Below are 113199 nucleotides of genomic sequence, written 5' to 3'. Positions count from 1 at the left end.
GGATTCTGAGAAAGCTCCACGCGCGAAGGCGCCGCCCGGCTAGGCTCACTGCCTTTCCCGGACGGCGCCAACTGCTGCGTAACCACCCCGAGATGGGGTGCGTGGGTCAGATGTGCCCGTCTTCCAGCATTTCGGTCACAAGGGCCGCGATCTGGGACCTTTCGGACCGCGTCAGCGTGATGTGGGCGAAGAGCGGATGTCCCTTCAGTTTCTCGACGACGGCGACGACACCGTCGTACCGACCCACCCTCAGATTGTCCCGCTGGGCCACGTCATGGGTGAGAATCACCCGTGAATTCGCGCCGATTCGGGACAGAACGGTCAGCAGGACGTTCCTCTCCAGTGACTGCGCCTCGTCCACGATCACGAACGCGTCGTGGAGGGAGCGGCCGCGGATGTGGGTCAGCGGGAGGACCTCCAGCATCCCGCGCGCGGTGACCTCCTCGATGACCTCGCGGGAGGTGACCGCCGACAGCGTGTCGAAGACCGCCTGCGCCCAGGGGCTCATCTTCTCGGCCTCGGAGCCGGGCAGATAGCCGAGCTCCTGCCCGCCCACCGCGTACAGCGGCCGGAAGACCATCACCTTCTGGTGCTGACGGCGCTCCAGGACCGCCTCCAGCCCCGCGCACAGCGCCAGCGCCGACTTGCCGGTGCCGGCCCGGCCGCCCATCGAGACGATCCCGACATCCGGGTCGAGGAGGAGGTCCAGCGCGATGCGCTGCTCCGCGCTCCGGCCCTTGATGCCGAACGCCTCACGATCCCCGCGCACCACCCGGATGTTGCCCTCCGGCGACACCCGGCCCAGCGCCTTGCCGCGCTCGGACTGGATGGTCAGACCGGTGTGCACGGGCAGGTCGGCGGCCTCGGGGACGTGGAGATGGCCCTCCTCGAAGAGGATGTCCACCTGCTCGCCGGACAGGGTCAGTTCGGACATTCCGGTCCAGCCGGAGGAGTCCGTGATGGCCAGTTCGGCGCGGTACTCCTCGGCGAGGAGACCGACGGACGAGGCCTTGATCCTGAGCGGCAGGTCCTTCGAGACGACGGTGACGTCGAATCCCTCGGCCTGCAGATTGCGGGCGACCGCGAGGATGCGGGAGTCGTTGTCCCCCAAGCGGTAGCCGCTGGGCAGCACGCTGGGGTCCGAGTGGTTGAGCTCGACACGCACGGTCCCGCCGAGGTCCCCGATCGGGATGGGGGCGTCGAGACGGCCGTGCCGCACCCGGTAGTCGTCGAGCAGGCGCAGTGCCTGCCGGGCGAAGTACCCGAGTTCGGGATGGTGCCGCTTGGCCTCCAACTCCGTCACCACGACGATGGGGAGCACGACCTCGTGCTCGTCGAAGCGGTTCAGGGCGTGCGGGTCGGCCAGCAGAACGCTGGTGTCGAGAACATACGTGCGCCGGTCTGGCTTGTGGCGCTTTGTGCTGGTCACCACGGAAGGACGTACCCCCTCGGATGAGGTCGGGGAGCGACGGAGTGGAGCTGGACCGGTCGACGGCCGCCCTGCACAGGCCGAAAACCGGCCCTCCGCCTCTTCGTCCGTGCTGTGACCGCACGATCGGGCTGGTGCAAAGGGCCTCCCGGGCGGACGGCCCCGTGCCGCCCGCTGAGATCCGACACCCGTGGTTCGGGTGTCGACCTGCTTGGCTTATGCCCTCGAACATGCGGTGCCATGCCAGCGCATATGACGGCGCGCTGGTGAACTCCTTGTTACTTCCGCCCCAAAAGGGGGTACTCGGGCGCGCTTCGGAGACTGCGGAGCCCTTGCGGGAATCGCACCGGGCTGCGCCGGATCACGCGGGACAACGCCGGATTACGCTCCTCAGCCGCCGTAACGGCGGTGGCGCGCCGCGTAGTCACGCAGGGCGCGCAGGAAGTCGACCTTGCGGAAGGCCGGCCAGAAGACCTCGCAGAAGTAGTACTCCGAATGGGCGGTCTGCCACATCATGAATCCGGACAGACGCTGCTCACCGCTGGTACGGATCACGAGGTCGGGGTCGGGCTGGGCGCCGGTGTAGAGGTGACGGCCGATCATGTCGATGTCGACGGACTCGGCGAGCTGCTCCATCGAGGTGCCCTTGTCGGCGGCGTCCAGGATCATCGAGCGGACCGCGTCGGCGATCTCCTGGCGGCCGCCGTAGCCGATGGCGACGTTGACCAGTATTCCGTCGACGTGCGCCGTGGACTCCTCGGCTTCCTTGATGGTGCGCTGCATCCCCTGCGGCAGCATGTCGAGCGTGCCGACGTGGTGCACGCGCCAGCGGCCGTCGGCGGCGAGGGAGCGGACGGTGTCCTCGATGATCCCGAAGAGCGGGGCGAGCTCTTCCTGGGGCCGGCCGAAGTTGTCGGTGGAGAACAGCCAGAGGGTGACGACCTCGACGTCCGTCTCGGTGCACCAGCCGAGGAACTCCTCGATCTTGTCCGCACCGGCCCGGTGACCCTGGGCGGTGGTGGAACCCGCGGCCTTCGCCCAGCGCCGGTTGCCGTCCACGATGACGCCGATGTGCTTGGGCACCTGGGCGTGGTCCAGGTGGCCTTCCACCCGGCGTGCGTACAGCCTGACGAGCAGGCCGCGCAGTGTGTCGCGCAGGTTCACGTGATTGTCAGCCCCTCCGTGCGGTGGCGGTCCCCGCGAAGCGAAGGGTACCGGGGCCGCGGTGGGCGTGTCTTTTCGGGTGCGGGTGGGTCAGGGGCGCCTCGGTTGGGATGCCTCTGCGTTTTGGCGGCTGCGGGTCCGTCGGGGCTGGTCGCGCCCACGCGGCGGAGCCGCATATGTCACAGCCCCACGCCCCTGGGTGGGCACAGGTGCCGTCCCTTTGAGAGGCCACCCCGTGCGCGGAGAAGAAGGCCCCTTGTGCGCAGAAAAAACGGGCCGGTCCGTGGGGGGGAGACGGACCGGCCCGAGGGGGGGTTTCCACCATAACCCTTTGTAAGTGATGCTGCGTGCATCGGCGTGCCACAACTACTCTCCGGAGTCGGGCGGCAACGGGGCGATGGGCACTCGGGGACGGTTTCGTGGCTGGTTCATGGCCGGATCCGGGTGGATTCGAGGTGGAGCTGTGAGGGAAGGGGGTTCCCTCGCCCGGGTGACCCCGGCCACGAACGGCCCCTTGACGTCCACCGAGGGGATGCGGCGCCGCGCAGCCCCCTCCACTGCGCGGTGCCGCCCGCACAGCTTTGCTGGCGCGAATGGACTTGGTCTGAACCTACGCGAGGGGTGGAAGGGAACGCCAGCCGCTGTGGATAACAATGCGGAAGCGGACAGAATCTGACCTCATTGCCTCCTACCGTCGGGCCATGACCTTGAAGATCACTTGGACCCAGGCGAGCGCGCGGCGGCTCGACCGGCAGTTCCTGGTCGCGCCGGCCGAGGCCGGTACACCGGTCGCGGACGTCGTCGGCGCGATGCTCGCCGCGCACGCGCAGGTGCTGTCCGCGGCGGAGGTGTCCGTGGGGATGCGGGGCACCGATACGACACGGGTGGACGTACGCACGGCGCTCTGGGAGGAGCGTTCGCTGGTGAAGACGTACGGTCCGCGCGGGACCGTGCATCTGCTCGCCACCGGCGACCTGCCACTGTGGTGCTCCGCGCTGCCGGCCGTTCCGGTCGGCGGGAGTTCCTTCCCCGCGGACGTCCGGGTCAGTGAGGAGCAGGCCCGACAGATCGTGGCGGCGATCGGGGACGCTCTCGAGGGCGCATGCCTGACCCTCGACGAACTGGGCGAGGAGGTCGTCGCCCGCACCGGTTCCTGGGCCGGTGACCTGGTGATGCCCGCGTTCCAGGACCTGTGGCCGCGCTGGCGGCAGGTGATGCACCGGGCCGGCCAGTCGGGCGCGCTGTGCTTCGGGCCGAACCGGGGCCGCAAGGTGACGTACACCCGCCCGCCGCACTTCGAACCGCTGCCGCCGCGGAAGGCGGTACGTGAGCTCGTACGGCGGTATCTGCACGCCTATGGGCCGTCGACGGCGGCGTTTTTCGCCAAGTGGCTGGCCGCGCCAAACGGTTGGGCCGGCGGGCTGTTCGGGGAACTGGCGGCGGCGGGCGAGATCGAGGAGGTCGTCTTCGAGGGCCAGCGCGCGTGGGTGGTCGCCGGCGACACCGCCTTCCCCGACGGGCCGGTCCGGGGCGTGCGGCTGCTGCCGTACTTCGACGCGTACGGAATCGCCGCGCAGCCCCGCGAGCTGCTGTTCCCCGGGGAGGCGTACCGGCGGGCCCTGGCGGGCGGTCAGGCCGGGAACTATCCGGTGCTGCTGGTCGACGGGGTGGTGGCGGGGGTCTGGCACCAGCGCCGCCAGGGACGGCGTACGACCGTCACGGTGGAGCCGCTCCGGAGCCTGACGGCCCGGCAGGAGCGGGAGTTGGGCGAGCAGGCGGCGCGGGTGGGCGAAGTTCTGGAGGTCCGGGCGGAGTTGGTGATCGGGAAGGTGACGGTGGGGCCGCACGCGTGAGGGTCACCGGCCTGGCTTGCTGGCCTCGAAGAGGTGGCGGGTGCTGTGCGCGACGAAGGGGCCTTCGGACTCGATCCGCTCGTGCAGCGCGCGAAGTCGGGGCTCGTACGCCTGGACCGTGAAGCCGGGGACCATCCAGACCACCTTGCGCAGGAAGTGGACGACGGCGGCGATGTCGTGGAACTCCATGCGGAGCCGCTCGGCCCGCAGGTCGACGATCTCCAGGCCCGCGGCCTCGGCGCCCTCGCTCTCCCGGTCGGGGTGGCGGGCGCTGTGCCGCTGGTCGGGCTGGGGCCCGAGGAAGGACTCGACGAGCTCGAAGGCGCTGCCGGGGCCCACGTGCTGGGCGAAGTACGTGCCTCCGGGCTGAAGCACACGGGCGATCTCCGGCCAGTCGGGGCGCACGGGGTGCCGGCTCACGACGAGGTCGAAGGTGTCGTCCGCGAAGGGCAGCGGCGCGTCCTCGGGCGAGGCGACGACGGCTACGCCGCGCGGGCGGAGCAGGGCGGTGGCCTTGGCGACGTTCGGCGGCCAGCCCTCGGTCGCGACGGTGAGCACGGGTGCCTTCGGGGCGGTGTCGAGAGCGAAGTCCAGGACCTCCCCTCCCCCGGTGTGGAGGTCGAGCGCGGCGGTCGCACCGGCCAGCCGCCCGGCCATCGCCTTCGCGTACCCCCAGGAGGGCCGCGCCTCGATGGCCCTCCCCTCGAACCAGGAGAAGTCCCAGCCCTCGGTGGGAACGGCGGCGCCTTCGGCGACGAGCTCTTCGAAGGTGCGTTTCTGCTCTTGCTCGGCCATGAAGTGATCGTCGCAGGGCGTTGTCAGTGGGCGCTGCTGATTTTCGGCGCTGAGGACGAGTCGACGACCCGGTCGGCCGGCGGCGGGCGGGGCGTGAACACCGACCGCCGGACGGCATCCTCGCCCCCCTAGCCCCCCCTAGCCCTGCTCGCCCTGCTCGCCCTGCTCGAACGCGAAGAACGCCTCCAGGTCGGCGTCCGTCACCGGCACCGGACCCGTACGTCGTTCACGGCAGCAGCGGCCGGACTTCCTCCGCCGTGAACCGCAGGAAGCCCTCCGGGTCCGGTTCGTCGGCGGTCGGCTGGAGGATCACCGTGTCGGCGCCGGCGTCCGCGAGTCGCTGGACGGCCTTGGCGACCGCGCCGGCGTCCCCGGCGACACCGAGGTCCGGGACGGACTCCAGGCCCTCGTCCGCCAGCTCGGCGCGCAGCCGGGCGGCGGCGCTGGGGCCGGTGGCGGTGAGGAGGTAGACGGTCACCTTGTGCGGGTCGGTGCGGCCGGCCGCCTGCCGCCCCTCGTCGATGAGTCCGCGCGCCCGTCGTACGCCGTCGGGCGCGGTGGAGGCGGTGAGGACGGTGCCGTCCGCGGCCTCACCGGACAGCCTCAGGGTGCGCGGCCCGGTGGCCCCGGCGAGCACCTCCACGGCACCGTCCGGCGGCCAGTCGAGGGCGACGTCGTCGAGCTTGACGTACCGTCCGTCGGTCGTGATCCGCTCCCCGCGCAACAGGGCGCGCAGCGCGCCGAGATGCTCACGGAGCAGCGTGAGCGGCGACTCGGCGCGCGCGCCGACCTGCCCCATCCAGTCCTGCACGCCGTGCCCGACGCCCAGGATGGCCCGCCCGGGGAACATCCTGTGCAGCGTGGCCGCCTCCATCGCGGTGATGGCGACATTCCGCAGCGGCACGGGCAGCAGCCCGACACCGATGCGCACCCGCTCGGTCCAGGCGAGGGCGGCCGCCGCGGTGGAGATCCCGCCCTCCCGGAAACAGTCCTCCCACAGCCAGAGCTCTTCGAGCCCGGTCTCGTCGGCGAGTTGGGCGAGCGCGCGCAGTCGCTCGGGAGGAAGTTGGGGGCGGAACACAGCACCGAGTCCAGTCATGAGAACTTCCTACCGACCGCGACAGCGTCGGACAACATCTTTACGAGTCAGCCGCCCCATCGGGGGCAGCGGCCGGGTGAGGGGGCGGTATGCGGCGGTGGAGTGATGGGCGGGGGAAGTTGGTCGTCCATGGAGGTCAGGGGCGTGTTTCCGTTCCGCTGGAGATCGCGGCGTCGTATCGGGCCCGGACCAGAGGCTTGTTGGGCCGTGACTCCGTCGACGGGGCGATCCTGCTCTCCCCCGCCAACAGCGTGCACACCTTCCGTATGCGCATCCCCATCGATGTCGCCTACCTCGACCGCGACCTTCAGGTCATCGCCGTACGCACCATGACGCCGGGACGGCTGGGACTGCCGAGGGTGCGGGCCCGGCATGTGCTGGAGGCGGAGGCCGGGGTGATGGCGGGGTGGGGTTTGCGGGTCGGGGTGCGGGTGGAGGTGGTGGCCGGGTAGGTCAAGCCTGAGCCGAAGGGGCCGCCAGGGTCTCGGGCTGCCCCGCGGCGCGCAGCGACGCGGCGATGAAGCCGTCGGCCTTGAGCTCCTCGATCAGCTCCCGCAGGAATCGGACGGTCTCCGGCCGCCGGGTGGTGGTCGTGCCGACGGCCTGGCGGATCTCCATGAACTTCTCGTGGATCAGCCGGACTTCGGGGTGCGCGTCGGCATACGCGGTCATCGGCTGCCGAATGCCCGCACCCGCCTCCAGACGTTGCGCGGCGAAGATGTCGACGCCTTCGTCACCGCGAACGAGGGTGGCGTGGCGCAGGGTGCGGGTGAGGTAGAGATCGTACGCGGAGCCGGCCTTCACCCCGATCCGGACCCTCGGCGCGTCGACGTCCTCGGGCGTCTTCAGCTCGGAGCCCCGGGGCACGGCGTACACACCCTCGATGAGCACGTACGGGGCCGTGAACGCGACCTCCGCCTCGCGGGCGGGCTCAATCGCGAGGAAACACAGATCGGCCTGCCCACCGGCCATCGCCTCGACCGACTTCCGTGCGGCGTCGAAGCAGAGGAACTCCACGGGGACACCGAGCCGGGCAGCGATCTCCCGGGCGAGATCGACGGTGATGCCGCTCGGCGCGTCCGGCGTGCCCTGGGCGAGGACGGGATTGCCGAGGTTGATGGAGGCGCGCAGGACACCGGTGGGCGCAAGGTCGGCGGCGAGGGAGGGCAGGCTCATGGCGCGAGTCTAGATCGGGGACGAATGTTTCCTGAGGCCCACTGACACCAGCCGCAGACCAGGCCACAGCCCGTACCGGCCGACGGGACAGGGCTACCGACGGGACAGGCCTAGAGGGGCAGGCCGTGCAGGAGATCCGTTACGCGGGTGGGGTCCGCGGGGCCGAGGTGGCCGGCGTTCGGGAAGTTGTGGACCGTGAAGCGGTTGTCCGGGCTGAGTTCGTCGGCTTCCGCGATCATGCGGTCCTGGAGCTCCGTGGCTACGGTCCTGTCCTTGCCGAACCGCAGATACGTGCACCCGCAGGAACTCGGCGTCCGTGCGGTCCGCGCAGATCATCTCCTTGAACACCGCGAGGTCACGGCGGTTCGCGGTCCGCCAGTTGAGGCGCAGCACACCCAGTTTCTCCGGCGCATTCCCGGGAGCGGGTCACTCGGTGCTGTACGCCAGTGGTGCCGTCCCCCACCAAGTCACAGGACCGGCAGGCATCGCGGGACTTCATCCACGCCATCGCCAGGAGGAGCACTACCTGACCGACAGCCGCGATGCCCTCCGTACGCTCATCCGGGACATCAAGGCGGGCAAGGTGGATCACCTGCTGCAGGACCGCCAGTCGACGAGACTGACCGAGGGAGAAGGGACGTGCCGGCTCCTCCCTCGCGGCCGGAGTCGGGCCTTGTCAGCGATTCAGGTCCATGACTCCGACTGCCAGCCCGTCGTAGGCCTCCGGCACAACAGTCGTCACCAGCGCCCCCTCAGGGAGCAGCGGGTTCGGTCGCGCCACGTGTACGGCTGCCGCGACACCGAAGGCGACACCGTCGCGGAGGAGCTCGGCGACGGTCATGGCCATCGCGTAGTCGTCGTCGATGAGGCGGAGTACGTCCAGCAGTACACCCGCGTGCGCCACGATCCCCGCGCGCTCGCGCTCGGCATCCAACAGGCACAGGACGGGCGCCCACAGGCGCACGTCGTCACTGGACGCCGCAGCATGGATGAGGCCGGAGACCTGCTTGTTGCCGCCCATGGCCAGCAGTGTGGGGCTGTCGAGGACGTAGTGTTCGATCTGGTTCAACGGGACGACTCCGCCTCCGAGAGAGCAGCCCTGTGAGCGGCAGTGGCCTCCCGCATCTTGCGCCGCATCTCTGCGGATTCCTCATCCGTCACGTAGTGCCCGAACCGCTCGGCAAGGAGGGCACGGGTGCGGTCTGCCCGCTCCTTGATCTGCTCGGGGGTCAGAGTCTCAGCAGCTATCTCCTGCATAAGGGCACGGAGACTGGTCCCACGCGCCTCCGCCACGGCGGCGAGCTGGTCACGGACTTCGGCGGGCACGCGGATCATGACGTCGGACATGCCACGAGTATACGTCACGTATACGCCCAGCGTATCTCGTCGACCGACACCGCTGGCTGCGATGCGGTCAGCTCTCCGTCCGCGGGAACGACACCTCGACCCGTCGGTTCTTCTTGCGGCCCTCCTCCGTCGCGTTGGACGAGATCGGGTACTGCTCGCCGTAGCCGCGTACCTCGAAGGTGACGTTCGGGTCGTTCAGCTCCTGGTCCAGGACTGCCTGTACGGCGTTGGCGCGTTGCCTGGACAGGACGTCGCCGTGGGCGGAGGAGCCGAGGTTGTCCGTGAAGCCGAAGACGCGGATCTTCGTGGAGTTCTGGGTCTTGATCTCCTCGGCGATCGTGGAGATACGGGCCCTGGCCTCCGCGCTCAGCTTCGCGCTGTCCTTGCCGAACAGCACCTCGGCCTGGAGGGCGAACTTCACGTCCGCGTTGGTGTCTTCCCGGCGTTCGTCGCCGCTCTGGTCTTCGACGACCAGCTTGATGTCGAGGACCTTGGCCTCGGCGAGGGTGGCGCCTTCGGGGAGCTTCAGGTCGGGGTCGTTGGCGTCGACGTTTACGGGGGCGGTGGCGGTGGGTTCGGTGCCTGGGGGGACGCTGGGGTTGTCGTCGGCTTGGGCCGGCGTTGTGCCGAGGATGAGGATCGTGGCGAGGGTCGCGGTGAGGGCGAGGCGTGGAGGCGTCGATCGGGGCAAGGTGTGAGTCATGGCGGACCTCACCCAGAGATCTTGATCGCGGCAGAAGCGAACGTCGGCAGTTGGAAAGCGACTTCAGCGGTACTAGTCGGCGGCGCGGGAAACTGCATGAACACCGGGATGGACGCACCCGCGTCGATCCTCGGCATACCTGTCGTCGTCAGCGGACGACCGTCCGTGTCACGCAGTACGTAGTAGCGCTTCTTGGTCGCAGAGTCCACGAGGGTTGCTCCGCCCAGCGACGAGCCATGCCTGATGATCTCGGTCTCGTCGCCCGCTGTCCGTACCGAAATTCGGGTCGCCTCATCGCCGTCGTTCTTCAGCTCACCGCTCACGGTGACGAATCCCCCAGAGTCCCTCTGTGCAGAGGTGATCTGAAGAATCAGACCGTCTTCGCCCCTGAGTTCGGCCAAGGGCTCATCGGTCCCCTCTTGAGCACTGGCGTTGGACCCGTCTTCCTTGGATGCGGATGCCGACGCCTGGGGCTTCTTGTCGTCGCCGCCTCCGCCGCAGCCGGCCACACCGACGGCCAGTCCGGCCGCGACAGTCAACGCGACCATCCCCCTGCGGGCCTTCGTCGTGAACCGAATGCTCATCACTCTGCTTCCTTCGTCAATCGTCGTTCGCTTGTCAGTCGACCAGATGGACGTCGAAGAGGTCCTCGGGATCCGGAAGATCGATGAGGTCGTCGGGGTCCAGCTCCCAGTTCTTGTCCCTGCACGTGAGCTGCGGCAGTACGTCGTCCCCGGCATCCTCGCCGGGAAGCTCGCAGAGCGGCTCGATCACGGCGGTGGCGGATGCCGTGGACTTCTTGTCCTCCGTACCGGGAACGATCGAGTCTCCGACGGTCTTGTTGGTCTGTACCTCGACCGCGTACTCCAGAAGCTTCGGTGACCAGCAGTCGTTCACGCCGGCGTCGTTCTGCGCGGCCAGTTGGTCTGCGCGCCCGCAGCCGTCGTACGCCACTCCGTTGCCGTCGAAGATGGCCTGCCACTTCGTCGGGTCGAGTACGTCCTCCACCCACTTGCCCGCGAGTTGGTCCCGGGTGTCCAGGGCCGCCGCGAGTGCAGCCGCGTCGGCTGCAGTCTGGGCACCGTTCCGATTCGCTGCGGCCTGGCCGACAGCCAGGTAGGCGAACGCGAGAAAGAGCAGGCCTGCCACCACCGTGATGTAGATGGGGAAAGCCTGCCCTGCGTCGCTGTACCTACTTGGCCGCGTCAGGCGCCGACGACCTCGTCGACCTTGTCGACGATCGCGTCGTAGATCGTCTGCCCGATATCCGTCCCCGTGATAGCCAACACGATCGCCACCACCACCGCGATGATCCCCAGGTACTCCACCGCAGTCTGCCCCTCGTCGTTGCGGGCGACGCGAGTCCGAAGGTACGCGACGGTGGTGTTGATCCAGTTGCTCATGGTGTTCCCCTCCGATGACGGCCGACCGGCGAGCGATCGGCCCAGCGTATGGCGAAACACCCCGTCCGGCAGAGGGTCCCTGGGCCCAATTCCGGTTTCCCACAGCTCACCCCAGTCCCCGGAGCGAACCCGGCGCCGTACCCAGCCACTTCGCCGCCGCCTCGGAGCGGCTCGTGCTGTGGAGCTTGGCGAAGATGCGGTTGATGTGGTTCTTGACCGTCTTCTCGCTGATGAAGCAGGTGGCGGCGATCTGCTGGTTGTTCATGCCCGATGCGATGAGGTCCATGATCTCCGCCTCCCTGGTACTCAGCCGGAACCGCAACCTCGATGACTGTCCCATATCTAGTTGCAGTTGCGAAAGCCCTTTGCGGGAAGTGAGGGGTAAAGGGTCGCCTCGCAAGGTGAAATGCCCTGGTGGCGAGGGTAGTTCCCGGTTCATCTGCGGAATGATGGCTTCCATATCTTCGTATGCAGTCGCATCCGTCTGCGCGGCGGCCGCCGTCCGTACGGCGGTGACCAGTTGGTTCACCGTGAACTCACCGTGGACCAGATAACCGCACGCCCCCCGCCGCAGCGCCTCCCGGACGGTCTCCGCCTCCCGGCTGTACGTCAGCATCATCACCGGGGCGACCCCCACCAGGTGCGGAAGTGCCGAGATGCCGTCCATGCCGGGCATGCGGACGTCCAGGAGGACCACGTCGGGGCGGTGGCGGTGGGCCGCCTCGCAGGCCTCTCGGCCGTCGGCCGCCTCCGCTACGACCGTGATGTCCTCGCGGCCGGTGAGCAGGGCGGTGAGGCCTGCCCGTACCACCGGGTTGTCGTCCGCCACGACGACCCGTAGGGGGGTGCGGGGCATCTTTGGCCTCCTCTTTGGGGGAGTAGGGTCAGGGGTTTTCTTGTTTCAGGGCTGCCAAGGGGAGCTCCACGCGGACTTCCGTGCCCTTCGCGTGGGCCCCTTGGCCGATGTCGATGCGGGCTCCGATCGACGCCGCCCGCTCGACCATGCCGACCAGGCCGAAGTGGCCCGCCCTGCGGAGGTGTCCGAGGGTGGTGTCAGCGGGCATGCCGCGGCCGTCGTCGTGCACGCTGATGCGCAGCAGGTCGCCGTGGACTCCCGCGCGTACGTCGACGTGGGTCGCGGATGCGTGCCGGTGGGCGTTCTCCATGGCTTCCGCGGCGATGGTGAGGAGTTGGCGGGCCACGGCCGGTGGGACACGGGGGGTCGGCCGGTCGCCGGTGGGCGTGTAGGTGGCCGGGAGTGCGGTGCGGATCGTGAAGTCCTGGGTGCGGGCCGCCAGTTCGGACAGTACGTCCGTGGAGTGGGCCGGGTCCGACTCTCGGCGCAGGTCCGCCAGGAGTTCCCGGGATTCCGCTGCCGCTCTGCGGGCCGAGCGGGCGACCAGTTCTGCCTGCTGCTTGATGAGGGCGGGGTCATTGACGCGTGCGCCCGCCGAGTTCGCCAGGCCGTCGGCCGCCAGGGCCACGCCGTGGAGTGTCTTCGCCACCGAGTCGTGCATCTCCCGGGCCAGGCGGGCCCGTTCGGCGCTGACCGCCTCCGTGACGGCCAGGCGGGCCTTGACGGTCGTAAGGGCCTGCGTGGCCGCGCCGAAGCGGAGCATCAGGTTGCGCAGGGTGGAGCCGACCGCGCCGGTGATGACGCAGAAGCCGGGGAGGAGCAGTGCCTCGGCCGGGCTGGTCCAGCCGTTGTCCAGAGTCGTGTGGACCAGGAGAAGGATCAGGGACTGGAGGGAGGCGAAGACTGCCGCGCCTCGCCAGCTGTAGGCGATGCCGGCCAGGAGGGGGGTGCAGACGCTGACGTAGGCGAGGGTGCTGTCCGGGCCTGCGGAGATCAGGAGCAGGGAGCCGAAGAGGGTGTCCAGGGCGAGGAGGGTGGGGTGGCGGAGGAGGAGGGGGCCGAAGCGTTCCCAGTCCCTGAAGAGGGCGTACGAGGTCATGAAGGTGAGGACTACGGCTGCGCCGACCAGGCGGGCGCCGACGCCGGGGGTGGCGTTGAGGAGGGCGGCGGGGGCGGCCAGGGCGATCATGGCCAGGCGGAAGCCGAATACCTGGCGGCACATGGCTTGGAGGGCGTTCACCTGGACTGGGATGGCGGGGGCGGGTGCGTTGGGGGGCACCCGGCCTTCGGCCGGGTGCGGGTTCACGCCCGCACCACCCGTACTGCTTTCGTCGTCGAGTGCGGGTGGCACCGGTGGGGCCTGATCGCCATCGGCGGCCGCGCGTCGCTTCACCGTCAACATGGCACTGGCCCTACTCCCCCGTAATCGACCCAAAGTCCGTCCCCGACCCCAAGATCAACCCCGCCCCCAACAGGATCATCGTCGCCGGAACCATGAACGTCGTGATCATCATCGTGGCCTTGGGCACCGCCCGCGCGGCCTTCCGGCGGGCGTTCTGCGCGTCAGTACGACGCATGTCCTTCGCCAAGGACACCAGCGTGTCGACGATCGGCGCGCCCAGCTCCTCCCCCTGCTGCAACGCCGTCACGAACATCGCCACCTGCTCGGAGTCGTTGCGACGACGCAGCTCCGCGAACGCCTGGCGGCGGCTCATGCCGAGGTCCATCTGGCGGAGCGTGATGCGGAGTTCGTCCGCCCACGGGCCCTCGTACTTCGAGGCGACGCGGTCCAGCGCCTGCCGGAAGCCCAGTCCCGCGCTCACCACCACCGCCAGGACGTCCAGGAAGTCCGGAAGCGTCCGCTCGATCACGTCCTTCCTGATCCGGATCGCCGACCAGATGCCCACCTCCGTCCAGAACGCGCCGAAGGCCAGCAGCAACAGGGCCACCAGTACGTCGCCCCGCAGCAGGAACACCAGGAAGCCCACGCCGCCCAGGAAGCCGTAGACCGCCCTGCGGGCCGCGTAGCGGTCGATGGTCAGGCCTCCCGGGTTGCCCGCGAGGTCGATCTTGCGGCGGTACTTCGCGACCTGCTTGGGGCCCATCAGCCGTAGGACCGCGGGGGCGTAACGCATGCCCAGGCGGTCGATCAGGGAGTCCACCGCGCCAGTGCGGGTGGCGCCGACCTCCAGGGCCACCGCCAGGTCACCGGGCAGCTTCGCTTCCGCCCGGTACATGCGGATGCCCGCGAAGATGCCCCAGACGCCGAGGCCCATCAGCAGTGCCAGCAGGAGTGCCATGGCTCGTCATCCCTCCTCAGCCGATAGCCGATAGCCAGTTGCCGATGACCGATCGCCGCTCATACGTCGATCCGCGACAGGCGGCGAATCAGGACGAAGCCCACCGCATACAGCGCGAACGCGACGATGACCGCCCCCTGGCCCACCGGTGAGCCCGTCATACGGTCCAGCGCGCCGTCCTTCACGCCGTTCATCAGGAACAGTGAGCCCACGCCCAGCACCGGCACCGCGTACGACGTCATGCTGACCTGGGACAGCTGGGTGCGGACCTCGCGCCTCGTCTCCTTGCGCTCCTCCAGCGTCTCCGTCAGGTTGCGGAGCGCGCTCACCACCTGGCCGCCCGCCTTGTTGGACAGGATCAAGGTGGTGACCAGGACGACCAGCTCCCGGGACGGGAGTCGGTCCGCCATCTCCCCCAGCGCGTCGTCCATCGTCGCGCCCACCGCCAACTGGTTGGCCACCTTGGCGAGTTCCTCGCCCGCCGGTGCCTCCAGTTCCTCTGCCGCCATCCCGATCGCCGTACGTAGTGCCAGGCCCGCGTGGGTGGCGTTGGCCAGGATGCGGGAGAGTTCGGGGAGTTGGTTGATGAACTTCTCGATGCGCTGCTGCCGCTGCCAGTTGAGGAACTGGACCGCCGCCCAGATCCCCAGCAGCCCGGCGAGCGGGCCGAAGAAGGGGGCCAGGGTCGCCTGGCCGATCAGCCACAGGCCCGCGACCACGGCGAGCATCGCGGCGAAGAACTCGCCGGGGGTGATGTCCAGGCCGGTCGCCGCCAAGCGGAGTTCCAGCTTCCGGCCTAGGTTCGTACGGCGCAGCCGGCGGTCCAGGTTGCGGAAGTGGCGCCGGCGGCCGGTGACCGGTATCTGGCCGGCGGAGGTCAGGCGGTCGACCAGTGCCGCCCGCTGGGCCTTGCCCTTGGCGTACGTGTGCACGCCCACCACGGCCAGTACGCAGGTCAGCAGCGTGATGCCGGTGGTGAGCGTGACGAGGGTCTCGAGTTCCATGGGGGCGGTCCTACCTGGCTTCTCGGGTGGCTAGCTGGTCGGCGGAGTGGGCCACGCCGAAGGCCTGGGGCGTGGGCTGGCCCGCCATGTAGAGGCGGTCGGCGGTGCGGCGCGGGAGGGGGAAGTGCTGGAAGGCGCCGTAGATACGGCCGTCGGCGGACATCGGCTGGGCGTCGAATCGGGCGACCGTGGCCAGCCGGTACGGCTCGTTGCCGTGGCTGTCGAGCAGGGCGATCTCCGTGATGCGGCGGGCGCCGTCGGCGAAGCGGGTGAGCTGGATGATGACATCGACGGCGCTGTTGATCTGGTCGTGCAGCGCCTCGAAGGGGATCTCGACGTCGGACATGGACGCGAGGGTCTTCAGCCGCATCAGCGCGTCCTCGGCGTTGTTGGCGTGCACGGTGGCCAGTGAGCCGTCGTGGCCCGTCGACATCGCCTGGAGCATGTCCAGCGACTCGCCGCCGCGGACCTCACCGACCACGATGCGGTCGGGGCGCATGCGCAGCGAGTTGCGGACCAGGTCGCGGATGGTGACCCGGCCCTTGCCCTCGACGTTCGGGGGCCGCGACTCCAGCCGGACCACGTGGCGCTGCTGGAGCTGGAGTTCGGCCGAGTCCTCGATGGTGATGATGCGGTCGGTGTCGGGGATGAGCCCGGAGAGCGCGTTCAGGAGGGTCGTCTTTCCGGTGCCCGTGGCGCCCGAGACGATGATGTTGAACCTCGCCCGCACCAGGCCCGCCAGCAGATACAGCATGTGCTCGTCGAGGGAGCCGAAGCCGACCAGTTCCTGGAGGGTGAAGGAGCGGGGGAAGCGGCGGATGGTGAGGATGGCTCCGGTCAACGACAGGGGCGGGATGATGACGTTGACGCGTTCGCCGGAGGGGAGGCGGGCGTCGACCATCGGGTTCGACTCGTCCACCCGGCGGTTGACCGTCGACACGATCCGCTCGATCGTCTGCATCAGCTGGTCGTGGGAGGGGAAGCGGAGCGGCAACTGCTCGACGCGGCCGCCGCGTTCGACGAAGATCGCGTCCGGGCCGTTCACCATGATCTCCGTGATCGACGCGTCTTCGAGCAGCGGCTCCAGGATGCCGAGGCCGAGCGCCTCGTCGACCACCCTGCGGATCAGCTGGGAGCGCTCCACCGTCGACAGGACCGGACCCTCACGGCTGATGATGTGCCCGAGCACCCGCTCCAGCCGCGCCCTGCGCTCGGCCGCCGCCAGCGAACTCATCTCCGCGAGGTCGATCTCCTCCAGGAGCTTGGCCCGGTAGGAGCCGACCAGATGGCCGTCCTCGCCCCGGCTGCCGTTCTCCTCGGGCGTGTTGATGCGTGCTCGCAGGCTCATGGTGGGGTGCTCCTCGTTCCTGCGTCAGTCCGTGGTCGCGTCGAGCGGCATGGTGGCGGTCTTGGTGGCGGGGTCGAAGTCCCAGCCGGGGACGATCGACGGGATGTCGACGGTGGCGGTGACGGTGACCTCGTCGGCGCCGGGCGCCTCCGCGCACTCGGTCCCGTCGGCCAGCCAGCCGCTGACCGCGTTCTGGCACCCCTCCTGGGCGGCACCGGGTTCGAGCGAGGCGGCCCGCGCCCCGGCCCTGGCCGCCGTACCGGCCTGCTGGGCGGTGTAGGCGATGAGCCCGATCTGTACGCCGGCCATCGCGACGAGGACCAGGATCGGGAGGAACCCGAGGTACTCGAGGGCGACCTGACCGCGGTCGCGGCCGGTGCGGCGGGCTCGCCCCTTCCCGTCGTACGACATCTCAGTCCTTCGCCTCCTCTACGGCGCCCGCGTGGCCGTCGACCTCGAACGGGAAGCCGATCGAGCCGGGGAAGAGCACGGGGACTTCGAGACGGACGTCGGCCGTGACATAGCCGTCGGCCGTGTTGCACTCCACCTCGCCGGTCCACGCGTCCGGCAGCTTGTCCAGTCCCGCCTCCTGACACGCGCCCTGCCGCGCCCCCGGCTCCGCCGCCGTTCCCGCCCGCACCGCCTCGTCGGCAGCATTCCCCGCGAGCGTGAACGTGTATCCCAGCAGCACGAACTGCCACATCAGCACCAGCGTCAGGATGATCAGCGGGGTCATGCCGAGGAACTCGATGGTGACCTGGCCGTCGTCCCGCCGACCGACCCGCCGACCGACCCGCCGGCGGTCCCGTCGACCGAAGGATGATGCCCGCATCCCTACCCCCCGAGCTCTCTACGGCGTCGGAAGCCGACCGCCCCCCGGTCGCCCCGGAACCGGCCGCCGCCCCGGTGGGCGCCCTCGGACACCTTGACCAGCCCCAGCTCACCGGCGAGCCCCCACAGGGCCTGTTTCACCGTGCTCCTGCTGTCGAGCTCGTGCACACGGCCCGCGTCCACCGCGCCTTGCAGTTCCTTGAAGTTGGCGGGGATCGCCGTGCCCGCGATCGCCGTACCGGTGATCTTCTGGATCAGCGGGGGCTGGATCTCCGTACCGCGGGTATGCCGGTTGACGACGACGGTCGTCTCCTCGGCCTTGCGGATCTGCAGCCGGTCCCACATCCGGACCGTCCGCTTGGCTCCCCGGACCGCGACCACGTCCGGGGTCGTGACCAGCAACGCCGTGTCGGCCATCTCCACGGCCGCCGCGCCCGCGCCGCTCAGCTGGGCGCCGCAGTCGACGACGACGACCTCGTAGCGGGAGCGCAGGGCGCTGACGATCTGGCGGGCGGCGCGGTCGGTGACCTCCTCGCCGCGTTCGCCGTCGCCGGGGGCGAGCAGCAGTGCCACGCCCGTGTCGTGACGGAAGACGGCGTCGGCGAGGACGCGCGGCGAGATGTCCGTGATGGCGGCCAGGTCGACGACCGACCGACGGAACTGGACGTCCAGGTAGGAGGCGATGTCGCCGGTCTGGAGGTCCATGTCCAGCAGGGCGGTGCTGCGCCCGGACGCCTGGGCGGCGAGGGCGAGCTGGATCGCCGTCATCGTCGCCCCCACGCCTCCCTTGGAGCCGCTGACCGTGACGACGGTGCCGCCGACGCCGGTGAACACATCGCCGCCGGCGCCCAGATGACGCCGTACGCCCACCGACCACTGGGCGACCGCCTGGACACGGCTGGCCAGCTCCTCGTAGCCGAGCGGCAGCGCGATCAGGCCTCGGGCGCCGTAGTCCATGGCGGCCTGGAAGAGGCCGGGGCTGGCGTCGGAGGTGACGAGGATGACGCCGACGGCCGGGAAGCGGAGGGCGACTTCTCGGATGAGTTCCAGGGCCGGGACGGGGCCGATGCGCTCGTGGACGACGACGACCTCGGGCAGTTCGTCGATCGACTCGGCGGCGAGGCGGGCGAGGGTGTCGATGAGCTGGGTGGAGTCGACCACCGGGGGCACCGGCTCGGCGTCCGGCAGCTGGCTGAGCAGCGTCGTGATGGACCGGACCGCGTCCACGTCGCCGACGGCCGGGAGGATCCTCGTGGGCATGCGGCCTCACTTGTCCTTCGCGAGTTCGTAGGTGCGGTCCTGCTCCGGTACGGCGGTGTCGGTGCCGGGCGCGACGAGCGCGAGCCGGACCTCCTCGGCGAACGACTCGGCGTAGGTGATGCGCTGGGCGTCGATGGTGGCGAGCGCGAAGGTGATGGGGACGGCGTCGGTCTCCTGCCGGGTGCGGTCGTCCGCATCGGGCTTGAGAGCGGTCAGCTCGCCGACGTCGAGGACCCGGGCATTGGTTACGATGATCTTGGCCTGAGCGGGGTCACCCTCCCGCTGGCCCTCGAAGGTGGCGTACACGTTGACCGTCGAACCCGGCGTGATCTTTCCTGCGACGCCGGTCGCCGCATCGATCATGATGGCGACCTCCTGCTGCCCGGGCTGCAGAGCGGGCTGATCGACGATCATGTCGCTCTGCAGCAGGGAGCCCGCCTTCAGCGTGGTGACGGCGATCTTGCCGCGGATCTCGGCGAGGTCGGTGACCGCGGTGTCCGACAGCCAGCGCTCCGGCATCCTGGTCTTCTCGAACTGGCCCGCGTTGAGGCTGGTGTAGGGCTTCACGTCGGACTTGAGCCGGTACGCCGTGACCTCGGGGCCGACCTTGGACTTCACGTCGTTGATGACGGACAGCACGCCGGCGAACGCGCCGAGGGCGCACAGGACCGACAGAAGCAGGAGTATCACGCCGCGGCGCTGACGGGAGTTCATGAACCGTGCAACCTCATTGGGGGGTTGGGTCGTGCGGGGTCGGGGGTGGTACGGGGCGGCCGGTTCGGCTCATCCGGGCCCGGCGGGCAGTTGGTTCTGATACCTGGGTGACCTCTCCAACGCGCGCGAGCTGCCGTACGCGGATGAGTTGCCGTACGAGGATGGGCTCTCGTAGGCGCGTGAGTTCTCGTACGCCGGTGATACGGGTGCCGTGGCGGAGCAGAAGACGCAGCGGTCGCCGATGACCTCGATGCCGCACCAGTGGCACGCGCTCTGCCGTACCGAGGTCACCAGTTGGTACAGCACCGACAGATCGGGCAGGAAGGTGCAGAACTCGATCAGCTTGCCGGTCCCCCACCAGGCCGAGGACTCGGCCGGCAGCGGGGCCTCGCGCAGACCCTGGACGCTCCAGGCCTTGGCCAGGTCGACGGTGACCCAGTCGGACTGGATCTGCCCCTTGGCGACGAGCATCGAGGTGGCGAACTCCGGCCCCGCGAGGGCGGCGCCGGGCCCGATCCGTACCAGCTGAGGCTGCGGATGGGCGAGCACTCCGAACTGACTTCCCGGCACCCAGGACTTGGCGTGCGACTTCAGGCCCACGGGGACACGGTCGAGTCTGGCGACGGAGCCGAGGAGCGCCCCGGCGTGCAGGTAGTGGGTGAGCAGCCGGCCGGCGGAGGCGAGCACGCCGGGACTGAGGTCGCAGGAGGCGAGCTGCCTCAACTGGCGGGCCAGGACAGCGAGCCCGAGGGGTGGCAGATCCGGGCGGAACAGGGCGATCCGGTCGCTCTCGAGGAGGTTCCTCACGGTGTACAGGCGCCGCTCCACTCCCGGGGAGACGGCGCCCGAGTACACGACGATCACATGCCCGTGCTGGTCGATCAGCGAGTGCAGGGCGGCCAGCGACTGGTCGAGGGACTGGCGGTCCAGGTCCGGCAGGACGGCCGCGGGCATGGTTCGCTCGTCCTGCGGCGGCAGCGCCATGTCGGCGCCGGTCACGGCAATGGCAGTTGGCACGCGCAGCTCCCCGAATCCCCATGCCCGTCGGTCCGTCGGCGTGACTCCGGCGCACCCGGTCGACTTCACTGCGTGACTACCTGAGCACTGTATCCACGGCCCTATGACCGGAGAACAGCGTTTCTGTGACTTCCTGCTTGTCTTGAGGGCACAAAAGAGGGTGATTCCGGGCCAGATGGGGCGCACTTGCCACGACAACTTCCACGGCGAGGGTGAGTTGAACGAGCCCTATTGACAGACGCATTGGTCTGGACCAACTTGTTTCCTTGCTGACTCGTACGTCCAGCGGTGGCCACCGTCCTCGTCTCTCACCCCACTCCCCACCGGAGGCCTCAGTGCACCGCGTACCAGGCATGCCCAGACGCAGACGACGGACACGGCTCATGGCGGGAGCTGTCACCGCGGCCCTCGCCCTTGGGCTGACGGTCGCGGGCCAGGCGTCCGCCGCGGACGTCAACAACGCGAAGAACGCCGGCTTCGAGTCCGGCCTGAGCAACTGGACCTGTTCGGCGGGCAGCGGTACGACGGTCGCCGCGCCGACGCACAGCGGCTCGGCCGCGCTCCGGGCGACACCCGCGGGGCAGGACCACGCCCGATGCGCCCAGACGGTGGCGGTCCGCCCCAACTCGACGTACACACTGAGCGCGTGGGTGCGGGGCGGATACGCGTACCTGGGCGCGACAGGCACGGGCACGACGGACGTCTCGACGTGGACGCCGGACACGTCCGCCTGGAAGCAGCTGTCCACGGCCTTCACCACGGGCTCCTCGACGACCTCGGTGACCATCTACACCCACGGCTGGTACGGCCAGGCGGCGTACTACGCGGACGACGTCTCGGTGTACGGCCCCGACGGCGGCGGAGGCGGCGATCCGGCGCCGACGATCCCGGGGGCGCCGAACGGGGTCACGGTCACAGGCACGACGGCTTCGTCGGTGTCGCTGGCGTGGAACACGGTGTCGGGAGCGACGGGTTACCAGGTCTACCGGGACGGCACGAAGGCCACGGCGGTAACGGGCACGTCGGCGACGGTGACGGGCCTCGCCGCCTCCACGTCGTACTCCTTCCAGGTCACGGCGACCAACGCGGCGGGTGAGTCGGTGAAGTCGGCGGCGGTGACGGGGAGGACGACGGCGACGCCGGGCGGCGGTACGGGCGCGCTGCCGAAGCACGCGGTCACGGGCTACTGGCAGAACTTCAACAACGGAGCGACGGTCCAGCGCCTCTCGGACGTCCAGTCCCAGTACGACATCATCGCGGTGGCCTTCGCCGACGCGACGACGACGCCGGGCGCGGTGACGTTCAACCTGGACTCGGCGGGCCTGGGCGGCTACACGGTGGACCAGTTCAAGGCGGACGTGAAGGCGAAGCAGGCGGCCGGGAAGAAGGTCATCGTCTCGGTCGGCGGCGAGCGGGGCACGGTGTCGGTGAACGACGCGACCTCGGCAACGAACTTCGCCAACTCCGTGTACGCCCTGATGCGGACGTACGGCTTCGACGGCGTCGACATCGACCTGGAGAACGGCCTCAACGCGACGTACATGACGCAGGCGCTGCGGGCGCTGTCGGCGAAGGCGGGCCCTTCTCTGGTGCTGACGATGGCACCGCAGACGATCGACATGCAGTCGACGTCGAACGCGTACTTCCGGACCGCCCTGAACGTGAAGGACATCCTCACGGTCGTCAATACGCAGTACTACAACAGCGGTTCGATGCTGGGCTGCGACGGCAAGGTGTACGCGCAGGGATCCGTGGACTTCCTGACGGCGCTGGCGTGCGTCCAGCTGGAGGGCGGGTTGTCCCCGTCGCAGGTGGGCTTGGGGGTGCCGGCTTCGCCGCGCGGGGCGGGGAGTGGGTATGTGGCTCCGTCCGTGGTGAACAGTGCGCTGGACTGCCTGGCTCGGGGGACCGGGTGCGGCTCCTTCAAGCCGTCGAGGACGTATCCGGACCTGCGGGGCGCGATGACCTGGTCGACGAACTGGGACGCGGCCGCGGGCAACGCGTGGTCCAACACGGTGGGGCCACACGTGCACGGGCTGCCGTAACGGACCGGAGAGGTGATCCTGTATGCAACATGCGGATCATCTCTGTCATCGCCGTCCTGGCCGCCGCGACCGTGCTGAACAACTGGCTCGCACGGGGCCCCGTCGCGTACATGATCACCAGCCTGGCGGCGACGGCCGTCCTGCTCCTGATCGCCCGCTGGGACGGCCTCTCCCGGGACGACCTGGGCCTCGGCGCGGAAGGACTACGCCGAGGCCTGCGATGGGCGCCCGTCCTGGCGGGCCTGGCCCTGGCTGTCCTCCTGCTCCTCCTCGCCGTCCCGGGCGGCCGGGAGGCCTTCCAGGACGCCAGAGCCGTCCACCTGTCGGTGGCGGAACTGATGGGGCGGGTGCTGGTACGGGTGCCGTTCGGCACGGTGCTGCTGGAGGAGACCGCCTTCCGGGGTGTGCTGTGGGCCATGCTGCGGCGCCGGTATGGCGATGGATGGGCCACCGCCGTGTCGTCCCTCCTCTTCGGCCTGTGGCACGTACTCCCCTCCCGCGGCCTCACCCACTCCAACGCCGCCGCCGAGGCCGCCTTCGGGAGCGGCTCGGCGGGGGTGGCGGTGAGCGTGACCGCGGCGGTCGCCGCCACGGCCGTCGCCGGGGTGTTCCTGTGCGAACTGCGGCGCCGCTCCGGGAGCCTTCTGGCGCCGGCGGCGCTGCATGGGGCTGTCAATGGGTTCAGTTATGCGTTGGCGTGGGGGGTGGCGCGATGGTGAGCCCTCCTGTGGTGCGGCGCTGCTGCCAGGCCGGTGCCCGCCTCCTCACAGGTGGATTTCGACGCAACTGGACTGGATGGAGGACCGTGCGCTGTCACTCCCGCCAAGCCCTCCGGACCGTGATCCTCGACATCAAGGCCGGCAAGGCGGATCACCTGATCTGATCTATCCCATCGGCCGGTAGTGCCTCAGCACCGCCGCCAGTTGCCCGAACCACTCCCCCAGCCGCTCCCGCGGTTTCGCCTCTACGACGCACTCGTACACCCTGCCGTCGAGGTGCACTACGGCCATCATGAGGGCCTTGCCCGAGGGGCTCGCCTTGTAGTGGACGCTGCGGATCTCGGGCCAGGGGAATTCCGCGTCGAAGCCGTTGACCTCGAAAGTGACGCCCGCCGGGTCGACGACGATCGAGTTGTGGCGGTCCACCGCGAGAAACTCCGGTCCCGTGGCCACTGGTTGTGGCTGTGGCGGCGCGTACGCGTACTGCGGTGGCGGTGGGCCGAAGCCCTGCGGTGCGGGCGCGGGCGTGTACGGGGGCGGGGGCTGTGGGCCGTAGGGCTGCTGTGCGCCGTATGCCGCGTCGTTCATCGTCCGTCCGTTTCTCGCGCCCGGTGGGTTCGAGCGCAACCTACCCGCAGGATGCCCCACCCGTCCTCGGCGGCCGGCGCCGTGAAACATTCCCGGTGCCCCACCGCATCAATGAGGTGAGGACAACGTAGGCGCGCAGATCAGGGGGAGCAGATGAGACAGGTCCTTGCGGACCGGTACGCGGAGTTCGCCGCCGCGCGGGCCGGGCATCTGTACCGGTCAGCGTGTCTGCTCACCGCGGGGGACACGCATCTCGCCGAGGATCTCGTGCAGGAGACCCTCGGGCGGCTCTACATCAGCTGGCACCGGGTGACCCGGGCCGACAACCCCGCCGGGTACGCGCAGACCGTCCTCACCCGTACGTTCCTCGCCCACCAGCGGCGCCGCAGCAGCACCGAGCGTGCCACCGACGTGCTCCCCGACCGGCCGGACACCGGCTCCGCCTCCGACGACCTGTCGCTGCGGATGACCCTGCTGGAGGCGCTCGCCCGGCTGCCTGCCAAGGACCGGGCCGTGGTCGTCCTGCGGTACTGGGAGGACCGGTCCATCGAGCAGACCGCCGACGCCATGAACGCCAGCTCGGCCGCCGTACGGACGCGGTGCACCCGTGCCCTCGGGCGGCTGCGGGAACTGCTCGGCGAGAACCTCAGCGAGTACGTCAGCCCCTGAGGATCCAGGCCCTAACCATTCCAAAACCATTCCAACCTCGCGGAAGCGGTGTTTGCCATGCCCGTAGAACAGCACAGCGACCCCTTCGAGGACCGGCTCGGCGCCGCCCTGCGCCAGGTCGGTGGCACCTTCGACCCCAACGCCGCCGCGCTCACCGCGGCCGGCCGGGCTCGCGGCCGCAGGCTCCGGCTGCGGCGCCGGGCCGCCATCGTGGGCAGCACCGCCGGACTCGCGCTCGTCGGTGTGGGCGGGGCGCTGCTCGCGCTGCCCGGCGGCGGCTCCCCCGACCGGGAACAGCGCTCCGTGGCCGCGGCGCCGACCGCCACCGCCGGCCCCACCGCCACGCCCAGGAAGCCGGCGCCCTCGGCGCCGGAGGCGTCCGTTCCGGTGAGCGTCGGCGGGGACACCATCGGGCGGACTCTCGCCGGCCTGCTCCCCGACGGCCTCGATGTGGTGGCCAAGGGCGGCCAGGAGACCGAGTTCGCCTATCTCGTCGTCGACGACGGCAAGGGCAGGAGTATGGTCCAGATCAACGTCCAGCCCGGCATGTCGGACGTCGAGGGTCAGCTCTTCGGTGCCGACGCCGAGACCCTCGCCGACGGCACGAAGGTCACCACCCTCCAGAGGCCCGGCGAGAAGGGCGGCGCGGGGGTCGTCACGTGGACCGCCGACACCATCAGGACGGACGGCTTGCGTGTCGTGGTCAGCGCCTTCAACTCCGGCGCCCAGGACACCGCCGCGACCCGCGAGACGCCCGCCCTGACGCTGGAACAGCTTCGACAGATCGCCATCAGCCCGAAGTGGGCCCGGCTCCGCTGACGGCTGGAAGCTGACGGTCAGAAGAACTCCGACCACGGCTGGTCCCAGATCTGCTTCACGCACAGCACCAGGAACAACAGGCCCGAGATCGCCAGCATCGAGTTGCTCAGCGGGCCGCTGCGCCACTGGCTCGGGGTGCGGGAGGTGTTCAGGAGCCACATCAGGGTGCCGGCCAGGAAAGGCAGGAAGGCCGCGCCCAGCACGCCGTAGATGATGATCAGGCGGAACGGCTGGCCCTCGAAGAGCAGCACCATCGGCGGGAAGGTCAGCCAGAGCAGGTACGCGCGGAAGGGCCAGGACCGCTCCCGATCACCCGAGGCGATCTTCTCGCCACGGGCCGCCTCACGGGAGCGGTAGCGCTCCACGAAGTCCGCGAACATCAGGCTCACGCCGTGCCAGACACCGATCAGCGAGGTGAAGGAGGTGGCGAAGAAGCCGATCAGGAAGAACTTGGCCGTCGCCGTTCCGTACTTGTCCTCCAGGATGTCGCTGAGCTGGATCAGGCCCTTGTCGCCGCTCGCGATGGCGATATTGGCCGAGTGCAGGAGCTCCGCGCCGACGAAGAGCATCGCGACGACGAAGACGCCGGTCGTGGCGTACGCGACGCGGTTGTCCAGGCGCATGACCTTCATCCAGCCGGTGTTGGTCCAGCCCTTGGCGTTGACCCAGTAGCCGTAGGCGGCGAGCGTGATCGTGCCGCCGACGCCGCCGATCAGGCCGAGGGTGTTGAGGACCGAGTCCTTCTCGTCGGGGAGGACCGGCAGCAGACCCGCGAAGGCGTCACCCAGATTGGGTGTCACCCTGATCGCCAGGTAGACCGTCACCACGAACATGACGCCCACCAGGATGGTCATGACCTTCTCGAAGACCGCGTACTTGTTGAACCAGACGAAGGCCAGGCCGACCAGGCCGCACGCGATGCCCCACCACTTGAGGTCCATCACGTCCGGGAACAGGGCTTGCAGGGGCAGCGCGCTCGACGACATCGCCGCCGCGCCGTAGACGAAGCCCCAGATCACGACGTAGACGGCGAAGAACCATGTCGTCCAGCGGCCGAGGCTGGCCCAGCCGTCGAAGAGGGTGCGGCCGGTGGACAGGTGCCAGCGGCCCGCCGCCTCGGCGAGGGAGATCTTGACCAGGCAGCCGATGATGGCGGCCCACAGGAGGGTGTAGCCGAAGTTGCTGCCCGCGATGAGCGTGGCGACGAGGTCGCCGGCGCCGACGCCGGTCGCGGCGACGACGATTCCGGGGCCGATGTACTTCCAACTGGACTTGCGGGGCGCTGAGGTAGCCGACCCTGTTGCTGTGTTGTCCGTGGTGTCCGCCATGCAGGTCAAGAAATCCCATAGGGCTCAGGGGCACAAGAGGGCGTGCGCGATCTCCACTCGATGTGCTCACGTACTCGAAGCCCGCTCGAAATTCGCTGGAACCCGCTCGAAGCCCGCTCGTACGGGAACGGGCCCCGCCGGCTGGGCGTGCCGCCGGGGCCCGGGGACTCCCGGGTACTACGGCTGCCGCCGACCGCAGCCGTCCGACCCGCAGGTGCCGAGCTCGAACCAGACGGTCTTGCCCGGACCGTCCTGGTGGCAGCCCCAGCGCCGGGCGAGCGCGTCCACCAGGAACATTCCCCGGCCGCTCTCCGAGGTGCCGGCCTCCAGCACCTGCGGGGTACGGCGGCCGGAGTCCGCGACCTCGCAGCGCAGCACCCCGTGTGCGGCGGTGAGGGTGAGGCGGAAGCGGCTCGCGGAGTGCAACAGGGCGTTGGTGGCGAGTTCGCTGACGAGGAGTTCGGCCACGTCCGCCACGTCGTCCCGGTCGGTGAGGCCCCATGCCTCCAGTTGCCTGCGCACGTGCGCGCGGGCCTCGCGGACGGCAGCGGGGCGGGGGTCGTACTCGACGCTCAGATGGCCCGCTCCCAGGGGTGGCTGGGGGTAGGGGCCGTACCGAGGGTCGGGGTCCGGGAGGGCTCCCCCGGAGAGTTGCAGCATGTCTTCAGGGTGTCCTCCCCGGGGGTAGGGCACACGGGGAGGACTACCCGAATCCTTACCTACGCGTACTGGATGCGGACCGTCGAGCCCTCGCCGTCGGCGCGGATGTCGACGTACGCGCACACCTGGCGGGTGAACCACAGTCCCTGGTCGGGGTCGAGATCGGCGGTGGGCGGCGGGGCGAAGCCGGCCAGCGGGTCGTCGACGCGGCGGGTGCTGCGCAGCTCGCAGACGCAGGCCGGGGCTTCACCCCAGAGCAGGGTGCCGGTGATCGGGGCGAGGTCGGCCGCGGCGGCGGTGACGGACTCGGTGAACAGCTCCGCGTCCGCGGGGGCCAGTCCTCGTGCTCGCGCCTGCTGTCGTACGGCGTCGGGGTCCGGGTGCGCGAGCGGGTGCGCGTCGGCGGGGGGTGGTGGCAGTGGTACGGCGTCCAGTTCGGCGGCGATGCGGGCGGGGGGCTCGTAGACGCCGGTGTCGGGGTGGGTGCGGCGGGCCGCGTCGACGAGGGCGAAGCCGGCGGTGCGGGTGTCGTAGGCACACAGGGCGGTGGTCGCGAAGGGGGCGAAGAGGAGGTTGGCGAGGGCCTCGTAGCGGATCCATTCGGCGGTTTCGCGCGGGGAGCGGCCGGGGCGGCCGTTCCAGACGGGTTCCATGAGGAGGTGGATACGGCCGCCGGCGGCGGCGTGGGTGGTGAGGTAGGCGGCGGCTTGTGCGACGGCGTTGGCGGCGGAGCCGGTGTACCAGTCGGTGTGCGGGATGAGGGTGATGTTCTTGGCGTCGTTGGCGAGGGCGTCTCGTAGGAGGTTCAGTTTTTCGGGGGCTGCGATGGCTACGGGTGGGGGTTCGCCGGGGGTGGTGAGGGCTTCGGTGAGGAAGGGGAGGGCGGCGGCCAGGAAGTCTTCGTCTGTGCCGAACGCGGTCATGCGGTGGTTGAAGGTGTCTGTGGTGGGGGCCGGTTGGTGGGTCATGGGGTTCCCTCGGTGCTGTTGGTTTTTCGGTGCTCGGGGTGGGGGCTGGGCGGGGGTGGTCGCGCAGCCCGGCGCGTACGGGGTGCCGCCTCTCTTTGGGGCGGGAGCCGCCCCAGCGGCACGACTGCCCGCAGCTAGCGCGAAGCGGCTGCCCACAGCTAGCGCGGTACGGCTGACCGCAGCTGACCCGGAGCGGCTGCCCACGGCGGGGCCGCTGCCCGCCCAGCTGCGCGCCGACGGCATCGGCCGGCCGCGGCCGTAGCCCGCGGCCGCGCAGGCGGCCGTCAGCGTTGTGCTGTTACCCAGGCGGCGATCTGGCTGCGGTTGTTGAAGCCGAGTTTGCTGAGGATGCGTTCCACATGGCCTTCGGCGGTGCGGCGGGCGATCACCAGGCGGTCGGCGATCTGCTGGTTGGCGAGGCCCTCGGCGACGAGTTCGGCGACCTGGGCCTCTCGGCGGGTGAGGCGGATTTCGGGTTCGGCGGTCGTCGGGCCTTCGGCGGCGGGAGGGGGTTCGGGGAGGCCGGGTTCCTGGAGGGCGTAGCCGACGATCTCCGCGAGGCCGAGGTCGGCGCCGCGCTCGTAGGCCTGCGTGAACGCGGACCGTCCCACGGCGTCGAGGGCGCGGCGCTCGCTGTCCCGGCGGGTGGCGGCCAGGGCCTGCGAGCCCCAGCGGTTGCGGTCGACGGCGATCCAGACGCGGTCGGCGCCGCCGAGCAGGACGGCCGCGCGTTCGTGGGCGCCGCCCTGTGTGGCGATGAGGGCGGCGAGGTCGAGGGTGAGGGCGATGCCGAGGACGTCGTTGAGGGCGAGTTTGAGGCGGAGGGCCTCGCGGATGTGGCGTTCGGCGCGCGGCCAGTCCTTCTTCACGGTGCGAGCGAGGGCGAGCATCCGCAGGACGTAGGAGCGCACCCATTCCTCGCCGTGCTCCTCGCAGAGGCGGAGGGCCTTCTCGCAGACCTCCACGGCCCGGTCGGCCTCGCCCATGAAGCCGAGCGCGCAGGCGAGTTCGACCTGGTCGAGGCCGACGAGGCTGAGGTGCTGCCCGGGGACGCGGCCGCGGGCGACGCCGGCCTCGAAGTGGGCGAGGGCGGCGGGGAAGTCGTCGGCGAAGAGGCGGATGACGCCGATGACGTAGTCGGCGTGGGCGGCCTCGGCGGCGTCGCCCAGGCGGCGGGCCAGCGCGTGGGCGTCCTCGGCGCGGCGCAGGCCCCGGGTGAGGTCCTCCGGGCAGCCGGCGAGGAGCCCGGCGACCCACAGACCACGAGCGCGCTCCCGGGTCGGCTCGGGGTTGGCGTCGAGGGCCCGGTCGAGCCAGTAACGGCCTTCCCGGGGGGCGCCGCAGGCGTGCCAGTAGAACCAGAGGGTGCCGGCGAGCCGGAGTCCGGCGAGCGCCTCGCCGGGGGCGGTGAGGCTGAAGTCCAGCGCCGCCCGCAGGTTGTCCAGGTCGGCGCGGAGGCGGGCGACGATGTCGCGCTGGCCCGGGCCGAACCAGGCGTGTTCGCAGGTGGTGGCGAGGGTCTGCATACGGTCGCGGAGGCGACGACGGGCGGCCGGCTCCTCCCCCTCCAGCTGCCGCAGCTTGTCGAGTCCGTAGTGCCGCAGGGTGTCGAGGAGCCGGTAGCGGACGCCGTCGGGGCCGGACTCCCGGCACAGTACGGACTTGTCGACGAGCCCGGCGACGGCTTCCAGGACGTCGTACGGCCGGATCCGCTCGCCGTCCGCGCAGACCGCCTCGGCCGTCTCCAGGCCGAAGCCGCCCGCCGCCACCGACAGGCGCGCCCACACCAACTGCTCCCGCTCGGTGCACAGTTCGTGACTCCAGTCGACGGCGGCCCGCAGCGTCTGGTGGCGGGGCAGGACGGCGGGGCTGCCGGCGGAGAGGAGGCGGTAGCGGTCGTCGAGGCGGGCCAGGAGCTGTTCGACGCTCAGTACGCGCATGCGGACGGCGGCGAGTTCGATGGCGAGGGGGAGTCCGTCCAGGCGGCGGCACAGGCGGGCGACGGCGGCGCGGTTGTCCGCGGTGAGCCGGAAGCCGGGGACGACGGCGGCGGCGCGGTCGGCGAAGAGGGCGAGGGCCGGGTAGCCGGCTGCGGCGGAGAGGTCGCCGTCGGGGTCGGGGACCGGCAGCGGCCGTACGTCCAGCAGGTGTTCCTCGGTGAGGCCGAGGCGGTGGCGGCTGGTGGCGAGGATCCGGATGCCGGTGGTGCCGCGCAGGAGGGCGGCGGCGAGGTCGGTGCAGGCCGGCAGCAGATGTTCGCAGTTGTCGACGACGAGGAGCAGGCGCCGGTCCCGTACCTGTTCGACCAGGGCGTCCAACGGCGGCTGGGCGGAGTAGTCGTACAGACCGAGCGCGCCCGCGGCGGCGAGCGGCACGAGCGCGGGGTCGCGCAGGCCGGCCAGGTGCACGAAGCGCACGCCGTCCGGGAAGGCGCGTTCGACCCGGGCCGCGATACGGGTGGCGAGCCGTGTCTTGCCGACTCCGCCGGGCCCGGTCAGGGTGACCAGACGCGCCCGGGCCAACAGCTCGCGGCCTTCGGCCTGCTCGCGGCGCCGGTCGACGAAGCTGGTCGTCTCGACCGGCAGGTGACAGTCCCGTCGTGGCGCTGATCCGCCCATGATCAGCCAGTCCTCTGGGGTGGGGTGTCCGAGGAGCAGGGAGGGTACGGCTCCCGCGCGCCGACTGTGCGCGGTCCTCACTCTTCCCCTTGCCCCACATATATGCACGTACGGGTCACACCCGTGGGTGCACTTCGGCCGGGACCGTGCCGCACGGTGTCGACCCGCGTACACTGCGCGATCGCCTCGGCGAATGGTTCACGCCACCGCGTCCTTATTCGGTCTTGACCTGCTCATGCCATGAGCAGACGATGAGCGACACACCCGCACCAGCCCGTCGCTGAACCACCCCTCGCTCCACTCCCCCACTTCCGGAGATCCCGGAATCCCTGGAGAAACTAGGAGACTTCATGCGACTTCGCATCCGAGGCTCGGGCGCGCGTGGCGGCAGGCGCTACGCCGCTCTCGCCGCCCTCCTCGCGCTCGCCCTCGCGGCCCCCCTCTCCGCGACCGCCGACAGCGCCCAAAAGCCGGCCCCGCAGGCGGACGACATCCGCCAGTACGAGGTCCACATGCACTCGGACTCCAAGTCCCGTACGGCACTTCAGCGGTCCGGCGTGACCGTGGACGACGCCGACGACCACTCCGTCTTCATCTCCGGCCGCGCCGACCAGGTCAAGAAGCTGCGCCAACTCGGCTACGACGTCACGCCGTTGGGCGCCGTACCGGACCGGTCGAACGGCGAGGACGACGTACGGCTGCTGGACTTCCCCTCGGCCGACTCGCGCTACCACAACTACGCCGAGATGAACACGGAGATCAACCAGCGCATCTCGGCGTACCCGAACATCATGAGCAAGCGCGTGATCGGGAAGTCGTACCAGGGCCGGGACATCGTCGCGATCAAGATCAGTGACAACGTGGCGACCGACGAGGCCGAGCCCGAGGTGCTCTTCACCCACCACCAGCACGCCCGCGAGCACCTGACCGTGGAGATGGCGCTGTACCTGATCCGCGAGTTCGGGGCGGGCTACGGCTCCGACTCCCGGGTCACCGGCATGGTGAACAACCGCGAGATCTGGATCGTGCCCGACCTCAACCCGGACGGCGGCGAGTACGACATCGCGACCGGGTCGTACCGGTCGTGGCGGAAGAACCGGCAGCCCAACTCCGGCTCGTCGTACGTCGGTACGGACATGAACCGCAACTGGAACTACCGGTGGGGATGCTGCGGCGGGTCGTCGGGCTCGACGTCCTCCGAGACCTACCGGGGCTCGGCGCCCGAGTCGGCGCCCGAGGTCAAGGTCGTCGCCGACTTCGTACGCAGTCGGGTGGTCGGCGGGGTTCAGCAGATCAAGGCCGGGATCGACTTCCACACGTACAGCGAGCTGGTGCTGTGGCCGTTCGGGTACACCACCGCCAACACGACGACCGGGATGACGGCGGACGATCGCAACGCCTTCGCGACGGTCGGGGGGAAGATGGCCGCGAGTAATGGCTATACGCCGGAGCAGTCCAGCGACCTGTACATCACCGACGGGTCGATCGACGACTGGTTGTGGGGGAACCAGAAGATCTTCGGGTACACCTTCGAGATGTATCCGTCGTCCAGTGCGGGGGGCGGGTTCTACCCGCCCGATGAGGTGATCGAGCGGGAGACTTCTCGTAACCGGGATGCGGTGTTGCAGTTGCTGGAGAACGCGGACTGTATGTACCGGTCTATCGGGAAAGAGGCCCAGTACTGCAGCTAGGCGCCTCAGCTACTCGGCGTTCTCGTCGAAGTAGGCGTCAAGGACCGCGTCCAGCTGCTCGTCCCATTCCTTGAAGCGCGCCCTGGCCGTCGCCTCGATCTCGATCGGGTACCAGCGGCGGTCAGGGGTGTGCACCGTGATGGTGTACCGCTTCCCGAAGCGGGGGGACTCCGTCTCGATCGCGCCGATCTCGTCCCAGCGGAACTCGCACCGCTGGTCGTCCAGGGCGAGCCGTACGCCTTTGTGATCGGCGACGATCTTCGCTCGACGGTCGGAGGCCTCGAAGACGGGGCCGTCGGAGGACTCCTCCTCATCGGCGGGTGTCTCCTGCTTCTCGACCTCGGACTCCGCCTCCTCGGACTCGACGTCCTCGGACTCGACGTCCTTCTCCTCGGCCGGTTTCGTGTCCTCCGGCTCCTCGGTCACGGGCGACGTGAGCCCAGGGACGAAAGCCGGGTCGAATCCGGCGCCCTCCAGGGGCTGGCTGCTCGAACCTATGCGCTGCTCCACACCGGGCAGTATGGTCGAAGATCCTGTGTCGGACACAGCCAGCCCCAACTTCGTTATCAGACGCCTACATGCGGCTTACACGAACAAGCTGAGCACCGCCGCCACCACGAAGCCCACCACCGACAGCACCGTCTCCAGCACGGTCCAGGTCTTCAACGTGTCCCGCTCGCTGATGCCGAAGTACTTCGCCACCATCCAGAAGCCACCGTCATTGACGTGCGAGGCGAAGATCGAGCCGGCCGAGATGGCCATGATGACCAGGGCGACGAAGGCCTGGGAGTGGTCGCCCTCGGCGAGGAGCGGGGCGACGATGCCCGCCGTCGTGACGATCGCGACCGTGGCCGAGCCCTGGGCGACCCGGAGGACGACCGAGATCAGGTAGGAGAGGACGATCACCGGGAGGCCGACGTCGTTGAAGGTGTCGGAGAGGGCCTGGGCGACGCCGCTGGCCTTGAGGATGGCTCCGAAGATGCCGCCCGCGCCGACGACCAGCAGGATGTTGCCGACCGGCTTCAGCGACGCCGTGGACACCGTCTCCAGGGACTTGCGGGACCATCCGCGCCGGAGGCCCAGCAGGTAGTACGCCAGGAGCAGGGCGATCGTCAGAGCCACGAAGGGGTGGCCGAAGAACTCGATCACCGAGCGGGTGGTGGAGGGGTCGAGACCGATCGAGGAGAAGGTGGCGGCGAGGATCAGGATCAGCGGCGTACCGATGATGCCGAGCACCATGCCCAGCGGCACCGGCCGCTCCCGGGGCTCGACGCCCGCCTCCCGCTGCTCGTTGACGACGGCCAGCTTTGCCTCCTTGGCCGCCTCGACCATGTCCTGCGGTACGGCGACGAAGATGCGGCGGCCGATCCACGCCGAGAACGCCCAGGCGGCCAGCACGGCCGGGATGCCGCAGACGACGCCCATGAGGATGACCCAGCCGAGGTCCACGTGGAGCAGGCCGGCCGCGGCGACCGGGCCCGGGTGCGGGGGCAGGAAGGCGTGGGTCATGGAGAGGCCGGCGAGCAGGGGCAGGCAGTAGAGCAGGATCGACTTGCCGGAACGCTTGGCGGCGGCGTAGACGATCGGCGCGAGGACGAAGATGCCCACGTCGAAGAAGACCGGGACACCGAAGATGAGGCCGGTCATGCCCATCGCGAGCGGGGCGCGCTTCTCGCCGAAGAGGTTCAGGAGACGAGACGCCAATACCTCCGCCCCGCCGCTGACTTCGAGGATCGCGCCGAGCATCGTGCCCAGGCCGATGATGATGGCGACGTGGCCGAGGATGCCGCCCATGCCGGACTCGATGGTGGACACGGCGTCGGACCGCTGGACCGTGCCGAAGAGTTCGGTGACCGACAGACCGGCGAGCAGGCCGACGGCTATGGAAACGGCGAGGAGGGCGACGAACGGCTGGAGTCGCGCCTTGATGATGAGGAAGAGGAGCAGGGCGATGCCGATGGCGGCGACCGTCAGGAGGCCTGCGGTGCCGTCCATGAGGAGGAGCAGGCCTCCGGTGTGGGGTGGGGTTTCGGGGGTGGTGGACGCCGCGAGGGGATAGGACATGGGGGGCCTCTACGTAAGCACATACAGCTTTCGGGCAGGGGGGATCGCGGCACGGCGCCCCTGTGGGTGGTGGGCGCCGTGCCGGTTACGGCGTGCGGGAGTTGAGGGGGAGCGTCAGCCGAGGACGGCGAGCGCGTCGATCTCGATGAGGAGCCCGGCGGGGAGGCCGACGTAGACGGTCGTACGGGCGGCCGGAGGCGCGGTGAGGGCCTGCTCCTCGAAGTAGGTGTTGTAGATGGCGTTCATCTCGGCGAAGTGGTCCACGTCCGTGAGGTAGACGCGGATCATCATCACGTCGTCCCAGCTCGCGCCGCCCTCCTCCAGGATCGCCTTGACGTTGGCGAGGGTCTGGAGGGTCTGCTCGCGCAGGGTCGGGCCGGCGGGCGTGGGCGGCTTGCCCTCCTCTGCGGGCAGGAAGCCGACCTGGCCGGCGACCTGGAGGATGTTGCCCTTCCTCACGCCGTGGGAGAACTTCGCGGGCGGGGTGGTGTGCGTCTTCGGGGTGAGGGCGATCTTCTCGGTCATGAGGTGGCTTCCTTGACGGGGGTTTTGCCGGAGTACTCGCCGCTGATCGTGTCCGCGGTACGGCGGACCAGCGGCAGCAGGGTGAGGAGTTCGTCGGCGGTGACGACGACGTTCGGGGCGGAGACCGACATCGCGGCGACGACCCGGCCGTCGGCGCCGCGGATCGGTGCGGCGACGCAGTTGATGGACTCCTCGTGGCCACCGAGGTCGGTGGCCCAGCCCTGTTCGCGCACCTTCTCCAACTCCCTCAGGAAGGCGGGGGCGTTGGGCGTCGAACGGGCCGTGTACATGGGGTAGTCGAGCTTGTCGGCGAGGGCGCGGCGCTCGGGTTCGGGCAGGTCGGCGAGGAGGAGCTTCGCCACGGCGGCGACGGTGATGGCGACGGGCTTGCCGATCCGCGAGTACATCCGTACGGGGTAGCGGCTCTCCACCTTGTCGATGTAGAGGACCTCGTCCTCCTCGTAGACGGCGAGGTGGACGGTGTGTCCGCACTGTTCGTTGAGGCGTACGAGGTGGGGGTGGGCGATCTCGCGGATGTCGAGGTTCTCCATGGCCTCCTGGGCGAGCGCGATGAGCCGGGCACCGAGGCGGTAGCGCTGGTCGGACTGGCGGTAGACCATGCCGTGCTCGTGCAGGGTGCGGAGGAGGCGCAGGGCGGTGGACTTGTGCACGCCGAGGCGGTCGGCGACCTGCCCGAGGTCGGCGGGGCCCTCGGCGAGCAGCGGCAGGATGCTCAGCGCGCGGTCGACGGTCTGGCTCATGGGGTGCGTACCTCCTCGTCGGCCCGGCCTGCTGTCTGTGTCCAGCCGGGGCCGAGTCGAAGTCTCCCCCACTCGGCGTCGTCCAGGGCGGCCAGGCGGTCGGCGTGGGTGCGGGTGGGGGGTGTGGCCAGGTCGCCGGGGGTGGTGAGGGTGGCGGCGGCCATGAGGTGGCCGTGGCGGATTCTGTCCCTCACGGGGAGGCCGCGGAGGGTGGCGGAAAGGAAGCCTGCGGCAAAGGCGTCGCCGGCGCCGATGGTTGCTACGACGGTGACATTGAGGGCCGGCACAGACGTGACGGTGTCGGTGTACAGCAGGGTCGGCGTCGGGTCCGTTGGCTGTGTCGTGCCCGGGGTTGCTGCCGCGGGATGGGTCGCGCGGCCCGGCGCTGACGGGGTGCCGTCTCTCTTTGGGTCGGGAGCCGCCCCAGCGGCACGGCTGCCCGCGGGCCAACGGCGTGGTTGCGCGCCACGCGCGGGCGCGGGGTGGCCGGGCGGCTGGGCATCACTCGCGCCGACCGCCGCGCCCGTGCCGTGGCCCCCGCGCCGGCCCGCGTCCTCTCCCCGGCCCGCACGCTCACCCGAGCCCACACGCTCACCCGAGCCCGAGCCCGCACGCTCACCCCAGCCCGCACGCTCACCCCGGCCCACACGCTCTCCCGAGCCCGAGCCCGAGCCCGAGCCCGCACGCTCGCCCCGGCCCGCACGCTCACCCGAGCCCGAGCCCGCACGCTCGCCCCGGCCCGCACGCTCTCCCGAGCCCGAGCCCGCACGCTCACCCCAGCCCGCACGCTCGCCCCGGCCCGCACGCTCTCCCGAGCCCAAGCCCAAGCCCGCGCGCTCGCGCTCGCGCTCGAACACAGTCGCCCCCCGCGCCCCCTCCTTCACCACCAGCACGGATGGCTCCGGCAGCACCCCCCGGATCGCCTCCGCCCCGCCCGTAACCCCCCAGGCCTCCTCCGCCTCGTCCTCCCCCACGAACACGATGTCGGCCTGCCGCGCCAGCTCCAGCAGTACGCGCGGGCCGTCGGCGTTCTGCCACAGGCCTGCCCGGTGGTTCACGTCGAACGAGATCAGTGGGCGGCACTCCCCGGGAGCCGTCAGCTCGCGCAGCAGGTCCAGGCACTCACCGGACAACGCCGCCGTGATCCCGGAAAGATGCAGCACCCGCCCCGCCCGCACCGCCCGCAGGTCCACGTTCTCCACGGACATCGCCGACGCCGCCGAGCCCGCCCGGTAGTACGCCACCTCGTGTGCGTCCGTCGCCCTGTCCCCCGCCGTACGGAAGTACACCCCCGTCGGGCGCGCCGGATCCCGTCGGACGGACGCGACGTCGACGCCGTAGGAACCGATGGCCTCGACCAGGTGGTCACCGAACCCGTCGGCCCCCACCCGGCTGACCCACCGCACGGAGTGCCCCGCGGCCGCCAGCCCGCATGCCACGTTCGACTCCGCGCCCCCGATCCCTCGCTCGAAGGACGGAACGTCGGCGAGGCGGCCCGGGCGGGAGGGCAGGAACGTGACCATGGACTCGCCGAGCGCGACGACGTCCACGACGTCGGGGGCATTGCAGGGTCCCGTGGGGGTCACGATGGTCGTAGCTCCTCGTCGTCGCGCGGGGGGCGGCGGCTCCGTTGACCCCGCGTTGGCCGAGATGTTAGACAGCAGTAAGCGATATACGCAATGAGCGTTGCAGACAGTGCAACGCTCGGATCAGGGAGGCTCCATGGCCGTCGAAGCGCTCGCCCACCTCGCAGAGGAACGCCTCGACCACCGTTTCAAGGGCCTCCCGCCGGACGCCGACGGCCTGACCGTCGGCGAGCTGGCCGCCCAGCGCCGCAACCTCTTCACCGGGGGCTTCGCCACCCCCGTGCTCGCCCTCTCCGCCGAGCGCCTGGAACACAACCTCGAGCTCATGCAGACGTACGCGGCCCGCCACGGCCTCACCTTCGCCCCGCACGGCAAGACCTCCATGGCACCCCAGCTCTTCCGGCGCCAGATCGAGCACGGGGCGTGGGGCATCACGCTCGCGATGCCGCACCAGGTGCGGGCGGCGCGGGCGTTCGGCGTCCAGCGTGTCTTCCTCGCGAACGAGCTGGTCGACCCGGCCGCCCTGCGCTGGATCTCCGCCCAGCTCGACGCCGACCCCGGCTTCCGCCTCATCTGTTACGTCGACTCCGTGCGCGGAGTGGAGCTCATGGACGCGGCACTGCGAGGAGCCGACCGCCCCCTGGACGTCGTCGTCGAGCTGGCCGCGGGCGAAGGCGCCCGCACCGGCGTCCGTACGGAGGCGGAGTGCGCGGCGGTCGCCGACGCGGTGGCCGCCACGCGCACCCTGCGCCTCGTCGGCGTCGCCGGCTACGAGGGCGAGGTCCCGCGGGCCGACCCCGAACGGGTGCACGCCTGGCTGCGGCGGCTGGTCGCCCTGGCCGTCGACTTCGACAAGGCGGGGCGGTTCGCGGGGGCCGGGCTGGACGAGATCGTCGTCAGCGCGGGTGGCAGCGCCTGGTTCGACGCGGTGGCCGACGTCTTCGCCGAGATCCCCGAACTGTCGGCTCCGGTCCTGAAGTTGCTGCGTTCGGGCGCGTACGTCTCCCACGACGACGGCCACTACCGCAAGATCACGCCCTTCAACCGCGTCCCCCAGGAGGGCACGCTGGAACCGGCCTTCCGCCTCTGGACGCAGGTGGTGTCCCGGCCCTCCGCCGAGCAGGCCTTCCTCAACGCGGGCAAGCGGGACGCGGCGTACGACCTCGATCTGCCCTTCGCCCAGGTCGTCCGCCGGGACGGCGTCGAGTGCCCCGCCACCGGGATCGAGGTGACCGCCCTGTCCGACCAGCACGCGTGGCTGCGCACCACCCCAGAGGCGGACCTGGAAGTCGGCGACTGGGTCGGCCTCGGCCTGTCCCACCCGTGCACGTCGTTCGACAAGTGGCAGCTCATTCCGGTCGCCGAGGCGGACGGCACGGTCGTCGACTACATCCGTACGTTCTTCTAGAGAGCTGCTGGAGAGAGGGCCGGTCATGGAAGAGCTCGTCATCCGGGACGCGGACGTCGTGGACGGCTCCGGCGGTCCGTCGTACCGCGCCGATGTGGTCGTGGACGGCGGCCGGATCGTGGGAATCGTCCAGGAGGCCGCGGCTGCGGGCTGTCAACGTCCCAAGGCGCGGCGGGAGCTGGACGCCGAGGGGCTCGTCCTCTCACCCGGCTTCATCGACATGCACGCCCACAGCGACCTCGCCCTGCTCCGCGACCCCGACCACAGTGCCAAGGCCGCGCAGGGCGTCACCCTCGAAGTCCTCGGCCAGGACGGGCTGTCGTACGCGCCGGTCGACGACCGTACGCTCGCCGAGGTCCGCCGTGCGATCACCGGCTGGAACGGATACGGCGACGACATCGACTTCGACTGGCGGTCGGTGGGCGAGTACCTGGACCGGCTGGATCGCGGGATCGCCGTGAACGCGGCCTATCTCATCCCCCAGGGCACGGTCCGTGCCCTGGCCGTCGGGTGGGAGGACCGGGAGGCCACACCCGAAGAGCTGGACCGCATGCGGCAGCTGGTCGCCGAGGGCATGGAACAGGGCGCGGTCGGCATGTCGTCGGGGCTGACCTACACGCCCGGCATGTACGCCAAGGACGCGGAACTGACCGAGCTGTGCCGGGTGGTGGCGGAGTACGGCGGCTACTACTGCCCGCATCACCGCTCGTACGGGGCCGGCGCCCTCGAGGCGTACGAGGAGATGGTCGCCCTGACCCGGGAGGCCGGCTGCCCGCTCCACCTGGCGCACGCCACCATGAACTTCGGCGTGAACAAGGACCGCGCGCCCGAGCTGCTGTCCCTGCTGGACGAGGCGCTGGCCGCCGGAGCCGACATCAGCCTCGACACCTACCCCTACACGCCCGGCTCTACCACGCTGGCCGCGCTGCTGCCGAGCTGGGCGAGCGAGGGCGGCCCGGAGGAGATCCTCAAGCGGCTGACGGACGAGGAGACGGCCGCCCGCATCCGCCACCACCTGGAGGTCGTGGGCGCGGACGGCTGCCACGGAGTGCCCGTCGAGTGGGACACGATCGAGATCTCGGGCGTGACGAATCCGGCCCTGGCGGACCATGTCGGCCGTACGGTGCAGGAGTCGGCGCAGCGGCTCGGTGAGGCCCCTTGGGTCACCGCCCGCCGCCTGTTGCTGGAGGACCGGCTCGGCTCGACGATCCTCCAGCACGTCGGCCACGAGGAGAACGTCCGGGCGATCATGCGCCACCGCGTCCACACGGGCGGCTCCGACGGCATCCTCCAGGGCGCCAAGCCGCACCCTCGGGCGTACGGCACCTTCCCGCAGTATCTCGGCCGGTACGTGCGGGAGTTGGGCGTGCTGTCGCTGGAGGAGTGCGTCGCCCACCTCACCGCGCGCCCGGCGGCCCGGCTGCGCCTGCCGGACCGCGGGCTGGTCCGTGAGGGGTACCGGGCCGACCTGGTCCTCTTCGACCCGGCGACGGTCGCGGCGGGCTCCACCTTCGAGGAGCCGCGCACGCTGCCGACGGGCATTCCGTACGTCCTGATCGACGGCCGGTTCGTGATCGAGGACGGGCGGCGGACGGACGTACTGGCGGGGCGGGCGGTGCGCCGTACTCCCGTATGACCGCCCGCCGTTCGCGGAACTACGGCTTGGGCAGGGTGCACCCGCTGCGGCTCAGGTCCAGCTTGTTGTCCAGACCGAAGCAGGCGGGGATCTGGTAGGTCTCCTGGGCGTAGTTGATGCCCTGGCGGACGGTGACGTTGCCGCTCGCGTCGACCTCGCAGGGGTTGTTCACCGTGCAGGACTCGCCGTCCTCGTTGCCGGTGTTGTTGACGGCGACGACCCTGCCGGTGGCCTGGTCGATGACCGGGGAGCCGGAGGTGCCGCCGATGGTCTGGCAGGCGGAGGTGTAGCGGACCGAGTCCTTCCAGGTCCAGCTGCCCTCCTTCATGCGGTACACGAACCCGTCGATGTTGCAGTTGTACAGCCGCTTCCAGTAGCCGGAGGCGACCGTGATGGCGGTGCCGGCCACCGGGTGGGTGTCGTTGAGGGTGAGCGCGGTGATGCCGTACGAGCTCTTGATCTGCGCGTATGTGGTGGTGAGCTGGTACAGCGCGACGTCCGTGTCGGTCATCGTCGCGTAGGCGATCTTGCTGGCGCGCAGGGTGGCGATCCGCGTGCCGGCGGAGTTGAGCAGGCCGAAGGTGCGGCTGGAGGCGCGGTCGACGATGACTTGGCCGGCCGCCGGGAAGCCGGACTCCAGGCAGTGGCCGTTGGACATCACCATCGCCGGGTCGTTGTCCTCCGAGCCCGGGAAGCGGATCACGGAGCCGGAGCAGTTGCTGAGCGAGACGGTGCCGGCGAAGGTGACGGCCTGGACGGCGGGGGCGGCGGCTTCCTCTGCGGGAGCGGGTGCCGCGACCGCCGGTGCCGCGCCGGCCCCGGCGATCACCAGGGCGAAGAGCGCGGCGACGAGAGGTTTTCTCATGTGGGGGTCCCCTCTGTACGACGAGGGTGACCGGAAATCTTCCGGCCACCCGCAGTTTTGTCATGCGCATTGTCAATCGAGGGGCGCGTGGGAGCAAGGAGTTGTTTCAGGCCTCCACTTGGCCGATTCGCACTGCTGACGCGACTACTTGGGGCCCTTGGTGCCGCCCTGACCGCGCCCGGGCTTTCGGTCGGAGTTGCCTGGCGCCGAGGTGGGGGCGGAGGAGGTGGTGGGGTCCGCGGTGGCGGTAGGGGTCGGCTCGGCCTGGGACCCGTTGTCCCCGCCCTCGGACGTGGAACGGTTCGTCGAGGCGCTCGGGGTCACGGACGCACTCTCGGACAACCCCGTGCCGCCCGAACCACCCGGCCCCTCCTCCGAGTCGCCCGGGCCGCCCGACGGACGGTCGCCGGCCGCCGCCCCGGCGGAGGCGTCCGCGTCCGTGGGCGCCGCGGAATCCCCCACCGCCGGAGTCGTACGGTCGCCCTTGCCCTCCTCCCTGCCGGACGACCCCGCAGAGAGGGAGAACCCGACGATCAACGCGGCCGCCGACACGACCCCGACCGCCCCAGCGGCGACCACACGACGCGACCGCCACGCCTTCGGCTTACGCCGGGAAGGGCGGCCGGAGCCGAGGCGGCGATCCGGGACGGTCCGGCGCCCCGCTTCGACTCCCTCGCCGTCGTCCGAGCCAGGCCGGCTGTCGACACCGAGGCTCCCGCCTGCGCTGGGAAGGTCGCCCGCACTGAGCGGTCCACGTGCGCTGAGCGGTTCACGTGCGCTGAGCCGTTCACGTGCGCTGAGCCGTTCACCCGCGCTGGGCAGTTCGCCCATGCCGGGCAGTTCGCCCGCGCCGACATGGCCGCCCACGCCGGAATGACCGCCCGCATCAGAAACCCCACCCACACCGGGCCGACGCCCCGACTCCGAACTGCCGCCCGACCCGAACCCGTCATCCGAGCCAGGAATCCCACCCACGCCGGCCAGGCCGCCCACGCCCGGATGTCCGACCTCGCCCGGACAACCGCTCACCGCCGGACGACCGCTCACCCCCAGACGGCCCCCCACGCCCAGACGGCCGGCCTCCCCCGGATGACCACTCACACCCAGGTGCCCGTCCACGCCCGGACGGCCAGCCTGCCCCGAACCCCCGCCCACACCCAGACGCCCATCCACATCCACGCCCGGATGCCCAGCCACCCCTGGATGCCCACCCTCGCCCCCGTCCCCCACCACCGAAGGCATCTCGCGAGTGTCCTCGTACCCGCGGTCATAGACGTCCCGCCAGCCATGCGCGGCCGCCGGATCGGCGTACTCCTCGTACGCGGGGGTCGACTCGGCCCGAGGGTGGTACACGTTCGGCGGCTCCAGGGGGTCGCCGTCCCCGGGTACGCCGTAGGGGCCGGTCGTGGCATTCGTTCCGTACGTCCCGTTGTCGTACTGAGGTGGCCTCGACATGGCGGCGCATTGTAGGGACGGGTGGGGTTCGTGGGACAGCGACCGGCGATACCCGCCCAAACCGGCGCGTCTCACGTGGTGGAAAACACGGCCCACGATGCGTTACCGGGCCGTAAGCTCCCAGACATGCAGGTGATCCAGTCGACCAAGCTCGCCAACGTCTGTTACGAGATCCGGGGCCCGGTTCTCGAGGAGGCGATGCGCCTGGAAGCGGCAGGTCACCGCATCCTCAAGCTCAACACCGGGAATCCGGCCGCCTTCGGGTTCGAGTGTCCGCCCGAGATCCTGGAGGACATCCTCCGGAACGTGTCATCGGCCCACGGCTACGGCGACGCGAAGGGACTCCTCGCCGCACGCCGGGCCGTCGTCATGCACAACCAGACCCTCGGCGTCGAGACGGACGTCGAGCACGTCTTCATCGGCAACGGCGTCTCCGAGCTGATCGTGATGGCGATGCAGGGGCTGCTGGACGACGGCGACGAGGTGCTCGTGCCCGCGCCCGACTATCCGTTGTGGACCGCGGCCGTCTCCCTGTCCGGCGGTACGGCCGTCCACTACCGGTGCGACGAGCAGGCCGACTGGATGCCCGACCTCGCGGACGTGGAGCGGAAGGTCACCGACCGCACCAAGGCCATCGTCATCATCAACCCCAACAACCCGACGGGGGCCGTGTACGACGAGGCGATGCTCCGCGGGCTGACCGACATCGCCCGCCGCCACAATCTGCTGGTCTGCTCCGACGAGATCTACGACAAGATCCTGTACGACGACGCCACGCACACGCCGACCGCCGCGGTGGCCCCGGATCTGCTGACGCTGACCTTCAACGGCATGTCGAAGGCCTATCGGGTGGCGGGGTACCGAGTCGGGTGGATGTCGATCTCCGGGCCGCGTGCGCATGCCGATTCGTATATCGAGGGTCTGACGATCCTGGCGAACATGCGGCTGTGCGCGAACATGCCGGGGCAGCACGGGGTCGTCGCCGCGCTCAGCGGGCGGCAGACCATCAACGACCTGGTACTGCCCGGCGGGCGGCTGCGCGAGCAGCGGGACGTGGCGTACGAGCTGCTGACCCAGATCCCCGGTGTGAGCTGCGTGAAGCCGAAGGGGGCGCTGTATCTCTTCCCGCGCCTCGACCCCGAGGTCTTCAAGATCAAGGACGACCGGCAGATGGTCCTGGACCTGCTGCGCCAGGAGAAGATCATGGTCGTCCAGGGCACCGGCTTCAACTGGCCCGAGCCGGACCACTTCCGGGTGGTGACCCTGCCGACGACGGGGGACCTGCGATCGGCGATCACTCGGATCGGGAACTTCCTGGATGGTTACAGCCAGCCGTGAAGGCCGTGGGGGAAGGCCGTTCACCCTTCGTGTGCACGCGGTCCTGTTTTGTGAATCACTCAACTTTAGACGAAATCTAAGCTAGGATGGCTTCCTGACAGCACAGGAGGCCATCCCCATGTACGAACCGATCCGCACCAAGTCGGTCCACAGCACGATGGCCGGCACCACCTCCGACTTCCCGCACCGCTCCCGTGAGGAAGAGCTGGACATCCAGCTCGCCGGCCATCTCGCCGCACTGCTCGCCGTCACGGACGAACTGCGTGCGCTGGCCCCGTCCGCCGATCTGGACACCGCGGCCGACCGGCTCGCCGAGCAGGTGACCCGGCTGCGGGCAGGACGTACGCCGGCCCGGGCGCCGCTCACGACTGTCGGCGGGCAGTCGAATCTCGCGGCCGTACACCGCCGGGCGCACGCGCTGGCGGGCCGCGCCCTGGTCGTCGCGGCCTCCCGCGCCGACACGGCGGCGGCGATCCTCTCCGCCGAGCGCATGGACGCACACACCGAAGCCCTGGAGCCCCGCGAACTCGCGTCCCACTGACCTTCACCGAGCCCGAGGCAGGGCACCCCCGGTCGGCCCCGGTCCGCGCGCACCCGCAGCGACGCGCGGGCCGGGCGCCACGCACTGCGTCGGCCTGAGCCGGGGCTTTGAGCGGGCGTCGGCTTCGAGGTTCCATCGGCCACCGTGCGGGTCACGGAATGGCGCATTCCTGTTGCATACCGGGTCCGCGTAGTCGCCCCCCGTTCATCCGATTCGCCTGGGAATGTTGGGTTCCGCGAGCACGCTCCTCAACGTGAGACGTATCGCAGGAATCGTCCTCGCGGTGCTGCTGGTCGGCGGAGTGGTGGCAGCCGTCGTAGCGGGCCGGGACAACGGGGACAACGGCACGGCAACGAAGACCGTGCGCGCAGTGATCGGATCGGAGAAGGCGGAGTTCTTCGCCGATCCCGACGTGGTGAAGGCCCTCGCCGCCGAGGGCTACACCGTGCAGGCGGAGACCTCCGGGTCCTGGGCCATGGAGGGCCTGGACCTCAAGGGCTACGACCTCGCCTTCCCGTCCAGCCAGGCGCCCGCCGACGAGCTCGCCGCGAAGTACAAGGCCCGGCAGCCCCTGCCCGTGCCCTTCTACTCGCCGCTCGTCGTGGTGGCCCACCGCGGGGCCGCCGAGGTGCTCGCGGACAACGGGCTCGCCGTCCTCGGCAAGAACCGCGGCACCCTGAAGATGGGCGCCTACCTCGACGCCGCCGAGCGCGACCGGACCTGGCAGCAGCTCAAGGGCGCCGAGAAGTACGGGGAACTCACCGGCACCCTCTACATCGCGACCACCGACCCGGAGACCTCCAACTCCGGCGCCCTCTACCTCGCCGCCGCCTCCTACGTCGCCGCCGGCGGCAAGGTGGCCGCGAGCACCGCCGACGTCGACCGCACCGCGCCCCTGATGCGCAAGCTGGTCAGCGTCCAGGGCGCCCAGCAGTCCAGTACGGACGCGGCCTTCCGGGACTTCGTCAGCGGCGCCGGCAACCCGCTCGTGCTCGTCTACGAGTCCCAGGTCGCCGCCCTGCTCCATGACAAGCAGAGCTTCGACGACCTCACCGTCCTCTACCCGGACACCACCGCCAACAGCGACCACACCGTCGTACCGCTCACGGACGACGGCCGCGCGCTCGGCGAACTCCTCGGCAGCGACCCGGCCCTGCGCGAGCTGGCCGTGCGGCACGGGTTCCGGCCGCAGGGCGCCACGGCCGAGTTCACCGAGGCGACCGCCGCCCACGCCGCGTACCTCAACCAGAAGCTGACCGGCATCCGGCAGGCGCCCGTGCCCACCTCCGAGGTGCTGCACGAGATGGCGCGCCGGGCGCGCGGATAGGGGGGAACCGCACATGCCCACCGACGACACTTTCACTCTCACCCCGCCCGAGGCCGTCACACCCGTACCCCGGGAGAAGGCCGGCGGACTCGTCCCCGTCGATGAGGGCGTCCGTACGGACATGGCCAAGAAGGCCTCCGCGTACGTCGAGGGCCTCGCCGCCCTCGACGCCCGCTCCCCCGAGTTCGCCGGCAAGGTCGGGGAGATCACCGCGCTGGGCGCCGGGGAGATGCGCAGCGCCTCCGCGCAGTCCAACCGGATGCTGGAGCGGACCGTGCGCAGCCTGCCGTCCAAGGGAGGCGACGCGCAGTCCCAGGTGGCGGGTTCGCTCGTCGAACTCCGGCGGGTGGTGGAGGACCTGGACCCGCGGGACCTTCCCGCCGCCAAGGGGCGCAAGTTCCTGTCCCGGCTGCCCGGCGGCAACAAGCTGCGCGACCACGTCGCCAAGTACGCCTCCGCACAGGGGACGCTGAACAAGATCGTGGGCTCCCTGCGGGGCGGTCAGGACGAGCTGCGGCGTGACAACGCCGCGTTGCAGACCGAGCGGGTCCGTCTGTGGGAGACCATGGGCAAGCTCCAGGAGTACGTCGTGCTGACCGAGGCCCTGGACACGGCCGTGGAGCAGCACATCACGACGACGGAGGCCACCGACCCGGCCCAGGCCGACACTCTCCGGGCCGACGTGCTCTTCCCCGTCCGGCAGAAGCACCAGGACCTGCTCACCCAGCTCGCGGTGTGCGCGCAGGGCTACCTGGCGATGGACGTCGTACGACGCAACAACGAGGAGCTGATCAAGGGCGTCGACCGCGCGGCCACCACCACCGTGTCCGCGCTGCGTATCTCCGTGATGCTGGCCTCCGCGCTCGACAACCAGAAGAAGGTCGTGGACCAGGTCAACGCTCTGCGCGGGACGACGGAGGATCTGATCCGGGGCAACGCCGAGATGCTGGCGACCCAGAGCGGGGAGATCCAGCGGATCGCCGCCGACCCGGCGGTGGGCGCCGACACCCTGCGCACCGCCTTCCAGCAGATCTACCGCACCCTCGACGCGATCGACACCTACAAGGTCCAGGCGACCGAGGCGATGGCGGCCACCGTGGAGTCCCTGACCTCGGAACTCCAGCACGCGAGCGCGTACTTGGAGCGCAGCCGGTCGCAGGGCGCGCTGGAAGGCGGCCTCACATGAGACGAGGTATGAGGCGGGGTATGGGACGCCCCCTGGCCGTCGCCGTCGCGGCGATCGCCCTGCTGACGGCCTGCACCACGGCCGAGAAGCCGGACGACCCCGCCTCGCCCGAACCCGGCACCCTCCGTGTCCTCGCCTCCAGCGAGCTCAGCGACATGGCCCCGGTCCTCGACCGGGTCGAGAAGGACACGGGCATCAAGGTCCGGCCCACCTACATGGGCACCCTGGACGCCGTGGAACTGCTGGCGAAGGGCGAGGCGGACGGGCGGTACGACGCTCTGTGGCTGTCGTCCAACGACTATCTGCGTCTGCGACCCGACGCGGCGAAGAAGGTGTTCTCCGAGACCCCGGTCATGTCGAGCCCGGTCGCGATCGGGGTGAAGGCGGCCACCGTACGGAAGCTGGGCTGGCAGCCGGACGACGTCACCTGGTCCCGGATCGAGCAGGCCGTGCGCGACGGGAAGCTGACGTACGGCATGACCGACCCGGCCCGCTCCAACTCCGGCTTCTCCACGCTCGTCTCGGTCGCCTCCGCCCTCTCCGGCGCCCAGTCCGCGCTCACGGACGCGGACGTCACCAAGGCCGCGCCCCGGCTGAAGGAGTTCTTCCGGGGGCAGCAGCTGACGTCGGGTTCGTCGGGCTGGCTGGCGACCGCCTACGAGCGGCGCGGGAACGTGGACGCCCTGCTCAACTACGAGTCCGTCCTCAAGGGCATCCCCGGGCTCACCGTGATCCGCCCCCGAGACGGGGTCGTCACCGCCGACTACCCGCTCTCCTCCCTCGCGGCCACGAACGCGACCACCCGCGAGGACGTGCGCCGTCTGACCGAGGCCCTGCGCACGCCGGAGATCCAGCGGGAGATCAGCGAGCGCACGCACCGCCGCCCGGTCGTCGCCTCCGTAGCGCCCGCGGCCGGCCTCGACACCGACCGCCGGCGCGAACTGCCCTTCCCCGGCAGCCGGTCCGTCGCCGACGGCCTGCTCGACTCCTACGAGAACGAGCTGCGCCGCCCGTCCAGGACCGTGTACGTCCTGGACACCTCGGGCTCGATGAAGGGCGACCGGCTGGCGCGGCTCAAGACGGCGCTGACCGGGCTCACCAGCGACTTCCGTGAGCGTGAGGAGGTCACGCTGATGCCGTTCGGGTCGGCGGTGAAGAGCGTACGGACGCATGTCGTGGACCCCGCCGATCCGCAGACCGGCCTCGACGCGATCCGCCGCGACACCGAGGCGCTCACCGCCGAGGGCGACACCGCGATCTACACGTCCTTGGAGGCGGCGTACGGGCATCTGGCCGTCGACCGGGACACGTTCTCGTCCATCGTGCTCATGACGGACGGCGAGAACACGACCGGCGAGGACGCGGAGCACTTCGAGCTCTTCTACACGGGGCTCAAGAGCACTTTCCAGGACATCCCCGTCTTCCCCATTCTCTTCGGCGACTCCGACAAGTCCGAACTGGAGCACATCGCCGAGCTGACCGGCGGCCGCCTCTTCGACGCCCAGCAGGGCTCGCTGGACGGCGCCTTCGAGGAGATCCGTGGCTACCAGTAAGTTCCTCGGCTGTCTCGAGTCCCGTAAGAACATCACCGGGAGCGCCTGCGGGCTCGTGGGCGTGGTGCTGACCTTCGCGGGGGTGGCGGGGCCGTACTGGCCCGTGGTCGTGGTCGGTCTGTACGGGGCGGGTGCGCTGATCGCCCCACCGGAGCGGCCGCCGCTGCCCGACTTCGCGGATCCGTCGGCCCAGCTCGACGAGGTGCGGGCCGACTTCGAGCGGCTCCGGGGCTATCTGGCGAACGTCGAGCTGCCGCCCGCCGCCGCGGGCCGGCTCACCGAGCTGACCGAGCTGCTGGCCGCGCTGCTGGACCCCGGCTGGGTCACCGAGGTGCTCGCCCAGGACCCGGAGGGCGTGCACGCGCTGTCCCGGGCCGTACGGCAGGACGTTCCGGAGGCGGTCGACGCGTTCGTACGGACGCGGTGGTGGACGCGGCTGGCGCCGGGTCAGGAGTCACCGGAACGGCATCTGGAGCGGCAGTTGACCTTGCTGCACGAGGAGGCCGAACGGCTGGCCGCGGCGGTACGGGAGACCGAGGCGCGGCGGCAGGAGTCGCACACGCGGTACCTGGAGGACCGCTCGAAGTGAGCGCAAGGGCGAGGGCCTGTCGTCACCTTCCTCCCGTCGGGGCGGACGGAAAGGTGACGACAGGCCCGGGGTCCCGCACGCCGTTGTACGGAACCTCGCCGGTCAGGGGTGGGTCACCGCGGCCGGCCGTGACGATGTTGCTGGTCAGGGCACGATCGGAGCCGGCCGCGGCGTAGGGGGAGGGCTGTCTCAGCCCAGGCGCCGCACCAGCGCGTGGTACTCGTCCCACAGCTCCTTGGGCGTGTGCTCGCCGAAGGTGTTGAGGTGCTCGGGGACCAGGGCGGCCTCCTCGCGCCAGACCTCCTTGTCGACCGTGAGGAGGAAGTCGAGGTCGGACTCGGACAGTTCGAGACCGTTCGTGTCCAGCGTCCCCTTGGCCGGCAGGATGCCGATCGGGGTCTCGACGCCCTCGGCCTTGCCCTCCAGGCGCTCCACGATCCACTTCAGGACGCGGCTGTTCTCGCCGAAGCCGGGCCAGACGAACTTGCCCTCGTCGTTCTTGCGGAACCAGTTGACGTAGTAGATCTTCGGCAGCTTCGCCGGGTCCTTGCCCTTGGCGACGTCGACCCAGTGGCCCATGTAGTCGCCCATGTTGTAGCCGCAGAACGGCAGCATGGCGAAGGGGTCGCGGCGCAGCTCGCCGACCTTGCCCTCGGCGGCGGCGGTCTTCTCGGAGGCCACGTTGGCGCCGAGGAAGACGCCGTGGTTCCAGTCGAAGGACTCCGTCACCAGCGGTACGGCGGTGGCGCGGCGCCCGCCGAAGAGAATCGCCAAGATCGGCACGCCCTTGGGGTCCTCCCACTCGGGCGCGATGATCGGGCACTGCGAGGCGGGGACGGTGAAGCGGGCGTTGGGGTGGGCGGCCGGGGTCTCGGACTGAGGCGTCCAGTCGTTGCCCTTCCAGTCCGTCAGGTGGGCCGGGGTCTCCTCCGTCATGCCCTCCCACCAGATGTCGTTGTCGTCGGTGAGGGCGACGTTGGTGAAGACGGAGTTGCCCCACAGCGTCTTCATCGCGTTGGCGTTGGTGTGCTCACCGGTGCCGGGGGCGACGCCGAAGAAACCGGCCTCGGGGTTGATGGCGTACAGCCGCCCGTCCTCACCGAAGCGCATCCAGGCGATGTCGTCGCCGATCGTCTCGACCGTCCAGCCGGAGATCGTGGGCTCCAGCATGGCGAGATTGGTCTTGCCGCAGGCGGACGGGAAGGCGGCGGCGACGTACTTGGACTCGCCCTGCGGAGGGGTGAGCTTGAGGATGAGCATGTGCTCGGCCAGCCAGCCCTCGTCGCGGGCCATGACGGAGGCGATGCGCAGGGCGTAGCACTTCTTGCCGAGCAGGGCGTTGCCGCCGTAGCCGGAGCCGTAGGACCAGATCTCGCGGGTCTCCGGGAAGTGGGAGATGTACTTGGTGCTGTTGCACGGCCAGGGGACGTCCTCCTGGCCCTCCTCCAGCGGTGCTCCGAGCGTGTGCACGGCACGCACGAAGAAGCCGTCGGAGCCCAGCTCGTCCAGGACCGGCTGCCCCATGCGGGTCATGGTGCGCATGGACACCGCGACGTAGGCGGAGTCGGTGATCTCGACGCCGATCGCGGAAAGGTCCGAGCCGAGGGGGCCCATGCAGAACGGGACGACGTACATCGTCCGGCCCTTCATCGAGCCGCGGAAGACGCCCTTCTCACCGGAGAAGATCTCCCGCATCTCGGAAGGCGCCTTCCAGTGGTTCGTCGGGCCCGCGTCCTCCTCCTTCTCGGAGCAGATGAAGGTCCGGTCCTCGACGCGCGCGACGTCGGTCGGGTCGGAGGCGGCGTAGTAGGAGTTGGGGCGTTTGATCGGATCGAGCCTCTTGAAGGTGCCCTTGGCCACGAGCTCTTCGCACAGTCGCTCGTACTCGGCCTCGGATCCGTCGCACCAGACCACGCTGTCCGGCTGCGTCAGTTCTGCGATCTCGTTCACCCACGAGATCAGTTCCTTGTGGGTGGTGGGAACGACAGGGAGAGCCGCTTCGTCGCGCGCCACGATTGCTCCTAGATGAGGGGGTTAATGAGGGTTTTCAGCTGGAGGCCCCGTGGGGGCTGCGACCCGGATGCGATCTTGGGCGCTCATCCGGTGCCGACCGCACTCATTTGATCATCCGACGAGAGTGCCCATCTGTCCAGAGGGCCTCACAGGTGAGCGAGCGTGAGGATGGCCACGTCCACTTCAGGGGGCGGCCACAAGCGCTTCAACTCGCGTGAGACGATGGCCACTCTTGTTCGCACACCGGTTCGTAACTTACGGTTCCGTAGGTACGATGCCCCTCATGACTGCGTCCGCCTCCGACGCGCCCAGGGACACGCCGGCCGCCGGCCGCGGTCCCGTCGCGCTCTCCCTGCCGCATCCGGTCAAGCCCAAGCTCCGCGGGTGGCTGCATCTCGGCATGTTTCCGGCCGCACTCATAGCGGGCCTGGTGCTCACCGCGCTCGCCGACTCCCCCAGAGGCCGCCTCGCCTGCGGCATCTACGCCCTGACCGCCTGCCTGCTGTTCGGCGTGAGCGCGCTGTACCACCGGGGCGACTGGAGCCCACGGATGGACGGCGTGCTGCGCCGACTGGATCACGCCAATATCTTCCTGATCATCGCGGGCACCTACACGCCGCTGACGATGCTGCTCCTGCCGGGCGCCAAGGGGCAGTGGCTGCTGTGGGGCATCTGGGGCGCCGCGGCGGCGGGCATACTCTTCCGGGTCTTCTGGGTCGGCGCCCCGCGCTGGCTCTACACGCCCTGCTACATCGCGATGGGCTGGGCGGCCGTCTTCTTCCTGCCCGACTTCATGCGCACGGGTGGCATCGCGGTCCTGGTCCTGGTGATCGTGGGCGGCCTGCTCTACAGCGCGGGCGGGGTGATCTACGGCATCAAGCGACCGAACCCGTCACCGCGCTGGTTCGGCTTCCACGAGGTGTTCCACTCGTTCACACTGGCGGCGTTCGTGGTGCACTACATCGGAATCTCACTGGTGGCGTACCAGCACGCGTAGACCAGCCCCTCCCGCATGGCCACGGCTTTCGAGCCGTGGCCTTTTCGATGCCCCGAGAGCCACCACCGATTGACAGCTCATATATTTTGACAGCTACTCTCTTTTCACCCCTGCCCGGCAGCCTGCCGCCCGGCACCGCCAAGCGCTCCGAGAGCCCGGACACGGTCGCGCCGCAGGCCGATGCCCGACAATGACCCTCATGACGCCCGCACGCACCGCTTCCTCCACCGACGGCCCCCAGCTGGGACTTCGTGAGCGGAAGAAGATCAAGACCCGGACGGCGATCCGCGACGCGACGTACGCGCTGATCCAGGAACAGGGTTACGACGCCACCACGATCGAACAGATCGCCGAGCGCGCCGAGGTGTCGCCGTCCACGGTCTTCCGCTACTTCCCCACGAAGGAGGACATCGTCCTCACGGACGAGTACGACGAGATCCTGCTCCAGGAGCTGCGCGCCCGGCCCGCGGACGAGCCGTGGATGGACTCCGTGCGGTACATCATGCGGAAGGCCATCGGCCTCGGAATGAGTGAGGAACCCGAGGTCACCCGACTCCGGGCGCGACTGATGGTCGAGGTCCCCGCGGTGCGCTCCCGGATGCTGGAGAGCATGTCGGCCACCGGCAAGCTGCTCGCCGAGGCCGTCGCGGCGCGCACCGGCCGCGACCAGGGCAGCCTGGAGGTGCGGGTCTACGCGAAATCCCTCATCGGGGGACTGTCGGAGATCTCCCTGTACTGGGCCGAGAACGACTTCCGGGACGATCTCCTCGACCTCGTCGACCGCGCGCTGGACCTCTTCGAGTACGGCCTCACCCCGCAGCAGTCCTCAGGTCACGGCCTGCCGACGTGACATCCTGACCAGGTGAACGGTCCCGAGATCCACGTCGACTTCGCCCCCGAGCTGCGCCCGTTCCTGCCCAACGGGCGGCGCCTGGGCGCCACGCCGGTCACCACCGACGGCGTCTCGACCCTCGGCCATGTCGTCGAGTCCCTCGGCGTCCCGCTGACCGAGGCCGGCGCGCTGGTCGTGAACGGCGGCGAGGTGCCGACCTCGTACGTCCCCGTGGCGGGCGACTGTGTGGAGGTACGGGCGGTGAAGCGCCCCCAGCAGGTCCCCGGCGCTCCGCTGCGTTTCCTCCTCGACGTCCACCTCGGCACCCTCGCCCGCCGGCTGCGCCTGCTCGGCGTGGACACGGCGTACGAGTCGACGGACATCGGCGACCCGGCCCTCGCCGCCCGCTCGGCGGCCGAGAAGCGGGTCATGCTCAGCCGCGACCGGGGCCTGCTGCGCCGCCGCGAGCTCTGGGCGGGCGCCTTCGTCTACAGCACCCGCCCCGAGGAGCAACTCCGGGACGTCCTGGACCGGTTCCGGCCCGAGCTGAAGCCCTGGACCCGGTGCACCGCCTGCAACGGCCTGCTGAAGGAGGCCACCAAGGAGGAGGTGGAGAACCAGTTGCGGGGCGGGACGCAGCGGACGTACGACGTCTTCGCCCAGTGCCGGCAGTGCGGGCGGGCGTACTGGAAGGGCGCGCACCACGAGCAGCTGGTGGCCATCGTGGAGCGCGCCCTCGAAGAGTTCGCCGACAGACGCTAACGCTTCCTGACGTCAGCCTTCCCGCAGGCGATCCCGTCCTTGTCGCGGTCGAGCCGCAGCGGGTCGTCCTTGCCGTTGACCTTCAGGCGGCCGTAGTCGTTCTTCGCCAGCCAGGTGCAGCGGGCGGCCGTCGTCTTCTTCACCTCGTCCGGGAAGGCGGTCGGCACGCAGACGTTGATCGAGCCGTAGTGCCGGTCGCAGCCGGAGACGGTCGGGCTCACCTTCTGCGAGGTCTTCTTCTTGCCGGGCTTGGTGACCGTGCCCTCGAGCGAGTCGGCGAAGGAGTGCACGTGTGCCGAGGCGTCCGTCGCGCTGAGCGCGGCAGGGCCCTGGAGGTGCACCCACTTGGCCACCGACGGCACGCCGTTGGCGTCCACCGCGAAGAGCATGTACCAGCCGGGCGGGGCCAGGTTGGGGTTGCTCGTCACGTTCAGGTCGACGTTGTTGCCGTCCACCGACAGCGGCAGGTCCACGAACCGCTGGTTCGGGTCGGAGGAGTGGGTGACCGCGGCCGGGCGGATCAGCTCGGCCTTGGCGATGGGCCGGTCCACCGTGATCCGCTGGGTGTCGCCGTAGTTCCACTCGGTGTCGATCACCGAAGTGATCGTCGGACGCTCGCCCTTGAGCAGATAGGGCGGGGTGTAGATCGACACGTTGTGGTTCCAGGTGCCGTTGCCCGGGTTGTCGCCGGTGGTCATCACACGGCCGTCGGGGAGGAGGAACGCGGAGGAGTGGTAGCCCCGGGCCTCCGGGTCGACGGCGACCGGGTCGAAGGTGTTGGTCACCGGGTCGTAGATCGACGTCTCGTAGACCGGGTTGGCGCGGTTGTGCAGCGCGCCGCCGGTCTCCAGGACCTTGCCGTCGGGCAGCAGGACCGCGGAGACGTACATCTTGCCCTGATTGCCGGTCTGCGGCACCGGACCGTTGCCGAGGTCGACCGTGCCCTGCGGGATCGGCGGCCCGGCCACGTACGACGGGTTGGCGGACTTGAGGTCGATGACGTCGGTCAGCCGGTTGCCCTCCGGGTTGGAGTCGATGTTGCCGCCGCCGAGAGTGAGGACCTTCTGGTCCTGGGCCGGGGGCAGCAGCACGCTGGCCGACTGGTCGCGCTCGTCCTTGTTCTGCAGGCCCGGGATCTGCGTGATCGTGTTCGCGTCGTAGTCGTAGATCGCCGACCCGGTGCCCGGGATGTTGTTGCCGAAGACATGGCTGCCCGAGTAGAAGAGGCGGCCGTCCTGCATCAGGATCATCGACGGGTACAGACCCCAGTACGACCAGGTCTGGTTGACCTTCCACGTCGGCAGCCACTGCTGCTCGGCGTCCGACCACAGCTCGGCCGTCACCGAACCGGTGGAGTCCTCGCGCAGACCGCCGAAGGAGATGACGTCACCGTTGCCGAGGGCGGTCGCCGACGGGTACCAGTGGCCGTCGTTCATGTCGTTGGTCTTGGTGTACGTCTCGGTGGCCGGGTCGAAGATGTACGAGTCCTTGTAGCCCTGGTAGCCGACCGTGCCGTCCGCCGACGGATAGCCCTTGTTGCCGCTCATCACCAGCACCCGCCCGTCCTGGAGCTGGACGTGCCCGGCGCAGAACATGTCCTTCGGGGTGGCGATGATCTTGTATTTCCCGGTCGCCGGGTCGTACACCGCCGAGGTGAACGTGCCCGCGTTGAACTGCTCCTCGCTGTTGCCGGAGCCCGCGATCAGCAGCACCTTGCCGTTGTGGAGGACGACCGAGTGCATGGAGCGCACCGGGTTCTGCATGGGCAGCACGTCCCACCGGCCGTTGGCGCACTCCGCGGGCGTGCCCGTGCACACGGGGTCCGGGACCGGGTCGGCGACCTGCTCCATCGTGTAGTCGTCGGTGGTCGCCGAGCCCGTGCCGTAGACGGAGACGCCCCAGGTGATGCGGTCGGTGCCGGCCGGGACCTCGGGGGTGCGGACCGTGGCCTCGGTCCAGCTTCCGGCCATGTCCAGCGTCTTGAGGTCGGTCCAGTACTGCCAGCCCGCCGTGGCGTCGTGCCGGAAGAGCGTGAGGGAGGTGTCCGGGGTCGTCGACTTGTACCAGAGGCCGAGGTCGTACTGCTTGCCCGCCGTGACGACGGGCGCGCACTCGGTGGACTCGGTGATCAGCGCCTTGCGGTCGCCGTCGACCCGGCGGGTCAGCTCGACCTTCATGGCCTTGGAGCCCGAGTGGGCGTCGTTCACGGTCGAGAAGGTGAAGTCGTTGTCGCCCCAGCCGGACTTCTCCCAGCAGTACGGCATGTCGGCCGTGCCGGCGGTCTCGAAGCCGGGGTTCTTGATGAGGTTGGCGGCGGAGGCGGACTGCGGTGAGGTCAGGAGCAGGCCGGCGGTGAGCGCGCCTACGCCAATGAGTGCGGTTCTTCTTCTGTGTCTGGTGGTCGAACGACGTCTGTTCACACGGCTCTCCTTGCGGTACGGCCGCCATCGAGGCCCCCGCGGCCCCTGCGCGGCAGATAGACCAGCGCTTCGGTGGCCACGAAGCGCAGGACGAAGGTCGTCACCAGCGCGAGCGCGGTGGCGGACAGCGCGCCCATTTCGAACCGATGGACGAACAGCGCGATCAGCGGGATACGCAGCAGCAGATCGGCGTTGGCGAGCAGCGCGAACCGGCCGACGCGGTCCCACCACTGGCGGTGCCGACGCCGGTCGCGGAAGAGCAGGTGCTCGATGAGCAGGAAGTTCCAGGCCACCCCGAGCTGGTTGGCGAGGATCTCGGCCGGGACGTAGTGCATGCCGCCGGCGGTGAGAGCCCACAGGCCGAGCAGATTGGGCACGAAGCCCGTCGCGCCGATCAGGCCGAAGCCGACCATGCGGGCGACCGGCGAGGCGGTGCGCAGGCCGACCAGGTGGCGCAGGAAGCGGAAGCCCTCCTGCGCGGTCGACTTGGACTCCCCCGCGAACCGGTCCTGGAAGACGAACGGGACCTCGGTGACCCCGCGCGGACGGCTGCGCACGGCGAGTTCGAGGAGGATCTTGTAGCCGAGGGGCTGAAGGACGTCGGCGGTGACCGCGCTGCGGCGGATCGCGAAGAAGCCGCTCATCGGGTCGCTGATGCCGTGCAGCCTGCGCGGGAAGAGGGACTTCGTCAGCCAGGTCGCGCCGCGCGAGACGGCCACGCGGTAGCTGCCCGCGAGCCCGGCGCGGCTGCCGCCCTTGATGTAGCGGGAGGCGACGACCAGACCTGCGTTCGCACGCTCGCCGGTGGCCACCAACTCCGGTACCAGGGAGGGCGGGTGCTGGCAGTCGCCGTCCATGACGACGATCCAGTCGGAGGAGGCCGCCTTCAGGCCCTCGACGACCGCGCCGCCGAGCCCGCCGACCGGCTCGTCCCGGTGCAGGACGGTGACCGGGAAGGGGCAGTCCTTCGCCGCCTCCTGGATGACCTCGGGGGTGTCGTCGGTGGAGTCGTCCACGAAGACCACCTCGCAGGGCAGCCGGGTGGGCACCGACTCGGTGATCTGGTGCAGCAACTGCCGTACGTTCGCGGACTCGTTGAAGGTCGGTACGACGATGGTGACGGCGCCCGGTTCGGGTACTTCGACGGCCCGTGAGGCCGGATCGTCGAGTTCTCCGGGGACGATGGATTCCTGGCTCATCGGTCGCCTCCTGCGGCGCTGCCGGTGGTCTGGATCTGCCGGATCTCGATCCGGTCCTCACCGGTGCCGAAGACGGCGACCGGTTTCGAGTGCTGGATGGCCGCCTTGACGTTGGGCAGGTCGACCGCGTCGCGCCGGACCGTCGGCGAGGCGACGACGTAGTCGATGTCCTTCCAGCCGCGCGGCATCGTCTTGGTCACCGCCGGGTCGAGGTCGGCCTTGTAGAACCAGATGACGCCGAGGCCGGGCCGGTACCCGGCGTGCACCAGGTCCAGCCACATCGCGTCGTCGACGAGTACCCGGGTGTCCTTGGGGTTCTCCACCTCGCTGCTCAGCCACTTCGAGGCGGCCTTGTAGGGGGCGTTGGCGTCGAGGGTGACGGCGGTGCGGGCGCCGTCGTACCAGCGCGGTAGGACGTAGGCGCCGGCGGCGATGGCGAGGACGGCGGCGAGCGCGTACCGCCCACCCGTGACGTACCGTTTCTCCCCGTCGGCCCGCCACCTGCGCACCACGGCGTGGGCGACGGACGCGGTGCCGCCGGCGAGGACGAGCGCGAGGAAGGGCAGCGCCTGGATGACGTACATCGCGGGCAGATAGCCGTTGGGGCGCAGGGCCAGCGCGGCCAGGATCGCCACCGCCGCCGCCGGTCCGGCCAGCGCGCGGGCGGTGACCGACCAGCGCCAGGTGGCCAGCAGCAGAAGCGCGCCGGCCAGGCCGCCCAGCGGCAGCACGCGGTCGTAGTAGAGCCACGACTGCAGGACGCCGTACGAACCGGAGCCCTGGTCGAGGATGAAGCCCGAACCGGGCCTGGTCATCTGGTACTTGACGCCGTCCCAGAGAGAGACATGGCCGCTGCCGGGCAGCAACTCGCCCTTGAGGAGGGCGAAGAGGGGGTAGGAGAAGCCGATCAGCGTGCAGGCCGTGATGGCGCCGGTGACCGCGAACTTGCGGGTGTCGCGGTGGCTGTGCCGCCACATGGTGAGCAGGAGCGCGGGCAGGATGACGAGCATCGTCTCCTTGGTGAGGACGGCCGTGGCGGCCGCGATGCCCGCCCCGAAGTGGTGCCAGAGGTGGCGGCTCGGGGAGGCGGCGAGGGTGAACGCGAGCAGCGTCCACATCACCGCGAGGTTGTCGAGGAAGATCTCGCGCTGCAGGATGACGGAGAGGGGCGAGAGCCCGAAGAGCACCATGCCGAGCGCGGCGGCCCAGCGGGGCAGCCACAGGCGGCGGCCCAGGACGTAGACCAGGATCGCGCTGATGCCGCTGATCACCAGCATCGTCGCCCGCATCGAGCCGACCGTCATCGACTCGGGGCTGAGTGTGGCGGGTATCCAGGTCAGCGCGGCTATCTGGATCCAGCCGAGCGGCGGGTGGTCGTACCAGTAGGTGTAGTGGGCCAGGCCCCTGCCCTCCTGGACCGCCCAGGCCTGCGCGAGATAGGTGCCCTCGTCGTCGCTGAGCGTCGGGTAGTCGGCGATGTTCCAGCCCTGCACGATCATGATCGCCACGAGGAGCACGCCGCACAGCAGGAGGTCGGAGCGGGAGGAACGCAGTCGGCTCGGCGGGGCCGTTCGGCCGGCCGGACCGGGTGCGGGCGCAGGCTGCCTCTGCGCGGGGACCGTAGGAGTGGTCACCGCGGGAAGGGTGGAGGTCACGCGGGAACGTCCTCTCGGATCACTGCGGTACCGGTCGGTTCGGTGAGATGTGCGCCGACGTGCGTGGTCAGCTCCCAGTCGTTGCGGCCGCGTTGCTCACGCCATACGGCGCGGATGGCGGCCCCGGCGAGGAGCACCTGGTAGAAGGGGCCGCCCACGATGAGCTTGAGGTAGTGGACGAAGCGGACGCGCAGGCCGTACTGCTTGCCGAAGTCGTGCAGCCCGACGATCTCGAAGACGAAGGTCACCATGGCGGTGACGAGCGGCAGGAAGGTGATGAAGGCGATGCTCACGGGCACGTCGAGGAAGAGCGCGATCGCCACGTTGAGCGGAATGATGATGCCGGTGAAGGCCTGCATGAACGGCGTCATCAGGGTGTAGCGGGCGAGCAACCGCTGCCCGAAGCCCGGGAGTTGCTTCCAGTCCTTCTTCCGGTACACCTGGAGGAAGCCCTGGTTCCAGCGGGTGCGCTGCTTCAGCAGCGACATCAGCGAACCGGGGGTCTCCTCCTTGGTCACCATGTCGGAGTCGTAGGCGACGACGACCTTCTTGCCGACGCTGGAGAGCCGAACGCCCAGGTCACAGTCCTCGGCGAGGCAGTCGGGGTCCCAGCCGTCGGCTTCCCGCAGCACGTCGGTCCGTACGAAGACGGTGTTGCCGCCGAGCGGGATGAACCCTTTCTGCGCGTGCAGGTGCAGCCGGGAGCGGAACCAGAAGAAGTACTCCAGGCAGTTGCGCAGGCTGTACCAGCTGGAGTGGAAGTTGATGAGCTGGACCCCGCCCTGCACGACGTCCGCGCCGGTGGACCGGAAGGCGTGGTCGACATGGGCGAGGAGCTCGGGATGGACCTGGTCCTCGGCGTCGAAGACCCCGACGACGTCGCCGCGGCAGTGCGGCAGCGCCGTGTTCATGGCCTTCGGCTTGTTCTTCTTCTCGTGGGTGTCGACGACGACCCTCACGCGCGGATCGCGCTCCGCGGCGTCACAGGCGACCGCCGTGGTCTCCGGGTCGTCGTGCCCGACGATCACGATGATCTCGAAGTCGGTGTGGCTGGATTCCAGCAGCCGCTGGATGGTGTGGTCCAGCACGGCTTGCTCGTGCCGCGCCGGAAGCAGCAGCGAGAAGGACAGCTGCTCGCCGCCCTCCGGCCTGCTGAAACGGGTGGAGGCGAGCACTTCGGGCGTACGCCACGCGTGCATTTGCCACCACAAGGTGAACGCCGCCATCCAGAACAAGGCCAGCGAGACAGCAGCGATGAAGACAGACGTCAGCAACAGATCCCCCAGATCCCAAACCCCCTGGCGCGACGGAAGCCCCCCTCCGTCGCGTCACTGTGCAGAGATTAAGGGGGAACTGTGAAGTGTGGGAGCTGTTCCGATAAATAGTTTGTTTCGGAACGGTGCGGCGGCTACTGGGAGGTATCCCAACACGTGGCCCATTTGGGCACCCTGAACGAACCCCTCCGCTCCGGATACCCGCCACTCAGCGGCCTGTCATCAGCCGTTGTCAGCCGCTCAGTTGCGTCCGCAGACGGTCCGGATCGGTCGTCGGAGCGTCACAAGTGAAGTTACGGCAGACGTACGCCGTCGGTTCACCGTTGCTCAGCGGGCGGGAGGCGAGCAGCGGAAACTCGTCACTGTCCGGGGTGCCGACGGCGACGACCGCGCCCGGGGCGGCGCCGAGAAGTGCCGTACGGTGCAGGGTCCTTGTACCCGGGTCGTCCAGCGCCGGGCCGACGACCGCGACCTCCCTCGGCCCGTCGAGCCGGGCCTCGGCCGCGGCGAGCCCCCAGCCGATGAAACGGGGGACGCGCGGGCCGAGGGCCTTGACGACGCCGAGTGCCTTTTCGGCCGCGGTGCGGTGGGGCTCGTAGCCGGTCTGGGCGGCGTAGCTCAGCAGGGCGCCCGCGGCGGCGGTCCAGCCGGACGGGGCGGCGTTGTCGGTGGGGTCCTGCGGCCGGCGGATCAGCTTCTCGGCGTCGGCGGCGGTGTCGTAGAGGGCGCCGGTGTCGTCGGCGAAGCGGGTGAGGACGTGGTCGAGCAGGAACCCGGCGAATTCGAGCCACACGCCCTCGCCGGTCACGGAGGCCAGCGCGAGGAAGCCCTCGGCGACGTCGGCGTAGTCCTCCAGCACGCCCGCGTTGGCACCGACGTGGCCGTCCTTGCTGGTGCGGGCGAGGCGGGCGCGGTCGTCGAGGTGCAGCCGGACGAGCAGGTCGGCGGCGCCGAGGGCGGCCTCGACCAGGTCGGGACGGTCGAAGTAGGCGCCGGTCTCGGCGAGCGCGGCGATCGCGAGGCCGTTCCAGGCGGCGACGACCTTGTCGTCCCGGCCGGGGGCGGGGCGGGTCGCCCGGGCGTCAAGGAGGCGGCGCTTGACAGTCTCGATCTTCTCGGCGTCGAACACGCCCTCGTGCTGCGGGAGTTGCAGGACGGAGGCGCCGTGCTCGAAGGTGCCCTCCTCGGTGACGCCGAAGTAGTGGGCGGCGAGCTCGGCATCGTCGCCGAGCACCTCGCGCAGCTGCTCGGGCGTCCACACGTAATAGGCGCCCTCGACGTGCCTGCCGGTCCCGTCGTCGCTGTCGGCGTCGAGCGCGGAGGCGAACCCGCCCTCGTTCGTGCGGAGTTCGCGCACCATGAAGTCGGCGGTCTCCAGGGCGACCCGGCGGGCGAGTTCGGAGCCGGTGGACCGCCAGAGGTGGGCGTAGACGCGGCACAGCAGCGCGTTGTCGTACAGCATCTTCTCGAAGTGCGGCACGACCCAGTCGCGGTCGACGGAGTAGCGGGCGAAGCCGCCGCCGAGCTGGTCGTAGATGCCTCCGCGGGCCATGCGCTCACAGGTGTCCTGGGCCATCTGCAGGGCGCCCTCGGCCCCGGTCCTGGCATGGTGGCGCAGCAGGAACTCGATCACCATGGACGGCGGGAACTTCGGCGCCCCGCCGAATCCGCCGCGCTGTGGGTCGTACTCCCGGGTGAGCCCGAGGAGGGCCGCGACGAGCTGTTCCTCGCCGGGTGCCTGGCTGTCGCCGTAGGAGATCTCCCGCCCGGCGAGATCCCGCACGATCTTCCCGGCGACCTCCGCGACCTCCTCCCGCCGGTCGGCCCAGGCCGCGTGGACGCCCTGGAGGACCTGCCGGAAGGAGGGCATGCCGTGGCGCGGGGCGGGCGGGAAGTACGTGCCGAAGTAGAAGGGCTCGGCGTCCGGGGTGAGGAACACGGTCATCGGCCAGCCGCCCTGCCCGGTGGCCGCCTGTACGGCCTCCATGTAGACGGCGTCCACGTCCGGGCGCTCCTCGCGGTCGACCTTGATGTTGACGAAGTGGGCGTTCTGGTAGTCGGCGGTCTCCTGGTCCTCGAACGACTCGTGGGCCATGACGTGACACCAGTGGCAGCTGCTGTAGCCGACGCTGAGCAGGACGGGCACATTCCGTTTGCGCGCCTCCTCGAAGGCCTCGGCCGACCAGGGCCACCAGTCGACGGGGTTGTCGGCGTGCTGAAGGAGGTACGGGGACGTCTCGTGCGCCAGTCGGTTCGGCATGGTGTCCATCCTGCCGCAGTACCACTCCCCTCGCCGGACAGCACACAGCCCGTGCCCCCACGGCATGTGATCCTCCGGCCCTCTCCCCAGGGCGTCCCGTCCGCAGCACACTTGACCGTGGACGATCGAGAAGTGCCGTTGCCGCCGGAGGGGGACATGACATGCGGGACAGTCATCGCGCGGAGGCCGAACGGCTGCTGGCGCGGGCCGTGGAGGAGGAAGTGCGGCGCTCGGGCGGGCGCACCGACGGGGGCGTGCTGCTGTCGCGGGCGCGTGGGTCGCTGGACGCCATGGCGCAGACGGCCGTCGAGGAGTACGAGGCCTACACCCGCGCCCTGGACGAGGCGAAGGCCGGGCAGCTCACCTTCGGGCAGCGGTACGCCAAGGAGGGCGGCGGCACGCCCCTGATGGTGGCCGGTGTCGCCGCTGTCGCGGCCACCGTCGCCGACCTGGCCTTCGGTACCGGCGCCGGCACGGCGCTGGGTGCGGGCGTGACCGTGGGGGTCGTCGGCGCGGCGGCGACCGTGGTGAAGGTGGCCGGCGCCCATCTGCCCGCCGCGCATCACCGCGCGGGCGCCATCACCCAGCCCGGCGGCCCCGAGCAGCTGCGCCTGCAGTGGCTGACGGCGCTGGAGGTACGCGGGATCCGGCCGTTCCTCGACCAGCAGCGGGTGCTCAGCGCGTCCACCGGCCCGAAGAAGACGGCGCAGGGGCCGCGGCTGATCGGCGCGGACAAGAGCGCGGCGGCGCGCGGGCGGACCGTGCTCCAGCAGTCGTTCGGGCAACTACCCGAGCCGGTGGGCCCGTTCGCGGGCCGACGGCAGGAGATGGGGCGGATCCGGCAGTGGGTGCAGGCGGCCCGGGCGAGTACGGAGACGAAGCCGACGGTGGTCGTCCTGCACGGGGCGCCCGGCAGCGGCCGTACGACACTCGCGGTGCGCGCCGCCCACGACCTGAAGGACTACTTCCGTGGCGCGTGCGTGGTGGATCTGCGCGGCGACAGCCCGGAGGAGCCGCCGCTGTCCACCCGCGACGCGCTCCTCCACCTGCTGAACCGGCTCGGCGCGCCCCGCGAGCAGCTGCTGTTCCGTGAGCGTTCCTCCGCGGACCAGCAGGTCAAGCGGCTGAGCGAGCTGTACCACCAGCATCTGACCGGTCTGCCGGTCACCATCGTCCTGGACGACGCCTCGGACCCCGAGCAGGTTCGCACGCTGGTCCCCGAGCGTTCCGACAGCGTGGTCCTGGTCACGGCGCGGGAGCCCATGGTGTTGCCCGCCGACCTGCCGGCCCGGGTGCACCACCTGCCCGTCGAGACCCTGGACGCGCCCGGCGCCGAGGAACTGCTGGGCGCGGCCGCGCAGGACAGCACCGGGCCCTACGACGCCGAATCGACCGACCGGGTCAGGGAGTTGTGCGGCGGCCTGCCGCTGGCGCTGCGCATCGCGGGCTCGTCCCTGGGCCCGCGCTCGCCCCGCCGGCTGGCCACGGACCTGGGCGCGTACGGCCCGGTCGAGCCGGCCGAGAGAGTCCTCTGGCTGCGCTACACCGACCAGTCGGAGACCGCCCGCCGGCTGCTGCGCCGCCTCGCGCTGGCCGGCCGTGCCTCGCTCGGCGCCGCGGCGGCGGCGGCCCTCCTGGCCACGGACGAGGCGGAGGCGACCCGCCACCTGGTGGCCCTCTCCCGGGCGGGCCTGATCGACCACGTCCGCGGCAGCCGCTACCGCCTGCACGACCTGGTCCGCGCCTTCGCCCACGCCCGACTCCTCGACGAGGAGGAACCGGCGGAGCGTACGGCGGCACAGGAACGGTTGATCGTGAACTACGCCGACCTCGCGGATTCCGTGCTGCGTCTGGTGGACGGCAACATGTCGACCCGCTCGGACCGCTTCAGCCCGCACGGCTTCCACTCCCTGGACGAGGCGCTGCGCTGGCTGGACGACGAGTCGAGCTTCATCACGGCGGCGCTGCGGCACGCGGAGGGCGTGAACCAGGCGGCCGTACTGAATCTGCTGGGCGCCCTGTGCGACTACTGCCTGCTGCGCGGCGACCTCTACCGCCTGGGCGAGATCAGCGAGCTGGCGCAGGCGGTGGACCAGGGGTTGCTGGTCCGCTCGGTGCAGTGGCGCACGGGTATCGCGGCGCGGCAGCTGGGCGAGCTGGACAAGGCGCGCACCACACTGACGTCGGTCGTGGACCTCTACATGGAGGCACACCACGACGCGGGCGCGGCCCGCGCTCTGTGCTCCCTCGGCATCACCCTGCACCACCAGGGCAATCTGACCGAGGCGGCGGCGAGGCTCCGCGAGGCCCTGGACCTCCAGGCCGCGCCCCAGCTGGCCACGGACCGCGCCTGGACGATGCACGCGCTGGCGGCGGTGGAGCGGGACCGGGCGCGGCTGGCGGAGGCTCTGGACCTGCTCACCGAGTCCCTGGTCCTGCACCGGCGGGGCGAGTCGGTGCACGGCGAGGCCTGGGCCCACTTCCAGCTCGGCCAGCTGGGCCTGCGCATGGGCGACGTACCGCGCGCGGAGACCGAGCTCACCACGGCCCTCGAACTGTACGGCCGCACCCGCGATGCCCGCGGCGAGGCCTGGGCGCTGACCCAGCTGGCCCGGGCCCGCCTGGTCGCCGGCGACGCGTCTGCGGCCGTCGACGCCCTGCGCCAGGCCGCGGCCCGCCACCGTGACAACGAGGACGCGCGGGGCGAGGCGTGGACGGTGTACTACCTGGGGCAGGCCCTGGAGGAGACCGGCGACCTGGACCGGGCGGTACGGGAACTGGAGCGGTCGAGGACGATGTTCTCGCGGATCCGGGACGTGTACGGGCTCGCCTGCGCCCGGCATCACTCGGCCCGGGTCACTCGGGACCAACGGGCGGCGCAGACGGGGTCCTTGCGGAACTCGGGCTTCGCGCGCCAGTTGCTGGTGGACGCCCGGGCCGACTTCCAGCGCATCGGCGTCGCCCATGGTGAGGCGTGGACGTGCCTGGAGCTGGCGGTGGTCGACGCGGGGAACGCCCGTACGCCGCAGGCGCTGGCCTTGTGCGACGAGGCGGTGGGGTTGTTCACGTCGTACGGGGACCGGCGCGGGGAGGACTGGGCGCGCTTCCTTCGCTGCACGTTGTTGCCGTATGCGGCTCCCGGTGGCGTCGAGGTCGGTACGGCGGTGGCGCAGGAGGAGCTGGCTCAGCTGGGGCGGGCCGGGCACCCGGCTCGGGACGACAAGCTGGACGACTACGTGGAGGCGTTCGAGCTGTTGCTGGAGCGGGGGGTGAGCCTGGAGGCGGGCTGGCAGGCCTGGCGGCTGGGGATGGTGCCGGGGAGGCATTCCCGGGAGGTGATGGGGGTGGCGGTGGCCGCGGGACACGGGTGACCGAGAGGCGGCCAGGAGATCCCGCTTCACCGACGAGGTGTCCGCCCCCTCGGCCTCGCCTACGCCCCGCACTGCGGCATGGACAGTCGCCTGGCACGGGCCGCCGCCGTACCGGCTGACGGCGGCAGCCGGGAGATCGCCGTATGACACTGCCGGACGCCGCGGTGCGCGTCGTGGACCTGGCCGTCGACGGCCGGCTGCTGGAGGAGACGACCGCCGGACCGCGCCCCGTCTCCGTCGGCCGTCTCGACGAACACTGCGCCGAGGAACCGGCCCCGCCCGGCCGGGCCACGGATCTGCTTGTCCACGTCCACGGATGGCAGACCACCCCGGAGCCCGCCCTCGCGTCGGTCCACCGGCTGCCGGTGCACCGGGCCGGACAACCGGCGCGACTACAGCGGGAAACACAAGTCCCAAGCCCTGCTGTTCGGTGGCATCACCGACACCCGCGGCCGGCTGATCTGGATCTCCGCCTCACGCCCCGCGCGGTCCTCCGAGACCGCCGCCGAACGCGCCGCCTGCGAACACATCTTCGCCCACCTGCCAGCGTCGTTTGCGTTTTCCCGGCACCCTCTTGGGAAAAGACTTACGCACGGAACCAGCCGCTGTACGCTCGAATACGCCGGGGGGTGTGGGGTAGCGGGGGCATGCCTGCTTCTCAGTAGGTGAGGCGGCGTTTGATCGTTTTTCGTGACGACGGATTTCAACGCAGACGGCGCACGTTCGCCTGCGCCGTCCGAGCGGGGGGGCAGCGTGGGGGATCCAGCAAACCGTGGCACATTCGTGCCGAAGGTCGTCGTGGCCATCGATTTCGGGACGCACGGCTCCGGATTCGCATGGGCGACGGTGTCGAATCTGCAGGACATCACCAATCGTCGCTACATCGCTTACCAGGACTTCGTGACCGACGGTGGCAGCAGTTCCTATCCGAAGGATCTGACGGCCGTCCTGGTGGATGCGAACGGTACGGCGACGGAATTCGGGTTCAAGGCCCGCAGGCGCTGGCAACACGAACTCAGCCGGGGAAATCCGAGCGGTTTCGGATACGCCACCAGGTTCAAGATGGCGCTGCGGGCCGACGCCCCGCCAGCCGACGTGCCGCGATTCCTCGGCAGCCTCGCCGGGGCCGACCACCACGTGGTGCGCAGGCTGATCGCCGCCTACCTCGGCAAGGTGTACCAGACGGCGCTCAAGGCGATCGAGGCGACCGGCTACCGCGGCATTGGCTTTACCGCGGACGACATCCGCTGGTGCATCACCGTGCCCGCGATCTGGAAGGACTCCGAGAAACGCGTGATGCGCAAGGCCGCGGAATTGGCCGGCATACCGACGGGCGAAGACCGGCTCCTGCTGGTCAGCGAGCCGGAGGCCGCGGCCGTGTACTGTGCGCTCGCCTCCGGCACCCTGCTCGGATCTGAGCGGCCGGAAGGCAGACTCGACGTCGGGACAGCCGGCAGCCGCTTCATGGTGGTCGACTGCGGCGGCGGCACCGTCGACATCACCAGCTACCAGATCCGCCCGGACGGTGTCGGCGACAACCGTCTGGCCGAGATCGGCATCGCCGACGGCGGACCGCTGGGATCGGCGTACATCAACCAGTACTTCGTCGACCAGGTGCTTGCCGACCGCTTCGGGGCCGAGGAGTTGAAGGCGCTGATGGTCTCCCATCCGCGGGAGATCGCCAAGCTGGAGGACCGCTGGGAGGAGTGGAAGGTCGGCCTGCATTCCGAGACCGCGCCCGACGGCACTCCGACCATCACCACGCCCTGCGACATCGAAGTGCCCGGGCCGCTCTGGGAGGCCCTCGCGCAACCCACCAGGCAGCGGCTGACAGATCTGGCCTTAGGCGATCCGTATCACATCGTCGCCACCCCGGAGGAGGTCGTCGCGGTCCACGAATCGGTGGTCGAGCCGATCCTGAAAACGATCGAACGGCAGCGCCTTCTCATCATCGACAACGGCCCGGTCAAGGGCGTGGACCAGATCGTCATCGTCGGCGGTCTCGCCCGCTCCACCTATCTGCGCGACCGGATCGCCCAGCGGTTCGGCGGCGAGGTCAAGGTGCTGATGCCACAGGACCCCGCGGTCGCGGTCCTTGGCGGGGCCGTGCACTTCGCCTACAACCCGGCGGTCATCTGGGGCCGCCGCTCGAAGTACACCTACGGCTACGAGTGCGCGATGCCCTTCCGCGACGGCATCGATCCGAAGGGCAAGCGCTTCGTCAGCGAGGACGGCGACGTGATGTGCAACGACCGTTTCAAAGTCGTGGTCCGGCGCGGCGACGCGGTCGGGGTCGACGAAGTGGTCGAGACCAGCCTCAGTGTGATTCAACGCAGCATCCGTACCTTCGATATCGGACTGCTCGCGACCTTCAGCGACGATCCGCAGTATATCGACGAGGAGGGCTGCGAGCGTGTGGGGGCCGTGGTCGCGGATGTGACCGGCTCGGTGGGACGGCCATCGTCCGAGCGGAAGCTCGACATCTACTACGCGTTCGGCGGGACGGAGATCGCGGTCGAGACCCGGGACCGCGTCAGCGACGTGCGCCGCAAGGCGACGATCGAATTCACGGAGATGTACGGACGCCGTGGCAGCGGCCAGGCAGGTGGTTGATCAATGCACTACGGAGAGTCCGGCTTGGGCGATGGCGACGGAGAGCAGGGCGAATTCACGGAGTCGGAACCCAGGCGCTTCTGGCCCATGGGCGGGCAGGCCAAGTCGCAGCGCGAGCTGGAGGCCCTGTGCCACCAGCTGCGCACCGAGATCGCCGGGGACGTCCGGAGCCAGATCCAATTCCTCACCACGCGGACAGACAGAAAAGCCGATGACGTGCTCCGCGAGGTGCACGCCCTCGGCGAGCAGCTCGGCGCGGTCGCCCGAAACGTTCAACTGATCGTGGACGCCTTGCGCGACCAAGGGGTCCGCGACGCGTTCGACGGGGGCAGCGCCACCTCCGACATCCACCACCGCCATCTCGATCTCGCCAAGAACTACAGCAGGCTGGTGCGGCAGGACCTGCGGCAGCTGGTACGCCCGCTGTGCCCGCAGCAAGGCGACGAAGGGGCCATGGAGCTGGCGCGGCGCCGGGCGCACGTCGTCAGCCAACTCGTGGTGACGCTGTTCCAGCCGCTCGACCAGCCGCTGTCCACGGAGCGGGAGCAGATCGTCGCCGAGCTGCGGGCATCCGGCCTGGCGACCGATGTGGCGCAGTTTCGTGGCCAGTTCGACGCGGTGTTCCGCAAGGCGGCGGAGCTGCGCGACGGCGTCGCGGACCTGCCGATCACCGCCCACCTGGACTTCGCCGTCGACCTGACCGCCTTGCCCGCGGACCACTACCAGGCGTGGAACGGCGAACAGGCCGACGGCACGCGGCCGGAGTTCCTGATCGCCCCCGCGTACGTCATGGAAGGCGACCGGCCGCGGAATTTCACGAAGCCGATCGTGTTCGTAGCGCCGGCGGTCGGCTCATGAGCGGACCGATGAACCCGTCCGAAGTCGCCCGCGGCGTCCCGCTGGTGGACGACCGGCTGCTGCTCGAAGTGCTCAACGACCTGCACACCGCCGACGACCTCGTGCGGGCCACGGTACGCGAGGGCTTCTTCGCACGGCTGCTCGCTCAGGTCACCGGGCGCGGGCGCCGCCGAGATCTCATCGTCACCGGCGGCCTGGTCGGCGCCCAGCGCGGCACCCTGGCGTGGCTGTCCAGCCTCACCGAGCGGCTCGCGGTCACCGATCTTGTCGTCGCCGAGGTCACCGACGAGGTGGGGCGGGTCCGCGCCCACGTGGACCAACTCGGCACCCGCCTCCAGTGGGCCGAGCGGGGCGTCCGCGACCTTGCGCTCGTCCTGGCGGAGCTTGCCGAGCAGACCGGGCGCGGACTGGCCGAGCACGACGAGCGGCTGCGCAGGGTGGAGAGCAGACAAGCCATCGACGACGCGGTACGCCGGTGGCGCCACCCGCGCCCCGAACCGGATCTGGGCTGGCTGCCCAGGGCCATGCTGCTTGCCCGGGAGGTGGCCGCCGGCCCCGCCGGGGAGTTCGCCGCCTCGGGGCGCGGCACGCACGTCGAGCACGAGGTCGTCGAGCGCATGCTCCAGGACCCGCCGACACCGTGGTACGACGGCGTCAGGTCCGTCGCCGGCCTGCTGGCCGCGGCTACGCGCCACCTACCCAGCGACGACCACCGGACCATGCTGGCCGAGCTGCTGGGCGAGGGCGTACGGAAGGAACTGACGGAAGCGCGCGGGCCATTGACCTCCGCGCTGAGCAAGGTGGCGCTGGCGACCGGGGTGCGGGGCGTCGACCCGGACGCCGCGGCGAGGACGGCGCTGCGCAGCGCCGTCGGAAGCGGCACCAGGTACGTCGCCACCAGCCTGAGCGCCGAGGAGCTGCTGCGGCAGCTCGTCAGGGAGCAGTTCTCGGAAGCGGCCTCGCGCTGGTCCCGGCTGCAGGCGGGCGAGAGCGCCTGATGACCGGGCCGGCGGACTTCACCCACCTCGGCCAGAGGGCCCTGGAGGTGGCCGGGCGCTCCGGGAACCCGCAACAGGACACACCGCACGGCCTCGCCGACGAGTCCCTGGCGCCGCCGGCCCCGAACGTCCCCTTGCGTATCGGGCTGGTCCTGGCCGGCGGTGGGGCCAAAGGCGCCTACGAGTTGGGCGTCCTGGACTACATGGCGGAGAGGGGCGCGCAGGTGTCCGCGATCGCCGGTACCAGCATCGGCGCCCTCAACGGCGCCGTTCTGGCCAGCGAGGAGTCGCTCTTCCACGGCGTCGAACGGCTGGCCAGATTCTGGGAACGCTTCTCCTCCCGGATGGGAGTCGCGCCGTCCGAGGACCGGGGGCTGCCGCTGGACGCCGCGGGCGTCGCTGTGGAGAGCACGGCGCGCCAGCTGCGGCGCTTCGGCCCGCGCATGGTGGCGCTCAAACACCGGCTGGCCCTGCTCGAAGAGCTGGTCGACGAGGCGGTCGACGCCGAGCGTATCCGTACCGGCAGGCCGCTGTGGGTCGCGGCCTACCCGCTGATGGACCGCCAAGCCGTTCCCGAGCGGCTGCGGCACGTCGTGGAGATCGCCCGGTGGCTGGGCGGCGCCCGCGCCGAGATCCTCCGGCTGAACGACCTGCCGGTGCCGCACATCCGCGAGGCAGTGCTGGCCAGCGCCGCGCTGCCGTTCGTCTTCCCGACCCGGGTGATCGACGGATGCGCGTATCTCGACGGCGGGCTGGGCCGCGGGGACCGCACACCGGTGCGCGCGTTCGCCGCGGAGGAGCACTGCGACGTCCTCGTCGTCCTGCACCTGCACCCCGACGCCCGTGTGGCGCCGGGCGCGGCAACCGGCCTTGTCCGGGTCGACATCCGGCCGAGCCTCCCGATCATCCCGCCTGGGCCGCTCGGGCCGCTGACCGGTCTGATGGCCTTCTCACCCGAACGCGTCGGCGCCCTGCGGACGCTCGGCTACCGCGACGCCGCCGTGCGCTTCGGGGAGATCGAACGCGTGCTGGCAGGCCGCGGCGCCCTCGCCGAAGCCGAGTCCGCGATGCTGTCCGCCCTGCGGCGGCTACGGGGCGAACCGCCGCCGCTGTGACGGTGCCGGCGCGGGAAAGGACCGGAGAGCGGACCGACCATACGGATGGAGAGCCCATGGCTGTGCAGGACTGGCTCACCACGAGGCCCATCGCCCACCGCGGGCTGCACGGCGGGCCGGAGGGCGCGGAGGAGAACTCGCCCGCCGCGTTCCTGCAGGCCGTGCGCCATGGGGTGCCGTTCGAGTTGGACGTGCAGCTGACCGCCGACCGCGAACTGCTGGTGGTGCATGACGCGTTCCTGCGCACCACCCGTGACGGGACGCCGGTGCCGGTCGCCGGCGCGACCCTCTCCGAGATCCGAGCCCTGGCCCGACCCGGCGACGCCCCCGTGACCCTGGCCACCGCACTTGACCTCGTACGCGGAGCGGTCCCGGTAGTGGTCGACGTCCGGCGCTGGCGCGCCGGTACCGCCCGTGGGCTGGAGGAGGCCGTGGCCGCAGCCGTCACCGGCTATCGCGGGGAGATCGCCCTCCAGTCCTTCGACCCGCGCAGTGTGTACCGGCTCAGGCGCCTGCTGCCGCACCGCCCGGTCGGGCAGATCAGCGGAGCACTGGCCTCAGCACCGCTACTGCTCGCGGTCGCCGGCCGGACGATGGCCACGAACATGCTGACCCGCCCGGACTTCGTCAGCTTCGAACTGGCGGCTCTGCCGTCTCGCGCGCTGCGCTTCTGGCGCCGCCGTGGCCTCCCTGTGATCGGCTGGACGGTGCACTCACCGGCGGAACTGGCCGCCGCCGCATCGGAGATCGACAACTACTTCTTCGAGTTGTTCGAGGGCCACCTTCCTTGCCACCCAGCCCCGCAGCCCAGCCAACAAGGCTCCTGACACGCCATGGGAGACGTAGTGAACGACACAGGCGTACGCCGCCGTATGGCCTTCTCAACCCCGCGCTGGCACGACACGGGCGGCGACTTCACCACCGCCACCGAGGCATACGTACGCCGGGTGATCGACTTCTACGACAGCCGCGCCCGGTGGCACCGGCGCTTCTACCGCGCCAGCGGCGTCACCGCGATCCTCAGCGCCGCGACGCTGCCCCTACTCACCATCCTGGACCTCCCGAGCAAGAGCATCGTCATCTCCGGCGTCGGCTGCGTTGTGGCGGTCACCACCGCGCTGAAGGAGTTCTACCGCTGGGACACCTCCTGGGTCCTGCTCCGCCAGACCGAGACCGATCTCACCCGCGCGTACACCGCCTACGCCTCCGCCAAGGAGTCCGCCACCCAGCCGGACCCCAGGGCGGCCCACACCCTGCTGCACCAGGTCCTCCGCATCCGTGAGCAGGAGTCCCTGCGCTTCTTCAGAAACCTCCCTTCCCCAGCCGAGCTCACCCCCCAGCCCCCGCGCCCACCCGCGGGCTCCTGACGCGCGGGTGGCCATCTGACGACGACCGGCAGCGACAGCCGAATCCGGCCGGTGACCTGCCCGGCAGCCGAACCACGCAATCCATCATGTCCCCTCCCGTTGAGTGGGAGGTCCGTCAGTCGTCGTACGGATCCACGAGCCGGATCGGCTGTCGGACCGCCTCCAGCACCTCCGCGGGGAAGTCCGGACCGGGGACGTAGTACCGCGCCTTGGTGTTGCCGACGGCTTCGAGGAGGCCCGCCTCGGTCAGTGCGCGGATGTCCCGTACCGCCTGCTGGTTGCTCAGGTTCTCGGCGCGCTGGTAGCGGGCGCGGCGGACTCGGCCGGCCAGGGCCGCGTCGTGGAGGGCGGTGACCTGGCGCTCGTCGATTCCGTGATGCTCGGCGTACTCGGTGAGGTCGATCCAGCAGCGGCTGGAGCGGTCGATGCGGTGCTTGACCGACTGGGACTGCTGGTGGTAGGCGAGGAGGTTGAAGCGGATCCAGGGGGCGGTGTCGCCCTCGGGGTTCCACTCCGCGCCGCCCACCCGCCTCAGAACCGTGTAGTACTCCCAGGTGTTGCCGGGTTTGCCCAGCCAGGCCTCGATGGATGAGAACTCGGGGGCCAGGACACCGCCGCGGGCGATCACCAGGGTCTGCAGGGACCGCGACATCCGGCCGTTCCCGTCGGACCAGGGGTGGATTTTGACCAGATTGAAGTGGGCCATGGCCGCCCGGACCAGGACATGGGCTTCGAGGTCGCCCTCGTTGAGCCAGGTCACGAGTTCGTCCATGAGGCCGGGGAGCGCGTCCGCGTCCGGGGCGACGTACGCGACGGACCGCGGATCGCCCGGCTCGTTGACCCACACCCCGCGCCTGCGCCACTGGCCGGCGAGCCGGGCCGGGTGGTGATGGCCCTGCAGCATCCAGTGCAGTGCGTTGAGCAGCGACTTGGAGTACGCGAAGTCCGGTGCGTCGTGGAGCGACTGGATGTACGTCATGGCGTGCTGGTACGCCAGCGTCTCCGCCTTGTCGTCCGCTGAGACGGTGACTTCCCGCTCGCCGTCGATCAGGTCCTCGACGTCGACCGAGTCGACCTTGTAGCCCTCGATGGTGTTGGACCCCGCGATGGCTTGCGCCGTCAAGGTCCTGCGCAGCCCCTCGGTCCACTTCGCCGGGGTCTGCCGCACCTGGTGGCGCAGCCCTTCCCGCAGGGCGTCGACCTCGTCGAGGACTCGACGGTCCCGGGCCGTGAGAGCAGGCGTCACGTGCAGCATGACTCCATGATACCCAGTGGGTGTCATGGAGTCATGCGATCACGACGCCGTCTTGCCCTTGCCGGAGGCCGCCGCCCCCTCCTCCGAAGCCTCCGAAGCCTCCGAAGCCTCCTTGAAGTCGACCTTCCCCATGTGCTTGCTCATCGACTTCATCAGGCCCCACACCGCCAGGGCCATCACCGCGAAGACGATGAAGCCGAGGACGCCGGGGGTGACCTTGTCCTCGTCGACCTCCTTGGCGAGGGCGGCGAGCTGTGTCATTGCCAGGCTTGCGCTTGCGCTCATGTCAGGCATTGTCGCGGATGCCCGCAAAGAGGTCGTCCTCGGGGAGGGAGGTATCGACGAGGGACTTCGCGAGCTCGTACTCCTCCGTCGGCCAGACCTCCTTCTGGATCTCCATCGGGACGCGGAACCAGCCGCCGTCGGGGTCGATCTGCGTGGCGTGCGCGATCAGGGCCTTGTCGCGGATCTCGTAGAAGTCGGCGCACGGGACGTGCGTGGTGAGGGTGCGCTCCTTCTGGCCGAACTCGTCCCAGCGCTTGAGCCAGTCCCCGTACGGCGACTCCAGGCCGCGCTCCAGCAGGGCGTGGTGCAGCGCCTCGGTGCGCGGGCGGTTGAAGCCCTGGTTGTAGTACAGCTTCAGCGGCTGGTACGCCGGGCCGTACTCCTGCTCCGGGTACTTCTCGGTGTCCGCCGCGCCCTCGAACGCCACCATCGAGATCTTGTGGGTCATGATGTGGTCGGGGTGCGGGTAGCCGCCGTTCTCGTCGTAGGTGGTGACCACCTGGGGGCGGAACGAGCGGATCTGCTTCACCAGCTCGCCGGCCGCCTTGTCGACGTCCTCCAGGGCGAAGCAGCCCTCGGGCAGCGGGGGCAGCGGGTCGCCCTCCGGCAGCCCGGAGTCGACGAAGCCGAGCCACTCCTGCTTGATCCCCAGGATCTCGCGGGCCTCGTCCATCTCCTTCTTGCGTACCTCGTGGATGTGCTCCTCGATGTACTTGTCGCCCTGCAGCTTCGGATTGAGGATGGAGCCGCGCTCCCCGCCCGTGCAGGTCACGACCAGCACGTCCACCCCCTCGGACACGTACTTCGCCATGGTGGCCGCGCCCTTGCTCGACTCGTCGTCGGGGTGGGCGTGAACGGCCATCAGTCGCAGCTGGTCAGTCAAGACTCAATCCTTGTAGTCGGCGCCCCGGCATGAACCGGTGCGATCGGCGGCTTCTATAGTGACCGAATCGGGGGGCGAATAATTCCGGGCCGGGGCTCTGCCGCAGGCCTTGCGGAGAGGACGATCATGAGTACGGCGAGCACGCGACTGCCCGAGGGCCGTTACGGCCGCTCCTCGGACGAGCGCGCCAACCGCAGGCTCAAGGTCATCGGTGCCGTCCTCGGGGCCCTGCTGCTCGCCCTGGTCGGCTACTTCGCGTACCACTACGTCGGCCAGAACAAGATCAGCGGTGAAGTGATCAGGTTCGAACTCTCGAAGGACTCGGTGCGGGTGCATCTGGAGGTCCGCAAGGACGCCGGCGCCGGCGGCTACTGCACGGTGCGCTCCCAGGCGGAGAACGGCGCCGAGGTGGGCCGGGCCGACTTCCGCTTCGACGGGGACGCCACGCGCATCGACAAGGTCGTCACGCTCCGCACGACGTCACCGGGCACGACGGCCGAGCTGCTCGGCTGCCACGCCGACTGACCGAATCCGGAATACATACCGGCTGACCTGCGTTGACGTGATTCTGAGGGCTTATGTCCTCCCCCTTCCGGCTCGGAATTGTTAGGCTCGTGGTTTCGCCCTTCCATGGAGGAACATGCTTCTGGGTAGGGCGATGCTTTGTATTCCCAGTACCGACGAGGAGCACCTGTGACCCAGACCAGCGAGAACGTCACCTGGCTGACCCAGGAGGCGTACAACAAGCTCAAGGATGAGCTTGAGTACCTTACTGGTCCTGCGCGCACGGAGATCGCCGCCAAGATCGCGGCCGCGCGCGAGGAGGGCGACCTGCGCGAGAACGGCGGGTACCACGCGGCCAAGGAGGAGCAGGGCAAGCAGGAGCTCCGGGTGCGCCAGCTGACCCAGCTCCTGGAGAACGCCCAGGTCGGCGAAGCGCCGGCCTCCACGGACGGTGCGGTGGCGCCCGGCATGGTCGTGACGATCGCCTTCGACGGTGACGAGGACGACACGCTGACCTTCCTGCTGGCCTCGCGTGAGTACGCGAGCGCCGACATCGAGACCTACTCCCCGCAGTCCCCGCTGGGCTCCGGCGTGATCGGCCACAAGGTCGGCGAGGACGCGCAGTACGAGCTGCCGAACGGCAAGAAGGCCTCGGTGAAGATCCTCAAGGCCGAGCCCTACAGCGGCTGACCCCGGCCGAGCAGACACGTCCCTTGGCGAGCCCCCGGCGTCCGCGTGACGCCGGGGGCGTCGTCATGCTGTCGGACTGCGGCTGTCCCGGACCGACCTCAGCCGATGACCGTGTAGCCCGCGTCGCGCAAGGCCTGGCCGACCTCGGCGCAGTGTGCCGGGCCCTTCGTCTCCAGGTGCAGCTCGACCTCCGCCTCCGTGAGCCCGAGCCGGGGGTCGGTCCGTACGTGGCTCACATCGAGGACGTTGGCGTCCACTGCTGACAACACCCCGAGAAGCGTCGCGAGGGCGCCCGGCCGGTCCGTCAGCCTGAGCCGTACGGCCAGGTAGCGGCCCTGCGCGGCCATGCCGTGCCGCAGGATGCGCTGGAGCAGCAGCGGATCGACGTTGCCGCCGGACAGCACCGCCACGACCGGTCCCTCGAAGGAACCGGGGTCGCTCAGCAGCGCCGCGACCGGGCTCGCCCCGGCCGGCTCGACGACCAGCTTGGCCCGCTCCAGACACAGCAGCAGCGCGGTGGACAGCTCGTCCTCCGTCACCGTGCGCACCTCGTCCACCAGATCGCCGATGATCCCGAACGGCACGTCGCCGGGCCGCCCGACCTTGATGCCGTCGGCCATCGTCGCCGGGTTCTCGATCGACACCGGGCGCCCGGCCGCCAGCGAGGGCGGGTACGCGGCCGCGCCCGCCGCCTGCACGCCCACGATCCGCACATCCGGCCTGAGCGCCTTCACCGCGATCGCGATACCCGCCGCGAGCCCGCCCCCGCCGATGCCGACGACGATCGTGCGCGCCTCCGGGCACTGCTCCAGGATCTCCAGGCCGACCGTCCCCTGGCCTGCGATGATGTCGGGGTGGTCGAAGGGGTGGATGAACACCGCGCCCGTCTCGGCCGCGTACTCCTGCGCGGCGGCCAGCGTCTCGTCGACCACGTGGCCGTGCAGGCGCACCTCGGCGCCGTAGTCCTTCGTGGCGCTGATCTTCGGCAGCGGGGCGCCCTTCGGCATGAACACCGTGGAGCGCACGCCGAGCAGCGAGGACGCCAGGGCGACGCCCTGCGCGTGGTTGCCCGCGCTCGCGGCCACGACCCCCGCGGCCCGCTCCTCGGGCAGCAGCCCGGCGATACGGACGTACGCGCCGCGCAGCTTGAACGACCCCGTCCGCTGGAGGTTCTCGCACTTGAAGTGCACCGGAGCGCCCACCAGCTGGGTCAGGTGCCGGCTGCCCTCCATCGCGGTCACCCGCGCCACGCCCGAGAGCATCTTCTGGGCACCGCGCACGTCGTCGAGGGTGACCGACGGCAAGGAGAGGGAGGCCTTGCGGTAGTTCATGAGTCAAGTCTCGCAGTTCATACGCGGGAGGCCCCGCTGTGACCAACCTCCGAGACCGGATTGCGCAGCGCCGGTACACCCCGCGTCCGGGCCGCGTAACCTGTCCCCCAATTAGCGTCCCCCAGTCAGCCAGCCCTTCACGAAGTGAGCCCCCGGCCATGCCCACAACACCTGAAATGTCGATGGACATGACGATCGTCGGTGACACCGGTCTTCTCGACACGCTGCAGCACGAGGTGGCGGTGTTCGCCCGCCGTGCCGAACAGACGCGGCTCGGCGGGGTCGGGCAGGTGCGCAACTCCATGGACCGCGCCGCGTACCTGCTGCTCAACCGCCTCGACAAAGAGGGCCCGATGGGCGTCAAAGCGCTCGCCGCGAGCATGGGAATCGACTCGTCCACGGTCACCCGGCAGGTCGCCCCGCTCGTCGACACCGGGCTCGTCAAACGCACCTCGCACCCCGAGGACGGACGGGCCGTGGTGCTTCAGCTCTCCCCGCGCGGGCTGTCGCGGCTGGAAGAAGTGCGCTCCTCCCGGCGTCAGTTGATGGCCGAGCTGACGCACGACTGGACGCCGGAGGAGCGTGAGGCGTTCTGCACGCTCCTGACGCGCTTCAACACCGCTCTCTCCACTCGGATGGCGGCCCAGGGGCTACCGGGGGCAGAGCAGCCGCCGGCCTCCTGAGCGCCCCGCAGGCGCGCGTGGCCGGGCGTGCCCCCTGTGGTTCCCCGCCCCCGTGCCCGCGCGCGGAGTGACCCACCGGGACGCGGCACAGCCCTCCGCGGTGCGCGGCTCTTGACCGCGGGGCCACGCCTGGCCTCATATGAGACCGGGTCCCTCTCGTACACGGTTTCGTATCCGCACGCGGCCGGGCCCGTTTTCCTCAGGATCGCCCTCAGGCGGGAGGCGCGGTGCGACAACGGCAAGCGTTCCAGGACGCCCGCCGGGCCCGGGAGTTCGAGGCGTTCGTCGCGGGCGCGGCCGGGCGACTGCTGCACACCGCGACACTCCTCACGGCGGAGGCACCGCATGACAACCCGCGCGCGCGGCGCCTGCTGACGCTGGCCCTCGCCCACACGTACGCGTGCTGGGACCGGCTGCGCGGCGAGGACCCCTACGACCGGGCCCGCCAGTACCTGGCCACCCGCTTCGCGCGCGGGGCCTGGCACCAGTACGGCGGCCTCGGCCGGGCCCGCCCGCACCCCGACAGCGCCCTGGCCCGGCTCGCCCCGCAGGAACGCCTGATCCTGGTGCTCAGGCTGTACGAGGGGGTCGCCGAGGAGCAGGCGGCGGCCCTGCTCGGCCTGCCCCCGGAACGCGTCCGAGCGATCTGCGACCGGGCGACGACGACGCTCCTGCATCCGCCCGAGGGCCCGGCGCCGGCGGGCGTGGCGGGGGCGACGGTGGCGCCGTCATGAGGCGGGGGCGTGGGCCTGGCAGAGGGCCGGACGGCGGCGAGAGCGGCGCCCGCATGAGGCGAGGGCGCGGCACCGTCATCGGTCGGCCGAGCGGCCGAACTGACGCCCCTGTGAAGCTGAGCAGCGAAGTCAACGCCCCCTGGAGGGAAGTCTGCGACACCGGCAAGAGCCGACCCGCCGGTGAAGGCGCCGCCCCTACAGGAGCAGCACGTGCCCCCGGCCTACGACGCCCCAGCCCCAGGAGGTGTGGATGAACCGGCCCGATCGGGAGGCGGTCGTACGGCGGATCATGGAGCGGGCGGTGCCGCCGGTGCCGCCGGAGCTGTACGCGGACGTCGTGCGCCGCGGCGGCCGCATGCTGCGCCGCCGGAGGACGGCCCGCCGCCTGATGTGGCTGCTGCTGTTCGCCGTGACCGTGGCGTTCGTCGTGTGGGCGCTGACGGCCCGCCCCTGGGTGGAGCCGCCGTCGGAGACGACTCCACCGCTCACGGACTGGTGAGCAGGCCGGACAGGTCCTAGCCCAGCGCCTGCTGAAGGTCCTCCAGCAGGTCGTCGACGTTCTCGATGCCCACGGAGAGGCGTACGAGGTCGGCGGGCACCTCCAGGGCCGAGCCGGCCGCGGAGGCGTGCGTCATGCGGCCGGGGTGCTCGATGAGGGACTCGACGCCGCCGAGAGACTCCCCGAGCGTGAACACCTTGGCGCGGTTGCAGACCTCGACGGCCGCCTCCTCGCCGCCCTCGACCCGGAAGGAAACCATGCCGCCGAACGACCTCATCTGCTTGGCGGCGACCTCGTGACCGGGGTGCTCCGGCAGCCCCGGGTACAGCACACGCGTCACGCGCGCGTGCCGGGTCAGCATCTCGGCGATCTTCGTGGCGTTCTCGCTGTGCCGGTCCATGCGCACCGACAGCGTCTTCGTGCCGCGCAGCACCAGCCACGAGTCGAAGGGCCCGGCGACCGCGCCCATCGCGTTCTGGTGGTAGGCCAGCTCCTCGCCCAGATCCACGTCGTTGACGATCAGCGCGCCGCCGACGACGTCCGAGTGGCCGCCCATGTACTTGGTCAGCGAGTGCACCACGACGTCCGCGCCGAGAGAGAGCGGCTGCTGGAGGTACGGCGTGGCGAAGGTGTTGTCGACGACGAGCTTCGCGCCCGCGTCCCGGGCGATCTGGGCGACGGCGGCGATGTCGGTGATGCCGAGCAGCGGGTTGGAGGGGGTCTCCACCCACACGGCCTTGGTCTTCGGGGTGATGGCGGCCCGTACGGCGGCCGGATCGCCGGTGTCGGCGACCGACCACTCCACGCCCCACCGGGAGACCACCTTGGCGAAGAGCCGGAACGTGCCGCCGTACGCGTCGTTGGGGATGACCACGTGGTCGCCTGGGCTGAGCAGCGTACGCAACAGGCAGTCCTCGGCCGCCAGTCCGGACGCGAACGCGAGGCCCCGGCGGCCGCCCTCGAGGGCGGCGAGGTTCTCCTCCAGGGCGGTCCTGGTCGGGTTGGCGCTGCGGCTGTACTCGTAGCCGCCGCGCAGGCCGCCGACGCCGTCCTGCTTGTAGGTCGAGACCTGGTAGATCGGCGGGACGACCGCGCCGGTCAGGGGATCGGCGGTGTTGCCCGCGTGGATCGCGAGAGTCTCGAAGTGCTGACTGATGTGCCTGTCACTCATGGGTGCGAGGGTAATGCGCTCGCGGGGCGGGCGCCGGACGACGGGGCGTGGGCGGGTTTTTCCACAGGTCGGCGACCAGGTTGGCCAATTGTCGGCGGCGTCTGGAACCCTTGAGACATGGAGATTCTCTGGGTCCTGATGGCGCTGGTCATGCTTGGCTTCGTGCTGCTGCCGTTCATGAGGCGCAGGCGCGGCATGATCGAACAGGTCCATCCGGGCCACCCGGACGCCGCGGACCCGGCGAACTACGGCTTCGCGCCGCAGGAGGAGCTGGACGTCCGCATGCCCGGCCCCGACCAGGACCTGCTGGACGTCCTGGACCTCGTGCAGCGCACGCAGGACCACCGGGCGGCCGCGCAGCTCCTCGCCGGCACCGAGACCGAGGGCGAGCGGCGCTGGCAGCGCGTGCAGGCCTTCGCCGGGGCCGCGTCGCTGGAGTTGCGGCAGCGGCCCGGCGGGGTCGGTGAGACGCCGGGCGGGCAGTGGCTGCGCGTGTGGCGGGCGGAGGCGCCCAAGGACGCGGGCGGCGCGGCGGTGCACGCGGAGTTCCTGGTCCAGCAGGCGTGGCGGACGTCGACGCCCGGCACGGACGAGTTCCGGATCATCATGGAGGAGGCGAAGGCGGCCTGCGGCGATGCGGCACTGCTAGCCCCCGGCGACCCGATCCCGTACATCATCGAACTGTCGGTGGCGCGCGGACTGGCCTATCCCCAGCCGGAGTTCGAACAACTCTGGCTGAAGATCCTGGACCGCGCCCCCACGCACATGGGCGCGCATCTGGCCGCCCTGCACTACTGGTGCGAGAAGTGGCACGGCTCGCGCGAGCAGGCGTACGCCTTCGCGGAAGCGGCGGCCGCGCGGGCCCCGCGCGGCTCCCTCCTGGCCGCGATGCCCCTCTTCGCGGTCTTCGAGCACCTCCCCGAGGTGAACCTGGTCAGCGGCTTCTACCAGAGCGAGGTCGTGACGAAGGCGATCCACGGCGCGCTGCACACGGTCCACTCGGCCCGCCAGGACGACCCGATGCTGGCCCACGTCCGGCACCTGCTGGTGTTCTTCCTGGTCCGCGGCGAGCGCTGGGCGGAGGCGATGAGCCAGCTGGTCCACATCGACGGCCATGTCGGCGCCCTGCCGTGGACCCTCTCTCCCGACCCGGCCGCCGAGTTCGCGGTCTACCGCGCGCTGGCGGTGGCGGGCTACGAGGCGAACGGCGGCAGCCCGGCGACGCTGCCGCACTGAGAGCTGCGACGGCCGGAATTCACGGCACGCCCCGCACGTTGACGTGAACGGAGCCGTGATGGGCCCCGGGCCCCGATTGGAGACCGCATGTTCCTGCACAGCCGTACCCCCCAGCTGCCGAGCCCCGAGCAGGCTCTGCCCGGCCGCCCGGAGCCGGCCTTCACGGTCCCCGACCGCCACACCGTCCTCGGCAACCCGCTGCTCGGCCCCTACCCCGAGGGCCTGGAGGTGGCCGACTTCGGCATGGGCTGCTTCTGGGGCGCCGAGCGCAAGTTCTGGCAGCTCCCGGCAGGGGTCTGGACGACGCTGGTCGGCTACCAGGGCGGCTACACCGAGCACCCCACGTACGAAGAGGTCTGCTCGGGCCTGACCGGCCACACGGAGGCGGTCCGCGTGGTCTACGACCCCAAGCTGGTCTCGTACGAAAGCCTCCTGAAGACCTTCTGGGAGTCCCACGACCCCACGCAGGGCTTCCGCCAGGGCAACGACGTCGGCACGCAGTACCGCTCGGCGATCTACACCCACACCCCTGAACAGGCCGCCATCGCTGAATCCTCCCGCAAGGCCTACCAGGAGGTCCTGACGGGCTCGGGCCACGGCACGATCACCACGGAAGTCCTCCCGGCGGAGGGCCGCGCCTTCTATCCGGCTGAGGGGTACCACCAGCAGTACCTCGACAAGAATCCGGCGGGGTACTGCGGGATCGGGGGGACCGGGGTGTCCTGCCCCATTGGCGTGGCGCCGGCCGAAGGGTGACGGGCGGAGTGCCGCCGCGGCGGCACTCCGCGCGGCCGCGGCCGCACGAAGCCGTACAGGCTCGCGCCGATGATCGGTACCCAACCCGGCACTACCTCGCCCCAGGGCTTCACCAGACGTCTCGGCACCGCCGCACGCGGCGCCGACCGGTGCCGGTCAGGTCGACAACGCGTCGCGGGGTCGGGTCCTCAGGCCGACGGCGCCCCCGTCAGCACCTCCACGCGCCCCGTGTCGAGGGAGTAGTACGCGCTGACCACGGCCAGTTCGCCCTTCTTCACCAGCGGGGCGAGGTCGTTGTTGGTCCGCAGGTCCTCGGCGGTCTGCTTGATGTGGACGCGGGTCATGGCGTCGACCGGGTCGGCGTGCTTCTCCTTGGAGATCACTCCGTACGCCGGGCGCAGGGCCTCGGCTATCGACTGCAGGTTGCCGGGCAGCGGCTTGTTGTCCTTCAGGGCCTTGTGCGCCGCCTTGACCGCGCCGCAGCGCTGGTGGCCGAGTACGACGATCAGCGGGGTCCCGGACGTCAGGGGGCCGTACTCGGCGGAACCGACGACCACCGGCGAGACCACCTGGCCGCCGGTGCGCATCACGAAGAGGTCGCCGATGCCGGTGTCGAAGAGGAGCTCCGGCGGCACCCGGGAGTCGATGCAGGAGAGGATCACGCCGTAGGGGTCCTGCTCCTCGGCGACGAACTGACGTCGCTTCGGATCCCGGTCGGGGTGCTGAAGGGCTCCGCCCACCCAGCGCTTGTTGCCCTCCATCAGCCGCGCGAAGGCCGACCAGGGCGAGTCCGGCCGTGCGCCCGCGGCCGGGGACGGGGAGGCGGCGGCCGCCGCCCCCGCTGCCGCCGGCTTCGGCGTCCCGGTGCTGTCCGACTTCGACGAACAGCCGGTGATCAGAGCTGCGGTGGCCGCCAGCCCTCCGGTGAGAAAGGCCCTGCGCTGTGGTAGCCCGACACTAGGCATAGATCCGTTCCTTCCAGCAGGTGAGCGGGGTGAAGCAGGTGATGCCACTGTGTCGGGAGGCCGGTTAACGTCCGTGAAGGGCTGATGCAGCGCGGGAAAAGCGCATGTCCAAAACACGCGCTGTCACCGGAGGAGACGCCTGAGTCATTCGCCGAATCGACAGCGGACGCGGTCGTTCCCCGCCTACGCTCCCTCGCATGCTGCTTCGCCGAACGATTCGTCGAACGATTCGTCGAACTATGCGCACGTCGCGGATGGCCCTGGTGCTCGTCGTCGCTCTCGCCGGAGCCGTCGGGGGTGGTGCGCAGACCGCGCTGGCGGAGGAGAGCCGGCCGTCGGCCGCCGGTCGGCAGTTGCTGTACTACAACCATGCCTACGGGGTGTTGGACCGCGAGACCGCCGACGCCATCGAGCACTCCGCCTCTCTGCGGACCTTCGCCAACTTCCAGGTGCGCACCACGACCGGTGCCGGCGGGCAGACCTGGACCGGCCGCTATCTGCTCGGCCGCGAGACGTACGTCGAACTGTTCGGGGTCGGCGATCTGCCCGGCCAGGACGGCATGTTCGGCTCCGCCGGGATGGCGCTGTCCACGGAGCGGGCCGGGGACATGGGCACGGTGATCGGGCGGCTGCGGGAGCAAGGGGTCACGGATCCGGTCGAGTTCCGTCAGACGCGGGACTTCGGCGACGGCGTGCCGGTGCCGTGGTTCGACGCCGTCTTCACCACCGATCAGTACGACGCCTTCGGGGCCTGGGGGATGGAGTACCGGCCGGAGTACTTCGCCGACCCGCGCGGCAACACCGAGCCGGCCGCCTACCCCGGTGACGTCGGCCGGGAGCGGTACCTGTCCGACGACTACCGCGACCGGCTGATGCGGGACGTGACGTCCGTCCACCTCGCGGTCACCGCACGCGACCTCGCCAACACCGTGCCCCTGCTGCGCGCCGGCGGGTTCGTCGTCCGGTCCCTGGCGGGCGACGGTGGTGGCGTGGTGGCGCGTCGGGGCGGTACGACGCTCCGGTTCGACGCCGTTCCGCGCGACCAAGTGGGGCTACGGCAGGTCGGGTTCTCGCTCAACCGGGCCGTGCCGCACGCTCATGAGGAACGGATCGGCCGGTCGACGCTCGCCGTCGGGCCGGGCACCCGTGCGGTGTGGACTTTCGGCGGTACGGAGTAGACGGACCAGCGGCTACTTCATGATCCGCTGCCGTACGGCCTCGTCAGGATCTCCAGGTTGTGGCCGTTCGGGTCGTCGAAGTAGGCGCCCCGGCCGCCGTCGTTGTGGTTGATCTCGCCGGGGCGGCGGTGGTACGGGTCCGCCCAGTAGGTCAGGCCGGCCTCCCGGATGCGGGCGAAGATCGTGTCGAAGTCCTCCTCGGAGACGAGGAACGCGTAGTGCTGCGGCGTGATGTCGCCGGGCGAGTCCAGGTAGTCGAGAGTCACGCCGTTCGGGATCTCGACCGGGATGAAGGGGCCGTACTGCGGGCTCATCTTCAGTCCCAGGATGTCGGCCAGGAAGCGGGCCGAGGCGTGCTTGTCGTGTGCGGCGACGATGGTGTGGTTCAGCTGAACGGTCATCGCGGGCCTCCTCATGTCCAACGTACTCGGCGACCGGCGGCCGTATCCGCTGTGGCTGCGAGGGCGTGGGGCAGCCGTACGGCGGCACGCCGAAGGCCCCGGCAGATCATCCGCCGGGGCCCCACCGCGAAGGGGTCAGATCGTCGCCGTGTCGATCACGAACCGGTACCGCACATCGCTGTTCAGTACCCGCTCGTACGCCTCGTTGATCTCGGACGCGGCGATCAGCTCGATCTCCGCGCCGAAGCCGTGCTCGGCGCAGAAGTCCAGCATCTCCTGGGTCTCCTGGATGCCGCCGATGCCGGAGCCGGCGAGGGTCTTGCGGCCGCCGATCACCGAGAAGAGGTTGAGCTTGACGGGCTCCTCGGGGGCGCCGACGTTCACGAAGGCGCCGTCCGTCTTCAGCAGGGACAGGAACGCGTCCAGGTCGAGCGGGGCGGAGACGGTCGACAGGATGAGGTCGAAGGTGCCCCGCAGCTCCTCGAAGGTCTTCGGGTCGCTGGTGGCGTAGTAGTGGTCGGCGCCCAGCTTCAGGCCGTCGTCCTTCTTGCGCAGGGACTGGGAGAGGACCGTGACCTCGGCGCCGAGCGCGTGTGCGATCTTGACGCCCATGTGGCCGAGGCCGCCCATGCCGAGGACGGCGACCTTCTTGCCGGGGCCGGCGTTCCAGTGCTTCAGGGGCGAGTACGTGGTGATGCCGGCGCACAGGAGCGGCGCGGCGACGTCCAGCGACAGGCCGTCGGGGATGCGGACGACGAAGTCCTGGTCGACGACGATCTTCTCGGAGTAGCCGCCGTAGGTGGGCTCGCCGTCCTTGCCGAGGGCGTTGTACGTGCCGACGTTGCCGCCGGTGCAGTACTGCTCCAGGCCGGCCTCGCAGTTGTCGCACTCGCGGCAGGAGTCGACCATGCAGCCGACGCCCACGCGGTCGCCGACCTTGTACTTGGTGACACCCGGGCCGACTTCGGAGACTATGCCCGCGATCTCGTGGCCCGGGACCATCGGGAAGATCGCCTCGCCCCAGCCCTCCCGGGCCTGGTGGATGTCGGAGTGGCAGATGCCGGCGAACTTGATGTCGATCAGCACATCGAACTCGCGGACCGCGCGACGCTCGATGGTGGTGCGCTCCAGTGGAGCCTTGGCGGCGGGTGCGGCGTACGCGGCGACAGTGGTCATGCCGGGGTTCTCCTAGCAAAGAGGTTCCGCGCCCGGCTGCCTTCCGACCGGGCACGCCTGATCAGCGTGCCGCACGTTCCGGCATACACCCAGCCCACCGTTCTGCGTACGTCCGCCGTGCGTACCACTGGCGGGGTCAGGCTGCTGTTCGTACAACGTTCGTACGACCGTGAATACTGGACGCATGGACGAACAGCCCGAAACCGTGCCGGAGCCCGCCGGCGGCCTGGACCGGCGTGCCGAGCTCAGCGAGTTCCTGCGCACCCGGCGGGCCCGGCTGAAGCCGGAGGACGTGGGGCTGCCCGACTTCGGGCGGCACCGCCGGGTGCCGGGGCTGCGCCGGGAGGAGCTGGCGCAGCTGGCCGGGGTGTCCGTGGCGTACTACACACGTCTGGAGCAGGGCAACGGGCGGAACGTGTCGGCGGAGGTCCTCGACTCCATCGCCCGCGCGCTCCGGCTGAACGGTGCCGAGCATGCCCACCTCATGCATCTCGCGAAGCCGAAGCAGCACAGGAAGAAGCAGGCGGTACGGACCCAGCAGGTGCGGGGTCCGCTGCGGCAGCTGCTGGACATGATGGACGGCTTCCCGGCGTACGTCTCGGGCCGGCGCTCGGACATCCTCGCCTGGAACCGGATGGCGGCGGCGGTGTTCGGCGACTGGTCGGAGCTGGCGCCGCAGGACCGGAACTGGGCGCGGCTGGTCTTCCTGAAGCCGGAGTACCGCGATCTGTTCGTGGAGTGGGACCAGAAGGCGTCCGACATGGTCAGCTATCTGCGCATGGACGCGGGCTGCCACCCCGACGACCCGCGTCTGTCCGCGCTGGTCGGCGAACTCTCCGTCAAGAGCGAGGAGTTCCGGCAGCTGTGGGCCACGCATGACGTCAAGGAGAAGGGCTACGGCGTCAAGCGCATCCGGCATCCCCTGGTCGGGGAGATGACCTTGAACTTCGAGTCGTTCCGCCTGCCCGACGACAGCGAGCAGTCCCTGATCACGTACCACGCCGAACCGGGCTCGCCGTCGGCGGAGGCGTTGCGCCTGCTGGCGAGCTGGGGCGCGGACGCGACCCGGGCGGGAACCGGGGCCTCGTCACGCTGAGAGGCGTCAGCCCCGGTACGGCGGTGCCGCCCCCCAGTTCCACCTGGGCACCGGCTGCTCCGCCGGTGGCTTCGCGTCCGGGCCGGAGAAGTGGACGGCCAGACGCGTGCCCCACTCCACGTAGGCGAGGAAGGCCGAGCGGAACTCGGCGTCCGTGGGCAGGCCCGCCTCGTCCGCCGCGTCCTGGATCAGGTTCACCCAGCGGCGGCGCTGCGCCTCGGTGAAGCCCCGGCCCATGTGCTGGGCGACCATGTGACCGTGGCCGCCCTGCGTCTCCGAGTAGGCGGGCGGGCCGCCGAAGACCTCGGCCAGCCACAGGGCCACGTGCTGGGCGTGCTCGGGGGCGAGTCCCGCGAACACCGGGGCCAGGAGCTCGTCCTCGAGGACCTTGTCGTAGAAGACCGACGTGAGGCGGGCGAAGGCCTCCGCGCCGCCCGCCCAGTCGTACAGCGTGGGGACGGCGGAGCCGGTTCCGCGTACGGTCGTCGGCTTGTAGTGGCGCAACTCCTGGATGCTGGCGACGTACGGGCGGATCTCTGCCAGGAAGTCGGTGAACAGTTCGGACTTCCGGAAGCCTTCGAGGTGGTCTTCGGTAGAGGTCCAGGTGATGCGCAGGACGAAGTGCTCGAAGTCATCCTCGCAGCGGGCCAGTTCATAGTCGACGCACTGCGGTGCCGCCGCCAGCTGGGCCGCCGCGTGGGTGTAGGCGGACAGGAACTCCGCCGACTGCTCTTCGGGGATGCGGTACCGGATGTACTCGACCGTCTGAGTCGTCATGCCACCACGGAACCACGAACACCGACCGAACGCGCCTCCTCCGGCGACACGGACAACCCTCAGGCGGTCAGGTCGTCCGCTTTGAGCGCCGCGACGAAGGAGGCCCAGGCGTGGGCGGTGATCAGGAGGGCGGGACGTTCGGGGGCCTTGGAGTCGCGGACGGGGACGAGGCCGGGGAGGCCGTCGGCGACCTCGACGCAGTTGCCGCCGGTTGCGTTGCTGTAGCTCGACTTGCGCCAGGGGCGGCGCCGGGGAACCTGCCATCGCCGTTGCTGCTCTGGCACCACGCTCCCCTCACTCCGCGTGGACCTCCCGACCTTCGCCGCCGCCTACGAGCCGCCCGCAGGCCTCGTCGCGCTCGGGAACTGCAACACCGCCACGGCCCGCGAACTCGCCGCCGTCCTCCGCAAGGCGGCCCAGCGGTGGCCTTCGAACTCCACCTGCTCGCCACCCCGAAGGCCGTACCGGAAGTACGCCATCTCCTGCGCCACCACAGCTACGAAGTGCACCTCTGCGCAAGCGAGTTGGTCACCAACGTCATCGACCACCTCGGAGAGGGCGCCCCGGTGACCGTCCGCGTCCTCACCACCGGCCACGGCCGCGCCCTCCTCGACGCCCTCGCGCGACGGTGGGGCGTGGAACAGGGGGCGGGCCGCAAGACCGTCTGGTGCGAGCTGGAGGCGGAGCCGTATGACGCGGCCGGGCACGAGCAACGGCCTGCCCAGGACACGGGGTCCTGGACAGGCCGCTCGCGTGCGGGAGGTTACTTCCCGTAGTACGCGTTGTAGATCGAGATCGTCGACTTGTTGCCCTTCTTGTCGGCGATCTTGGCGTGGAAGGAGATGGCCTTCCCCTTCGCCGGGTTCTTCACGGTGATCTTGCCGTTCTTGACCTGGATCTTCTTCCAGGTCTGGCCGTAGTCGTACGACACGTAGGTCGTCAGCGACTTCAGGTTGGAGCCCTTGGCCGCGCCCTCGACGGTGACCGGGATCGACACCGTCTTCCCGGCCGCGACGCGGCTGTCCAGGCCGGTCTTGGCCTTGAAGCGGACCATGGAGGCGGGCAGCTTGGCCTGTTCGCCGGTCGGCTTCTTCGAGCGGAAGGTCCAGCTCGCGTCGATCCGGGTGGAGGCGGCCGCGACCTTGACGCTGCGCTTGACCGAGGTGGTCAGCTTGTACTCGGCGTCACCGGACGGGACCTTGAACAGCTTCTCGCCGAAGAGCGGGTCGTCGTGCGTGCCGACCTTCGTGCCGTTGCGGTACAGCGTGGTGGCGACAGACGTGAAGTCCGACGAACCGGCGTGGCCCGCCGAGTCCGCGAACAGCGGCACGTAGCCGTAGATGCCGTTGCCCTCGCGGAAGAGCCCGAACTCCGCGTTCAGTTTCGGGCCGAAGACCGCGGTGTTGAAGGTCTTCGTGTACTTCTTGCCCGCCTTGAAGGTCTGCGGGTTCCCCAGCGTGTAGAACGCGTCCGGGATCGGGTTGCCGTTCGCGTCCTTGCCGGCGTACTGATCGAAGTCGAAGCTCCACTGGATCTTGTCGGACGTCGAGACGTACACCGTGCGCGCACCCGGCAGCTTCTGCTCCACAGGCCACCCGATGACGAAGTCGTCGGGGAAGAGTCCCAGGGAGTAGAGACCACCGGTCTTTCCGGCAGCCGCGGCACCGAGATTGTTCTTCACCGTGGCCAGTTCGCTCGCCTTGAAGTGGCGGACCTTGTCACCCTTGATCTTCTTGACCTTGGCGGTGGTGGCCACGTCGTACTCGGCGGCGGCGCCCTTGGTCCACTGGCCGTTCCAAGTCTGCTGGAGGCCGGTCGCAGCCTCCGGGCCGAGGTGGGCCATGCGCACATCGGCGAAGGACTCGAGGCCGAAGCCGAGGCCGATGCCCGCGGGCTCGTAGAAGTAGCTGATCATCGCGGCCCGCTGCTTGGCCTGCGCGTCCGGCACGGTGAGCTTGGCCGCCTTGGTCTTGCGGGCGTCGATCGTCACCGAGGTGTTCTTGGTGACGGACAGCTTCGGCTGGACCACCCAGTCGAGGCCGCCCTCGAAGGTGACGAAGTCCTTCGCGATCCAGGCGTCCAGCAGGTACGTGCCCTTGGGCACGCGCATGGTCGTCGTGCCGGAGCCGGCGACCGGAACATCCAGGGCCCGGCCGTTGCCCAGGCCCGAGTAGCCGAACAGGAGGGTGCTGTAGCCGTCCGTCGGCTGCCCGTCCCTGCCGATGTGCTTGACGGTGACGTCGTACGACTCCACCTCACGCTGCACGGCCGCGGCCGTACGGACGCTCTGGCCGCCGCCCGTCGCGGTCACGTACGCGGAGTACGCGCCGTCGACCGTGCCGCCCAGCTTGGTGTTGACGGTCATGTCCACGGAGGCGCTGCCGTTCGCCGGGACGGTCACCGTGGTGGCGCTGAGCTTGAAGAAGCCGGCCGGAGCGGCCTGGCCCTTGGGGTTGGTGGCGGTCGACGCCAGCTTCAGCGTGACGGGCTTCGTGCCGAGGTTGCGGTACGTCAGCGGCTTGGTGACCGGCTTGTCGTCGGTGTGCGGCCACTGCTGCGTGCCGAAGCTGACCGACACCGGGTCGGCGATCACGGTCTGCTTGATGGCCTTGTCGACCTGGATGCGGCCCGAACCCTGCTGGAACGGGTTGTACTTGCCGGCCTTGGTCGAACCGGTCAGCGCGCCCTTGAGCTCGGCGTACTTCCAGTCCGGGTGCTGCTGCTTGAGGATCGCGGCGGCGCCGGCGACGTGCGGGGTCGCCATCGACGTACCCGAGATGCTCAGGTAGCCGGCGGGGTTCTCGCCGACCTCCTGCGCGATGGCGCTGCCCTTGGCGGCCGCGGCCGTGGTGTCCACGCCCGGCGCGGTGACGTCGGGCTTGATGGCGCCGTCGCCGAGGCGCGGGCCGGTCGAGGAGAACGCGGCGAGCTTGTCCTTGTCGTCGACGGCGCCGACGGTGATCGCGGCGTCCGCGCTGCCAGGCGAACCGACCGACTCCGGACCGGAGTTGCCCGCCGCGATCGCGAAGAGGATGCCCTTCTCGTCGGACAGCTTGTTGACCGCCGCCTCCAGCGGGTCCACCTCGGGGGTGTCCAGGCCGCCGAGGCTGAGGTTGACGACCTGGGCGCCCTGCTCGGCCGCCCACTCCATGCCGGCGAGGATGCCGGAGTCGTCGCCGAAGCCGTTGTCGTCGAGGACCTTGCCGTTGAGGACGTCGGCGCCGGGCGCCACGCCCTTGTACTTGCCGCCGGACTTGGCTCCGGTGCCCGCCGCGATGGACGCGACGTGCGTGCCGTGGCCGACCTTGTCGGTGGCGTCGGCGGCGGGGGTGAAGTTCTTGGCCGCGATCACCTGGTCCTTGAGGTCCGGGTGGGTCGCGTCGACGCCGGTGTCCAGTACGGCGATCTTGACGCCCTTGCCGTCGTAGCCGGCCGCCCATGCCTTGGGGGCGCCGATCTGCGGCACGGACTTGTCGAGGCTGGCCTTGCGGACGCCGTCCAGCCAGACGTGCGCGATGCCGGAGGCGGTCTTGTCGCCGTTGGTGACGGCGTCCCACAGCTCGGGCGCGTCCTCGTGCGGGGTCTGGACGGCGTCGGCGTTCAGGGACTCGAGGGTCTGGCGGAGCTTGCCCGCGTCACGGACGTCGGCCTTGGCGCCGGTGGCGGCTCCCTTGTAGCCGACGATGACCTTCAGGCCCTTGGCCTGGGACTTGCGGGTCGCGGACTTGCCGAGCTCGGTGATGTCGAAGAGCCGCTGGTCGAGCTTGCCGGAGGTGACCAGGCGGGCCGCGTCGGCCGGGATCACGAGCGTGTGGCCGTCGGCCTTGCGGATCTGGACGGGTATGTGCTCGCGCCCCTTCGCCCGGTCCAGGCCCACGACCCGGCCCTTGGAGTCGACGGTGACGCGGTCACCCGTGATCAGGGTGATGCGGTGCTTGGCCGTGAACGAGGCCTTCGCGGCGCCGGTGGTCTGCCGCTCCCCCTCCGCCGACGCCGGGCTGGTCATGCCCGCCGCCAGGGCCACGGCGGCCGCTGTGGCGACCGTGGCCGCGCATGCTCTTTTCACTTGTCTGCGCAAGTTTCCCCCTTGCAGAAGTACCGGGCGAATTCCCCGTTCACCCGGCCGGGGGCAGACTCGCACGCTCGTGCGCACGCCCCCCGGAACTCGCAGTATGCCGGGGGGCGTTCAAGCACCTCAATAGACAGACGGCTGACAGGAAAGGTCTGTTACACGATCGCCGGGTAAGCGAATATCCCCGGCCAGTTCCGAATTTCGCCCCTACGAAGCGGCGTTCTCCTTCACCGTGATCCTTTTGATGAACGTCAGCCCGGTGGGTTCGTCGGCCAGCAGCACCTGCGGCTGCTTGACCAGCGCGCGGGCGATGGCGACACGCTGCTGCTGCCCGCCGGACATCTCACCGGGCAGATGCCCGAGCCGCTCACCGAGCCCGACCGAGGCTGTGGGCAGCCCCGGAAACACCGATGCCGCCCCTGAGGGCGGCATCGGATCGACCTGGAAGTGCGGGGACGTCAGACGGCGGAGCCCGCCTTCCACTGCTCCCAGCTCATGTTCCAGCCGTTCAGACCGTTGTCCGGCGCGACCGTCTTGTCGCCGGTGTTCTGCACGACCACCACGTCACCGATCATCGAGTTGTTGTAGAACCACGCACCCGGCGTGTTCGGGTCGTTCGCGCCCTTGGTGTCCGACAGGCCCACGCAGCCGTGGCTGGTGTTCACGCTGCCGAAGATGGACTTCGCGCCCCAGTAGTTGCCGTGCACGAAGGTGCCGGAGGTGGTCAGGCGCATGGCGTGCGGCACGTCCTTGATGTCGTACTCGCCCTTGCCGTCGTCGTCGGTGAAGCCGACCGTCGCGCCGTTCATCCGGGTCTCCTTGAACTTCTCGGAGATCACCATCTGGCCTTCGTACGTCTTGTTGTCGGGCGCGCCGGCGGAGATCGGGATGGTCCTGACCGTCTTGCCGTCCTGCGTGACCTTCATCTGCTTGGTCTTCGCGTCGACGTACGTGACCTGGTTGCGGCCGGTCTTGAAGGTGACCGTCTTCTGCTGGACGCCGTAGACCCCGTCGGCACCCTCGACACCGTCGAGCGCGAGCTTCAGCGTGACGGTGGAGTTCTCCTGCCAGTACTTGTCGGGCCGGCAGTCCATGCGGTTGGCGTTGAACCAGTGGCAGACGACTTCCTGGCCGCTGGTGGTGGAGACGGTGATGCCCTTCTGGACGGCCGCCTTGTTGGTGATCGCCTTGTCGAAGTTGATCGACACGGGCATGCCGACGCCGACGGTGGTGCCGTCGTCCGGCGTGAAGGTGCCGATGAAGCTGTTGGCCGGCGAGACCGTGGTGAACGAGGCGTTCTCGTGGGCGACGCGACCGTCGGCGTCCTTCGCCTCCGCCGTCACCTTGTAGGTGGTGGACCGCTCCAGCTGGGCGCTGGGCTTCCAGCTGAGCTTGTCCGCGGATATCTCGCCGCCGACCTCGGCGCCGTCGGACGTGGTCATCTTCACGTCCGTGAGCGTGCCCTTGCTCACGGTGACGGCGGCGGAGTTGTTGATGGAGGCGTTGTCCGAGCCGTCCTTGGGTGTGATCTTGATCTGGGCCTCGGAGGTCTTCTTGGCGGCCGCCTCGTCGACCTTTGACTGTGAGCTGTCGCTGCCCCCGTCGCTCCCCGAGGCGTCGTCGCCGCCGCCGGAACACGCCGTGAGCACAAGCACACCGCCAAGCAGTGCGGACGCGACCGTCAGGCCCTTGCGCCGCTTACCGACCGTCATCACACGCTTCTCCATCGTTGCCGAATCCCCAAAACCCCGGGAGCCCCGTAAACCCGAGAGTCCCCGTTAACAAGACTTCAACGCTACGACCGGTTCGTCCCGTTCCACATTCTCCGAAGGTGTGGGGCACACCACGTCCGCGCGGCGGTGGTGCGGGTGTCGGTCCTCGCGCCCCTTGAGACGACGAAACCCCGGGCGGCGGTTTCCGCCCGGGGTCACGATTTCCCCAAGCGGGCTCAGCCGGCCGCCTCTTCTTCTTCGTCGTCCTCGTCGACTTCTTCGTCGTCCTCGTCGACATCATCCTCGTCGAGGTCCCAGTCCGGCGAATCCGGGTCGTAGTCGATCTGCTCGCTGCTCCAGGAGGCCTGCGCGAGTTCGACCCCCGGCACCCCGCTGACCAGGTCGAACGGGTCCACGAGATACGCGAGGGCCTCCGCGGTGTCTTCCGTCACAGCGCTCTCGGCGTGTACCCGCTCCTCGGCCGGCATATCGGCGTCCTTCGCGATCCGCCCCAGCGCGGCCCCGGTGAGGGCGCCGGCGTCGTCGACTTCGAGGACGAGTTCCACGCGAAGCCGTACAAAACGTGATGTCTCTGCAGTGCTCATGCCCGGAGCGTACGGCTGATCGCTCCCGTGACTTTCCCGTGACCCGCGCCTTTCACTAACATCGGCCCACACGGCCAATTCGCCAGCGCCACAAGGGGATCGATATTCCGTGTCATCCGCTCGCCGTCCGTTGCTGACCGCCACCGCCGCGGGGACCCTTCTGGGCGCCCTGTGGTTCGTCCCCTCCGCGAACGCGTCGGCGGACCACCCGGCCAGAACGGACTCCTCTGCGACCTCGACGTCGCAGGTCACGACCCAGGCGCGAGCCGCGTCCACGAGTACGTCCAGCACGTCCGGTACGACCACCGAGGGCCCCCGACTCGCGGACACGGGCAGCTTCGACACCACCCCGTACGTCGTCGGCGGCACCCTCTTCCTCACCCTGGGCGCCGGGTTCGTCGTGTACTCGGTTCGCCGGGAACGTCTCGGTTTTTAACCTCGCTTGACGATTTCTCCATACGGGCTCCATAGTCCGCCCATGAAGAGATCATCGAGGGCGCGCATAGGCGCCACGGCGACCGTGAGCGTGCTGTCGCTCGCCCTCATCACAGGTTGCGGCGGGGGTTCGGACGGCTCCAAGGACTCGTCCCAGGGTTCCGAGGGCTCGAACAAGTCGTCCTCCTCGCCGAGTACGGCCGCGAAGACGCTCGGCGCGGCCGAGCTGGAGAAGCTGCTGCTCGCGAAGGGCGACCTGGAGGGCTACAGGACCGCCTCCGGCGACGACACCCTGCCGGGCTCCAAGAGCGAGGTGAAGGCCGACAAGGCGGAGTGCGCGCCGCTCGCCTACGCCATGGCCGGTCTCGCGCCGGGCGACACGGACGCGAACGCGAGCAACACCGTCACCGAGGACACCGCGCCGGAGGGCGCCTCCAAGTCCCCGGAGGACGTCAGCGAGTCCGACATCGCGAACGCCTTCAACGTCAACATGACGTTCGTGGGCCTCTCCTCGTACGAGAGGGACGGCGCCGAGAAGGCCTTCAAGGCCGTCTCCGACGGCGTGGCGGCCTGCTCCGGCGGGTTCGGCATCGCCGCCCAGGGCGAGAACCAGAAGATCACCAAGGTCGCCTCGGAGAAGGCCTCGGGAACCGGTGACGAGTCCGTGGCGTTCGCCGTGGACTCCGCCATGGACGGCGGGGGGACGGGCACCTTCCACACCGAGGTGGTGCGCCACGGCAGCACCCTCGCCACGTACTACACGGTCAACTTCACCGCGCTGACGTCCGGCAAGGCCTACGACGTCCCGGCAGCCGTGATCGACGCCCAGGCGGCCAAGCTCAGGTGACCCCTTGACCGACCGGGGCCCTTTCGCATGACAGGGCCCCTAGTCTCCAGTGCCCCTGGGGCCTGTCCGGCGGATCATGCCGCAGACGCGGTAATGGGTCGCCGCCGATTTCCTGCGACCTGATCCGCCGGACAGGCCCTAGCGCAGGGGCCCGGTCACCGTCTCCACGGCCGCGACCAGCCGCCCCTCGCGTACGAACGTGTCCGCCGCGGCGAGGTCGGGCGCCAGGAACCGGTCCGGGCCCGGACCGCCGACACCGGCCTTCCGTACGGCGTCGATGACCGCCCGCGAGGCCGGCGCCGGAGTCAGTCCCTCACGCAACTCGACGGCGCGCGTGGCGGCGTACAGCTCGATGGCGATGACGCGCGTGAGGTTGTCGACGGCCGTGCGCAGCTTGCGCGCCGCCGACCAGCCCATGGAGACGTGGTCCTCCTGCATGGCGGAGGACGGGATGGAGTCCGCCGACGCCGGTACGGCGAGCCGCTTCATCTCGCTCACCAGCGCGGCCTGCGTGTACTGGGCGATCATCAGCCCGGAGTCCACACCGGCGTCGTCGGCGAGGAACGGCGGCAGACCGTGGCTGCGGTTCTTGTCCAGCAGCCGGTCGGTGCGGCGCTCGGCGATGGAGGCGAGGTCGGCGGCGGCGATGGCGAGGAAGTCGAGGACGTAGGCGACCGGGGCGCCATGGAAGTTGCCGTTGGACTCGACACGTCCGTCGGGCAGGACGACGGGGTTGTCGACGGCGGAGGCGAGCTCGCGCTCGGCGACGAGGCGAGCGTGCGCCATGGTGTCGCGCCCCGCTCCCGCGACCTGCGGGGCGCAGCGCACGGAGTAGGCGTCCTGGACGCGGGGCGCGTCGTCCTGGTGATGCCCCGTCAGGCCCGAACCCTTCAGTACGGCCAGCATGTTGGCGGCACTGGAACCCTGCCCGGGGTGCGGGCGGATGGCGTGCAGCTCGGGGGCGAGGACCTTGTCGGTGCCGAGGAGAGCCTCCAGCGACAGGGCCGCGGTCACGTCGGCCGACTTGTACAGCGTCTCCAGGTCGGCGAGGGCCATGACCAGCATGCCGAGCATGCCGTCGGTGCCGTTGAGGAGGGCGAGGCCCTCCTTCTCGCGCAGTTCGACGGGCCGGATCCCGTGCTCGGCGAGGAGCTCACCGGCCGGTCGTACGGCCCCGTCGGGTCCTTCGGCGTCCCCCTCCCCCATGAGCGTCAGGGCGCAGTGGGACAGCGGGGCCAGGTCGCCGGAGCAGCCGAGCGAGCCGAACTCGTGGACGACCGGGGTGATGCCGGCGTTGAGCACGTCGGCCATGGTCCGCGCGACCTCGGGGCGGACGCCGGTGTGCCCGGAGCAGACGGTCTTCAGCCGCAGGAACATCAGCGCGCGCACGACCTCGCGCTCGACCCGCGGTCCCATCCCGGCGGCGTGCGAGCGGACGATGTTGCGCTGCAACTGGGCCCGCAGCTCCTGGCTGATGTGCCGGGTCGCCAGGGCGCCGAAGCCGGTGCTCACGCCGTAGACGGGGTCGGGCTTGGCGGCCAGCGCGTCCACGATCCCGCGGGCCGCGGTGAGGGCGGCGACCGCCTCCTCGGAGAGCTCGACCCGGGCGCCGGCGCGCGCCACGGCGAGAACGTCGGACGCGGTCACGCCGGACGTCCCCACCACCACAGTGTGCATATCCATATTCAGGAGCGTACGCAGTGAATTCGAGGATGTCACCAGTGGGGGGCGGGTTTACCCCTTACCGCTGGGTCACCTTCAGTGACATCAGTGACCCGTTGGACCTCGGTGACATCAGTGGCGTCCGCGGAACCGGCGGCGCTCGGCGGTCGGCTCGGCGGAGGGTTCGTCGGCCATCCGTACGACGGGATCGTCGGGGCCCTCGCGCCCGGCGACGACCGGCCGGATGGAGCCTTCGGCCTTGGCCCGGTACTGGGCCGCGTCGGCGAGCCGGAACAGCCGGCGGGCGGAGTGCACCGGCCCGACGGGATCCGCGGTGGACGCGATCCCGCAGGCGACCCCTTCCCCGAGCTCCAACTCGGCGGCCCGGCGGCAGAGTTCGTCGGCCGCCTTGACGACCTCGTCGGCGGGCGGCCCGACCGCGAGCAGACAGAACTCGTCGCCGCCGAGGCGGGCGGCGACGGCGCCGGGCAGCATGGCGCCGCAGAGGGAGAGCACGGATCCGAAGCGTTCGAGGAGCCGGTCGCCGACGGCGTGCCCGTGAGTGTCGTTGACGCGCTTGAGCCCGTTGAGGTCGCAGACGACGAGACTGACGACGACACCTTCCTTGCGGTGCCGCTCCACGGCCCGGTCCAGGCGCGCGTCTACGGCGCGGCGGTTGGCGAGGCCGGTGAGCGCGTCGGTGAAGGCCAGTCGGCGGACCTCCTCCAGCCGCTCGGTCTGGGCGATGCCGGCGGCGACGACGGAGGCCAGGACGGTGGCGAAGTCGGCGTCGGCGCGGTCGAAGACGGGGGCGCCGACCGGGCGGGCGACGTACAGCTCCCCCCAGGCGCGGCCGTGCAGCACGATCGGTGCGACGACGCAGGAGCCGCGGCCTCTCCTGCGGAGGGCGGCGACGCGTTGGTGGACGTAACCGGGACGGCGTCCGGCCGCCGGTCCCTCCGCCGTCTCCACCCAGGCGTTGGGCTCGCCGCCGCCGGCCCACCGCTCGTGCAGGAACTCGGTGATCTCGGCGAACTGGTGCACCGGGTAGGCCTCGTCGTCCGGGAACTCCTCCTCGCCCTCGGCCCGCTCGCCCACGTTGACGAGGACCTTGAGCCGCCCGAGCTCCCGCTCCCACACGGACAGCGCGGCGAAACTCCCGCCGAGCGCACGGCGCGCGCCATTGGCGGCTGCCCACCACGCCTCGCGCGAGCAGCGGGCCGCCGCCATGCCTTGAGCCAACGCCACCACGGCCGCGAGCCGACTGTCCTCACCCATCACTCCAGGCTAGGGAGGATTGGGGCGAACCGGTCACTTGATGCGGCGCTGGGGTGATCGTCGGCGGTGGGGTTCGGCGTCGGTGCGGCCGCCGCTGGGGGCAGCCGACGCCGTCAGCCTGCGGCCAGTCGTACCGCTGGGGCTCCGCCCCCAGACCCCCGGACCTATGCCCCACCCACCCGACTCGGTCAGCCAGGAAGTGACCCTCGCAGGCGCTCGCGCGGCGTTAGCTGCGGGCAGTCGCCCGCGCTAGCTGCGGGCAGTCGCCCGCGCTAGCTGCGGGCAGTCGCCCGCGCTAGCTGCGGGCAGTCGTGCCGCTGGGGCGGCACGGGTGGGCGCAGGCGGCACCCCGTCAGCGCCGGGCCGCGCGACCCACCTCCGCTTAGCCCCACCCCGAGTACCTTCCAGGCACGCCCCCCGACTACTCCCCCGGCCACCGCGGCGCCCGCTTCTCGTTGAACGCCGCCACCCCCTCCGCCCGATCCCCCGAAAACGCCACCGCCCGCCAAGCCGCGTCCTCGACCTCCAACCCGGCCCGCAGATCCAACCCCTGCCCCAACCGCAACGCCCGCTTCGCCGCCCGCAGCCCCACCGGCGAGTTCCCCGCGATCCGCCCCGCCAGCCCCAACGCCTCCTCCCGGTCCCGCCCCTCCTCCACCACCTGATCCACAAGCCCCAACTCCCGCGCCTCCGCAGCCTCCACCCGCCGCGCGGTATAGATCAGCTCGGCCGCCCGAGCCGCCCCCACCCGCCGCGGCAGCAACTGCGTACCGCCCCCGCCCGGAATCACCCCCACGGACACCTCCGGCAACCCCACCACCGCCGTACGGTCCGCCACGATCAGGTCACAGGCGAGCGCCAGCTCGAACCCACCCCCCAGCGCGAACCCGTGCACCGCCGCGATCGTCGGCACAGGCAGCTCCAGCACCCCGGTGTACGCCCCCCGCGCCACCGGCCGCTGCCGCACCAGCTCGGCATCGCTCAAGGAGTTGCGCTCCTTCAGGTCGGCCCCGACACAGAAGGCCCGCTCGTGCGTGGAGGTCACCACGACCACCCGCACGCTCCTGTCCCCTCCCAGCCCCGCACAGGCCGCCGCGATGGACCGGGCCATCTCCGTCGAGACGGCGTTCATGGCCTTGGGCCGATCGAGGACCAGCTCCGCGACATGCCCGGCGCCCCCGTCCCCGTGTCGCCGTACCAGCACGAACTCCCCGAACCGCTGCTCGCCCATGACACCCTCCCGGTTAACGCCGGTTAACGAACCTCGCCCCGATCATATCGACGCCCGAGACCCCGTTCGAGTGACATACCGCCCGACTCCCACCCCACCGCCCACGAGAGCGCATAACGTGCGTCCGCCACGGCGTACAGGGGGCGTGAGCGCATCGGGGAGGGGTCGAGGGAGATGACGACGGACACGCAGGAGCGGCCGGAGAGAGCGACCACGCAGGTCACGACAACCGCACGGCCCGAGTCGTACGACCCAGGAACCCGCCTCCGGAGCCCCCGCGGCCGTCACCGCAAGCCCCGCCCCCGCAAGATGCTGCTCGCCGCCGGCGGCCTGGCCATCGCGGCCGGGGTACTGAGCCTCGTACGGCTGACGCCCGACCCGAACGTCCAGAGCCTCGGCACCGCGGAGACCGAACCCAGCCCGGACCCGGACACCGGCACGGACGGCCCCGCCAACACCGCCGCCACCGCGGGAAGCACCCCCGAGGTGAGCCCGTCGACGACCTCACCGTTGGGCGGGACGGACCGGACAGCGCCCCCGGGCAGGTCCCAGGTCCCCACGCCGTACGCGACCGGCGCCCCGGGACGGCCCGCGGCCGTCCCCACGACCATCCCCCAAGCCCCGAACCCGACCGGCCACCCCGCGGGCCCCACCACCGCACCCCGGCCACCGGCCTCGACGCCCACGACCCCACGCCCCGCACCGACCCCGCCCGCGAGCCGCACCTCGCCGTCCCCGGCCCCACTGCCGGACCAGCCGGAGCAACCGGACCGACCGCACCGGCCCGACCTGTGCGTTCCGGTCATCGACGTGTGCGTGGACCCGCCGACCGCCCGCCGCGAATGACCAGAGGCACCGGCGGCGGCAGCGGCCCGGCCGCTACGCCCCGCCGTCCCGCCGAGTCAGCAGCCACGGCTCGACCACGCCCAGCCCACGCACCGGCCGCTGCCACATCGGCTGCAGCGCGAAGCGGTACGCCGGCGGCTCCTCGCCCTCCTTCTCGGCGGCGGCCACGGCCTCGGCCGCCTCCGCCTCGGAGGCGGGCGCCTCCTCGGTACGGATCAGCTCCTCCGCGAAGGCGCTGTCGATGAGGACGGCGTCGCGCGGGGCTATCGACGTCAGCCGGGAGGCGAGGTTCACGGTCGTACCGAAGACATCGCCCATTCGAGTGGTCACCGTGCCGAACGCGATGCCGACGCGCAGCTCCGGCATGGTCTCGTCGTTCGCCATGGTCTCGATGAGGCGCAGCGCGATCTCGGCGGCCACACCCGCGTCGTCGGCCGCGTACAGCACCTCGTCGCCGAGCGTCTTGATGAGCCGCCCGCCGCGCGCGGCGACCAGGTCGGCGGCGGTGGTCTCGAAGGCCTCGACGAGTTCGCCGAGCTCCTCCTCCTCCATACGGCGGGTCAGGCGCGTGAACCCGACGAGGTCGGCGAAGCCCACGGCGAGGCGCCGGTCGACCATCTCCTCGTCGTCGGCGGTCTGGACGACCCGGCCGGCCGAGGCGGCGAGCTGGCGCCGCCAGACGTAGACGAGGAACTCCTCCAGCTCGGGCAGGAGCAGCTCGATGATCGGGTACGTCACCTCGGTGCGCGTCATGCCGGGTTCCGGGGGCTCGGTCAGCCCCTCCAGGAAGGAGTCGATCTGCCATTCGGCCAGGCGGGCGGTGGTCTGCCCGGTGGACCGCGCCACCTGCACGGCCATGGCCTCGCTCAGCAGCCCCGCCTCGACGAGACCGGAGAGCCGGCGCAGTGCGAGGACGTCGGCCTCGGTGAGCGCCTTGGCCTGGCCGATGTCGGCGAAGCCCATGGCCCGCCAGAAGCGGGTGGCGAGCTCCACGGAGACGCCCGCGCTACGGGCCGCCTGGAAGGGGGTGTAGCGCCGCTCGGCGCCGAGGATGAGCTGCTCGATGCGCAGGGCGAGTGGGTCCTCGCCGGTGTCCTCGCCAGGGTCGGCGGCGTGGGGGTCCCCCCGCTCGAACGAACTCGAGAGTGGGGGAGGCTCCTCCCGGCCGTCCGCGTCCGCGCCGGAGCCCGTGTCGTCGACGGTCACGCCTGCTGCCCTTCCGATCTGTCACGGTCAGGTATCGACCGGCCTCAACTCTACGGCAGGTGTGCCGTAGCTCACTCCGCGAGTGGTCCGACGATACGAAGGTCATCCCGCCCGCAAGTGCACGATGTCCCCCGCTCCCACCGGCTCCTGTACCCCGTCTTCCGTCGCGATCACGAGTCGTCCGTCACCGTCGATCGCCACCGCCTCCCCGACGACCGACCGGTCGCCGGGCAGCTCGGCCCGCACAACCCGCCCGAGGGTCGCGCACCCGGCGGCATACGTCTCCTGCAAGCCACTCGCCGCCGGGTCGCCGCCGGCGGCCCGCCAGCGCGCGTACCAGTCCTCCAGCGACCGCAGCACCCCCCGCAGCAACGGATCCCGGTCGGTGTTCACCGCCCCGGCCAGCGCCAGCGACCCCGCCTGCGGCACCGGCAGCTCGTCCGCCCGCAGCGTCACGTTGATGCCGACCCCGACGACGACCCCGTCGTCCCCGGCCCGCTCCGCCAGGATCCCCCCGGCCTTGCGTTCCTCGCCGCCCACGGTCACCAGCAGGTCGTTCGGCCACTTGAGCGCCGTATCCACACCCGCGACCCGCGACAGCCCCGTCGCCACCGCCACCCCGGTCAGCAGCGGCAGCCAGCCCCAGCGGGCCACCGGCACCTCACTCGGATTCAGCAGCACGGAGAAGAAAAGACCCGACCGCGCCGGAGCCGTCCACTGCCGGTCCAGGCGGCCCCGCCCGGCAGTCTGCTCCTCGGCGACCAGGACCGCGCCCTCGGCCGCCTTGCCGGCATCCGCCGAGGCCACCAGGTCGCTGTTGGTGGAGCCGGTGCGCTGCACGACCTCCACCGCCGACCACAGCGAGCCCTCCCGCACCAGCGCGCGCCGCAGGGCCGCGGCGTTGAAGGGCGGACGGTCCAGGTCGGACCAACGGCTGTCGTCTGATGCGTCTCGCGGCGTCATGCAACCCACACTAGGTGTGGTAAACGCCGCACTGCCGATTGGTGGACCCCCCACTACTCTACGGATGAGTAACCGTCCCCCCTTTTTGAGCAGGCAGGGAGCCACATCCCGATGTCCGAGCCGGAAGAGCGTCACGAGATCGACATTCACACGACCGCGGGCAAGCTCGCGGACCTCCAGCGCCGCATCGAGGAGGCGACGCACGCCGGCTCCGCACGCGCCGTCGAGAAGCAGCACGCCAAGGGCAAGCTGACAGCCCGTGAGCGCATCGAACTGCTGCTCGACGAGGGCTCCTTCGTGGAACTCGACGAGTTCGCGCGGCACCGGTCCACCAACTTCGGCCTGGAGAAGAACCGCCCGTACGGGGACGGGGTCGTGACCGGGTACGGAACCGTCGACGGCCGCCCCGTCGCCCTGTTCTCCCAGGACTTCACCGTCTTCGGCGGCGCCCTCGGCGAGGTCTACGGCCAGAAGATCGTCAAGGTGATGGACTTCGCGCTGAAGACCGGCTGCCCGGTCATCGGCATCAACGACTCCGGCGGCGCCCGCATCCAGGAAGGCGTCGCCTCCCTCGGCGCCTACGGCGAGATCTTCCGCCGCAACACCCACGCCTCCGGCGTGATCCCGCAGATCAGCCTGGTCGTCGGCCCGTGCGCGGGCGGCGCGGTCTACTCCCCCGCCATCACCGACTTCACCGTCATGGTCGACCAGACCTCGCACATGTTCATCACCGGCCCGGACGTCATCAAGACGGTCACCGGCGAGGACGTCGGCTTCGAGGAGCTCGGCGGCGCCCGCACCCACAACTCCGCCTCCGGTGTGGCACACCACATGGCCGGCGACGAGAAGGACGCCATCGAGTACGTCAAGCAGCTGCTGTCGTACCTGCCGTCCAACAACCTCAGCGAACCCCCGGCGTTCCCCGAGGAGGCGGACCTCGCCCTCACCGACGAGGACCGCGAGCTGGACACGATCGTGCCGGACAGCGCGAACCAGCCGTACAACATGCACACGGTGATCGAGCACATCCTCGACGACGCCGAGTTCTTCGAGACGCAGCCGCTGTTCGCACCGAACATCGCCACCGGTTTCGGCCGGGTCGAGGGCCGCCCGGTCGGCATCGTCGCGAACCAGCCGATGCAGTTCGCCGGCTGCCTCGACATCAGGGCGAGCGAGAAGGCGGCCCGCTTCGTGCGCACCTGCGACGCCTTCAACGTCCCGGTCATCACCTTCGTGGACGTCCCCGGCTTCCTGCCCGGCGTCGACCAGGAGCACGACGGCATCATCCGCCGCGGCGCCAAGCTGATCTACGCCTACGCCGAGGCCACGGTCCCGCTCATCACCGTGATCACCCGCAAGGCCTTCGGCGGCGCCTACGACGTCATGGGCTCCAAGCACCTGGGCGCCGACCTCAACCTCGCCTGGCCCACCGCCCAGATCGCCGTCATGGGCGCCCAGGGCGCGGTCAACATCCTGCACCGCCGGACCATCGCCGAGGCGGAGGCCGCCGGAGACGGTGAGGCGACCCGGGCCCGGCTCATCCAGGAGTACGAGGACGCCCTGCTCAACCCCTACGTCGCGGCCGAGCGCGGCTACATCGACGCCGTGATCATGCCGTCCGAAACCCGCCGCCATGTCGTACGGGGCCTGCGTCAACTACGCACCAAGCGGGAATCCCTGCCTCCGAAGAAGCACGGCAACATCCCCCTCTAGCCCCACCTCGATTGATTGGGAGCCGTCATGACGATCAAGGTCGTAAGGGGCAATCCGACCCCGGAGGAGCTGGCCGCCGCCCTGGCGGTGGTCCGCGCCCGCGCCGCGGCGGCACCCCCCGAGCCGCCCGGCGCGCCCACCACCCGGGACGCCTGGTCGGACCCGTCCCGCATCGCGGCCCACCGCCTGCCGCAGCCGGGTCCGGCGTCTTGGAGCCGCACCTACTGGCCCGGGTAGGGCCCCCGGAAGTTGAGTACGCGTACTCAGGCGCCCCGCACGAAACCACCGCACGCTCGAAAGCATGCTGTGGTCCGACCCCGACGACGAGCCGCCGAAGGAACTGCGCGACATGCAGGACATGCTTCGGCGGCTGGGCGTTTTCATGGCGCTCGCCATGGTGATCGCGATGATCGTGATCGGCGTCAGATGAGGGTCGCCGATACGCTGACCGTATGACTGATCAACCGCGCCGCCGTCTCGTCCTCGCCTCCCAGTCCCCCGCCCGGCTCGGTCTGCTGCGCCAGGCCGGGCTCGACCCCGAGGTGATCGTGAGCGGCGTCGACGAGGACGCCGTCACCGCGCCGACCCCCGCCGAACTGGCCCTCGCCCTGGCCGAGGCGAAGGCCTCCGTGGTGGCGGCCAAGCCCGAGGTCAAGGGCGCTCTGGTGATCGGCTGCGACTCGGTCCTCGAGCTGGACGGCGCGGCGCTGGGCAAGCCCGCCGACGCCGAGGAGGCCACGGCCAGGTGGAAGTCCATGCGCGGCCGCGCCGGCACGCTGCAGACCGGCCACTGCGTCTACGACACGATCAGCGGCCGGTACACCTCCGCCACCGCCTCCACCGTCGTCCGCTTCGGCGATCCGACCGACGAGGAGATCGCCGCGTACGTCGCCTCGGGCGAACCTCTCTACGTCGCCGGGGCGTTCACGCTCGACGGCCGCTCGGCCCCGTTCATCGACGGCATCGACGGCGACCACGGCAACGTGATCGGCATCAGCCTGCCCCTCGTCCGTCGGCTGCTGGCGGAACTGGGCGTCGGCATCACGGAGTTGTGGGCGCCGGCGGAGGCGTGATCGGCGAGCCGCCGTCGCCCTTGGTGTCGTCCGGCGTCGCGTCGGCGGGCTCCGGCCCGCCCTGGCCGTCGTACGTCATCAGCAGCAGCACGATCAGGGCGAGCACGGCCATCATGAACAGGAACTGCGGCCAGCCCATCAGCCCCCACGCGAACGCGCCCAGCAGTCCGTGCACCACGGCCGCGCTGATCAGCAGGATGCGGCCGAGACCGGCGGGGCGGCGGCCCCGCACGGCGACCAGCAGCGCGACCAGGCCGCACAGGGCGAAGTAGAGGCCGAAGACGATCCCGCCGATCTTCGACGACGTGGACATCACATTCGGGTCGAGGCCGGCCAGGGACATGTTCTGCCGGTCGACGACGGTTCCGAGGAACCAGTTGAGCAGGGCGATGCCGAACGCCTCGGCGACGAGCACGACCGCCACGACCCACGCCACCGGTCTGCGCACCACCGGTCCCCACCCACTTCCAGAGCTTTTTCAGAGCCACCCGAGCAAGACTGCAGTTACCCGAAGTACGTTCGAGACATCGTGAACGCTACTCACGGGTAAACGCGAGGACAAGAGTCCGGCGGAGGGCAAAGAATCATTGGGCCATTCGTAGGGACTCCACAAAGAAACGGAGTGGGCCGAAGCACGCCACTACAGAGACCTTGACCACACAGGAGGGCTAGGGTTTCCGGGAGGAGTCCTGCGTACCGAGGTGCGACAAGGGATTTCGCGGGTCGAGCAAGCCTCACATCACGCTCCGTGTGGGCAAGCTCACCATTGGGGACGGGTCGAAGTGTCGTGTCGGCAGTCCCTAAACTCGGCTTGTTTCAAGGAGGGAGCCTCAATCGTGCGCAAGGTGCTCATCGCCAACCGTGGCGAAATCGCTGTCCGCGTTGCCCGGGCCTGCCGGGATGCCGGTATCGCGAGCGTGGCCGTCTACGCCGACCCGGACCGGGACGCTCTGCATGTCCGCGCTGCGGATGAGGCATTCGCCCTGGGTGGTGACACCCCGGCGACCAGCTATCTGGACATGTCGAAGGTGCTGGGCGCCGCGCGTGAGTCGGGTGCGGACGCCATCCATCCGGGTTACGGCTTCCTCTCGGAGAACGCCGAGTTCGCGCAGGCGGTCCTGGACGCGGGCCTGATCTGGATCGGCCCGCCGCCGCAGGCCATCCGCGACCTCGGCGACAAGGTCGCCGCCCGGCACATCGCCCAGCGCGCCGGCGCACCCCTGGTGGCCGGCACGCCCGACCCGGTGAGCGGTGCCGACGAGGTGGTCGCCTTCGCCGAGGAGCACGGCCTGCCCATCGCGATCAAGGCCGCGTTCGGCGGTGGCGGGCGCGGGCTGAAGGTGGCCCGCACCCTGGAAGAGGTGCCCGAGCTGTACGACTCCGCCGTCCGTGAGGCGGTGGCCGCGTTCGGGCGGGGTGAGTGCTTCGTCGAGCGCTACCTGGACAAGCCCCGGCACGTGGAGACGCAGTGCCTGGCCGACCAGCACGGCAACGTGGTCGTCGTATCGACCCGTGACTGCTCCCTGCAGCGCCGCCACCAGAAGCTGGTCGAGGAGGCGCCGGCCCCCTTCCTGTCCGCCGAGCAGAACGCCGAGCTGTACGCGGCGTCGAAGGCCATTCTCAAGGAGGCCGGCTACGTCGGCGCGGGCACGGTGGAGTTCCTCGTCGGCGTGGACGGCACGATCTCCTTCCTGGAGGTCAACACCCGCCTGCAGGTCGAGCACCCGGTCACCGAGGAGGTCACCGGCATCGACCTGGTCCGCGAGATGTTCCGCATCGCCGACGGCGAAAAACTCGGCTACGACGACCCGGTCCTGCGCGGCCACTCCTTCGAGTTCCGCATCAACGGCGAGGACCCGGGCCGCAACTTCCTCCCGGCCCCCGGCACGGTCACCACGTTCGCCCCGCCCGCCGGGCCCGGGGTGCGCCTGGACGCGGGCGTGGAGTCCGGCAGCGTGATCGGCCCGGCCTGGGACTCCCTGCTCGCCAAGCTGATCGTCACCGGCGCCACCCGGCAGCAGGCCCTGCAGCGCGCGGCCCGTGCCCTGGCCGAGTTCCAGGTCGAGGGCATGGCCACGGCCATCCCCTTCCACCGCGCGGTCGTCGAGGACCCGGCGTTCGCTCCCGAGCTCACCGGCAGCCAGGACCCGTTCACGGTCCACACCCGCTGGATCGAGACGGAGTTCGTCAACGAGATCAAGCCCTTCACCGCCCCCGCCGACATGGACACGGACGAGGAGCCGGGCCGTGAGACGGTCGTCGTCGAGGTCGGCGGCAAGCGCCTGGAGGTCTCCCTCCCGGTCTCGCTGGGCATGTCGCTGGCCCGTACCGGGCTCGCGGCGGGTGCCAAGCCCAAGCGCCGGGCGGCGAAGAAGTCCGGCCCGGCCGCCTCCGGCGACACCCTCGCCTCCCCGATGCAGGGCACCATCGTCAAGATCGCGGTCGAGGAGGGCCAGGAGGTCAAGGAGGGCGACCTGGTCGTCGTACTCGAAGCGATGAAGATGGAACAGCCGCTGAACGCGCACAAGTCCGGCACCATCAAGGGCCTGTCCGCCGACGTCGGCGCCTCCATCACGTCCGGCGCCGCGATCTGCGAGATCAAGGACTGACCACCGCTTCCACGGCATCCCGAGGCGCCCGGCGGACTGACAGCTTCAGTCCGCCGGGCGCCTCGTTTTCCGTCCCCCGAGCCGATGGCCCCACTGAGCGCGGACCGACCGCCGCGCGGCCTTCTCCTCGACCTTCGGCGGCCCGGCTCAACGCCGCCGCAGATCCGCGACCCTGGCCCGCTCTGCTCCGGGTACCTGCTCACCGAGCACGGCGGCCGTCCGCAGCCCCGGCGCGGCGCCCGGCACCTGACCCCGGCGCGGGCTCGGAAGGGGCACGTCCCGGCGCTGTTGCCGGCGCGCCGGGACCTCGTCACCCCCCGGGTTCCCGGTCGCCCCGGCCACGGCGATCTGCACCCCCTGGTCGGCGAGGGCCTGGAGCTCGGTGGCGGCACGGTCGTCGTGGGCCGGCGGATCGTCCGTCACCAGACGGGTGATGAGATCGGTCGGCACCGTCTGGAACATGGTGTCCGTGCCGAGCTTGGTGTGGTCGGCGAGGACGACGACCTCGGCGGCCGCCTGCACCAGCGCACGGTCGACGGACGCGGACAGCATGTTGGACGTGGACAGCCCGCGCTCGGCGGTGAGCCCGCTCCCGGAGAGGAAGGCCCGGGAGACCCTCAGCCCCTGAAGGGACTGTTCGGCACCACTCCCCACAAGGGCGTAGTTCGAACCGCGGAGCGTACCGCCGGTCATCACGACTTCCACCCGGTTGGCGTGGGCCAACGCCTGGGCCACCAGCAGCGAGTTGGTGACGACGGTCAGCCCGGGTACCCGCGCGAGCCGACGAGCCAGCTCCTGCGTGGTGGTCCCCGCCCCGACCACGATGGCCTCGCCCTCTTCGACGAAGCTCGCGGCGAGATCGGCGATGGCCGTCTTCTCGGCGGTCGCGAGATGTGATTTCTGCGGAAAGCCGGACTCCCGCGTAAACCCGCCCGGCAATACCGCACCGCCATGCCGGCGGTCGAGGAGTCCTTCTGCCTCCAGTGCGCGCACGTCCCGCCGTACGGTCACTTCGGAGGTCTGGACGACGCGGGCGAGCTCACGGAGCGACACGGCCCCGTTCGCTCGCACCATTTCGAGGATCAATTGGCGACGTTCTGCAGCGAACACGAAACTGACAGTAACCCCAACGACCGTCTGGTTTCAGCAGTTTGCGCCGAATAGCAGAAGTTGTTCGCACGGGAGGGCAGGAAGTGGTATAGGGCCTAATCCGGCCGCCTATGCCGCACGCATGCTCGACAACTCCCCGTGACCAGCGGGGAATCGCTTTCGGTCGTCAGCCGCCATCCCCGGTCTTACGGGTGTGCAGCTGCCGTGCCACCTCGGCGATCGACCCCGAAAGGGAGGGGTAAACGGTGAACGCGTTCGCGATCTGTTCGACCGTCAGATTGTTGTCGACGGCGATCGAGATGGGATGGATCAGTTCCGAAGCGCGCGGCGCCACGACCACACCGCCCACCACGATCCCCGTGCCCGGCCGGCAGAAGATCTTGACGAAGCCGTCCCGGATGCCCTGCATCTTCGCGCGCGGGTTGCGCAGCAGCGGCAGCTTCACGACCCGGGCGTCGATCTTGCCGCCGTCGACGTCGGCCTGGCTGTACCCGACCGTGGCGATCTCGGGATCGGTGAAGACGTTCGACGACACGGTCTTCAGGTTCAGCGGATTCACCGCGTCACCCAGGAAGTGGTACATGGCGATACGTCCCTGCATCGCCGCGACGGAAGCGAGCGCGAAGATCCCGGTCACGTCACCGGCGGCGTACACGCCAGGAGCCGTGGTCCTCGACACCTTGTCGGTCCAGATGTGCCCGGACTCCCGCAGCCGGACCCCGGCCTCCTCCAGGCCCATGCCCTCGGTGTTGGGAATGGCGCCGACGGCCATCAGACAGTGCGAGCCGGTGATGACCCGCCCGTCGGCCAGCGTGACCTCGACCCGGTCCCCGACCCGCTTGGCCGACTGCGCCCGCGAGCGCGCCAACACATTCATGCCACGCCGCCGGAAGACGTCCTCGAGCACGACTGCGGCGTCCGGGTCCTCACTCGGCAGCACGCGATCCCGCGACGACACCAGCGTGACCTTCGACCCGAGCGCCTGATAGGCCCCGGCGAACTCGGCACCGGTGACACCGGACCCGACCACGATGAGCTCCTCGGGCAGCTCGGTCAGGTCGTACACCTGGGTCCAGTTCAGAATCCGCTCGCCATCGGGCTGCGCGTCGGGCAGCTCACGGGGATGCCCGCCGGTGGCGATCAGCACGGCATCCGCGACGAGGGTCTCCTCACTCCCGTCCGCGGCCCGCACGACCACCTTCCGCGACCCGTCGAGGGCCTGCATGCCCTCGAGCCGCCCGCGCCCCCGCAGCACACGAGCCCCGGCCCGCGTCACGGACGCCGTGATGTCGTGCGACTGAGCCAGCGCAAGCCGCTTGACCCTTCGATTCACCTTCCCGAGATCAACCCCCACCACCCGGGCGGCCTGCTCCATGGGTGGAGTGTCGTCGGCGACGATGATCCCCAGTTCCTCGTACGACGAGTCGAAGGTGGTCATCACCTCGGCCGTAGCGATAAGGGTCTTCGACGGCACGCAGTCGGTGAGCACCGACGCCCCGCCCAGACCGTCGCAGTCGACGACGGTCACCTCCGCGCCGAGCTGCGCGGCCACCAGCGCCGCTTCATATCCGCCGGGTCCGCCACCGATGATCACGATCCGAGTCACGTACTCCATTGTCCCGCACGCCACCAAATGCCACTCCCCCGGGGCCCCACCCGCCCCGGCACGGACACGCACGCGACGGCTGAGACACCCGGGACCCCTGCCGTACCCTCGACGCATGTCGCTCTACGCCGCGTACGCCGGCAACCTCGACGCGCGGCTGATGACCCGCCGCGCCCCGCACTCACCACTGCGTGCGACAGGCTGGCTCAACGGCTGGCGGCTGACCTTCGGTGGCGAGCACATGGGCTGGGAGGGGGCCGTGGCCACGATCGTCGAGGACCCCGTGGCCCAGGTCTTCGTGGCGCTGTACGACATCGCGCCCCTGGACGAGGACTCCATGGACCGCTGGGAGGGCGCGGGCCTGGACATCTACCGCCGTATGCGGATCCACGTCCAGACCCTCGAGGGCCAGGAACAGGCCTGGACGTACGTCCTCAACGGCTACGAGGGAGGCCTGCCCTCGGCCCGCTACCTGGGCGAGATCGCCGACGCCGCGGAGTCGGCGGGCGCGCCGCACGACTACGTCATGGAACTGCGCAAGCGCCCCTGCTGACACCACCCCGACACGCCCCTTCGTTGGAAACGACGAGACAACGATCCCCATCTCGTGAGCTCTGTCATCTACGCGCGTAGGCCTCGACCGGCTACCCTCGTGCGCGTGAACGCATCTCTTCTTCCGGACGACATCCAGGGCGACCCCCACGCCGCCGCCGACGCCGCCGCCGCTCGCCTGCGCGAACTGACGGGCGCCGAGACCCACGACGTCGCCCTCGTGATGGGCTCCGGCTGGGCACCGGCCGTGGACGCGCTGGGCGTCCCCGACGCCGAGCTCCAGGTCACCGAGCTGCCCGGCTTCCCGCCCCCCGCGGTCGAGGGCCACGGAGGCAAGATCCGCTCGTACACCATCGGCGACAAGCGTGCCCTGGTCTTTCTGGGCCGTACGCACTACTACGAGGGCCGCGGAGTCGCCGCCGTCGCCCACGGCGTCCGCACGGCCGTCGCCACCGGCAGCAAGACGATCATCCTCACCAACGGCTGCGGCGGCCTGCGCGAGGGCATGCGCCCCGGCCAGCCGGTCCTGATCAGCGACCACATCAACCTGACGGCGGCCTCCCCCATCATCGGCGCCAACTTCGTCGACCTCACCGACCTCTACTCCCCGCGCCTGCGCGCCCTGTGCAAGGAGGTCGACCCCACCCTGGAGGAGGGCGTCTACGCCCAGTTCCCCGGCCCGCACTACGAGACGCCGGCCGAGATCCGCATGGCCCGCGTGATCGGCGCGGACCTGGTGGGCATGTCGACGGTCCTGGAGGCGATCGCCGCGCGTGAAGCGGGCGCCGAGGTGCTGGGCATCTCCCTGGTGACCAACCTCGCCGCCGGCATGACGGGCGAGCCCCTGAACCATGAGGAGGTCCTCCAGGCGGGCCGCGACAGCGCGACGCGGATGGGGTCGCTGCTGGCGCAGGTGTTGGGGCGGTTGTAAAGGGGCGTCCAGTCACCCGGCGTGGGTGCGGGCCTACGGCGAGAGGTGACCGTAGAAGCCGAGCGGTGGGACAGCCGCGTACGGCGGCAAGGGGACGTGTCGGGGGGTGTCCGCCCGCAGCGGTTGGCGCGTCAACACGGGCACCCTGGTAGGTGA

General features: G+C 70.4%; 105 protein-coding genes and 5 pseudogenes. 46 read left to right on the top strand and 64 right to left on the bottom strand.

Annotation, left to right across the window (positions count from 1 at the left end):
- Positions 1-106: 106 nt before the first annotated feature.
- Together phoH2 and ABT063_RS27400 are read right to left on the bottom strand one after the other, a co-directional pair.
- Complete coding sequence (gene phoH2, locus ABT063_RS27405; protein WP_351061602.1) at positions 107-1432, bottom strand: RNA 5'-3' helicase PhoH2; 1326 nt, start codon at positions 1430-1432, stop codon at positions 107-109.
- Positions 1433-1819: 387 nt separating this feature from the next.
- A complete protein-coding gene (locus ABT063_RS27400; protein WP_351061599.1) occupies positions 1820-2593 on the bottom strand; it encodes an isoprenyl transferase in 774 nt (257 codons plus the stop codon).
- A 701-nt stretch (positions 2594-3294) separates the two neighbouring features.
- On the opposite strand from ABT063_RS27400, the gene ABT063_RS27395 reads away from it, so the two are divergent.
- Positions 3295-4446: a winged helix DNA-binding domain-containing protein gene (locus tag ABT063_RS27395; RefSeq protein ID WP_351061596.1), complete on the top strand. Its 1152-nt coding sequence runs from the start codon at positions 3295-3297 to the stop codon at positions 4444-4446.
- 3 nt (positions 4447-4449) lie between these two features.
- Here ABT063_RS27395 and ABT063_RS27390 read toward each other — a convergent pair whose 3' ends face one another.
- Together ABT063_RS27390 and ABT063_RS27385 are read right to left on the bottom strand one after the other, a co-directional pair.
- The gene (locus ABT063_RS27390) at positions 4450-5241 is read right to left on the bottom strand and encodes a class I SAM-dependent methyltransferase (protein WP_351061593.1); all 792 of its coding nucleotides are present in this window, start codon (positions 5239-5241) and stop codon (positions 4450-4452) included.
- Positions 5242-5467: 226 nt separating this feature from the next.
- Positions 5468-6340 carry an LLM class flavin-dependent oxidoreductase gene (locus tag ABT063_RS27385; RefSeq protein ID WP_351061590.1) on the bottom strand — a complete coding sequence of 291 codons (873 nt, stop codon included), beginning with the start codon at positions 6338-6340 and terminating at the stop codon, positions 5468-5470.
- 89 nt (positions 6341-6429) lie between these two features.
- Between ABT063_RS27385 and ABT063_RS27380 the strand changes: the two genes are divergently transcribed.
- Positions 6430-6792 (top strand): DUF192 domain-containing protein, encoded by a 363-nt coding sequence (locus ABT063_RS27380; RefSeq protein WP_351061588.1) that lies wholly within the window; start codon positions 6430-6432, stop codon positions 6790-6792.
- Between the two features lies 1 nt (position 6793).
- Here ABT063_RS27380 and ABT063_RS27375 read toward each other — a convergent pair whose 3' ends face one another.
- The 18 genes and pseudogenes from ABT063_RS27375 to ABT063_RS27290 form a co-directional block, all read right to left on the bottom strand.
- Positions 6794-7516 carry a transporter substrate-binding domain-containing protein gene (locus tag ABT063_RS27375; RefSeq protein ID WP_351061585.1) on the bottom strand — a complete coding sequence of 241 codons (723 nt, stop codon included), beginning with the start codon at positions 7514-7516 and terminating at the stop codon, positions 6794-6796.
- A 110-nt stretch (positions 7517-7626) separates the two neighbouring features.
- Positions 7627-7924 (bottom strand): annotated as a pseudogene (locus ABT063_RS27370) (alpha/beta hydrolase); the annotation flags it as partial.
- 268 nt (positions 7925-8192) lie between these two features.
- Positions 8193-8585, bottom strand: coding sequence for a PIN domain-containing protein (locus ABT063_RS27365; RefSeq protein ID WP_351061583.1), 393 nt, complete (start codon positions 8583-8585; stop codon positions 8193-8195).
- Positions 8582-8863: an Arc family DNA-binding protein gene (locus ABT063_RS27360; protein ID WP_351061580.1), complete on the bottom strand. Its 282-nt coding sequence runs from the start codon at positions 8861-8863 to the stop codon at positions 8582-8584. The genes ABT063_RS27365 and ABT063_RS27360 overlap by 4 nt, the downstream gene beginning before the upstream one ends.
- Positions 8864-8930: 67 nt before the next feature.
- On the bottom strand, positions 8931-9566 hold the full coding sequence (locus ABT063_RS27355) for an OmpA family protein (protein WP_351061578.1): 636 nt from the start codon (positions 9564-9566) through the stop codon (positions 8931-8933).
- 8 nt (positions 9567-9574) lie between these two features.
- The gene (locus ABT063_RS27350) at positions 9575-10150 is read right to left on the bottom strand and encodes a hypothetical protein (RefSeq protein ID WP_351061575.1); all 576 of its coding nucleotides are present in this window, start codon (positions 10148-10150) and stop codon (positions 9575-9577) included.
- A 34-nt stretch (positions 10151-10184) separates the two neighbouring features.
- Positions 10185-10775 carry a pilus assembly protein TadG-related protein gene (locus ABT063_RS27345; protein WP_351061734.1) on the bottom strand — a complete coding sequence of 197 codons (591 nt, stop codon included), beginning with the start codon at positions 10773-10775 and terminating at the stop codon, positions 10185-10187.
- Complete coding sequence (locus tag ABT063_RS27340) at positions 10772-10969, bottom strand: Flp family type IVb pilin (RefSeq protein ID WP_351061572.1); 198 nt, start codon at positions 10967-10969, stop codon at positions 10772-10774. The genes ABT063_RS27345 and ABT063_RS27340 overlap by 4 nt, the downstream gene beginning before the upstream one ends.
- Before the next feature lie 106 nt (positions 10970-11075).
- Positions 11076-11825, bottom strand: a complete 750-nt coding sequence (locus ABT063_RS27335; protein ID WP_351061569.1) for a response regulator — start codon at positions 11823-11825, stop codon at positions 11076-11078.
- A gap of 28 nt (positions 11826-11853) precedes the next feature.
- Positions 11854-13227 (bottom strand): sensor histidine kinase, encoded by a 1374-nt coding sequence (locus ABT063_RS27330; RefSeq protein WP_351061566.1) that lies wholly within the window; start codon positions 13225-13227, stop codon positions 11854-11856.
- Positions 13228-13237: 10 nt separating this feature from the next.
- Positions 13238-14125 (bottom strand): DUF5936 domain-containing protein, encoded by an 888-nt coding sequence (locus tag ABT063_RS27325; RefSeq protein ID WP_095753831.1) that lies wholly within the window; start codon positions 14123-14125, stop codon positions 13238-13240.
- 59 nt (positions 14126-14184) lie between these two features.
- Positions 14185-15129 carry a type II secretion system F family protein gene (locus tag ABT063_RS27320; RefSeq protein ID WP_351061563.1) on the bottom strand — a complete coding sequence of 315 codons (945 nt, stop codon included), beginning with the start codon at positions 15127-15129 and terminating at the stop codon, positions 14185-14187.
- A gap of 10 nt (positions 15130-15139) precedes the next feature.
- Positions 15140-16477, bottom strand: coding sequence for a TadA family conjugal transfer-associated ATPase (locus ABT063_RS27315; protein WP_351061560.1), 1338 nt, complete (start codon positions 16475-16477; stop codon positions 15140-15142).
- 24 nt (positions 16478-16501) lie between these two features.
- The gene (locus ABT063_RS27310) at positions 16502-16888 is read right to left on the bottom strand and encodes a TadE/TadG family type IV pilus assembly protein (protein ID WP_351061557.1); all 387 of its coding nucleotides are present in this window, start codon (positions 16886-16888) and stop codon (positions 16502-16504) included.
- A gap of 1 nt (position 16889) precedes the next feature.
- The gene (locus ABT063_RS27305; protein WP_351061554.1) at positions 16890-17309 is read right to left on the bottom strand and encodes a TadE/TadG family type IV pilus assembly protein; all 420 of its coding nucleotides are present in this window, start codon (positions 17307-17309) and stop codon (positions 16890-16892) included.
- 2 nt (positions 17310-17311) lie between these two features.
- Positions 17312-18568 (bottom strand): CpaE/TadZ family protein, encoded by a 1257-nt coding sequence (locus tag ABT063_RS27300; protein WP_351061551.1) that lies wholly within the window; start codon positions 18566-18568, stop codon positions 17312-17314.
- A 6-nt stretch (positions 18569-18574) separates the two neighbouring features.
- A complete protein-coding gene (gene cpaB / locus ABT063_RS27295; RefSeq protein WP_351061548.1) occupies positions 18575-19282 on the bottom strand; it encodes a Flp pilus assembly protein CpaB in 708 nt (235 codons plus the stop codon).
- Positions 19283-19351: 69 nt separating this feature from the next.
- Positions 19352-20266: a hypothetical protein gene (locus ABT063_RS27290; protein WP_351061731.1), complete on the bottom strand. Its 915-nt coding sequence runs from the start codon at positions 20264-20266 to the stop codon at positions 19352-19354.
- A 386-nt stretch (positions 20267-20652) separates the two neighbouring features.
- Between ABT063_RS27290 and ABT063_RS27285 the strand changes: the two genes are divergently transcribed.
- Entirely contained in the window at positions 20653-22344 is a 1692-nt protein-coding gene (locus ABT063_RS27285; protein ID WP_351061545.1) for a chitinase, read from the top strand.
- 29 nt (positions 22345-22373) lie between these two features.
- Positions 22374-23063 (top strand): CPBP family intramembrane glutamic endopeptidase, encoded by a 690-nt coding sequence (locus tag ABT063_RS27280; protein ID WP_351061542.1) that lies wholly within the window; start codon positions 22374-22376, stop codon positions 23061-23063.
- A 165-nt stretch (positions 23064-23228) separates the two neighbouring features.
- On the opposite strand, the gene ABT063_RS27275 is transcribed toward ABT063_RS27280, so the two are convergent.
- Positions 23229-23651, bottom strand: coding sequence for a hypothetical protein (locus ABT063_RS27275; RefSeq protein ID WP_351061539.1), 423 nt, complete (start codon positions 23649-23651; stop codon positions 23229-23231).
- Between the two features lie 153 nt (positions 23652-23804).
- On the opposite strand from ABT063_RS27275, the gene ABT063_RS27270 reads away from it, so the two are divergent.
- Together ABT063_RS27270 and ABT063_RS27265 are read left to right on the top strand one after the other, a co-directional pair.
- Complete coding sequence (locus ABT063_RS27270; protein ID WP_351061536.1) at positions 23805-24320, top strand: SigE family RNA polymerase sigma factor; 516 nt, start codon at positions 23805-23807, stop codon at positions 24318-24320.
- 57 nt (positions 24321-24377) lie between these two features.
- Positions 24378-25139, top strand: a complete 762-nt coding sequence (locus tag ABT063_RS27265; RefSeq protein ID WP_351061533.1) for a hypothetical protein — start codon at positions 24378-24380, stop codon at positions 25137-25139.
- 17 nt (positions 25140-25156) lie between these two features.
- On the opposite strand, the gene ABT063_RS27260 is transcribed toward ABT063_RS27265, so the two are convergent.
- From ABT063_RS27260 to ABT063_RS27245, 4 genes are all read right to left on the bottom strand, one after another.
- A complete protein-coding gene (locus tag ABT063_RS27260) occupies positions 25157-26467 on the bottom strand; it encodes an Nramp family divalent metal transporter (protein ID WP_351061530.1) in 1311 nt (436 codons plus the stop codon).
- 177 nt (positions 26468-26644) lie between these two features.
- Positions 26645-27127: an ATP-binding protein gene (locus ABT063_RS27255; protein WP_351061527.1), complete on the bottom strand. Its 483-nt coding sequence runs from the start codon at positions 27125-27127 to the stop codon at positions 26645-26647.
- A 59-nt stretch (positions 27128-27186) separates the two neighbouring features.
- Positions 27187-28095, bottom strand: a complete 909-nt coding sequence (locus ABT063_RS27250) for an anti-sigma factor RsbA family regulatory protein (RefSeq protein ID WP_351061524.1) — start codon at positions 28093-28095, stop codon at positions 27187-27189.
- A gap of 284 nt (positions 28096-28379) precedes the next feature.
- Positions 28380-30713: an ATP-binding protein gene (locus ABT063_RS27245; protein ID WP_351061522.1), complete on the bottom strand. Its 2334-nt coding sequence runs from the start codon at positions 30711-30713 to the stop codon at positions 28380-28382.
- 350 nt (positions 30714-31063) lie between these two features.
- Here ABT063_RS27245 and ABT063_RS27240 point away from each other — a divergent pair, with 350 nt between their 5' ends.
- On the top strand, positions 31064-32404 hold the full coding sequence (locus ABT063_RS27240; protein WP_351061519.1) for a M14 family metallopeptidase: 1341 nt from the start codon (positions 31064-31066) through the stop codon (positions 32402-32404).
- Positions 32405-32413: 9 nt separating this feature from the next.
- On the opposite strand, the gene ABT063_RS27235 is transcribed toward ABT063_RS27240, so the two are convergent.
- The 6 genes and pseudogenes from ABT063_RS27235 to ABT063_RS52295 all read right to left on the bottom strand — a co-directional run.
- Positions 32414-32914: a hypothetical protein gene (locus ABT063_RS27235; protein ID WP_351061516.1), complete on the bottom strand. Its 501-nt coding sequence runs from the start codon at positions 32912-32914 to the stop codon at positions 32414-32416.
- A gap of 75 nt (positions 32915-32989) precedes the next feature.
- Positions 32990-34468, bottom strand: coding sequence for a GntP family permease (locus ABT063_RS27230; protein ID WP_351061513.1), 1479 nt, complete (start codon positions 34466-34468; stop codon positions 32990-32992).
- Positions 34469-34582: 114 nt separating this feature from the next.
- Entirely contained in the window at positions 34583-34993 is a 411-nt protein-coding gene (locus ABT063_RS27225) for a RidA family protein (protein WP_351061510.1), read from the bottom strand.
- The gene (locus ABT063_RS27220) at positions 34990-35754 is read right to left on the bottom strand and encodes an IclR family transcriptional regulator (RefSeq protein WP_095753853.1); all 765 of its coding nucleotides are present in this window, start codon (positions 35752-35754) and stop codon (positions 34990-34992) included. The genes ABT063_RS27225 and ABT063_RS27220 overlap by 4 nt, the downstream gene beginning before the upstream one ends.
- Positions 35751-36050 (bottom strand): annotated as a pseudogene (locus tag ABT063_RS52300) (PfkB family carbohydrate kinase); the annotation flags it as partial. The pseudogene ABT063_RS52300 and the gene ABT063_RS27220, both read right to left, overlap by 4 nt.
- A gap of 543 nt (positions 36051-36593) precedes the next feature.
- Positions 36594-37277 (bottom strand): annotated as a pseudogene (locus tag ABT063_RS52295) (sugar kinase); the annotation flags it as partial.
- Between the two features lie 199 nt (positions 37278-37476).
- On the opposite strand from ABT063_RS52295, the gene ABT063_RS27210 reads away from it, so the two are divergent.
- Both ABT063_RS27210 and ABT063_RS27205 read left to right on the top strand, forming a co-directional pair.
- On the top strand, positions 37477-38748 hold the full coding sequence (locus ABT063_RS27210; protein ID WP_351061503.1) for an amino acid deaminase: 1272 nt from the start codon (positions 37477-37479) through the stop codon (positions 38746-38748).
- A 25-nt stretch (positions 38749-38773) separates the two neighbouring features.
- Positions 38774-40384 (top strand): N-acyl-D-amino-acid deacylase family protein, encoded by a 1611-nt coding sequence (locus ABT063_RS27205; RefSeq protein WP_351061500.1) that lies wholly within the window; start codon positions 38774-38776, stop codon positions 40382-40384.
- A 19-nt stretch (positions 40385-40403) separates the two neighbouring features.
- On the opposite strand, the gene ABT063_RS27200 is transcribed toward ABT063_RS27205, so the two are convergent.
- On the bottom strand, positions 40404-41249 hold the full coding sequence (locus ABT063_RS27200) for a S1 family peptidase (protein WP_351061497.1): 846 nt from the start codon (positions 41247-41249) through the stop codon (positions 40404-40406).
- 144 nt (positions 41250-41393) lie between these two features.
- Positions 41394-42704 (bottom strand): hypothetical protein, encoded by a 1311-nt coding sequence (locus tag ABT063_RS27195; protein WP_351061494.1) that lies wholly within the window; start codon positions 42702-42704, stop codon positions 41394-41396.
- A gap of 126 nt (positions 42705-42830) precedes the next feature.
- Here ABT063_RS27195 and ABT063_RS27190 point away from each other — a divergent pair, with 126 nt between their 5' ends.
- The 6 genes from ABT063_RS27190 (at position 42831) to ABT063_RS27165 (ending at position 49238) form a co-directional block, all read left to right on the top strand.
- Positions 42831-44042, top strand: a complete 1212-nt coding sequence (locus tag ABT063_RS27190) for a pyridoxal phosphate-dependent aminotransferase (protein ID WP_351061491.1) — start codon at positions 42831-42833, stop codon at positions 44040-44042.
- Positions 44043-44160: 118 nt separating this feature from the next.
- The gene (locus ABT063_RS27185) at positions 44161-44583 is read left to right on the top strand and encodes an SCO4983 family protein (RefSeq protein ID WP_351061488.1); all 423 of its coding nucleotides are present in this window, start codon (positions 44161-44163) and stop codon (positions 44581-44583) included.
- A gap of 253 nt (positions 44584-44836) precedes the next feature.
- Positions 44837-45910: a substrate-binding domain-containing protein gene (locus ABT063_RS27180; RefSeq protein WP_351061485.1), complete on the top strand. Its 1074-nt coding sequence runs from the start codon at positions 44837-44839 to the stop codon at positions 45908-45910.
- 13 nt (positions 45911-45923) lie between these two features.
- Complete coding sequence (locus tag ABT063_RS27175) at positions 45924-47096, top strand: toxic anion resistance protein (protein ID WP_351061483.1); 1173 nt, start codon at positions 45924-45926, stop codon at positions 47094-47096.
- Between the two features lie 20 nt (positions 47097-47116).
- Entirely contained in the window at positions 47117-48649 is a 1533-nt protein-coding gene (locus ABT063_RS27170; protein ID WP_502990897.1) for a substrate-binding and vWA domain-containing protein, read from the top strand.
- Positions 48636-49238, top strand: coding sequence for a hypothetical protein (locus ABT063_RS27165; protein ID WP_351061477.1), 603 nt, complete (start codon positions 48636-48638; stop codon positions 49236-49238). Before ABT063_RS27170 ends, ABT063_RS27165 begins: the two co-directional genes overlap by 14 nt.
- A 189-nt stretch (positions 49239-49427) precedes the next feature.
- Here the strand turns inward: ABT063_RS27165 and ABT063_RS27160 are convergent, their stop codons facing one another.
- Positions 49428-51251 (bottom strand): phosphoenolpyruvate carboxykinase (GTP), encoded by a 1824-nt coding sequence (locus ABT063_RS27160; RefSeq protein WP_351061475.1) that lies wholly within the window; start codon positions 51249-51251, stop codon positions 49428-49430.
- Positions 51252-51534: 283 nt separating this feature from the next.
- Between ABT063_RS27160 and trhA the strand changes: the two genes are divergently transcribed.
- The 3 genes from trhA (at position 51535) to ABT063_RS27145 (ending at position 53842) form a co-directional block, all read left to right on the top strand.
- Positions 51535-52248, top strand: coding sequence for a PAQR family membrane homeostasis protein TrhA (gene trhA, locus ABT063_RS27155; protein WP_351061472.1), 714 nt, complete (start codon positions 51535-51537; stop codon positions 52246-52248).
- A gap of 199 nt (positions 52249-52447) precedes the next feature.
- Entirely contained in the window at positions 52448-53098 is a 651-nt protein-coding gene (locus ABT063_RS27150; protein WP_351061469.1) for a TetR/AcrR family transcriptional regulator, read from the top strand.
- A 12-nt stretch (positions 53099-53110) separates the two neighbouring features.
- Positions 53111-53842 carry a Mut7-C RNAse domain-containing protein gene (locus ABT063_RS27145; RefSeq protein WP_351061467.1) on the top strand — a complete coding sequence of 244 codons (732 nt, stop codon included), beginning with the start codon at positions 53111-53113 and terminating at the stop codon, positions 53840-53842.
- Here the strand turns inward: ABT063_RS27145 and ABT063_RS27140 are convergent.
- From ABT063_RS27140 to ABT063_RS27120, 5 genes are all read right to left on the bottom strand, one after another.
- Positions 53839-56262, bottom strand: a complete 2424-nt coding sequence (locus tag ABT063_RS27140) for a galactose oxidase family protein (protein WP_351061464.1) — start codon at positions 56260-56262, stop codon at positions 53839-53841. The two genes, ABT063_RS27145 and ABT063_RS27140, sit on opposite strands and share 4 nt — an antisense overlap.
- Complete coding sequence (locus tag ABT063_RS27135; RefSeq protein WP_351061461.1) at positions 56259-57461, bottom strand: glycosyltransferase; 1203 nt, start codon at positions 57459-57461, stop codon at positions 56259-56261. The genes ABT063_RS27140 and ABT063_RS27135 overlap by 4 nt, the downstream gene beginning before the upstream one ends.
- A complete protein-coding gene (locus ABT063_RS27130) occupies positions 57458-59116 on the bottom strand; it encodes an ArnT family glycosyltransferase (protein WP_351061458.1) in 1659 nt (552 codons plus the stop codon). The genes ABT063_RS27135 and ABT063_RS27130 overlap by 4 nt, the downstream gene beginning before the upstream one ends.
- The gene (locus tag ABT063_RS27125; protein ID WP_351061455.1) at positions 59113-60390 is read right to left on the bottom strand and encodes a glycosyltransferase; all 1278 of its coding nucleotides are present in this window, start codon (positions 60388-60390) and stop codon (positions 59113-59115) included. The genes ABT063_RS27130 and ABT063_RS27125 overlap by 4 nt, the downstream gene beginning before the upstream one ends.
- 232 nt (positions 60391-60622) lie before the next feature.
- Complete coding sequence (locus ABT063_RS27120; RefSeq protein WP_351061452.1) at positions 60623-62650, bottom strand: thioredoxin domain-containing protein; 2028 nt, start codon at positions 62648-62650, stop codon at positions 60623-60625.
- Positions 62651-62811: 161 nt separating this feature from the next.
- Here ABT063_RS27120 and ABT063_RS27115 point away from each other — a divergent pair, with 161 nt between their 5' ends.
- Complete coding sequence (locus tag ABT063_RS27115) at positions 62812-66021, top strand: tetratricopeptide repeat protein (protein WP_351061449.1); 3210 nt, start codon at positions 62812-62814, stop codon at positions 66019-66021.
- 59 nt (positions 66022-66080) lie between these two features.
- Here ABT063_RS27115 and ABT063_RS27110 read toward each other — a convergent pair whose 3' ends face one another.
- On the bottom strand, positions 66081-66335 hold the full coding sequence (locus ABT063_RS27110; protein ID WP_351061446.1) for a hypothetical protein: 255 nt from the start codon (positions 66333-66335) through the stop codon (positions 66081-66083).
- A gap of 469 nt (positions 66336-66804) precedes the next feature.
- Between ABT063_RS27110 and ABT063_RS27105 the strand changes: the two genes are divergently transcribed.
- Genes ABT063_RS27105 through ABT063_RS27080 form a run of 6 tightly spaced genes read left to right on the top strand, consistent with a single transcriptional unit; the run spans position 66805 to position 72972 of the window.
- The gene (locus ABT063_RS27105) at positions 66805-68634 is read left to right on the top strand and encodes an Hsp70 family protein (protein ID WP_351061444.1); all 1830 of its coding nucleotides are present in this window, start codon (positions 66805-66807) and stop codon (positions 68632-68634) included.
- A 3-nt stretch (positions 68635-68637) separates the two neighbouring features.
- On the top strand, positions 68638-69492 hold the full coding sequence (locus tag ABT063_RS27100; RefSeq protein WP_351061441.1) for a hypothetical protein: 855 nt from the start codon (positions 68638-68640) through the stop codon (positions 69490-69492).
- An 8-nt stretch (positions 69493-69500) separates the two neighbouring features.
- Positions 69501-70490 carry a diguanylate cyclase regulator RdcB family protein gene (locus ABT063_RS27095; protein ID WP_351061439.1) on the top strand — a complete coding sequence of 330 codons (990 nt, stop codon included), beginning with the start codon at positions 69501-69503 and terminating at the stop codon, positions 70488-70490.
- Complete coding sequence (locus tag ABT063_RS27090) at positions 70490-71605, top strand: patatin-like phospholipase family protein (RefSeq protein ID WP_351061437.1); 1116 nt, start codon at positions 70490-70492, stop codon at positions 71603-71605. The genes ABT063_RS27095 and ABT063_RS27090 overlap by 1 nt, the downstream gene beginning before the upstream one ends.
- Before the next feature lie 56 nt (positions 71606-71661).
- Positions 71662-72432 (top strand): glycerophosphodiester phosphodiesterase family protein, encoded by a 771-nt coding sequence (locus ABT063_RS27085; protein WP_351061434.1) that lies wholly within the window; start codon positions 71662-71664, stop codon positions 72430-72432.
- Between the two features lie 18 nt (positions 72433-72450).
- Positions 72451-72972, top strand: a complete 522-nt coding sequence (locus ABT063_RS27080) for a DUF4231 domain-containing protein (RefSeq protein ID WP_351061432.1) — start codon at positions 72451-72453, stop codon at positions 72970-72972.
- Between the two features lie 115 nt (positions 72973-73087).
- On the opposite strand, the gene ABT063_RS27075 is transcribed toward ABT063_RS27080, so the two are convergent.
- The 3 genes from ABT063_RS27075 to mca are packed head-to-tail and all read right to left on the bottom strand — an operon-like array spanning position 73088 to position 75374.
- Positions 73088-74227, bottom strand: coding sequence for a Fic family protein (locus ABT063_RS27075; protein ID WP_351061429.1), 1140 nt, complete (start codon positions 74225-74227; stop codon positions 73088-73090).
- Between the two features lie 39 nt (positions 74228-74266).
- Positions 74267-74521 carry a hypothetical protein gene (locus ABT063_RS27070; protein ID WP_351061426.1) on the bottom strand — a complete coding sequence of 85 codons (255 nt, stop codon included), beginning with the start codon at positions 74519-74521 and terminating at the stop codon, positions 74267-74269.
- Positions 74514-75374: a mycothiol conjugate amidase Mca gene (mca, locus tag ABT063_RS27065; protein ID WP_351061728.1), complete on the bottom strand. Its 861-nt coding sequence runs from the start codon at positions 75372-75374 to the stop codon at positions 74514-74516. The genes ABT063_RS27070 and mca overlap by 8 nt, the downstream gene beginning before the upstream one ends.
- A gap of 147 nt (positions 75375-75521) precedes the next feature.
- Here mca and ABT063_RS27060 point away from each other — a divergent pair, with 147 nt between their 5' ends.
- Both ABT063_RS27060 and greA read left to right on the top strand, forming a co-directional pair.
- Positions 75522-75920 carry a DUF4307 domain-containing protein gene (locus ABT063_RS27060; protein WP_351061423.1) on the top strand — a complete coding sequence of 133 codons (399 nt, stop codon included), beginning with the start codon at positions 75522-75524 and terminating at the stop codon, positions 75918-75920.
- Between the two features lie 168 nt (positions 75921-76088).
- Positions 76089-76589, top strand: a complete 501-nt coding sequence (greA, locus tag ABT063_RS27055) for a transcription elongation factor GreA (RefSeq protein WP_351061420.1) — start codon at positions 76089-76091, stop codon at positions 76587-76589.
- Positions 76590-76687: 98 nt separating this feature from the next.
- Here greA and ilvA read toward each other — a convergent pair whose 3' ends face one another.
- Positions 76688-77920, bottom strand: coding sequence for a threonine ammonia-lyase (gene ilvA, locus ABT063_RS27050; RefSeq protein ID WP_351061417.1), 1233 nt, complete (start codon positions 77918-77920; stop codon positions 76688-76690).
- A 158-nt stretch (positions 77921-78078) separates the two neighbouring features.
- On the opposite strand from ilvA, the gene ABT063_RS27045 reads away from it, so the two are divergent.
- From ABT063_RS27045 to ABT063_RS27035, 3 genes are all read left to right on the top strand, one after another.
- On the top strand, positions 78079-78603 hold the full coding sequence (locus ABT063_RS27045; protein ID WP_502990896.1) for a MarR family winged helix-turn-helix transcriptional regulator: 525 nt from the start codon (positions 78079-78081) through the stop codon (positions 78601-78603).
- Between the two features lie 227 nt (positions 78604-78830).
- Positions 78831-79337, top strand: a complete 507-nt coding sequence (locus ABT063_RS27040) for a sigma factor-like helix-turn-helix DNA-binding protein (protein ID WP_351061414.1) — start codon at positions 78831-78833, stop codon at positions 79335-79337.
- Positions 79338-79587: 250 nt separating this feature from the next.
- Positions 79588-79836: a hypothetical protein gene (locus ABT063_RS27035; protein ID WP_351061411.1), complete on the top strand. Its 249-nt coding sequence runs from the start codon at positions 79588-79590 to the stop codon at positions 79834-79836.
- A 16-nt stretch (positions 79837-79852) separates the two neighbouring features.
- Here ABT063_RS27035 and ABT063_RS27030 read toward each other — a convergent pair whose 3' ends face one another.
- Entirely contained in the window at positions 79853-81007 is a 1155-nt protein-coding gene (locus ABT063_RS27030) for a cystathionine gamma-synthase (protein WP_351061409.1), read from the bottom strand.
- 117 nt (positions 81008-81124) lie between these two features.
- On the opposite strand from ABT063_RS27030, the gene ABT063_RS27025 reads away from it, so the two are divergent.
- A complete protein-coding gene (locus ABT063_RS27025) occupies positions 81125-82243 on the top strand; it encodes a hypothetical protein (RefSeq protein ID WP_351061406.1) in 1119 nt (372 codons plus the stop codon).
- 87 nt (positions 82244-82330) lie between these two features.
- Complete coding sequence (gene msrA / locus ABT063_RS27020) at positions 82331-82999, top strand: peptide-methionine (S)-S-oxide reductase MsrA (protein WP_351061403.1); 669 nt, start codon at positions 82331-82333, stop codon at positions 82997-82999.
- 188 nt (positions 83000-83187) lie between these two features.
- On the opposite strand, the gene ABT063_RS27015 is transcribed toward msrA, so the two are convergent.
- Positions 83188-83964, bottom strand: a complete 777-nt coding sequence (locus ABT063_RS27015; protein WP_351061401.1) for a carbonic anhydrase — start codon at positions 83962-83964, stop codon at positions 83188-83190.
- 254 nt (positions 83965-84218) lie between these two features.
- Between ABT063_RS27015 and ABT063_RS27010 the strand changes: the two genes are divergently transcribed.
- Positions 84219-85142 (top strand): DUF5829 family protein, encoded by a 924-nt coding sequence (locus ABT063_RS27010; RefSeq protein ID WP_351061723.1) that lies wholly within the window; start codon positions 84219-84221, stop codon positions 85140-85142.
- A gap of 17 nt (positions 85143-85159) precedes the next feature.
- Here the strand turns inward: ABT063_RS27010 and ABT063_RS27005 are convergent, their stop codons facing one another.
- A complete protein-coding gene (locus ABT063_RS27005; RefSeq protein ID WP_351061399.1) occupies positions 85160-85543 on the bottom strand; it encodes a VOC family protein in 384 nt (127 codons plus the stop codon).
- Positions 85544-85678: 135 nt separating this feature from the next.
- On the bottom strand, positions 85679-86719 hold the full coding sequence (locus ABT063_RS27000) for an NAD(P)-dependent alcohol dehydrogenase (RefSeq protein WP_351061396.1): 1041 nt from the start codon (positions 86717-86719) through the stop codon (positions 85679-85681).
- A gap of 184 nt (positions 86720-86903) precedes the next feature.
- Between ABT063_RS27000 and ABT063_RS26995 the strand changes: the two genes are divergently transcribed.
- Positions 86904-87815, top strand: a complete 912-nt coding sequence (locus ABT063_RS26995; protein ID WP_351061393.1) for a helix-turn-helix transcriptional regulator — start codon at positions 86904-86906, stop codon at positions 87813-87815.
- Positions 87816-87821: 6 nt separating this feature from the next.
- Here the strand turns inward: ABT063_RS26995 and ABT063_RS26990 are convergent, their stop codons facing one another.
- Positions 87822-88592: a group II truncated hemoglobin gene (locus tag ABT063_RS26990; protein WP_351061390.1), complete on the bottom strand. Its 771-nt coding sequence runs from the start codon at positions 88590-88592 to the stop codon at positions 87822-87824.
- 59 nt (positions 88593-88651) lie between these two features.
- The gene (locus ABT063_RS26985; RefSeq protein ID WP_351061387.1) at positions 88652-88876 is read right to left on the bottom strand and encodes a DUF397 domain-containing protein; all 225 of its coding nucleotides are present in this window, start codon (positions 88874-88876) and stop codon (positions 88652-88654) included.
- Here ABT063_RS26985 and ABT063_RS26980 point away from each other — a divergent pair.
- Positions 88824-89015, top strand: a pseudogene (locus tag ABT063_RS26980) (hypothetical protein); the annotation flags it as partial. The gene ABT063_RS26985 and the pseudogene ABT063_RS26980 sit on opposite strands and share 53 nt — an antisense overlap.
- Entirely contained in the window at positions 89015-89368 is a 354-nt protein-coding gene (locus tag ABT063_RS26975) for an ATP-binding protein (protein WP_351061384.1), read from the top strand. The pseudogene ABT063_RS26980 and the gene ABT063_RS26975, both read left to right, overlap by 1 nt.
- On the opposite strand, the gene ABT063_RS26970 is transcribed toward ABT063_RS26975, so the two are convergent.
- The 4 genes and pseudogenes from ABT063_RS26970 to ABT063_RS26955 form a co-directional block, all read right to left on the bottom strand.
- On the bottom strand, positions 89356-92670 hold the full coding sequence (locus tag ABT063_RS26970; RefSeq protein ID WP_351061380.1) for a S8 family peptidase: 3315 nt from the start codon (positions 92668-92670) through the stop codon (positions 89356-89358). The genes ABT063_RS26975 and ABT063_RS26970 overlap by 13 nt on opposite strands.
- 249 nt (positions 92671-92919) lie before the next feature.
- Positions 92920-93048, bottom strand: a pseudogene (locus ABT063_RS26965) (ATP-binding cassette domain-containing protein); the annotation flags it as partial.
- 74 nt (positions 93049-93122) lie between these two features.
- Positions 93123-94376 carry a L,D-transpeptidase gene (locus ABT063_RS26960; RefSeq protein WP_351061377.1) on the bottom strand — a complete coding sequence of 418 codons (1254 nt, stop codon included), beginning with the start codon at positions 94374-94376 and terminating at the stop codon, positions 93123-93125.
- Positions 94377-94612: 236 nt separating this feature from the next.
- The gene (locus tag ABT063_RS26955; RefSeq protein ID WP_351061374.1) at positions 94613-94981 is read right to left on the bottom strand and encodes a hypothetical protein; all 369 of its coding nucleotides are present in this window, start codon (positions 94979-94981) and stop codon (positions 94613-94615) included.
- 109 nt (positions 94982-95090) lie between these two features.
- Between ABT063_RS26955 and ABT063_RS26950 the strand changes: the two genes are divergently transcribed.
- Together ABT063_RS26950 and ABT063_RS26945 are read left to right on the top strand one after the other, a co-directional pair.
- The gene (locus ABT063_RS26950; RefSeq protein WP_351061371.1) at positions 95091-95417 is read left to right on the top strand and encodes a hypothetical protein; all 327 of its coding nucleotides are present in this window, start codon (positions 95091-95093) and stop codon (positions 95415-95417) included.
- Between the two features lie 42 nt (positions 95418-95459).
- On the top strand, positions 95460-96263 hold the full coding sequence (locus ABT063_RS26945; RefSeq protein ID WP_351061369.1) for a hypothetical protein: 804 nt from the start codon (positions 95460-95462) through the stop codon (positions 96261-96263).
- A gap of 138 nt (positions 96264-96401) precedes the next feature.
- Here ABT063_RS26945 and hutH read toward each other — a convergent pair whose 3' ends face one another.
- From hutH to ABT063_RS26930, 3 genes are all read right to left on the bottom strand, one after another.
- Positions 96402-97940, bottom strand: coding sequence for a histidine ammonia-lyase (gene hutH / locus ABT063_RS26940; protein WP_351061720.1), 1539 nt, complete (start codon positions 97938-97940; stop codon positions 96402-96404).
- Positions 97941-98057: 117 nt separating this feature from the next.
- Entirely contained in the window at positions 98058-99203 is a 1146-nt protein-coding gene (locus tag ABT063_RS26935; protein WP_351061366.1) for a GGDEF domain-containing protein, read from the bottom strand.
- A 421-nt stretch (positions 99204-99624) separates the two neighbouring features.
- Positions 99625-100434, bottom strand: coding sequence for an enoyl-CoA hydratase/isomerase family protein (locus tag ABT063_RS26930; protein WP_351061363.1), 810 nt, complete (start codon positions 100432-100434; stop codon positions 99625-99627).
- A gap of 174 nt (positions 100435-100608) precedes the next feature.
- Here ABT063_RS26930 and ABT063_RS26925 point away from each other — a divergent pair, with 174 nt between their 5' ends.
- Positions 100609-101280 (top strand): hypothetical protein, encoded by a 672-nt coding sequence (locus ABT063_RS26925; RefSeq protein WP_351061361.1) that lies wholly within the window; start codon positions 100609-100611, stop codon positions 101278-101280.
- Between the two features lie 33 nt (positions 101281-101313).
- Here ABT063_RS26925 and ABT063_RS26920 read toward each other — a convergent pair whose 3' ends face one another.
- Positions 101314-102486, bottom strand: a complete 1173-nt coding sequence (locus ABT063_RS26920) for an adenylate/guanylate cyclase domain-containing protein (RefSeq protein ID WP_351061358.1) — start codon at positions 102484-102486, stop codon at positions 101314-101316.
- Between the two features lie 102 nt (positions 102487-102588).
- On the bottom strand, positions 102589-103449 hold the full coding sequence (locus tag ABT063_RS26915; protein WP_351061355.1) for a biotin--[acetyl-CoA-carboxylase] ligase: 861 nt from the start codon (positions 103447-103449) through the stop codon (positions 102589-102591).
- A gap of 111 nt (positions 103450-103560) precedes the next feature.
- On the opposite strand from ABT063_RS26915, the gene ABT063_RS26910 reads away from it, so the two are divergent.
- The 4 genes from ABT063_RS26910 (at position 103561) to ABT063_RS26895 (ending at position 106235) form a co-directional block, all read left to right on the top strand.
- Positions 103561-105162 (top strand): acyl-CoA carboxylase subunit beta, encoded by a 1602-nt coding sequence (locus ABT063_RS26910; protein WP_351061352.1) that lies wholly within the window; start codon positions 103561-103563, stop codon positions 105160-105162.
- 27 nt (positions 105163-105189) lie between these two features.
- Positions 105190-105399: an acyl-CoA carboxylase epsilon subunit gene (locus ABT063_RS26905; protein ID WP_351061350.1), complete on the top strand. Its 210-nt coding sequence runs from the start codon at positions 105190-105192 to the stop codon at positions 105397-105399.
- A gap of 64 nt (positions 105400-105463) precedes the next feature.
- Positions 105464-105592, top strand: a complete 129-nt coding sequence (gene mmpB / locus ABT063_RS26900; protein WP_351061347.1) for a morphogenic membrane protein MmpB — start codon at positions 105464-105466, stop codon at positions 105590-105592.
- A 22-nt stretch (positions 105593-105614) separates the two neighbouring features.
- A complete protein-coding gene (locus ABT063_RS26895) occupies positions 105615-106235 on the top strand; it encodes a Maf family protein (RefSeq protein WP_351061344.1) in 621 nt (206 codons plus the stop codon).
- On the opposite strand, the gene ABT063_RS26890 is transcribed toward ABT063_RS26895, so the two are convergent.
- Positions 106204-106686 (bottom strand): hypothetical protein, encoded by a 483-nt coding sequence (locus ABT063_RS26890; protein ID WP_351061341.1) that lies wholly within the window; start codon positions 106684-106686, stop codon positions 106204-106206. The two genes, ABT063_RS26895 and ABT063_RS26890, sit on opposite strands and share 32 nt — an antisense overlap.
- A 385-nt stretch (positions 106687-107071) precedes the next feature.
- On the opposite strand from ABT063_RS26890, the gene ABT063_RS26885 reads away from it, so the two are divergent.
- Positions 107072-108844, top strand: coding sequence for an acetyl/propionyl/methylcrotonyl-CoA carboxylase subunit alpha (locus tag ABT063_RS26885; protein ID WP_351061338.1), 1773 nt, complete (start codon positions 107072-107074; stop codon positions 108842-108844).
- 147 nt (positions 108845-108991) lie between these two features.
- On the opposite strand, the gene ABT063_RS26880 is transcribed toward ABT063_RS26885, so the two are convergent.
- Both ABT063_RS26880 and ABT063_RS26875 read right to left on the bottom strand, forming a co-directional pair.
- Positions 108992-109954, bottom strand: coding sequence for a DeoR/GlpR family DNA-binding transcription regulator (locus tag ABT063_RS26880; protein ID WP_351061335.1), 963 nt, complete (start codon positions 109952-109954; stop codon positions 108992-108994).
- A 166-nt stretch (positions 109955-110120) separates the two neighbouring features.
- A complete protein-coding gene (locus ABT063_RS26875) occupies positions 110121-111677 on the bottom strand; it encodes an NAD(P)H-quinone dehydrogenase (protein ID WP_351061332.1) in 1557 nt (518 codons plus the stop codon).
- Here ABT063_RS26875 and ABT063_RS26870 point away from each other — a divergent pair.
- Together ABT063_RS26870 and ABT063_RS26865 are read left to right on the top strand one after the other, a co-directional pair.
- On the top strand, positions 111676-112113 hold the full coding sequence (locus ABT063_RS26870) for a gamma-glutamylcyclotransferase family protein (protein WP_351061329.1): 438 nt from the start codon (positions 111676-111678) through the stop codon (positions 112111-112113). The two genes, ABT063_RS26875 and ABT063_RS26870, sit on opposite strands and share 2 nt — an antisense overlap.
- A gap of 105 nt (positions 112114-112218) precedes the next feature.
- Positions 112219-113043, top strand: a complete 825-nt coding sequence (locus ABT063_RS26865; protein WP_351061327.1) for a purine-nucleoside phosphorylase — start codon at positions 112219-112221, stop codon at positions 113041-113043.
- Positions 113044-113199 lie beyond the last annotated feature (156 nt).

Source organism: Streptomyces sp. NPDC002838 (assembly GCF_040295365.1).
GTDB lineage: Bacteria > Actinomycetota > Actinomycetes > Streptomycetales > Streptomycetaceae > Streptomyces.
The sequence above is the reverse complement of the archived record's forward strand: the minus strand, read 5'-3'. Positions and strand labels throughout refer to the sequence as shown.

Coding starts and splice junctions, on each gene's coding strand:
- ABT063_RS27360 (WP_351061580.1), bottom strand. CDS start 8,863: ATGTCCGACGTCATGATCCGCGTGCCCGCCGAAGTCCGTGACCAGCTC.
- ABT063_RS27325 (WP_095753831.1), bottom strand. CDS start 14,125: ATGGCACTCCTGCTGGCACTGCTGATGGGCCTCGGCGTCTGGGGCATC.
- ABT063_RS26875 (WP_351061332.1), bottom strand. CDS start 111,677: ATGCGTCGAGGGTACGGCAGGGGTCCCGGGTGTCTCAGCCGTCGCGTG.
- ABT063_RS27395 (WP_351061596.1), top strand. CDS start 3,295: ATGACCTTGAAGATCACTTGGACCCAGGCGAGCGCGCGGCGGCTCGAC.
- ABT063_RS27045 (WP_502990896.1), top strand. CDS start 78,079: ATGCCCACAACACCTGAAATGTCGATGGACATGACGATCGTCGGTGAC.
- ABT063_RS26995 (WP_351061393.1), top strand. CDS start 86,904: ATGGACGAACAGCCCGAAACCGTGCCGGAGCCCGCCGGCGGCCTGGAC.
- ABT063_RS27390 (WP_351061593.1), bottom strand. CDS start 5,241: ATGGCCGAGCAAGAGCAGAAACGCACCTTCGAAGAGCTCGTCGCCGAA.
- ABT063_RS26935 (WP_351061366.1), bottom strand. CDS start 99,203: ATGGGTGAGGACAGTCGGCTCGCGGCCGTGGTGGCGTTGGCTCAAGGC.
- ABT063_RS27210 (WP_351061503.1), top strand. CDS start 37,477: ATGGCCGTCGAAGCGCTCGCCCACCTCGCAGAGGAACGCCTCGACCAC.
- ABT063_RS26895 (WP_351061344.1), top strand. CDS start 105,615: ATGACTGATCAACCGCGCCGCCGTCTCGTCCTCGCCTCCCAGTCCCCC.
- msrA (WP_351061403.1), top strand. CDS start 82,331: ATGTTCCTGCACAGCCGTACCCCCCAGCTGCCGAGCCCCGAGCAGGCT.
- ABT063_RS27135 (WP_351061461.1), bottom strand. CDS start 57,461: ATGAGCCAGGAATCCATCGTCCCCGGAGAACTCGACGATCCGGCCTCA.
- ABT063_RS27305 (WP_351061554.1), bottom strand. CDS start 17,309: ATGCGGGCATCATCCTTCGGTCGACGGGACCGCCGGCGGGTCGGTCGG.
- cpaB (WP_351061548.1), bottom strand. CDS start 19,282: ATGAACTCCCGTCAGCGCCGCGGCGTGATACTCCTGCTTCTGTCGGTC.
- ABT063_RS27335 (WP_351061569.1), bottom strand. CDS start 11,825: ATGCCCCGCACCCCCCTACGGGTCGTCGTGGCGGACGACAACCCGGTG.
- ABT063_RS27280 (WP_351061542.1), top strand. CDS start 22,374: ATGCGGATCATCTCTGTCATCGCCGTCCTGGCCGCCGCGACCGTGCTG.
- ABT063_RS27070 (WP_351061426.1), bottom strand. CDS start 74,521: ATGCCTGACATGAGCGCAAGCGCAAGCCTGGCAATGACACAGCTCGCC.
- ABT063_RS26945 (WP_351061369.1), top strand. CDS start 95,460: ATGAAGAGATCATCGAGGGCGCGCATAGGCGCCACGGCGACCGTGAGC.
- ABT063_RS27120 (WP_351061452.1), bottom strand. CDS start 62,650: ATGCCGAACCGACTGGCGCACGAGACGTCCCCGTACCTCCTTCAGCAC.
- ABT063_RS27245 (WP_351061522.1), bottom strand. CDS start 30,713: ATGGGCGGATCAGCGCCACGACGGGACTGTCACCTGCCGGTCGAGACG.
- ABT063_RS27115 (WP_351061449.1), top strand. CDS start 62,812: ATGCGGGACAGTCATCGCGCGGAGGCCGAACGGCTGCTGGCGCGGGCC.
- ABT063_RS27230 (WP_351061513.1), bottom strand. CDS start 34,468: ATGTCCTATCCCCTCGCGGCGTCCACCACCCCCGAAACCCCACCCCAC.
- ABT063_RS27290 (WP_351061731.1), bottom strand. CDS start 20,266: ATGGCGCTGCCGCCGCAGGACGAGCGAACCATGCCCGCGGCCGTCCTG.
- ABT063_RS27190 (WP_351061491.1), top strand. CDS start 42,831: ATGCAGGTGATCCAGTCGACCAAGCTCGCCAACGTCTGTTACGAGATC.
- ABT063_RS27175 (WP_351061483.1), top strand. CDS start 45,924: ATGCCCACCGACGACACTTTCACTCTCACCCCGCCCGAGGCCGTCACA.
- ABT063_RS26870 (WP_351061329.1), top strand. CDS start 111,676: ATGTCGCTCTACGCCGCGTACGCCGGCAACCTCGACGCGCGGCTGATG.
- ABT063_RS27015 (WP_351061401.1), bottom strand. CDS start 83,964: ATGCCTAGTGTCGGGCTACCACAGCGCAGGGCCTTTCTCACCGGAGGG.
- ABT063_RS27010 (WP_351061723.1), top strand. CDS start 84,219: ATGGCCCTGGTGCTCGTCGTCGCTCTCGCCGGAGCCGTCGGGGGTGGT.
- ABT063_RS27000 (WP_351061396.1), bottom strand. CDS start 86,719: ATGACCACTGTCGCCGCGTACGCCGCACCCGCCGCCAAGGCTCCACTG.
- ABT063_RS27340 (WP_351061572.1), bottom strand. CDS start 10,969: ATGAGCAACTGGATCAACACCACCGTCGCGTACCTTCGGACTCGCGTC.
- ABT063_RS27330 (WP_351061566.1), bottom strand. CDS start 13,227: ATGTTGACGGTGAAGCGACGCGCGGCCGCCGATGGCGATCAGGCCCCA.
- ABT063_RS27195 (WP_351061494.1), bottom strand. CDS start 42,704: ATGTCGAGGCCACCTCAGTACGACAACGGGACGTACGGAACGAATGCC.
- ABT063_RS27260 (WP_351061530.1), bottom strand. CDS start 26,467: ATGGCGGACACCACGGACAACACAGCAACAGGGTCGGCTACCTCAGCG.
- ABT063_RS27185 (WP_351061488.1), top strand. CDS start 44,161: ATGTACGAACCGATCCGCACCAAGTCGGTCCACAGCACGATGGCCGGC.
- ABT063_RS27025 (WP_351061406.1), top strand. CDS start 81,125: ATGGAGATTCTCTGGGTCCTGATGGCGCTGGTCATGCTTGGCTTCGTG.
- ABT063_RS27250 (WP_351061524.1), bottom strand. CDS start 28,095: ATGACCCACCAACCGGCCCCCACCACAGACACCTTCAACCACCGCATG.
- ABT063_RS27170 (WP_502990897.1), top strand. CDS start 47,117: ATGGGACGCCCCCTGGCCGTCGCCGTCGCGGCGATCGCCCTGCTGACG.
- hutH (WP_351061720.1), bottom strand. CDS start 97,940: ATGCACACTGTGGTGGTGGGGACGTCCGGCGTGACCGCGTCCGACGTT.
- ABT063_RS27300 (WP_351061551.1), bottom strand. CDS start 18,568: ATGCCCACGAGGATCCTCCCGGCCGTCGGCGACGTGGACGCGGTCCGG.
- ABT063_RS27355 (WP_351061578.1), bottom strand. CDS start 9,566: ATGACTCACACCTTGCCCCGATCGACGCCTCCACGCCTCGCCCTCACC.
- ABT063_RS27310 (WP_351061557.1), bottom strand. CDS start 16,888: ATGTCGTACGACGGGAAGGGGCGAGCCCGCCGCACCGGCCGCGACCGC.
- ilvA (WP_351061417.1), bottom strand. CDS start 77,920: ATGAACTACCGCAAGGCCTCCCTCTCCTTGCCGTCGGTCACCCTCGAC.
- ABT063_RS26930 (WP_351061363.1), bottom strand. CDS start 100,434: ATGGGCGAGCAGCGGTTCGGGGAGTTCGTGCTGGTACGGCGACACGGG.
- ABT063_RS27035 (WP_351061411.1), top strand. CDS start 79,588: ATGAACCGGCCCGATCGGGAGGCGGTCGTACGGCGGATCATGGAGCGG.
- ABT063_RS27220 (WP_095753853.1), bottom strand. CDS start 35,754: ATGAGCCAGACCGTCGACCGCGCGCTGAGCATCCTGCCGCTGCTCGCC.
- ABT063_RS27380 (WP_351061588.1), top strand. CDS start 6,430: ATGCGGCGGTGGAGTGATGGGCGGGGGAAGTTGGTCGTCCATGGAGGT.
- ABT063_RS26990 (WP_351061390.1), bottom strand. CDS start 88,592: ATGACGACTCAGACGGTCGAGTACATCCGGTACCGCATCCCCGAAGAG.
- ABT063_RS27285 (WP_351061545.1), top strand. CDS start 20,653: ATGCCCAGACGCAGACGACGGACACGGCTCATGGCGGGAGCTGTCACC.
- ABT063_RS27100 (WP_351061441.1), top strand. CDS start 68,638: ATGCACTACGGAGAGTCCGGCTTGGGCGATGGCGACGGAGAGCAGGGC.
- ABT063_RS26925 (WP_351061361.1), top strand. CDS start 100,609: ATGACGACGGACACGCAGGAGCGGCCGGAGAGAGCGACCACGCAGGTC.
- ABT063_RS27315 (WP_351061560.1), bottom strand. CDS start 16,477: ATGAGCCTGCGAGCACGCATCAACACGCCCGAGGAGAACGGCAGCCGG.
- ABT063_RS27255 (WP_351061527.1), bottom strand. CDS start 27,127: ATGCTGCAACTCTCCGGGGGAGCCCTCCCGGACCCCGACCCTCGGTAC.
- ABT063_RS27225 (WP_351061510.1), bottom strand. CDS start 34,993: ATGACCGAGAAGATCGCCCTCACCCCGAAGACGCACACCACCCCGCCC.
- ABT063_RS27060 (WP_351061423.1), top strand. CDS start 75,522: ATGAGTACGGCGAGCACGCGACTGCCCGAGGGCCGTTACGGCCGCTCC.
- ABT063_RS27205 (WP_351061500.1), top strand. CDS start 38,774: ATGGAAGAGCTCGTCATCCGGGACGCGGACGTCGTGGACGGCTCCGGC.
- mmpB (WP_351061347.1), top strand. CDS start 105,464: ATGCTGTGGTCCGACCCCGACGACGAGCCGCCGAAGGAACTGCGCGAC.
- ABT063_RS27270 (WP_351061536.1), top strand. CDS start 23,805: ATGAGACAGGTCCTTGCGGACCGGTACGCGGAGTTCGCCGCCGCGCGG.
- ABT063_RS27095 (WP_351061439.1), top strand. CDS start 69,501: ATGAACCCGTCCGAAGTCGCCCGCGGCGTCCCGCTGGTGGACGACCGG.
- ABT063_RS27005 (WP_351061399.1), bottom strand. CDS start 85,543: ATGACCGTTCAGCTGAACCACACCATCGTCGCCGCACACGACAAGCAC.
- ABT063_RS27090 (WP_351061437.1), top strand. CDS start 70,490: ATGACCGGGCCGGCGGACTTCACCCACCTCGGCCAGAGGGCCCTGGAG.
- ABT063_RS26960 (WP_351061377.1), bottom strand. CDS start 94,376: ATGACGGTCGGTAAGCGGCGCAAGGGCCTGACGGTCGCGTCCGCACTG.
- ABT063_RS27240 (WP_351061519.1), top strand. CDS start 31,064: ATGCGACTTCGCATCCGAGGCTCGGGCGCGCGTGGCGGCAGGCGCTAC.
- ABT063_RS27150 (WP_351061469.1), top strand. CDS start 52,448: ATGACGCCCGCACGCACCGCTTCCTCCACCGACGGCCCCCAGCTGGGA.
- ABT063_RS27265 (WP_351061533.1), top strand. CDS start 24,378: ATGCCCGTAGAACAGCACAGCGACCCCTTCGAGGACCGGCTCGGCGCC.
- ABT063_RS27385 (WP_351061590.1), bottom strand. CDS start 6,340: ATGACTGGACTCGGTGCTGTGTTCCGCCCCCAACTTCCTCCCGAGCGA.
- ABT063_RS26915 (WP_351061355.1), bottom strand. CDS start 103,449: ATGACGCCGCGAGACGCATCAGACGACAGCCGTTGGTCCGACCTGGAC.
- mca (WP_351061728.1), bottom strand. CDS start 75,374: ATGGCCGTTCACGCCCACCCCGACGACGAGTCGAGCAAGGGCGCGGCC.
- ABT063_RS26905 (WP_351061350.1), top strand. CDS start 105,190: ATGACGATCAAGGTCGTAAGGGGCAATCCGACCCCGGAGGAGCTGGCC.
- ABT063_RS27075 (WP_351061429.1), bottom strand. CDS start 74,227: ATGCTGCACGTGACGCCTGCTCTCACGGCCCGGGACCGTCGAGTCCTC.
- ABT063_RS27375 (WP_351061585.1), bottom strand. CDS start 7,516: ATGAGCCTGCCCTCCCTCGCCGCCGACCTTGCGCCCACCGGTGTCCTG.
- ABT063_RS27350 (WP_351061575.1), bottom strand. CDS start 10,150: ATGAGCATTCGGTTCACGACGAAGGCCCGCAGGGGGATGGTCGCGTTG.
- ABT063_RS27320 (WP_351061563.1), bottom strand. CDS start 15,129: ATGGAACTCGAGACCCTCGTCACGCTCACCACCGGCATCACGCTGCTG.
- ABT063_RS27085 (WP_351061434.1), top strand. CDS start 71,662: ATGGCTGTGCAGGACTGGCTCACCACGAGGCCCATCGCCCACCGCGGG.
- ABT063_RS26955 (WP_351061374.1), bottom strand. CDS start 94,981: ATGAGCACTGCAGAGACATCACGTTTTGTACGGCTTCGCGTGGAACTC.
- ABT063_RS27200 (WP_351061497.1), bottom strand. CDS start 41,249: ATGAGAAAACCTCTCGTCGCCGCGCTCTTCGCCCTGGTGATCGCCGGG.
- ABT063_RS27275 (WP_351061539.1), bottom strand. CDS start 23,651: ATGAACGACGCGGCATACGGCGCACAGCAGCCCTACGGCCCACAGCCC.
- trhA (WP_351061472.1), top strand. CDS start 51,535: ATGACTGCGTCCGCCTCCGACGCGCCCAGGGACACGCCGGCCGCCGGC.
- ABT063_RS27030 (WP_351061409.1), bottom strand. CDS start 81,007: ATGAGTGACAGGCACATCAGTCAGCACTTCGAGACTCTCGCGATCCAC.
- ABT063_RS26910 (WP_351061352.1), top strand. CDS start 103,561: ATGTCCGAGCCGGAAGAGCGTCACGAGATCGACATTCACACGACCGCG.